Source organism: Pandoraea faecigallinarum, from assembly GCF_001029105.3.
Taxonomy (GTDB): Bacteria; Pseudomonadota; Gammaproteobacteria; order Burkholderiales; family Burkholderiaceae; genus Pandoraea; species Pandoraea faecigallinarum.
In genome coordinates, this window is record NZ_CP011807.3 from 2,706,855 (window position 1) to 2,822,197 (window position 115,343).

At 65.1% G+C, this 115,343-nt stretch carries 92 protein-coding genes and 1 pseudogene (2 of these 93 cut by a window edge); 36 read left to right on the forward strand and 57 right to left on the reverse strand.

Annotated features, from left to right (window positions below):
• From AB870_RS11880 to AB870_RS11890, 3 genes are all read right to left on the reverse strand, one after another.
• Positions 1-440 carry the beginning of a metallophosphoesterase family protein gene (locus AB870_RS11880; protein WP_084663617.1) on the reverse strand. 544 nt of this gene lie to the left of the window's left edge, so the window shows 440 of its 984 coding nt (coding positions 1-440); the start codon lies at positions 438-440; its stop codon lies off the left edge, out of view.
• A 103-nt stretch (positions 441-543) separates the two neighbouring features.
• Positions 544-1,473 (reverse strand): M23 family metallopeptidase, encoded by a 930-nt coding sequence (locus tag AB870_RS11885; protein ID WP_084663619.1) that lies wholly within the window; start codon positions 1,471-1,473, stop codon positions 544-546.
• Positions 1,474-1,586: 113 nt separating this feature from the next.
• Positions 1,587-2,771 carry an acyltransferase family protein gene (locus tag AB870_RS11890; RefSeq protein WP_047904872.1) on the reverse strand — a complete coding sequence of 395 codons (1,185 nt, stop codon included), beginning with the start codon at positions 2,769-2,771 and terminating at the stop codon, positions 1,587-1,589.
• 263 nt (positions 2,772-3,034) lie between these two features.
• Here AB870_RS11890 and AB870_RS11895 point away from each other — a divergent pair, with 263 nt between their 5' ends.
• A complete protein-coding gene (locus tag AB870_RS11895; protein WP_047904873.1) occupies positions 3,035-3,697 on the forward strand; it encodes a phosphatase PAP2 family protein in 663 nt (220 codons plus the stop codon).
• 160 nt (positions 3,698-3,857) lie between these two features.
• The gene (locus tag AB870_RS11900; protein WP_084663621.1) at positions 3,858-5,708 is read left to right on the forward strand and encodes a PHA/PHB synthase family protein; all 1,851 of its coding nucleotides are present in this window, start codon (positions 3,858-3,860) and stop codon (positions 5,706-5,708) included.
• Here AB870_RS11900 and AB870_RS11905 read toward each other — a convergent pair.
• Positions 5,690-6,280, reverse strand: coding sequence for a hypothetical protein (locus AB870_RS11905; protein ID WP_047904875.1), 591 nt, complete (start codon positions 6,278-6,280; stop codon positions 5,690-5,692). The two genes, AB870_RS11900 and AB870_RS11905, sit on opposite strands and share 19 nt — an antisense overlap.
• Before the next feature lie 41 nt (positions 6,281-6,321).
• Complete coding sequence (phbB, locus tag AB870_RS11910) at positions 6,322-7,065, reverse strand: acetoacetyl-CoA reductase (protein WP_047904876.1); 744 nt, start codon at positions 7,063-7,065, stop codon at positions 6,322-6,324.
• Between the two features lie 745 nt (positions 7,066-7,810).
• On the opposite strand from phbB, the gene AB870_RS11915 reads away from it, so the two are divergent.
• The 5 genes from AB870_RS11915 to AB870_RS11935 all read left to right on the forward strand — a co-directional run bounded on the left by AB870_RS11915 (position 7,811) and on the right by AB870_RS11935 (position 15,980).
• The gene (locus tag AB870_RS11915; RefSeq protein ID WP_237169927.1) at positions 7,811-9,031 is read left to right on the forward strand and encodes an efflux RND transporter periplasmic adaptor subunit; all 1,221 of its coding nucleotides are present in this window, start codon (positions 7,811-7,813) and stop codon (positions 9,029-9,031) included.
• Positions 9,028-12,240 (forward strand): efflux RND transporter permease subunit, encoded by a 3,213-nt coding sequence (locus tag AB870_RS11920; protein WP_237169928.1) that lies wholly within the window; start codon positions 9,028-9,030, stop codon positions 12,238-12,240. Before AB870_RS11915 ends, AB870_RS11920 begins: the two co-directional genes overlap by 4 nt.
• Positions 12,237-13,811, forward strand: a complete 1,575-nt coding sequence (locus AB870_RS11925) for an efflux transporter outer membrane subunit (RefSeq protein WP_084663623.1) — start codon at positions 12,237-12,239, stop codon at positions 13,809-13,811. Before AB870_RS11920 ends, AB870_RS11925 begins: the two co-directional genes overlap by 4 nt.
• Entirely contained in the window at positions 13,808-14,461 is a 654-nt protein-coding gene (locus tag AB870_RS11930; protein WP_047904878.1) for a TetR/AcrR family transcriptional regulator, read from the forward strand. The genes AB870_RS11925 and AB870_RS11930 overlap by 4 nt, the downstream gene beginning before the upstream one ends.
• A gap of 268 nt (positions 14,462-14,729) precedes the next feature.
• The gene (locus AB870_RS11935; protein WP_047904879.1) at positions 14,730-15,980 is read left to right on the forward strand and encodes an NAD(P)/FAD-dependent oxidoreductase; all 1,251 of its coding nucleotides are present in this window, start codon (positions 14,730-14,732) and stop codon (positions 15,978-15,980) included.
• Between the two features lie 80 nt (positions 15,981-16,060).
• Here the strand turns inward: AB870_RS11935 and AB870_RS11940 are convergent, their stop codons facing one another.
• The 8 genes from AB870_RS11940 to bcsB form a co-directional block, all read right to left on the reverse strand.
• Entirely contained in the window at positions 16,061-16,996 is a 936-nt protein-coding gene (locus AB870_RS11940; RefSeq protein ID WP_047904880.1) for a universal stress protein, read from the reverse strand.
• 139 nt (positions 16,997-17,135) lie between these two features.
• Entirely contained in the window at positions 17,136-18,134 is a 999-nt protein-coding gene (locus AB870_RS11945) for an aldo/keto reductase (RefSeq protein WP_047904881.1), read from the reverse strand.
• 175 nt (positions 18,135-18,309) lie between these two features.
• A complete protein-coding gene (gene bcsG / locus AB870_RS11950; RefSeq protein WP_047904882.1) occupies positions 18,310-19,944 on the reverse strand; it encodes a cellulose biosynthesis protein BcsG in 1,635 nt (544 codons plus the stop codon).
• A gap of 33 nt (positions 19,945-19,977) precedes the next feature.
• On the reverse strand, positions 19,978-22,632 hold the full coding sequence (gene bcsA, locus AB870_RS11955; RefSeq protein WP_047904883.1) for a UDP-forming cellulose synthase catalytic subunit: 2,655 nt from the start codon (positions 22,630-22,632) through the stop codon (positions 19,978-19,980).
• Entirely contained in the window at positions 22,629-23,420 is a 792-nt protein-coding gene (locus tag AB870_RS11960) for a cellulose synthase operon protein YhjQ/BcsQ (protein ID WP_071386873.1), read from the reverse strand. Before AB870_RS11960 ends, bcsA begins: the two co-directional genes overlap by 4 nt.
• Before the next feature lie 77 nt (positions 23,421-23,497).
• Positions 23,498-27,352 carry a cellulose synthase subunit BcsC-related outer membrane protein gene (locus AB870_RS11965; RefSeq protein WP_084663627.1) on the reverse strand — a complete coding sequence of 1,285 codons (3,855 nt, stop codon included), beginning with the start codon at positions 27,350-27,352 and terminating at the stop codon, positions 23,498-23,500.
• Complete coding sequence (bcsZ, locus tag AB870_RS11970; RefSeq protein WP_047904885.1) at positions 27,337-28,581, reverse strand: cellulose synthase complex periplasmic endoglucanase BcsZ; 1,245 nt, start codon at positions 28,579-28,581, stop codon at positions 27,337-27,339. The genes AB870_RS11965 and bcsZ overlap by 16 nt, the downstream gene beginning before the upstream one ends.
• Complete coding sequence (gene bcsB / locus AB870_RS11975; RefSeq protein WP_047904886.1) at positions 28,582-30,936, reverse strand: cellulose biosynthesis cyclic di-GMP-binding regulatory protein BcsB; 2,355 nt, start codon at positions 30,934-30,936, stop codon at positions 28,582-28,584.
• Between the two features lie 288 nt (positions 30,937-31,224).
• Between bcsB and AB870_RS11980 the strand changes: the two genes are divergently transcribed.
• From AB870_RS11980 to AB870_RS11995, 4 genes are all read left to right on the forward strand, one after another.
• Positions 31,225-31,506, forward strand: coding sequence for a hypothetical protein (locus AB870_RS11980; RefSeq protein ID WP_157112302.1), 282 nt, complete (start codon positions 31,225-31,227; stop codon positions 31,504-31,506).
• 6 nt (positions 31,507-31,512) lie between these two features.
• Positions 31,513-32,163: an HAD-IB family hydrolase gene (locus AB870_RS11985; RefSeq protein ID WP_047904888.1), complete on the forward strand. Its 651-nt coding sequence runs from the start codon at positions 31,513-31,515 to the stop codon at positions 32,161-32,163.
• A 112-nt stretch (positions 32,164-32,275) separates the two neighbouring features.
• Positions 32,276-34,162, forward strand: coding sequence for an FUSC family protein (locus AB870_RS11990; RefSeq protein ID WP_053059335.1), 1,887 nt, complete (start codon positions 32,276-32,278; stop codon positions 34,160-34,162).
• A gap of 195 nt (positions 34,163-34,357) precedes the next feature.
• The gene (locus tag AB870_RS11995) at positions 34,358-35,530 is read left to right on the forward strand and encodes a methyltransferase (RefSeq protein WP_047904889.1); all 1,173 of its coding nucleotides are present in this window, start codon (positions 34,358-34,360) and stop codon (positions 35,528-35,530) included.
• Here AB870_RS11995 and AB870_RS12000 read toward each other — a convergent pair.
• On the reverse strand, positions 35,493-36,713 hold the full coding sequence (locus AB870_RS12000; protein ID WP_237170132.1) for a TIGR03862 family flavoprotein: 1,221 nt from the start codon (positions 36,711-36,713) through the stop codon (positions 35,493-35,495). The genes AB870_RS11995 and AB870_RS12000 overlap by 38 nt on opposite strands.
• Before the next feature lie 317 nt (positions 36,714-37,030).
• Between AB870_RS12000 and AB870_RS12005 the strand changes: the two genes are divergently transcribed.
• A complete protein-coding gene (locus tag AB870_RS12005; RefSeq protein WP_047904890.1) occupies positions 37,031-37,795 on the forward strand; it encodes a class I SAM-dependent methyltransferase in 765 nt (254 codons plus the stop codon).
• Here AB870_RS12005 and AB870_RS12010 read toward each other — a convergent pair.
• The 6 genes from AB870_RS12010 to astD all read right to left on the reverse strand — a co-directional run bounded on the left by AB870_RS12010 (position 37,764) and on the right by astD (position 42,607).
• Complete coding sequence (locus AB870_RS12010; protein ID WP_047904891.1) at positions 37,764-37,955, reverse strand: DUF2964 family protein; 192 nt, start codon at positions 37,953-37,955, stop codon at positions 37,764-37,766. The genes AB870_RS12005 and AB870_RS12010 overlap by 32 nt on opposite strands.
• 201 nt (positions 37,956-38,156) lie before the next feature.
• Entirely contained in the window at positions 38,157-38,366 is a 210-nt protein-coding gene (locus tag AB870_RS12015) for a DUF2964 family protein (protein WP_047904892.1), read from the reverse strand.
• Between the two features lie 201 nt (positions 38,367-38,567).
• Positions 38,568-38,831 carry a DUF1488 family protein gene (locus AB870_RS12020; RefSeq protein WP_237169929.1) on the reverse strand — a complete coding sequence of 88 codons (264 nt, stop codon included), beginning with the start codon at positions 38,829-38,831 and terminating at the stop codon, positions 38,568-38,570.
• A 231-nt stretch (positions 38,832-39,062) separates the two neighbouring features.
• Entirely contained in the window at positions 39,063-39,629 is a 567-nt protein-coding gene (locus tag AB870_RS12025; RefSeq protein ID WP_047904893.1) for an NADPH-dependent FMN reductase, read from the reverse strand.
• Positions 39,630-39,697: 68 nt separating this feature from the next.
• The gene (gene astB, locus AB870_RS12030) at positions 39,698-41,059 is read right to left on the reverse strand and encodes an N-succinylarginine dihydrolase (RefSeq protein ID WP_047904894.1); all 1,362 of its coding nucleotides are present in this window, start codon (positions 41,057-41,059) and stop codon (positions 39,698-39,700) included.
• A 66-nt stretch (positions 41,060-41,125) separates the two neighbouring features.
• Positions 41,126-42,607 carry a succinylglutamate-semialdehyde dehydrogenase gene (gene astD, locus AB870_RS12035; RefSeq protein ID WP_047904895.1) on the reverse strand — a complete coding sequence of 494 codons (1,482 nt, stop codon included), beginning with the start codon at positions 42,605-42,607 and terminating at the stop codon, positions 41,126-41,128.
• A gap of 199 nt (positions 42,608-42,806) precedes the next feature.
• Here astD and astE point away from each other — a divergent pair, with 199 nt between their 5' ends.
• The 3 genes from astE to ydiK all read left to right on the forward strand — a co-directional run bounded on the left by astE (position 42,807) and on the right by ydiK (position 47,484).
• Entirely contained in the window at positions 42,807-43,928 is a 1,122-nt protein-coding gene (gene astE / locus AB870_RS12040) for a succinylglutamate desuccinylase (protein WP_053059336.1), read from the forward strand.
• A 275-nt stretch (positions 43,929-44,203) separates the two neighbouring features.
• Positions 44,204-46,159: a hypothetical protein gene (locus tag AB870_RS12045; RefSeq protein ID WP_157112303.1), complete on the forward strand. Its 1,956-nt coding sequence runs from the start codon at positions 44,204-44,206 to the stop codon at positions 46,157-46,159.
• A gap of 128 nt (positions 46,160-46,287) precedes the next feature.
• Positions 46,288-47,484: an AI-2E family transporter YdiK gene (gene ydiK / locus AB870_RS12050; protein WP_047904898.1), complete on the forward strand. Its 1,197-nt coding sequence runs from the start codon at positions 46,288-46,290 to the stop codon at positions 47,482-47,484.
• 663 nt (positions 47,485-48,147) lie between these two features.
• Here ydiK and fahA read toward each other — a convergent pair.
• Together fahA and hmgA are read right to left on the reverse strand one after the other, a co-directional pair.
• Positions 48,148-49,422 carry a fumarylacetoacetase gene (gene fahA / locus AB870_RS12060; RefSeq protein ID WP_047904900.1) on the reverse strand — a complete coding sequence of 425 codons (1,275 nt, stop codon included), beginning with the start codon at positions 49,420-49,422 and terminating at the stop codon, positions 48,148-48,150.
• 97 nt (positions 49,423-49,519) lie between these two features.
• Positions 49,520-50,839, reverse strand: a complete 1,320-nt coding sequence (gene hmgA / locus AB870_RS12065) for a homogentisate 1,2-dioxygenase (RefSeq protein ID WP_047904901.1) — start codon at positions 50,837-50,839, stop codon at positions 49,520-49,522.
• Positions 50,840-50,971: 132 nt separating this feature from the next.
• Between hmgA and AB870_RS12070 the strand changes: the two genes are divergently transcribed.
• Positions 50,972-51,877, forward strand: coding sequence for a LysR family transcriptional regulator (locus AB870_RS12070; RefSeq protein WP_047904902.1), 906 nt, complete (start codon positions 50,972-50,974; stop codon positions 51,875-51,877).
• Positions 51,878-51,928: 51 nt separating this feature from the next.
• On the opposite strand, the gene AB870_RS12075 is transcribed toward AB870_RS12070, so the two are convergent.
• The 9 genes from AB870_RS12075 to AB870_RS12115 all read right to left on the reverse strand — a co-directional run bounded on the left by AB870_RS12075 (position 51,929) and on the right by AB870_RS12115 (position 65,285).
• Positions 51,929-55,303, reverse strand: coding sequence for a hybrid sensor histidine kinase/response regulator (locus tag AB870_RS12075; RefSeq protein ID WP_047904903.1), 3,375 nt, complete (start codon positions 55,301-55,303; stop codon positions 51,929-51,931).
• A gap of 44 nt (positions 55,304-55,347) precedes the next feature.
• Complete coding sequence (locus AB870_RS12080) at positions 55,348-56,022, reverse strand: response regulator (protein ID WP_047904904.1); 675 nt, start codon at positions 56,020-56,022, stop codon at positions 55,348-55,350.
• Positions 56,023-56,227: 205 nt separating this feature from the next.
• A complete protein-coding gene (locus AB870_RS12085) occupies positions 56,228-56,731 on the reverse strand; it encodes a hypothetical protein (RefSeq protein ID WP_047904905.1) in 504 nt (167 codons plus the stop codon).
• 555 nt (positions 56,732-57,286) lie between these two features.
• Positions 57,287-58,165 carry a sulfite exporter TauE/SafE family protein gene (locus tag AB870_RS12090; protein ID WP_047904906.1) on the reverse strand — a complete coding sequence of 293 codons (879 nt, stop codon included), beginning with the start codon at positions 58,163-58,165 and terminating at the stop codon, positions 57,287-57,289.
• A 290-nt stretch (positions 58,166-58,455) separates the two neighbouring features.
• Entirely contained in the window at positions 58,456-59,820 is a 1,365-nt protein-coding gene (locus AB870_RS12095; RefSeq protein ID WP_053059338.1) for a CaiB/BaiF CoA transferase family protein, read from the reverse strand.
• Positions 59,821-60,123: 303 nt separating this feature from the next.
• The gene (gene corA, locus AB870_RS12100; RefSeq protein WP_047904908.1) at positions 60,124-61,101 is read right to left on the reverse strand and encodes a magnesium/cobalt transporter CorA; all 978 of its coding nucleotides are present in this window, start codon (positions 61,099-61,101) and stop codon (positions 60,124-60,126) included.
• A gap of 91 nt (positions 61,102-61,192) precedes the next feature.
• Positions 61,193-63,898 (reverse strand): bifunctional acetate--CoA ligase family protein/GNAT family N-acetyltransferase, encoded by a 2,706-nt coding sequence (locus tag AB870_RS12105; protein ID WP_047904909.1) that lies wholly within the window; start codon positions 63,896-63,898, stop codon positions 61,193-61,195.
• 195 nt (positions 63,899-64,093) lie between these two features.
• Positions 64,094-64,579: a DNA starvation/stationary phase protection protein Dps gene (gene dps, locus AB870_RS12110; RefSeq protein WP_047904910.1), complete on the reverse strand. Its 486-nt coding sequence runs from the start codon at positions 64,577-64,579 to the stop codon at positions 64,094-64,096.
• Positions 64,580-64,715: 136 nt separating this feature from the next.
• Positions 64,716-65,285, reverse strand: a complete 570-nt coding sequence (locus AB870_RS12115) for an HdeD family acid-resistance protein (RefSeq protein ID WP_047904911.1) — start codon at positions 65,283-65,285, stop codon at positions 64,716-64,718.
• Positions 65,286-65,862: 577 nt separating this feature from the next.
• On the opposite strand from AB870_RS12115, the gene AB870_RS12120 reads away from it, so the two are divergent.
• The 4 genes from AB870_RS12120 (at position 65,863) to AB870_RS12135 (ending at position 70,983) form a co-directional block, all read left to right on the forward strand.
• A complete protein-coding gene (locus AB870_RS12120) occupies positions 65,863-66,390 on the forward strand; it encodes a Csu type fimbrial protein (RefSeq protein WP_047904912.1) in 528 nt (175 codons plus the stop codon).
• 143 nt (positions 66,391-66,533) lie between these two features.
• Positions 66,534-67,211 (forward strand): fimbrial biogenesis chaperone, encoded by a 678-nt coding sequence (locus AB870_RS12125; protein WP_167362697.1) that lies wholly within the window; start codon positions 66,534-66,536, stop codon positions 67,209-67,211.
• 239 nt (positions 67,212-67,450) lie between these two features.
• Positions 67,451-69,994 carry a fimbria/pilus outer membrane usher protein gene (locus AB870_RS12130; protein ID WP_064674823.1) on the forward strand — a complete coding sequence of 848 codons (2,544 nt, stop codon included), beginning with the start codon at positions 67,451-67,453 and terminating at the stop codon, positions 69,992-69,994.
• Positions 69,991-70,983, forward strand: a complete 993-nt coding sequence (locus AB870_RS12135) for a Csu type fimbrial protein (protein ID WP_084663639.1) — start codon at positions 69,991-69,993, stop codon at positions 70,981-70,983. Before AB870_RS12130 ends, AB870_RS12135 begins: the two co-directional genes overlap by 4 nt.
• A gap of 60 nt (positions 70,984-71,043) precedes the next feature.
• On the opposite strand, the gene astA is transcribed toward AB870_RS12135, so the two are convergent.
• The 6 genes from astA to ilvB form a co-directional block, all read right to left on the reverse strand.
• On the reverse strand, positions 71,044-72,096 hold the full coding sequence (astA, locus tag AB870_RS12140; protein WP_047908130.1) for an arginine N-succinyltransferase: 1,053 nt from the start codon (positions 72,094-72,096) through the stop codon (positions 71,044-71,046).
• Positions 72,097-72,358: 262 nt separating this feature from the next.
• Positions 72,359-73,600, reverse strand: a complete 1,242-nt coding sequence (locus AB870_RS12145) for an aspartate aminotransferase family protein (protein ID WP_047904915.1) — start codon at positions 73,598-73,600, stop codon at positions 72,359-72,361.
• A gap of 207 nt (positions 73,601-73,807) precedes the next feature.
• Positions 73,808-74,530, reverse strand: a complete 723-nt coding sequence (locus AB870_RS12150) for an amino acid ABC transporter ATP-binding protein (RefSeq protein ID WP_047904916.1) — start codon at positions 74,528-74,530, stop codon at positions 73,808-73,810.
• Positions 74,514-75,266 carry an amino acid ABC transporter permease gene (locus AB870_RS12155; RefSeq protein ID WP_047904917.1) on the reverse strand — a complete coding sequence of 251 codons (753 nt, stop codon included), beginning with the start codon at positions 75,264-75,266 and terminating at the stop codon, positions 74,514-74,516. The genes AB870_RS12150 and AB870_RS12155 overlap by 17 nt, the downstream gene beginning before the upstream one ends.
• Before the next feature lie 166 nt (positions 75,267-75,432).
• Complete coding sequence (locus tag AB870_RS12160; RefSeq protein WP_157112305.1) at positions 75,433-76,212, reverse strand: basic amino acid ABC transporter substrate-binding protein; 780 nt, start codon at positions 76,210-76,212, stop codon at positions 75,433-75,435.
• A 202-nt stretch (positions 76,213-76,414) separates the two neighbouring features.
• Positions 76,415-78,235 (reverse strand): biosynthetic-type acetolactate synthase large subunit, encoded by a 1,821-nt coding sequence (gene ilvB, locus AB870_RS12165; protein WP_053059340.1) that lies wholly within the window; start codon positions 78,233-78,235, stop codon positions 76,415-76,417.
• Positions 78,236-78,406: 171 nt separating this feature from the next.
• Between ilvB and AB870_RS12170 the strand changes: the two genes are divergently transcribed.
• The 3 genes from AB870_RS12170 to trhA all read left to right on the forward strand — a co-directional run bounded on the left by AB870_RS12170 (position 78,407) and on the right by trhA (position 80,472).
• Positions 78,407-78,913 carry an Lrp/AsnC family transcriptional regulator gene (locus AB870_RS12170; protein WP_047904918.1) on the forward strand — a complete coding sequence of 169 codons (507 nt, stop codon included), beginning with the start codon at positions 78,407-78,409 and terminating at the stop codon, positions 78,911-78,913.
• A gap of 185 nt (positions 78,914-79,098) precedes the next feature.
• Positions 79,099-79,653, forward strand: a complete 555-nt coding sequence (locus AB870_RS12175) for a peroxiredoxin (RefSeq protein WP_047904919.1) — start codon at positions 79,099-79,101, stop codon at positions 79,651-79,653.
• A 147-nt stretch (positions 79,654-79,800) separates the two neighbouring features.
• Positions 79,801-80,472, forward strand: a complete 672-nt coding sequence (trhA, locus tag AB870_RS12180; protein ID WP_047904920.1) for a PAQR family membrane homeostasis protein TrhA — start codon at positions 79,801-79,803, stop codon at positions 80,470-80,472.
• Positions 80,473-80,562: 90 nt separating this feature from the next.
• Here the strand turns inward: trhA and AB870_RS12185 are convergent, their stop codons facing one another.
• The gene (locus tag AB870_RS12185; protein WP_167362698.1) at positions 80,563-82,236 is read right to left on the reverse strand and encodes an ATP-binding protein; all 1,674 of its coding nucleotides are present in this window, start codon (positions 82,234-82,236) and stop codon (positions 80,563-80,565) included.
• 405 nt (positions 82,237-82,641) lie between these two features.
• On the opposite strand from AB870_RS12185, the gene AB870_RS27415 reads away from it, so the two are divergent.
• Positions 82,642-84,285, forward strand: a complete 1,644-nt coding sequence (locus AB870_RS27415; protein WP_047904922.1) for a methyl-accepting chemotaxis protein — start codon at positions 82,642-82,644, stop codon at positions 84,283-84,285.
• A 103-nt stretch (positions 84,286-84,388) separates the two neighbouring features.
• Here the strand turns inward: AB870_RS27415 and AB870_RS12195 are convergent, their stop codons facing one another.
• On the reverse strand, positions 84,389-84,673 hold the full coding sequence (locus AB870_RS12195) for an acylphosphatase (RefSeq protein WP_047904923.1): 285 nt from the start codon (positions 84,671-84,673) through the stop codon (positions 84,389-84,391).
• Positions 84,674-84,810: 137 nt separating this feature from the next.
• Positions 84,811-87,447: a PepSY domain-containing protein gene (locus AB870_RS12200; RefSeq protein ID WP_047908133.1), complete on the reverse strand. Its 2,637-nt coding sequence runs from the start codon at positions 87,445-87,447 to the stop codon at positions 84,811-84,813.
• 472 nt (positions 87,448-87,919) lie between these two features.
• On the opposite strand from AB870_RS12200, the gene otsB reads away from it, so the two are divergent.
• The 3 genes from otsB to AB870_RS12215 all read left to right on the forward strand — a co-directional run bounded on the left by otsB (position 87,920) and on the right by AB870_RS12215 (position 90,987).
• On the forward strand, positions 87,920-88,684 hold the full coding sequence (otsB, locus tag AB870_RS12205; RefSeq protein ID WP_047904924.1) for a trehalose-phosphatase: 765 nt from the start codon (positions 87,920-87,922) through the stop codon (positions 88,682-88,684).
• Entirely contained in the window at positions 88,681-90,099 is a 1,419-nt protein-coding gene (gene otsA, locus AB870_RS12210) for an alpha,alpha-trehalose-phosphate synthase (UDP-forming) (RefSeq protein ID WP_047904925.1), read from the forward strand. Before otsB ends, otsA begins: the two co-directional genes overlap by 4 nt.
• A gap of 78 nt (positions 90,100-90,177) precedes the next feature.
• Positions 90,178-90,987 (forward strand): crotonase/enoyl-CoA hydratase family protein, encoded by an 810-nt coding sequence (locus AB870_RS12215; protein WP_047904926.1) that lies wholly within the window; start codon positions 90,178-90,180, stop codon positions 90,985-90,987.
• Between the two features lie 12 nt (positions 90,988-90,999).
• On the opposite strand, the gene AB870_RS12220 is transcribed toward AB870_RS12215, so the two are convergent.
• From AB870_RS12220 to mltG, 5 genes are all read right to left on the reverse strand, one after another.
• A complete protein-coding gene (locus AB870_RS12220) occupies positions 91,000-91,674 on the reverse strand; it encodes an ankyrin repeat domain-containing protein (protein ID WP_047904927.1) in 675 nt (224 codons plus the stop codon).
• Between the two features lie 95 nt (positions 91,675-91,769).
• Positions 91,770-92,552 (reverse strand): TatD family hydrolase, encoded by a 783-nt coding sequence (locus AB870_RS12225; RefSeq protein ID WP_047908134.1) that lies wholly within the window; start codon positions 92,550-92,552, stop codon positions 91,770-91,772.
• Positions 92,553-92,581: 29 nt separating this feature from the next.
• Positions 92,582-93,622, reverse strand: a complete 1,041-nt coding sequence (gene holB, locus AB870_RS12230; RefSeq protein WP_047904928.1) for a DNA polymerase III subunit delta' — start codon at positions 93,620-93,622, stop codon at positions 92,582-92,584.
• A gap of 184 nt (positions 93,623-93,806) precedes the next feature.
• On the reverse strand, positions 93,807-94,442 hold the full coding sequence (gene tmk / locus AB870_RS12235; RefSeq protein WP_167362743.1) for a dTMP kinase: 636 nt from the start codon (positions 94,440-94,442) through the stop codon (positions 93,807-93,809).
• A gap of 35 nt (positions 94,443-94,477) precedes the next feature.
• The gene (gene mltG, locus AB870_RS12240) at positions 94,478-95,473 is read right to left on the reverse strand and encodes an endolytic transglycosylase MltG (RefSeq protein WP_047904930.1); all 996 of its coding nucleotides are present in this window, start codon (positions 95,471-95,473) and stop codon (positions 94,478-94,480) included.
• Positions 95,474-95,659: 186 nt separating this feature from the next.
• On the opposite strand from mltG, the gene ygfZ reads away from it, so the two are divergent.
• From ygfZ to AB870_RS12255, 3 genes are read left to right on the forward strand one after another with little or no spacing between them, the layout of a single operon-like run.
• Positions 95,660-96,778 (forward strand): CAF17-like 4Fe-4S cluster assembly/insertion protein YgfZ, encoded by a 1,119-nt coding sequence (gene ygfZ, locus AB870_RS12245; protein ID WP_047904931.1) that lies wholly within the window; start codon positions 95,660-95,662, stop codon positions 96,776-96,778.
• 18 nt (positions 96,779-96,796) lie between these two features.
• Positions 96,797-97,111: a DUF4936 family protein gene (locus AB870_RS12250; protein WP_047904932.1), complete on the forward strand. Its 315-nt coding sequence runs from the start codon at positions 96,797-96,799 to the stop codon at positions 97,109-97,111.
• Positions 97,102-97,926 carry an NRDE family protein gene (locus tag AB870_RS12255; RefSeq protein WP_053059342.1) on the forward strand — a complete coding sequence of 275 codons (825 nt, stop codon included), beginning with the start codon at positions 97,102-97,104 and terminating at the stop codon, positions 97,924-97,926. Before AB870_RS12250 ends, AB870_RS12255 begins: the two co-directional genes overlap by 10 nt.
• A 63-nt stretch (positions 97,927-97,989) precedes the next feature.
• Here AB870_RS12255 and AB870_RS12260 read toward each other — a convergent pair whose 3' ends face one another.
• From AB870_RS12260 to AB870_RS12300, 10 genes and pseudogenes are all read right to left on the reverse strand, one after another.
• Positions 97,990-98,985, reverse strand: coding sequence for an NADP-dependent oxidoreductase (locus AB870_RS12260; protein ID WP_047904933.1), 996 nt, complete (start codon positions 98,983-98,985; stop codon positions 97,990-97,992).
• A gap of 44 nt (positions 98,986-99,029) precedes the next feature.
• Positions 99,030-99,470: a PaaI family thioesterase gene (locus tag AB870_RS12265; protein WP_047904934.1), complete on the reverse strand. Its 441-nt coding sequence runs from the start codon at positions 99,468-99,470 to the stop codon at positions 99,030-99,032.
• Between the two features lie 173 nt (positions 99,471-99,643).
• Positions 99,644-100,249: a bifunctional nicotinamidase/pyrazinamidase gene (gene pncA, locus AB870_RS12270; protein ID WP_047904935.1), complete on the reverse strand. Its 606-nt coding sequence runs from the start codon at positions 100,247-100,249 to the stop codon at positions 99,644-99,646.
• Positions 100,250-100,371: 122 nt separating this feature from the next.
• Positions 100,372-102,468, reverse strand: coding sequence for a 3-hydroxyacyl-CoA dehydrogenase NAD-binding domain-containing protein (locus AB870_RS12275; protein WP_047904936.1), 2,097 nt, complete (start codon positions 102,466-102,468; stop codon positions 100,372-100,374).
• Between the two features lie 92 nt (positions 102,469-102,560).
• Positions 102,561-103,295: an ABC transporter ATP-binding protein gene (locus AB870_RS12280; protein WP_047904937.1), complete on the reverse strand. Its 735-nt coding sequence runs from the start codon at positions 103,293-103,295 to the stop codon at positions 102,561-102,563.
• The gene (locus AB870_RS27675) at positions 103,288-103,563 is read right to left on the reverse strand and encodes an ABC transporter ATP-binding protein C-terminal domain-containing protein (protein ID WP_472462565.1); all 276 of its coding nucleotides are present in this window, start codon (positions 103,561-103,563) and stop codon (positions 103,288-103,290) included. Before AB870_RS27675 ends, AB870_RS12280 begins: the two co-directional genes overlap by 8 nt.
• Positions 103,564-103,599: 36 nt before the next feature.
• Positions 103,600-103,995, reverse strand: a pseudogene (locus AB870_RS27680) (ATP-binding cassette domain-containing protein); the annotation flags it as partial.
• Between the two features lie 98 nt (positions 103,996-104,093).
• Positions 104,094-105,371 carry a branched-chain amino acid ABC transporter permease gene (locus tag AB870_RS12290; protein WP_047904938.1) on the reverse strand — a complete coding sequence of 426 codons (1,278 nt, stop codon included), beginning with the start codon at positions 105,369-105,371 and terminating at the stop codon, positions 104,094-104,096.
• Entirely contained in the window at positions 105,371-106,267 is an 897-nt protein-coding gene (locus AB870_RS12295) for a branched-chain amino acid ABC transporter permease (protein WP_047908137.1), read from the reverse strand. The genes AB870_RS12290 and AB870_RS12295 overlap by 1 nt, the downstream gene beginning before the upstream one ends.
• 277 nt (positions 106,268-106,544) lie before the next feature.
• Positions 106,545-108,173, reverse strand: coding sequence for a 3-(methylthio)propionyl-CoA ligase (locus tag AB870_RS12300; protein ID WP_047904939.1), 1,629 nt, complete (start codon positions 108,171-108,173; stop codon positions 106,545-106,547).
• Between the two features lie 333 nt (positions 108,174-108,506).
• On the opposite strand from AB870_RS12300, the gene AB870_RS12305 reads away from it, so the two are divergent.
• The 6 genes from AB870_RS12305 to AB870_RS12330 all read left to right on the forward strand — a co-directional run bounded on the left by AB870_RS12305 (position 108,507) and on the right by AB870_RS12330 (position 113,022).
• On the forward strand, positions 108,507-110,042 hold the full coding sequence (locus tag AB870_RS12305) for a protein adenylyltransferase SelO (RefSeq protein WP_047904940.1): 1,536 nt from the start codon (positions 108,507-108,509) through the stop codon (positions 110,040-110,042).
• Between the two features lie 15 nt (positions 110,043-110,057).
• The gene (gene msrB, locus AB870_RS12310; RefSeq protein ID WP_047904941.1) at positions 110,058-110,480 is read left to right on the forward strand and encodes a peptide-methionine (R)-S-oxide reductase MsrB; all 423 of its coding nucleotides are present in this window, start codon (positions 110,058-110,060) and stop codon (positions 110,478-110,480) included.
• Between the two features lie 239 nt (positions 110,481-110,719).
• Positions 110,720-111,157: a YgiW/YdeI family stress tolerance OB fold protein gene (locus AB870_RS12315; protein WP_047904942.1), complete on the forward strand. Its 438-nt coding sequence runs from the start codon at positions 110,720-110,722 to the stop codon at positions 111,155-111,157.
• Positions 111,158-111,335: 178 nt separating this feature from the next.
• Positions 111,336-111,869 (forward strand): septation protein A, encoded by a 534-nt coding sequence (locus tag AB870_RS12320; RefSeq protein ID WP_047904943.1) that lies wholly within the window; start codon positions 111,336-111,338, stop codon positions 111,867-111,869.
• A gap of 33 nt (positions 111,870-111,902) precedes the next feature.
• On the forward strand, positions 111,903-112,166 hold the full coding sequence (locus AB870_RS12325; protein WP_047904944.1) for a BolA family protein: 264 nt from the start codon (positions 111,903-111,905) through the stop codon (positions 112,164-112,166).
• Positions 112,167-112,227: 61 nt separating this feature from the next.
• Positions 112,228-113,022 (forward strand): peptidylprolyl isomerase, encoded by a 795-nt coding sequence (locus AB870_RS12330; protein WP_047904945.1) that lies wholly within the window; start codon positions 112,228-112,230, stop codon positions 113,020-113,022.
• Between the two features lie 65 nt (positions 113,023-113,087).
• Here AB870_RS12330 and AB870_RS26365 read toward each other — a convergent pair whose 3' ends face one another.
• Both AB870_RS26365 and purL read right to left on the reverse strand, forming a co-directional pair.
• Positions 113,088-113,264 carry a hypothetical protein gene (locus tag AB870_RS26365; protein ID WP_157112306.1) on the reverse strand — a complete coding sequence of 59 codons (177 nt, stop codon included), beginning with the start codon at positions 113,262-113,264 and terminating at the stop codon, positions 113,088-113,090.
• Between the two features lie 363 nt (positions 113,265-113,627).
• Positions 113,628-115,343, reverse strand: the final stretch of a protein-coding gene (gene purL / locus AB870_RS12335) for a phosphoribosylformylglycinamidine synthase (protein WP_047904946.1). It continues 2,316 nt past the right edge of the window; the window shows 1,716 of its 4,032 coding nt (coding positions 2,317-4,032); the start codon falls outside the window, past its right edge; the stop codon is at positions 113,628-113,630.

Sequence of the window (115,343 nt, forward strand, 5' to 3'; positions counted from 1 at the left end):
ACGTCGTGCTCGCCTGGTACGTAGCGGGTCTCGAGACCCGCGCCGTTCACGATCTGCTGCGCGGTGTCGAACTCCTCGGCCCGCGAGAGGTGACTGACGTCGCCCGTGTGCAGCATGAAGGCGGGTCGCCGCGCCGCGCCCCGTATGCGCTCGATGGCAGATTGCAGCGTCGCGGCCGGGTCGGGGTTCGGCGTCTTGTTAAAGCCGATGTGACTGTCGCTGATCTGAACGAAGGACAGCGCGTTGCCGGTGATTGATGGGGCGGCCTGAGCTGACGCTCCCCCAAGCGGCACGCCCTGCGGCACCCCGCCGTCGAGCGTCCACAGGATGCCGGCGCCGGCCCATGCCAGACATGCCATCGCCCTGCGCCGCGACATCGAGGGCGATGCCGCCTCGTCGTCTTTTCCTGCGTTGTCGCCGTGTCGTTCGTTGCGGATCATGACGCCCCTCCACACGGTATCGCGTCCGGCCCGTCCCCATGACGAGGTTCGGCGCGCCGTTATCCGTAATACCGGTGGCGGTCGGGTTTTATTCCCGAAGCGATCAGAGCGGCGAGTATGTCCAGCGTGCCGGGGTCGTGCGAACGCTCGACGGCGCGGCCCCCTGCCCGCCCATTGGCGAAGGCATCGGCGAACTCACGTGCCACAACGGCACCGCGTTGAGCACGCTCTGGCAACCGTTGGCCGCGAACGTCTCGCCGTCGGCGCGTGTCTTGGCCCCACGCTGATGCAGCAACGGTGCGGGATCGACAGGTAAGCCACGACGGCGCAGTTCGAAATGCAGATGCGGGCCTGTCGCCATCCCCGTCTGGCCGACGGCCCCGATGACCTGGCCGGAGATCACCGCATTGCCCACACGCAGATCACGCGCAAGGGACGACAGATGTGCATAGACTGTCTCGCTCTCGTATCGGTGCGAGATCACGATGTAACGTCCGAAACCGCGCCGCTCGTTGCCGATGTGCTTTACCGTGCCGTCGGCCGCCGCGAGGACCGGCGTTCCCGTGGGCGCGGCGAAATCGACACCGTTGTGGCGATGCGAGATCCGTCGAACCGGATGCCGCCGGTGGCCGAAGTCCGACGTCATGCGCGCCCCGGCCACCGGCACGAGGAAGGTCTTTGCCGCACGCGCCGCCGGCCCGGTCGTCAGCGGTGCGAACAGACCGGAGCGCCCCATTGCCGTCGCGGTGGACACCGGCGTCGGCGATAGGGGCGTGATCGTGCCGCATATCGACTGGCTCAGCGCCACCGGCGCCGTGGTCACGGACGGTAAGGTGTGGAGGAACGCCGACGGTGCCGTCAAACGCTGATGCGAATGCAACGGCTCGCCAGCCGCGGCCATTGCGGGAAGTGACGGGGTCAGGGACAGCAGAACCCACGCAGCATGCGCACGCTTGCTCGGCCCTCTCAGGCGCCGCGCACCGCCGTCGAACGCGACGCCCGGGCGCGCGACGCAAGCAGAAGAGGAAGACATGGCTCGACAGACTCAATCGGAAACGACGCAGTCTACGGGCCAAGCGAGCGCTATTTTATGGGAAACTCCCCAAATATCACGCAATTCGCGGCCAAAATACCCCCTTTTGGGACTTACCCCACGTCAGGGTATCGATGGGGAACGGGTTTCGCGCTCGTCCGATGGGGCAGGAACCGGCGGGCTGCCGGACCACTCACGTGTCGATGCAGCGCGCCGCCGAGTAACGTGCAGACGGCCAGTGCCGGGGGATAGACGAGGAATGTCCAGCGCATGTCGCCATTGGCAAGCGCGCGATATGCCGGCGTGAGCGCCAGCACGACGAACATATGGCTCAGATAGATTTCGTAGCTCCAGCGCCCCATTTGCGTGAGCCACCCAAAGCCGCGTGCAATGGCGCGCGTCGAGCCGTGTGCCGCGGCAAGCCAGAGCGCCGCACTCACGCATAGCAACGACATCACGTGATCGTGCAGCACCGGCCACAGCACGTCGCCGTAGAAGACGACCCCGAGCAAGCCGATCGCGCCCAGCGTGGCTGACGCACGGGCGACATGGCGCGGCAACGTTACGCGCTGTAATGCAAGCGCGGTCAGTACTCCCCACGCAATGGCCGACATCCCAGGCAGATAGGCCTTTTCCTGCCAGATTTCGTTGCCTTGCAACGCCGCACGCGTCCACGGCAGCGAAAGCGCGAGTGCGGCAAGCGCGATGAGCGCCAACACGCGCCACGGCCCGCGCAGCATCAGGCAGAACACGGGGAACGCAAGGTAGAAGGCCTCTTCGATGGACAGCGACCAGAGCACGTCCCATGCACCCGGCAGCCAATTCGTGCGGCCCTCGTACCAGTTCAGCGTCATGGTGAGCGCCGACGCCAGCGCCCCCGGCAGCGACTGGCCCGGTTTATCGATGACAAATGTCGGTACGCCCAGCAGGTGCATCGCCGACAGCGCGCCCAGCAACAACAGAAGCAACGGGAAGATACGCACGGCACGCAGCGCATAGAAATGCCGCCAGCGCATGGCGTCGAGCGAACCGTAGCGCTCCAGCGAACGGCGCGTAATGACGAAGCCGGAGATCACGAAGAAGACGAACACCGCTTCGTAGCCGTTGAAGCTGATGCCCTTGACGAAGCGCTGCGGCAGCACCTCGCCCAGCAAACTCGATCCGAGCGGCAGGCGGAACTTGAGCGCCAGGTGATGAACGACGACGAACAGAATGGACAGCCCGCGCAAAAGGTCGATGCCGTCGTTGCGCGTTTGCAGCGGCGCCTCGTCTGGCGCGCGCGCCGGGAGGAAAGCCATGGGAACTCCAGTCCAGAAGCGGTGTGCGGGGGGTCACACCGCAGATATCGTACTATGGTCACGCGTCGGAGACACCCCATCGAATTCAACGGGGGGCGCATGCGCGGCTTGCGTCGCGATTCCACGTCGAACGAACCGGCGACGGTGTTGTCCGACACCCTGCGTGCGCGCCGTCACACGACAATTTGGCCCGGTCATGGCGGCGCGCGTAAGATAGCGCTTTCGCCCGGAGCCCTCTGTTCCCGGGCCGTCTTCTGGCAGTCATGTCTAACTTCTGGATCACCATCACCAATTTCGGCAGCGCCGCCGTCACCGTGCCGCTGGCTGCCGCCCTTACCCTCTGGTTGCTTGCCGCGCGCGCATGGCATACCGCCTTCGCGTGGGTCGCGCTGTTCGGCGCCGGCGTGTTCGTTGTGGCCGTCTCCAAGGTGATGTTCCTCGGGTGGGGTCTCGGGGTGCGCGAAATCGACTTCACCGGCGTGAGCGGCCATACGATGTTCGCCGCGACCGTCTATCCGGTCATGGCATGGCTGTTGTTGCGCAAGCTGGCCTGGCCGTGGCGCGTGCTGGGCGTGCTCGCCGCTGCCGCGGGCAGCGTGGCGGTGGGCGTCTCGCGCATCGCGCTGTCGGCTCACTCGGTGTCGGAATCGGTGGCCGGATGTCTCGTCGGCTTCGCGGTATGGGCAGCGTTCGCCTGGTTCACCCGCGGCGACGACACCCCCACCCTCAAGACGCTGCCAATGGCCGCGAGCCTGTTCGCCCTGATGATGTGGCTGCATGGCGAAAGTGTGCCGACGCACCGATGGATCACCGAAATCGCGCTGACGATGTCGGGCCGCGAACAGCCGTTCAAACGCTATAGCTGGCTGGCCCGCAAGCCCTCGCCAGTGCCCGCGGTCCCTGCGCTGCCCTTGCCCGTGCACTGATACGTGGCAAGCGCGCGGCCATCGCGCCCGGCCGCGCGCAACTTGTCGCAGATCAGTGTGGTCATACGCGACGTGCGTTATATTCAACAAGACTCAACGAAACTCAACGAAGCGCCCGATACACGCCCGATACACGTCGCACGACTGAACGGAGTTCGCCATGCCTGCTCGCAGTGACAAGACGTCCCGCGCTACGACAACGCATGCCGGTCGATCCAGCAAGACAAGGGCCAACCCGCCCCCTCCCCCTGCGCGCGACGCTCACGCCGCTTCGCCATCGACCTCGTTCACCAAGCATCTCGACCGGGCCGCCATGGCGACGACCGCGCGCCTGACCGGCAACGTCTCGCCTGCCGCCGTCGCGCTCGCGTGGGCCGACTGGGCCATGCACGCCGCGACGGCGCCCGGGCACCAACTGAATGTTTTCAAGGCGTTCGCGGCCATCGACAAGCCGAACGCGACGCCGCCGTCGAACGCCGGCAGCGGCAGCACGCCGCCTGCCGCCGACCGGCGCTTCCGGGATCCGTCGTGGGAGAAGCTGCCGTTCTCGTGGCTGCGCGAGCGCTTCCTGCGTATGCAGGATTTCGTCGACGAGATGACCGGCGAGATTCCTGGTGTCGATCCGCACCATCGCGACGTCGTTCGTTTCATGGCGAGGCAGTGGCTCGACGTCTTCTCCCCGAGCAATCAATGGTGGGCCAACCCCGAAGTGCTCTCGGCGATCCGGCAGACGCAGGGCCAGAATCTCGTCAAAGGCGCACAGCGATGGTGGTCGGATCTGAGGGACATGGCGGCGGGCAATGCGCCGGGGGCGGGTCCCGAGGCGTGCCAGGCGTTTCGCGTCGGCCACGAAATTGCCGCCACGCCGGGCAAGGTCGTCTATCGCAACGCCTGTTTCGAATTGCTGCAATACGCCCCCGCCGCCGCAGGGCCTGCGAAGGGGCGGACATGGCGCGAGCCGGTACTCATCGTGCCGTCCTGGCTGCTGAAGTACTACATCCTGGATCTCGAAGCGCGGCACTCGCTCGTGCGCTATCTGGTATCGCAGGGGCATAACGTCTTCATGATGTCCTGGCACAACCCGGGACCGGAGGCGCGCGACCGGGGCCTGGAGGACTACCTGGAATCCGGGCTGCTGACAGCGCTGCGCGAGGTGCAACGCCTGTCGGACAATGCGCCGGTGCACGCTTGCGGTTACTGTCTCGGCGGCACGTTGCTCGCGATCGGGGCCGCCACGCTGGCTCGGCGGGAAGATCGGCGAAGGGACGACGCGAATGTGCTCGCCAGCGTCACACTGCTCGCGGCGCAGACGGATTTCAGCGAACCGGGCGAGCTCGGCCTCTTCATCGATGCCAGCCAGGTGGCCTATCTCGAAGCGATGATGTGGCGACAGGGCTTCATCGGCGGCGAGCAGCTCGCGGGCACATTCCAGTTACTCAATTCGTGCGATCTGATCTGGTCCCGGCTCATGCGCGACTATCTGCTGGGCATGCCCGCGCAGACGACGGACTTCACCGTCTGGAACGCCGACACGACCCGCATTCCCGCAAAGCTGCACAGTCAGTGTCTGCGCGAGCTATACCTGAACAACGCCCTGACGGGCACGCTCAAGATCGGCGGCCAACCCGTCGCGCTATCGGACATTCGGGTGCCGATGTTCGTCGTGGCGACCGAGCGCGACCACATCTCGCCCTGGCGTTCCGTCTACAAGATGCATCTGCTCTATCACGGCGATCTGACGTTCGCCCTTGTCTCGGGCGGTCACAACGTGGGCGTGGTGTGCGAGCCGGGTCACGCGCAAAGCCATCACCGGGTGGCCACACGCGCGGCGGGCACGGCCTATCGCGATCCTCAGACCTGGTTCGATGCGACCCCTGCCGTGCCGGGCTCGTGGTGGCCCGCATGGCAGGCGTGGCTGCTGGCGCAGGGCAGCGGCAAAGCCATCGCCGCTGCCTGGCCGCCGAGAATGGTGCTGAACGACGCGCCCGGAACTTACGTGCTCGAACGGTGAGCGTGAGCGCCGCCGCGCTTGGGCGGCACACGGCCATTGAGCGGCGACTGCTGGGAGACGGCCGCTTCGCTGGCCTGCGCCGCTTCCGTGGACATGCGACGCCACGCGTCCATCGTGCCCTGCGTCGCCTCGTTGAACACCTGGAACCACTTCTGCAACGGCGCTTCGGCGGCCTGCGTGGCCGCACCTGCCGCTGTGCCCGCGCCGATCAGATCCGGCAGTGTCATCGCGCCGGCCATGCCGTGCTGAACCTCTTCGGTGGTCTTGCGGCAATGCTCGGCCCACAGCAACTGATTGTTCGCGCACACCGCCAGCCACTCGCGCCAGAACTCGTTTTGCTGCGCGAGCTGACCGTTGAGCAATTGCAGATGGGCGGTGAGCAGGCCGTTGAAATCCTTCGCGCCGCCGAGCGACTTTGCCGCTTCCGAATGCGCCTTGAGCAGTTCCGCGTCGCGCTCGACTTGCAGTTGATGCGTGCGTTGCGCGGCTTCGAGCAGAATCCCGTAGGCGCCCAACGCGCTGGCCGTGCCGAGTTTGACCAACGCCAGTGCCGGATTCGTTTCCTTTGACATCGTGACTCTCCTAAATAAGTAGTTGGCTGCGTCGCTACGCGTTACTCCATATGCATGCCGCCATTGATGGCAAGGTTGCTGCCAGTGATGAACCCCGCATCTTCGGAGACGAGGAAGGCGACGAGCGCTGCCACCTCTTCGGGCCTGCCCAGCCGTCCGACCGGAATTTGCGGAAGAATGCGTGATTCGAGCACTTCCTGGGGAACGGCAGTCACCATCTTGGTTGCAAGATAGCCCGGCGAGATCGTGTTGACGGTCACCCCCGACTTGGCGACTTCCAGCGCGAGTGCCTTGGTGAAGCCATGCATGCCTGCTTTCGCTGCGGCATAGTTCGCCTGCCCGAAGGCGCCGCGGCTGCCGTTGACCGACGAGATGTTGACGATGCGTCCCCAGCCACGCGCGACCATGCCGCCGAAAATCGGCCGGGTCATGTTGAAAACGCTATCCAGATCGGTGCGCAATACCAGCTGCCAATCGTCGGCCGTCATCTTGCGCAGGGTGGCGTCGCGCGTAATCCCTGCATTGTTGATGAGAATGTCCACCGCACCGGTGTCCGACTCGACGGCTTTCGCACAGGCTTCGCACGAAGCAAAGTCGGCAACGTCGACACGATAGGCAGCGAAGTCCCGGCCCTTGGCGCGCATGCGCTCGACCCAGCCTTCGCAATCGTGATTGTTGGGAGAACAGGTGACCGCGACGCGGTACCCGGCATCGGCGAGACGCAGGCTGATCGCCTCGCCCAAACCGCCCATGCCACCTGTGACCAATGCTGTTCGTGTTGTCATGGCTATCCGTCTCCGGCTATCCGTCTCCAGTTAACGTCTGTCGTTAAACTTCGGATACAACCAGCATAGTCGCGAACGACCGACTTGCTGTAGCAATCGACATCTTCGCAGGCCCCCGGTTCGACGTCGCTTGACTTCGATCAAGCCGTGGCGCCGCTGCAGCACGATCTGCACCAAAACGGCTCGCCGTGGGCATCGATGCGCTGTGCCGCTCGCGTTGTGCACTGCCGGATGCCTTCACTGCGATGCCGCCGGTCGTTGCAACCGGCCCGAGTGCGACTCGACGCGCGTGACAACGTTCCTCGGTTGTGACAATTTGTCCCGGCGATCGACCTTCGCCCCACGTCTGCCGACGCCGACGCGTCGCAGGGTCCATTGCATGCAATATGACGAAGGGCCGACACTGCACTTGCGTGCATGTCCGATAGCGGCCCGATGGGTCATGGCGTTCACGAGGAATCGTACTCCAAATTAATTTCCCGGTAAGTCATTCGGGACAACGCAGAGAAGCATCCAATGGCCGCACCCTATCGATAGTTATAGGGTGGCGGCACGACGGCCCAATGCCCGTTGCAGGCCGCCGGCAATCCATATATCATCGCCCGTAGATTTTTTACGGATCACACGCTCGATGCCGTCCGCCAGGTCGTTTCCAGGCGATCGCGCATCCGGCGATCTCGTCGTAGAAGTCGCTGCAACGCCTTGTTTTTCCTACCGGATTCCTCACTTTGAGGGTTACGAGCGCATGATGTCCTTTCTGCCCGCCTTTCTAACCGAAACCGCTCACCGACGCCGGCTCGCGCTGGCCGTCGCCACCACCGCCATTGCCGCAGCCACATTGGCCGCCTGCTCGCGCAAGGCGCCACCGGAGCCGCCGCCGCGCCCGGTCGTGGCCGTGGCTGCGACGCTTGCGGAACACACGCCCATCGCCTCGCTCCCGGCGCAAATCGAAGCCCGCTACACCACACCGCTGTCGTTTCGCGTGGCGGGCAAGATCGTCGAGCGCTCGGTACGCCTGGGCGACACCGTGAAGGCTGGGCAGGTGGTCGCACGACTCGATCCCGCCGATCTGTCGAAGAACGCCGCGAGCGCACGCGCCCAGCTCGACGCCGCCCAGCATCAACTCGAATACGCGACGCAGACGCTCACCCGCGACCGGGCGCAGGCCCGCGAGAATCTGATCGCCCCCGCGCAACTCGAACAGTCCGAAAACGCCTATGCCAGCGCGCTGGCACAGCGTAATCAGGCAAGCCAGCAGGCAGCGCTTGCCGCGGACCAGTTGAGCTACGGCAATCTCAAGGCCGACCGCGACGGGGTCATCACTGCCGAACAGGCCGATACGGGACAAAACGTCGGCGCAGGTCAACCGGTCTACCAACTGGCATGGACGGGCGACGTGGACGTGATCGCCGACGTGCCGGAACTCGCGCTGGGCGCATTTCGCATCGGACAGACGGCAACCGTTTCGCTGCCCGCAATAGCGGGCAAGACGTGGCAGGCTCGCGTTCGCGAAATTTCCCCCGCCGCCGATCCGATGAGCCGCACCTACCGTGCCAAGCTCACGCTCGTGTCGCCCGGTCCCGAAGTGAAGCTCGGCATGACCGCCAACGTGGCGTTCGCACAGCCGCTCCCGGTCGTAGCGGCGCCGGGTTCGGCCCCCGCTGCGCCGCTGGCTGCGGCCTCCGGCACGCCTTCGGCAGCCGGCGCAACCGTTGCGCAACCGATCACCCTGCCGTCCACCGCGCTCTTTCACGACGGCAATCAACCCGCCGTCTGGGTCGTCAGGCCGGACGACACGCTGGTGCTGCGACGCGTGTCGATCGTCCGCTATGGCGAGCGCACCGTAACGGTCGCGGGTGGCATCCAGCCGGGCGAGCGTATCGTCTGGCAAGGCGTACACACCGTCACCGCGGGCGAGAAAGTCCGTGTGATTCCACCGCTGCATCCGGAGGACTTCGCGTCATGAGCGCACAGGACGGGAAACCTCCCGTGTCTGCGGACCCGCAACAGGCCGGCACGGCCACGCCAGCTGCCGAACCGCAGGATTACCGCCACGAAGAGGGACACTTCAACCTCTCTGCGTGGGCATTGCGACATCGCTCGCTCGTCGTCTTCCTGATTGCCATGGCGACGATCTTTGGCATTCTGGCCTACTCGCGTCTCGCCCAGTCGGAAGATCCGCCCTTCACCTTCCGCGTCATGGTGATTCGCACGTTCTGGCCGGGCGCGAGCGCCAAACAGGTGCAGGAAGAGGTCACCGACCGTATCGCCCGCAAGCTTCAGGAAACGTCCAACATCGACTTCCAGCGCAGTTATTCGCGCCCGGGAGAGTCGTTGCTGTTCTTCTCGATGAAGGATTCAGCGCCTGCAAGCGAGGTGCCCGAAGAGTGGTATCAGGTGCGCAAGAAGGTCGGCGACATTGGCTACACGTTGCCGCCCGGCGTGCAGGGCCCGTTCTTCAATGACGAATTCGGCGACGTCTACACGCACATCTTCACACTCGAAGGCGACGGCTTCGGCCCGGCGCAGCTGCGCGACTACGCCGATGCGCTACGCACCGTGCTGCTGCGCGTGCCGGGTGTGGCCAAGGTCGATTATTTCGGCGATCAGGATCAGCGCATCTACGTCGAGATCAGCAACACGCAGCTCACGCGACTGGGCATCTCGCCCAATCAGATCGCGCAGGCCGTCAACGGCCAGAACGCGGTCTCCCCTGCGGGCACCATCGAAGCGCCGAATGATCGTGTCGTCGTGCGACCGGGTGGGCAGTACCGCAACGTCGACGAACTCGCGGATACCCTCATACGCGTGAACAACCGCACATTCCGTCTGGGCGACATCGCGACCGTCAAGCGTGGTTACGTCGATCCTCCCGTCTCGGAAATGCGCTTTGGCGGCAAGCCAGTGCTGGGCATCGGCATTACGATGCAAAAGGGACAGGACGTCGTGCACCTCGGCAAGGCGCTGGAGAGCACCATGGGCGATCTGCGCACGCAGTTGCCCGCGGGACTGAAGCTGACCGAAGTCGCGAGCATGTCGCAGTCGGTGTCGCACTCGGTCGACGACTTCCTCGAAGCAGTGGCCGAAGCGGTGGCCATCGTGCTGGTCGTGAGTCTCGTCTCGCTCGGATTGCGCACCGGCATGGTCGTGGTGATTTCGATTCCGGTCGTACTCGCCGTCACGTCGTTGTTCATGTACATCTTCGACATCGGCTTGCACAAGGTATCGCTCGGCACCTTGATTCTCGCGCTGGGTCTGCTGGTGGACGACGCGATCATTGCCGTCGAAATGATGGCGGTGAAGCTCGCGCAGGGCTGGGACCGCAAGCGCGCTGCGGCCTTCGCCTACACGAGCACCGCGTTTCCGATGCTCACCGGCACGCTCGTGACCGTCTCCGGCTTTCTGCCGATCGCGCTTGCAAAGTCGAGCACCGGCGAATACACGCGCTCCATCTTCGAGGTGTCGGCCATTGCGCTGCTCGCGTCGTGGCTCGCCGCCGTCGTGCTGATCCCGCTGCTCGGCTACAAGATGCTGCCCGAGCGCGCCCGTCAGGCGCACCATGGCGACGACCACGAGCACGAGGTCTACGACACGAAGTTCTACAACCGTCTGCGCGGCTGGCTGACGTGGTGTATCGAGCGCAAGCTCATCGTGCTGGTCATCACCGTCGTGCTGTTCCTGATCGCGATGGCAGGCTTCTCGCTCGTGCCGCAGCAGTTCTTCCCCAGTTCGGACCGTCCAGAACTGATGGTGGACCTGCGCCTGCAGGAAGGCGCGTCGTATCAGGCGACGCTGCGCGAGACGCAGCGTCTCGAAAAGCTGCTCGAAGGCCGCCAGGAAATCGATCACACCGTGAGCTTCGTCGGCACGGGTGCGCCACGCTTTTACTTGCCGCTCGATCAGCAGTTGCCGACCCCGAACTTCGCTCAGCTCGTGATTACGGCCAAATCGGTCGAAGCGCGCGAGGCGCTTGCGCAATGGCTCGAACCGAAGCTTCGCGACACCATGCCTGGCGTGCGTACGCGCTTGTCGCGTCTGGAGAACGGGCCGCCGGTGGGCTTTCCGGTGCAGTTCCGCGTGAGCGGCAACGACATCGGCACGGTACGCAAGATCTCCGAGCAAGTGGCCGACGTCATGCGCAGCAACGGCGACACCGTCGACGTGCAGTTCGACTGGGACGAGCCTTCGCAACGCTCCGTGCGTTTCGAAGTCGATCAGCAAAAGGCGCGCGCACTGGGCGTGAGTTCGTCGGACATTGCGAACTTCATCGCCATGACGCTCACGGGTTACGACATCAGCCAGTATCGGGAGCGCGACAAGCTGATTGCGATCACGCTGCGCTCGCCCAAGGCCGAACGGGTCGATCCGGCCCGGCTCGCCACGCTCGCCATGCCGACGCCGAACGGCCCGGTGCCGCTCGCCACGCTCGGGCACGTGGTCGACGAACTGGAATACGGCGTGATCTGGGAGCGCGACCGTCAACCGACGATCACCGTGCGCTCGGACGTGCGTGCGGGCAAGCAGGGAATCGACGTGACCGAAGCCGTCTTCAGGCAACTTGGCGACATTCGCAAGGCGCTTCCGGTCGGCTATCGCATCGAGATCGGCGGATCGGTCGAAGAGTCGGGCAAGGGACAGGCATCGATCAATGCGCAGATGCCGATCATGATCATTGCCGTGCTCACGCTGCTGATGATTCAGTTGCAAAGCTTCGCGCGCACGATGCTCGTGGTGCTGACCGCGCCGCTGGGCATGATCGGTGTCGTCGCCACCCTGCTGTTGTTCGGCAAACCGTTCGGCTTCGTCGCCATGCTCGGCGTGATCGCGATGTTCGGCATCATCATGCGTAACTCGGTGATTCTGGTCGACCAGATCGAGCAGGATATTGCCGCCGGGCATCCGCGCTTCGATGCCATCGTGAGCGCAACGGTGCGACGCTTCCGCCCGATCACGCTGACCGCCGCCGCGGCGGTGCTGGCGCTGATCCCGCTGTTGCGCAGCAATTTCTTCGGTCCGATGGCGACCGCGCTCATGGGCGGGATCACCAGCGCGACCATACTGACCGTGTTTTTCCTGCCGGCGTTGTATGCGACGGCGTTCCGCGTGCGTCACCACGAACGTGCCTCGCATGCGAACCCGCCGCCGTCGGCCAGCCCGCAAGGAGATCGCTCATGACTTCACGCTTTGCATGGCGCGCCTTGCCCTGCGTGTGCGCGGTGCGCCCGGCCACACGGACCGCGCTGCTGCTGCCGATCCTGCCGCTCTGGCTGGGCGCCTGTTCCTTCACCCCGGGCGACAAGCCGCCCGCGATGCCGTCTCCCGCGCAATACGGCGTGAACGCCCTGCCCGCGCAGACAGTCGCGGCGCAGGGCGTTTCGCAGCGCTTCGACGTGGGTGCGCCGCCGGTCAAGGCGTGGTGGCACGCGTACCGGTCGGACAAGCTCGATGCGCTCGTCGACGAAGGCTTGCGCAACAGCCCGAACCTGTCGTCGGCCGATCATGCGCTGCAAGCGGCCCGTGAGCAGTTGAAGGCGCAGGTCGGCGCATCGCTGTTCCCCTCCATCGATATCGGCGGCGAAGCCGCGCGCGAGCGCAATCTCGGCATTCCGAACGTGCGTCCGCCGACCGCGCTGTACAACATGTTCGTCGGGCAGATTCAGGCGCGTTACACGTTCGACTTCTTCGGCACATCGCGCTTTGCCAATGCCTCGCTGGCCGCGCAGGTCGACCAGCAGGCGTTCCAGTTGACGTCGGCGCGTCAGGCGCTCGCAGCGAACATCGTCTCCGGTGCGATCGGCGCGTCGGTGCTGGGCGCGCAGGTCAAGGCAACCGAACGGCTCGTCGAACTCGCACAGGCGGACGCGACCGACATGGCGCGTCGCGAAGCGCTCGGCGCGGTCTCGCGCGCCGACGCGTTGGCCTCTGCGCAGAATGCCGAGTCGCTTGCGGCGTCCTTGCCCGGCTTGCGGGCGCAGTGGCAATCCACCCGCCACGCGCTCGCCGTTCTTCTGGGACGCACGCCGGATCAGGCGCCGGACGATCTCGCGCTCGGCGAGTTGAAGGTGCCGCAGACCGTACCGGTCGCGGTGCCGTCGACCCTGCTGCAATCGCGCCCGGACATTCAGGCGGCGGAGATGGCGCTCAAGGCGGCATCTGCCGAAGTCGGCGTCGCGACCGCACAGATGTTCCCGAGCCTGTCGCTCAGTGCTTCGATGGGCAAAGGCGGCTTCAACTGGACGACGGTCATGTCCAATGCCGGCTCGCTGTGGAGCGTCGCCGCGTCGATTTCGCAGCCGATCTTCCACGGCGGCGCGCTGCTCGCGCAGCGACGTGCGGCGCAGGCGACGTACGAAGCGGCCGTCGATCAGTACAAGCAGACCGTGCTCACGGCATTCAGGAACGTGGCGGATACGCTGGCGTCGCTCGAAGCGGACAATACGGCGTTGCTGCACGCGGACAATGCGAGCGCGGCGGCCGAACGGATCTACCGCGATACGGCAGCCCGGGTGCGCTTGGGAGCGCTGCCGGTGTCGTCGGCACGCGGGCGTGAGCAGCAATACTGGAACGCCTATCTGACGACGGTGCGTGCAACCGGCGCCCGTTTATCGGATACTGCGCTACTGTTTTACGCGATGGGGGCGCCTCCCGAGCCGGTTGCCGATACGGCGACGCCGGCAGCCGGAGCGGCAGCCACCGCACCGGCCGGCTCACAGCCGCCGCCATCGCAAGACGTAGCCCGACGATGACCGCCACACCCACCCCACGGGGCCGACGCCCCAAACACCTGCCCGATGGCCGCGCCGCCTTGCTCAGCGCGGCCATCGACGCCTTTTCGCACCTCGGCTACGACGGCGCGAACCTGCGTGGCATCGCTGCCGCCGCAAAGGTCGACGCGAGCCTCGTGCGGGTGCACTTCGGCTCGAAGGAGCAGTTATGGCGCGCGTGCGTCGATACGCTCGAAGCCGCGCTCACCGCCCCCGTCGCCCATCTGAAAGCGATAGCCGACGACACCACACGTCCGGTGCGCGAGCGCCTGCGCGATGCCATCGCGCTCATCGCCGCCTATGCCACGCAGCATCCCGAACACAAGCGTTTCATTTCCCTTCACGCGTCCGAGACGGGCGAGCGCGGCGCGGTGCTGTACCGGCACTTGCTCGAACCCGTCTATCACTGCATGGAGAAGCTCATCGTCGAGGGCATGGCGGCCGGGGTGATCCGTGCCGAACATCCGGCAATGTACTTCTGCGTGCTCGCGCATGCGTTGCATCCGCCGCCCGGCTCCCCGGTGCTGATGCAGGTGATTGCCCCGGAGGTCGGCGGCGACGCGTTCGGCCCCGCCCTGCTCAAACAGGTCGAGATGGTGTTCTTCACACCGCCGGAGGCGGGAAGTCCCTGACACCGGCGCCGTGGCACGCCGGCACAAGCTGACGAAGAAGGCGCCCCGGACGCTGCGCGGCGACGACAGGCGTTTGTTGTCTGTCCGAACCGCTATGGCCACGCGCATTGCCTGCTTGTCGCGACGGGGGCCGGCTGCGGGCCATGCGTGCCAAACCGGGGCGCGCAAACGCCACTGGCGGTATCCGGGACGCTGCCTGCACGCCGATGCATTACACTGACGGCCAAATTCGTTGTGCTTTCTTCCTGCTTCCATCGTTTTCACTCTCATGTCCGAAGCCACCTCCACCACGCTCATTCTCGGTGCCGGCCAAGCCGGTGGCGAGACCGCCCTCGCCCTGCGTCAACTCGGCTATACCGGTCGCATCGTGCTCGCTGGCAGCGAAACGCATCTGCCGTATCGCCGCCCGCCCCTCTCGAAGGCATTCCTCGCGGGCCAGGCCGATGAAGCCAGTCTGCTGATTCGTCCGGCCGAGGCGTGGGAGAAGGCCGAGATCGATGTGCGCCTCGGCGTCACCGCGACAGCAATCGATCGCAACGCTCGAACCGTGTCGTTCGACGACGGCCGGACGGTGAGCTACGACCATCTCGTGCTGGCCCTCGGCGGGCGCGTGCGTCACCTGCCGATTCCCGGCAGCGATGCGTCCAACGTCTATTACCTGCGCAACATTGCAGATGCGCAACGCCTGCGCGAAGCGCTCGCGCCGGGCAAACGCGTCGTCGTGGTCGGCGGGGGTTACATCGGCCTGGAAGTCGCGGCGAGCGCCGTCAAGGCCGGTGCCTCGGTGACGGTACTCGAAGCGGCCCCGCGCCTGCTCGCGCGCGTGGCCGAAGCCGATGTCGCCGGCTTCTTCGCGTCGCTGCACCGTGAGAATGGCGTGGACGTGCAAGTCGGCGTCGGTGTAACGGCACTCGAACAGGATGCGAACGGCCAGGTCGTCGCTGTCGTAGCCGGCGAAAAGCGCCTGGAAGCGGACGTCGTGGTCGTGGGCATCGGCCTGATCCCGAATACCGAACTCGCACAGGCGGCGGGACTGGCCGTCGATAACGGAATCGTGGTGGACGAATTTGCCCGCACGAGCGACCCCGCCATTCTGGCGGTCGGCGATTGTGCGCATCACGAACATCCGGCGCTTGGCCGCCGGATTCGTCTGGAATCGGTGCCGAGCGCCAGCGAGATGGCCAAGGTGGCCGCGAGCGTCGTGCACGGCGACGCGCCGAAAGCCGTCGCGAGCGCACCGTGGTTCTGGTCGGATCAGTTCAACGCCAAGCTGCAAATGGTCGGCATGACCGACGGCCACGACGCCGTGGTCGAGCGCCGCCTGCCCGACGCGCAGGGCGCTGCCGTGTTCATGCTTTTCTACCTGCGCGATGGCGCCGTCGTGGCGGCAGCAAGCATCAACCGCGCGCAGGAGTTCCTCGCGGCGCGTGAGCTCGTTGGCCGCCGCGCGGTGGTTGACCCGGCACGTCTGGCCGATGCGGCAACGCCGCTCAAGACGCTGGTGGCCGAGTTGGGCTGACCGCCCCGATTCGACCCCGCGTTGGCCGGTGCACGTTGCCCTCGATTATGGCAACGTGCGCCCCGTGTCCTTGCAACCCGTCAGGTCGACGGTGCATGCGCGGGCAACAGCAGTACCGGGCGGCCCGCGTGACGGGCCGTATCTTCGGCCACGCTGCCCAGCGTGAAGCGCCGGAAACCGCGTCGGCCATGCGTGCCCAGTACGATCACATCGACATCGGCATCGCGACCTGCGGCGATGATCTGGTCGGCCACGCCCTCGCCCACCGGCTGGATCTCCCGCATCTCGATCTCCCCGGGCACCTCCGCCTCTTCGAGGCGCTTTTCCGCCCAGATGCGCACCTGCTCGCCCACGGCACGTACCGCGTCGAGCAACGGTTCCGGATCGAACCCGGCAAGGAACGGTCCCGGCAGGTCGAGCACGTGCACCACGCGCATCGATGCGCCGTGGGTTCTCGCCAGCGCCAGCGCGTATTCGAACGCGAGACGTGACGTCTCGCTGTCGTCCAGTGCGACCAGAATGCGCTCGTAATGTCCACCCGAGCGCAGCCGCAGGTGCGCACGGGCCTCGCCCGCCACGAGCATCACCGGCACCTCGGCACTGCGCAGAATCTGCTCGGCAACGCTGCCGAGCATGGCTCGCCGCACCCCGCTGCGGCCATGGGTGCCGACGACGAGGATGTCCGCACCCCACTCGATCACTTCGCGCGTCATCGCCTCGGGCACCGTTTCCCCGGTTGTGCGCAGGTCGAGCAGATGCGCCTGTGCATCGACCCCTTCTTCACGCAGATAAAGCACCGCACGCGCGAGATGTTCTTCGCCCTCGCGCTGCATGTCGCGGCGCACCTGTTCCAGATCGATGAGCTTGCCGAAAGCCGCCGTCAGCAGATTGACGGGGTCTTCCACCATGTGAATGACGCGGATCACGTCGTCGTTGCGCGCAAAAGCGGCGGCCTCGCGCAACGCACGGCGCGACGACTCGCTACCGTCTGTCGCCAGCAGAATGCGTTTTGTCATGAGCAGCCTCGCGTTGGAAGTCGAAGGAATGCCATGCGCGTGCCCAGCCATCTCGATGTTCTGTCAGGCGAACCCGCACGACACTTCCACTATACCGCCCGATCAAGCGCGAAGGCCACCTTGCGTGTGCTTGACTCGCTTAGCGCGCGGCGTCGCCCCAGCGGTAAGCATGCGATGCGTCGTCGAGCTTCGTCTTGAGTTCCGGCGGCAGCGTGTAGTCGACGGTGCCGAGCGTCTCGGTCAGTTGGTCGACACGGCTCGCGCCGATGATCGCCGAAGTGACCACCGGATTGGCGAGCACCCAGGCGAGCGACAGGCGGGTCAGCGATTGCCCGGCGTCCTTCGCAATGCCCTTGAGCGTTTCGATGGTTTCGAATTCGCGCTCGTGCCAGTAGCGCTGCTGGTACATCGCACCGGCCTTACCTACCGTTGCCGCCGTGAAGCGGCCTTCGGCCGGTGCTGTGTCGTGGCGGTACTTGCCCGTCAGCAGGCCGCCGGCAAGCGGGTTGTACGGGATGACGGCCAATCCCTCTTCGCTCGCCAGCGGCAGCAGTTCGCGCTCGATCTGGCGAAACAGCAGGTTGTAGCGGGGCTGGACCGAGACGAAGCGTGCCACGCGCAGCACATCCGCGCGGCCGAGGGCACGTGCGAGGCGGTAGGCCAGGTAATTCGACACACCGACGTAACGCGCCTTGCCCGACTTCACGATGATGTCCAGCGCTTCGAGGGTCTCGTCGAGGGGTGTGTCGGTGTCGTCGGAATGCAGTTGGTAGAGGTCGACGTAGTCGGTGCCGAGGCGCGAGAGCGATGCGTCGATGGCGCTCAGCAGGTGCTTGCGCGATGCGCCCTTGTCCCACGGCGACGGTCCCATCTGGCCGCACGCCTTGGTGGCCACGATGAACTGATCGCGACGGCCCTTGAGCCAGCGGCCGACGATTTCTTCGGTGCGCCCGACGAGCGACGTATCGGCGCCTAGCGGATAGACGTCGGCAAGGTCGATGAAATTGACGCCCGCCTCGGCCGTGCGATCAAGAATGGCATGGCTGGCGGCTTCTTCGGTTTGCAGACCGAATGTCATGGTGCCCAGGCAAAGGCGGGAAACGGTCAGGCCGGTGCGGCCGAATTTCGTGTATTGCACGGTAACTCCCGGAGGGTTGGCGTGATGTGACCCTTGATGTGACATTAGTCGACGTACGGCGACTGCACAAAGTGCAATGCCCGCACGCGGGCAAGGTGCACAGTATGCGCGATTCCGGGAAAACGCGCGCACGAAGCCCGGCGCGCGTTCGACAGACATGGGACTGGCGTCCCCGCTACTCCAGCGACTTCAGGTCGAGCCACACGCCGTCCGCGCCGCGAATGAGCGTCTTGCCACCGTACTTCATCACGGTGGTTTGCTCATTGGCCGACACGAAGGCCGTTTGCGGCAGGTCGTTGGCGTACTGCGTCAGGTCGGGTGTCCCCGCAAACGGGTTGTTGGCGATCAGACGGGAGATGAGCGTCATCATGGCGAGATAGCTCGTCGGCGTGGAGATCGTCACCGGCGTGCCGTGCGACGGCGCCGTGCCATCACCGAAGCCAACCAGCTTCACCGCCACCGGCACATGCGTGATCTCCGGCAACGGGATCTCGCGCATGCCGGAAATCTGCAACTTGCTGCCGCGCAGCGCCGCCCCGTGCTCCGGCACGAACACCACGACCGCCTTGCGTCCCGACCTGGCAATGGTGTCGATGAACTGGCCGATGTCGTCGAACATTGCCCTGGCGCGCACCGGATAGCTCTGCACGCTGGTGAGCTTCGATCCCTCCAGCCGATTGCCGTCGTGCAGCGAGATGGTGTTGTAGTACAGCGCCACACGCTTGTCCGGCATGGCGGTGCGCTGCTTCCACCAGGCTTGCAGCACCTCGCCGTCGGAGCGGATCGGCGTTTCGTCGAACGCTCGCATGGCCACGCGCGCATGCGTATTGTCGAACGGCGTGACGCCCGGCACGTTGAAGTTCTGCTGCACCTCCTGCATGAAGTTATCGAAGTGCCCGTCGTGGTTCATGGCGAGTGCGGGCGTGAAGCCAAGGTTCTTCAGATCGCTCATCACGTAGCACTGCGGGCCTGCGGAGTCGTACAGCGCCTTGTGCGACGGCTGCCCGCACCCCGCCCGAAGCACGCGAATCGCCGCCGGGCCGCTATAACTGGCCGCGGAATTGAAGTTCTTGAAGATGAAGTCGAACTTCGAGAGCAACGGCAGATTGTCGAGATTGTCGACGTCGAGATCGTCCTGCGCCAGCGAGCAGATGTGCAGGAGGACAATGTCGTAGTCCGGGCCGGCACCCGCTTGCGCAGGCAGCGAGACCGAGCGCGTCAGCTCGCGTGAATAGAAGCTGTTGAGTGCGGCGTTCGGGTTCGCGTCGAGCGGCACTTCGCCGTCGCCGGCCACGAATTCGCTGCCGCCGGCGGCAGCGCCGGCGCCTGTGCCCCCGGCACCCGCGGTCAATGCCGTGGTGTCGCCCTGGGCGGCGACCACGGGCGAGACCGACACGAGCGTGCCTACGCGCAGCACGCCCGGCACGAGCAGCAATGCGAGCAGCACGAACGTTGTCACGCGCACCCAACGATTCACGATCCAGTACGCCAGCACCATGATCGCGAGCAGCAGCCAGTCGCGCGCCGGAACGAAGCGGCCGAGCAGTTCGACGATGTACGAGAAGCGGAACTGCATCAGCGCGGGCAGTTGTTCGACAAACCGTGCGAACGGCGGCAGATTCGAGTCGTAATACAGCAGCGCGACGCCCAGCGGTATCGCGATCACCTGCCGTGCAACGCGTGCCCAGCGCGGGCGCAAGCGCACGACCAGAAACAGTGCGAAGAGGAAGTTCGACAGCACATGAAAGCCGATGATGCCCGCCCACAGCAGCAACAGCTTCAGAATGAAATAGAGGTTCCAGATGCCCATCGTATGGTTCCCTTGGGTAGCCGTGCCGTTAGATCACGTCCGCCTTGCCCCTCGCAACCGGTTTTGCCAGCGCGTTACCAGTTGACTCAACAAGTAATTGGCGAGCACCTGATAGCCGCGCAGGCCCATCGCCAGCATGTCGAAGAGTGCCTTGACCGGTTCGTCGCGCGCACGTTCGGCGTCCCAGTCGCGCCAGGCATCTGCGCGCCCGAACGTGAACTGCACGAGATGCTTTTCCTGCTCGGCCGAAAGTGGCTGGAACGCGAGAAACAGATCATGTCCGCGCGCACCGACCACACTCACCGGGAAGCCGTATTCGGTGGCGCCACGCGTGAGCGCCACGTGCGCCTCGGTACCCACGCCCGGGTCGATGGCGACCGGCAACACGAGCGCCAGCCCGCCGCCCGAGAAGTCGCGCGTGTGGCAGGCCATCGTGCGGCCATCAGGCAGATACAGCGTGGCCGGCATGCGCATCGACACGCGGTGCGAGCGGCGCACCTGTCTGACTTCCGTTGCCACCGCCACGGCGGCGCCGAGCACCGCGAGGTTGAACGTGACCCACAACAGGTTGAAGACGAGCGCGCCCGATTCATTGGCCGGGCCGTAGAAGTACCGCAGGATACCGGCAACGAAACCCGCCACATTGAACCCCAGCAGCACGAGATACGGCTTCGAAATGCTCCAGTCGAAGAAGCTCTGCTCGATCAGGCCGCCCTTGGCCGTCACGTTGAACTTGCCATAACGCGGGTTGATGAACGCCACGGTAGTCGGCAGCGCGACATACCACGCGAGCACCGCCTCGTATACATCCGACCAGAACGAATGGCGGTACTTGCCCTGAATGCGCGAGTTGGCGATATTGGCGTGCGCAATGTGCGGCAGCACGTACGCGCAGATACTGAGCGCCGCCTGCACGATATGCAGCCCGAAGAACAGATAGCAGATGGGCGCGAGCAGGAAGATGATGCGGGGAATGCCGTAAAAGAAGTGCAGCATGCCGTTCGCGTAGCATATGCGCTGACCGAGCTTCAGGCCACGCCCGAACAGCGGGTTATCGACGCGGAAGATCTGCGCCATGCCGCGCGCCCAGCGAATGCGCTGGCCGACGTGGCCCGAGAGCGACTCCGTCGCGAGACCGGCGGCCTGCACCACCTTCAGATACACCGTATTCCAGCCACGGCGGTGCATCTTGAGCGCCGTATGGGCGTCTTCGGTCACGGTCTCGACGGCCACGCCACCGACCTCGTCGAGCGCCGTGCGACGCAATACCGCACACGAACCGCAGAAGAACGACGCGTTCCAGAAGTCGTTGCCGTCCTGCACGATCCCGTAGAACAGGCGCCCTTCGTTCGGCACCGCGCCGCGCGTTGCCAGGTTGCGCTCGAACGGGTCGTCGGAGAAGAAGTGGTGCGGCGTCTGCACGAGCGAGCAGCGCTCGTCCTTGAGGAACGAACCCATCGTCGTTTGCAGGAACGAGCGCACGGGAATGTGATCGCAGTCGAAGATGGCGACGAACTCGCCTTGTGTCTTGCTCAGCGCATGGTTGATGTTGCCCGCCTTCGCGTGGCGATTGTCGGCGCGCGTCACGTAATGCACGCCGGCGAGCGCGGCAAAGTCGCGCATCTCGTCACGGCGTCCGTCGTCGAGCAGATAGATGTTGAGCTTTTCCGGCGGCCAGTCCAGGCCACAGGCGGCATAAACGGTCGGGCGCACGACATCCAGCCCTTCGTTATAGGTCGGAATGTAGACGTCGACCGTCGGCCACAGGCGCGTGTCCGCCGGCAACGGCGTGATGCGCCGGTGCAGCGGCCAGATCGTCTGAATGTAGCCGAACAGCAGAATCATCCACGTGTACATTTCGGCCGCGACGAGCATGTAGCCGACGCTTGCTTCGGCCACGGTGTCGAACGCCAGCGATTGCGTCAGACGCCACCACACGTAACGAATCGTCGAGGTAAGCGACAGGCCGATCAGCACCAGCACCGAGTACTGGCTGTCGAGCCGCCGGAACACCAGTGCGAGCGTGAGCGTGCAGACGGAGAACAGCAGTTGCGAGAAGGGATCGAACGGCGTCGTCACGATCCAGAACACGCCGATCAGCCCCAGCAAGGCCACGACCGTCGACGTCGCACGCCACTGCATGACCCGTTCGAGCGTCTTGTCGAAGCGGTGCGCCAGTTCAGCCGGCGTGTCGGGCGGAATCCCGAAGAGCGTCTGCACGAGCCACAGTCGCAGCCGTTCGTTGCCCGCCCGGAACGCGAGCCATGCGGTGTACGGCGGAAAGGCCGGACGCCGGTCGGCGCGCCGCCAGAGCATCGCGCCGAGCACGCGCCAGAAGCCCGCGTCGGCGGGCACGTCGAGCCGATGCGTCACGCGTTCGTTGACCCACGCGAGGGCACGGCCCGGATAGTCGGGCCGACCGGCGCGTGCGGGCTGGAACACCAGGCGCAGCCACCAGTCGCGCCACTCGTCGAGTTGACGGACATCGAGCCTTACGGCCAGACGGGCCACAAGATGATCCGCGACCTGCGAGATCCACTGCCGGTGCGCGGGCGAGCGCACCGTTGCGGCGAGCAGCCACTGCGTGAATCCCGGCGCACGGCCGTCGGGCCGATCCGGCACGACGAGGCGCACCGCGAGAATGTCGCGTCCGAGCCGGTAGAGGGAGCCGAGGGCGGCACCGATCATGTTTCGGCACCTCCCCGCGCATGACCGCCGTTGGCCATCGCGCCGCCGTCGGCCGGCGGCGTGGCACGCGCGAGCCATGCTTCGAGATGGATGAAGTCGAGCGCAGCCTGAGAGCCGTCGGCGGCCTTGGCCAACGAACCGCCGTTGGCCGAAGCCGTGCCGACGGCATCGTCGCGATGGATGCGCAACGGCACCATGGCGTCGCCGCCACGCGCCTGAATGAGGTGCAGCAGATCGTTGTTCAGCGGCGAACTGGATGCCACCAGATTCGGCACCATTTGCGCCCGTCCCGCGCAGGCCGCCATCAGATCGGGTTGCGTGACGTAGCCGGTCGTGGTCACCGGCACAATGCCGAGCACGAGGTCGGCCGCGGCGATGGCTGCCTGGGCGATAGCGTCCGGCAAACGTTGCGTGTCGATCAATACCCGCGTGCCCGTCGCGAGGCCCACGGCATCGAGCTGACGGCGCAAGCCGCCCGCGTCCCGTTGCAGCCATTCGCCGAGCGCCGTCTGCGCCGACGCGTCGGTTCGTCCGGCGGGCAACAGCGGCACGCCCACTGGCGTTTCGCGCAACACCGCACGCCAACTGTCCGGTGCCACGCCAGCCGTCAGCACACCGGTCTCGCACGTCTGCCGCAGACCGAGCAACGCGCCGATGCTGTTCTGCGCATCGAGTTCGAGCACCGCCACGGGCTTTCCTCCGTGCGCCAGTTGCGCGGCGAGGTGCGCGCTCACGGTGCTTCGCCCGGCTCCGCCCGCGCTGGAGACGACTGCAATGAGCGTCAGCATGCGCCCTCCCCGGCCCATGGCCGCGTCCGGCGCGGATCGACGCTCGTAAGTTCGGCGTTGGCGCAAGCTCTCATGGCTCAGTAGCTCCAGATCGGACGTACCGGCGACGGCGGCATCGGCACATCACCGCGCCGGGCGTCGAAGTGATAACGCATGTAGAAGAGGAAACGGTTCGGCGCGTAGTAGTCGGAGCGCTCGAACTGGATCTGCCCGCCGATCACCCAGTGCCGATCGACCCAGTACTCGGCCCGGCCCAATATCGAGAAGCCCACTCCGAACCCGCCGCCGGAGCCATAGGTCAGATCGCCGCTCGCCGCCTGCAACGCACCGTTGGTCGGGAAGTACGGCATCGACTTTTCCTGGCTTTGCGAGAACGAGACCGAGCCGCGCAGATAGTAGGACCAGCGTTGCGTGCGTCCGTACCATTCGAGCGGCAGCGTCAGCGACACGTAGGTCTGCGGGCTGTAGTAGCCGCCGTGCCCATACGTGTAGTAGCGCTCATTCTGCGCGAAGCTGTCGAAGAATAGCGTGACGCCGGTATTCATGCGCATGTCGCGCTTGTAAATCAGCGGCAGGTCGACACCGGCGCGCGCCGAGACTTCGGTGTTGTTCAGCACGTTCTCGCCGGTCAGACGCGCAACGCTCGCCTCACCGAAGACGCCCCACTTCGGGAAGTCGCGAGAGGCGTGGAATGTCAAAGCATCGCGGCGCACGCCGCCCCATTTCCCGTCGCCGAAGACCTCGGGCAGCGGCAGATTCGCCCCGGCATACGACACCATGCTGCCCGTCATCGGCCGACGGGAGGCGTCGACCCAGTAGTTGTAGCGCCCCAGATTACCGAACAGCCGCACGCCGCCCGTGACGTAGGAAATCGGGAAGCCAATCGGCGTGTGACCGATGTCGGCGCGAATCCAGTCGTTCTCATAGCCGAGCATGAGCGCCTGCCCGTGCGCCTTCTGGCGTTTCGTGCCGTAGTCCGCCAGCACGCCGGGATTCGCAGCGCGAAACGACGGCACGTTGAGCAGCGGCAACGTGCCGAATTCGGACGTCCCGTTGAGCGGCAGGTCGCCCGAGTCGGCGCTCACGTAATCGGTCTGCGCAAACACGTGGCCGTCGTAGCCCAGCGCATACTGGCCGTACAGCGGGACGGCGCGCGCGTTGAACATCGAGATGCCGCCGTCGCCCTTTTTCTGATCGATTTCGTAGCCCGCGGCCACGTAGCTGTTACGACGCGACTCCAGCGAGTCGATGGCCGACTCGGCCGACGTCATGCCGTCATAACCGGGCAGCGCGCCCTGCACGATCTCTTCCTTGCGCGCCTGGTCGTACCATCCCTTCGCCTCGTTGTAATGACGTTGGGACTGCGCAATGCGTCCGCGCTGCACGGTGACGGCCGAGGTGTCCGGAAACCGGGTGCGCAGCGTGTCGTTAAGCGCGATGGCCTCGTCGTAGCGTTCCATGGCGGTCAGACGTCGCACGGCGGCAAGTTGCGTCCAGACATCGTCCGGCGACGCTTCGGCCAGGGCGCGGTCCAGTTCGCGATTGGCAGCCTTGTCGTCCTGCATTTCGTAAAGCACGCGCACAAGCGAGAGTCGCGCGTCCTGATTCGCCGGGTCCTGACGAATCTGATCTTCGGCGATCTTGCGGGCGTCGTCGTAACGGCGTTCGTCGAAATAGATGTCGCCCAGCGCCGACAAGGCGCGGCTGTCCGGCGGCTGGCGCGACAACAACGGTTCGAGCGTTTGCCGCGCGCTCGAGAAGTCGCCCAATGCACGCGCCCGGTCGGCCTGACGCAGTGCGAGGCGATCCTGCAAGTCCTGCCACTCGTCGCGCTGATCGGTGCCGAGCGAGGCCGGATCCATGCTCGCGAGGAAAGTACCGAGTTCGGTATCGCGCTCGGCGGTGTTCAGCAGTTCGGCGTAGCGCAGTTGCGCGTCGGGCTGCGGTTTGCCGGCATGCGCGGCAAGCCAGTCTCTCATGAGCGCCAGCCCTTGGTCGGGCTGTCCGGCCGACACGCGCGCGCGCGCCACCTCCCCGATCAGTTCCGGATCGTCGCCCGCCATTGCCAGCGCCTGGCCGTAGCGGCGTTCGCTCTCGTCGTCGTTACCGGCGGCATGGGCTTCGCGCGCGAGACGCGCCATGTCGCGAATCGCCAGCGTCGTTTGCAAACGTCTGATCGACGGCGTGGCGCTCGCCGCGGGAATCTGCGCGAGCGACTCGCGCGCACCGGCCTCGTCGTCGATCACGTTCAGGTAAATGGCCTGCGCGTAGAGCATCTGCGCCCGGTCCTCCGGCGTCAGCGTCTGGCGCGCGCCTTCGGCCATCACCTCGCGGCCGATCTGCGCAAGGCGGAGCTTACGGTAGAGGCTGGCGAGCGAGTAACGCGTCCAGGCGTTGCCCGGGTCCAGAGCGACGGCGCGCTCCAGTGCGGCCAGCGCCGGGCCGTTATGGCCCTGCGCGATGGCGCGATCGGCATCGTCCGACAACGCGGCCGCTTCAGCCTTGTCGAAGCGCGCCTTGTCCTGCGGAAAGCGCCGCCGCAGATCGCCAAGCAGATTCGCCAGTTCCGTACGGCGTTGCTGACGCGAGTACAGCGTAATCATGCCGCGCAGTGCCGTGTCGTTGTCCGGCTCGATCTTCAGCGCTTGCCGGAAGAGCCTTTCGGCGTCGTCCTCGCGCTTGTCGTCCAGCGCAATATCGCCCAGCAGTGCCAGACCGTCTGGATTGTTCGGATCACTGGCGAGCGCGCCGCGCACCAGGCGATCGGCGTCGGAGAGCCGCCCGGCGTCGCGCGCAGCGCGCGCCTGCGCCATCGCGCCCCAGAACTGCGACGTCTTGAGCAGGCTGCGCCATTTGCCCGCGTTGTCCGGGTCCTTTCGCAATGCCTGCGCGAACAGTGCCTGAGCGCCCTCGTGGTCGCCCTGCCGCATTTTCACCAACCCCAGCGAGCCGAGCAGTTCGCCGTCGTTGGGGCGTTTGACGCGCGCGGCGTCGAGTGACTTCTCGGCGTCGCTCAGACGCCCCTGATCCAGCGCCCGGATACCGGCTTGCCGGGCCTTGTAAGCGGGATCGTTCAACATGCGCGTTCGGGCCGCCTGCTGGGCATTGAGCTTGTCGTAGGCGGCCCGCGTGTCCGCATCGTTGGGCGCAAGGGCGAGATAGCGCTGGTACAGCGGCAGCCATGCGAGGTTGCCGTCCGCCTTGGCGAGCCCCTTCTGCCAAAGGGACAGCAAGGCGTTGAGATCGGCGTTGGGACGCGCCGCGAGATCCGCCACCATGCGCGTGCCGGCCAGACGGCTCGCTGGCCGGTCGATCATCAGTTCGGCCAACGATTGCGAGGCTCGCGAGTCTTCGGGCGACGCCTTCGACAGCGCCGCGAGCCCCTGCTGCGCGGCGGGCCAGCCGTTGGTCGCGTTCGCCTGGGCGCGGTAGTACTCCACGCCGAGATCGCCGTTTGGCGGGCCGTCCGGAAACAGCGCCCTGTATTCGGCGAACGCGGCATCGGCCTGACCGCTGCGTTGCAGCAGACGCGCACGGGCGATGCGGGATTTGTCGACGGTGTTGATGCGAATGACGTCGGCCAGCGCTTTCGTCGCGGGCGAATTGGGGTAGCGCGCGCGCAGCGTCTGCAATGCCCTGTTTGCCGCTTGCGGCTGGTTCTCTTCGATCTCGATCTGGCCGAGCAGCGAAAGCGCGTCGGGCTGGTCCGGTTGCACGAGCAGCGCCTTCTCGAGGGCAGCGCGCGCAAGATCGTTGCGATGGCGTGAATGCCAGAGCGTGGCGCTCGCGAGCAAGTTGCGCACGTCGCGATTGGGCGCCACGGCGCCGGGCTTCGCCGCGGCGTTCGCTGCCGGCGCGGCACGCACGTTCGCCGCGCCGGCTGCCATCAGCACGCATGTCACGCAGGCGGAGCGGATCAGCGTGTCGCGCAAACCGCCTCCCAAGGCACTTGCAGCGTGCCATCCGCGGCGAAACGAAAACGCGCTTCGTGCCAGCCGAGGCCGAACAGCGACAGCACCGAACCGTAGTAGCCCGAAGGCGACTGCGCGTCGAGCGAGCGGGCACGATCGGCCTGCGCCCGCGCGAGCGCCGTGTCGCCCACGGACTGCAACAGCGGCACGAGCGCCGCCGAGAAGCCCGCGCCGCCGTTCTGCTTCGCCGTGCCGTCGCGCGTGTCGACACGCTCCGGCGGCGCGCCGTGCGCAGCGACATACTTCAGCATGCCGCCGAACGTGTGTGTCAATGCATGGAAATCGTCGCTATCCTGCGCAAGCATCCCCGCCCACAGATAGACGCGAATGGCGTTGTAACTGCCCTCTCCTTTCGTCTCGGGATCGATCTCGAAACCACGTCCGGCGCGATACATCGCCCACTCCGGCGCAAAGCCCAGCGGTGGCGCCGACAACGTGATCTGCTTGAGCGACGAGGTAATGAGCTGTGCCCAGCCGCTATCGGGAAACAGGCCTGCGAGACGCCGCACGACCTGCATCGGCACGTAACTCGGGTTCAGACGCCACAGATCCCTGGCGGGATGAAATCCCGCGGGCGCGGGCAGCAACGTGCGCCCGAGCCCCGGAATGAAGTCCGTCTCCTCGGACACGATGCGACGCGCCACCAATGCACCGAGCGCGGTGTAGCGCCGCACGTTCCACAGGCGGCCGGCTTCGCCCAGCGCATACGCGATCCACATGTCGGCGTCGCTTGCCGGGTTGCTGTCGAGCACCGCCCACCGGCCGTCGTCCTGCCTGCCCCACAGCCACGCCGGCAGATGCGCCGTGAGGTCGCCCTGTGCGAGGTTGTTCACGGTCCAGTCGAGCACCTTGTCGAACGTCGCCCGGTCGTTGGCGATGACAGCGAACGTCAACGCGTACGCCTGTCCTTCGGAGACCGTGCGCAGATCGGGCATGCTGTGATCGACGATGCGGCCGTCGTCGCTCAGACACGCCACCTTGAATCGCGACCAGGCCGGCCAGTCGACGGGCGGGCACGCGCGTGGCGTGGCGCGTCCCGACGAACGCGAATCGTCCGGCGCACCCGGCACCTTCGCCGCAGCGGCGTTCAGCCCCGGCGCCACGGCCGCGATCATCGGCCCGGCCCCACAGGCGGCGAGTGCCCGCAGCACCGCCCGACGGCGCCGCCTGTCAGCATCGGCGCGTGTCATTTACTTCTCCAGCCGACGTGCCGCGCGACGCTGCAACCAGCCGAAACACTTGAGCGCAATCGCGAATGCCGCCAGCAACGCTACGAGACCGACCAGAATCGGATGACTCGAGAGGTGGTAGCGAATGCGCGTCCACCAGCTCACGTCGCCCACGAAATACGTATTGCCCAACCGGTACGACGCGGTGCGATCGCCGTTGACCACCGCCAGATCGCCGTGAATGGCGTCGCGCTGCGTGTCGACGGCGTCGACCACACTGAGCAACCCGGCATCGCTCGACGCATTGATCGCCACCACCGAACGGGAACTCGTCACCGGCGACTCGAACCCGACGAGCGCCGCAAGCGCCCCCTGGGACTGCGCGTCCATGCGCGCAGGACCCACGCGGCTGGCCGCCAACGCGGAACCGGCCGCACCGTCGCCACGATAGCCCTGCGGCTGCGATTGCATGACGCGACGCGTCTGATCGATCACGAGCGGAAGACTCTTGCCCCACGTGGTCAGCAGCTCGGCGGCGTCCTTGCCGCCCACGACCAGCAGGTCGCGGTCCTTGAAGCGCTCGGTTTGCGTCGTATCGAGCACTTCGAAGCGATCAGCATACACGCCCGTCGAGCGGCCGAACTGGCCGAGGGTCGAGAACACCGTCTCCAGTTCCGCCTTGTCCGGCGTCTTCGACATGACGACGGCCGTCTGCGAGAGATCGGCGTATTTCGTGAACGGAAAGCCGCTGCCCGCGAAGAAGCTCAGATTCGGCATCTCGGCATAATGCGGCAGGCCACTGAAGTCGATGGTCGAGTCCGCATCGATGGCCGAGCGCGCCGCGTTGGTGATCGTCTGGCTGCACATGCCTTCCTTGTGCGGCTCCATCGCGAACTGAAAAGAGAGCGAGTTGCGCGAGGCCACCTGAAATGCCGGAATGCGCACTTCCCTGCGATCGGCCATCGTGCCGTCGGAGAGCAGTTCGACGAGCATGTGGCTCTTGTCGGTGCTCGCCCCCGCCGAGCGCAGGCGGTAGGCGCGTACGAACTGATCGTTGATCGACACGCTCATCGACGAATCGTCCGGTTTGACCGGCGGCGTGTAGCGATACTTCAGGTCCATCGGCACGCCGGTGTTTTGCCACGTCAGCAGGTCGGCCGGCAAATTGAGCTGAATGCGGATCGGCCACGGCATGTAGCCGCTTGCCTGCAAGTCGGCCGGGTTCTCGACCAGTTCGCCCAGCTTCACCGGTCGATCGGTGCGCACCCAGCGCGGCGCATCGTAGGCGGGCCGTGGCGGCAGCGGCTCAAGCGCGGCGATGCGCGTGGCATCGCCCGAGAGTGCCGCACGTCCCGAGACGAGGGCAAGCGCGGCCGTCTCCAGATCCTTGGCGTCACGCCCCTGAATCACGAGCAGCTTGAGCGACGGATCGCCGGGATTCACCACCATGCGCAGCGTAGGCCCATCCACTTTGGGCATGTCGAGGCCGGGCAGCATCGTCTCGTTGGTGACGAACGCGATGGCATGCTTCGACGGCAAGGTGCCGACACTCACCGGGAAACGCGTGCGCCGGTAATCGCCAATGGCACCCGCCCACGTGGCCACGACGCCCGCGGCATGCACCACGGCGAGCGACGGCTGCGAGCCGAACACGAACGGGATCGATTGATCCCGGTTGTCGTGGCGGTCGAAGAACGGCACGGGCAGCATGGACAGATCGTTGCGCAGCGTGAGCGGCTGCGTGCTCGTGACGATTTCGCTCTGCGGGCTGATGTCGGCCCACAGGCTCGAGTGCATCGGGTCCTCGCACTCCATCGTGTAATGCCCGATGAGCACGAGACGCACACGATTGAAGCCGGAGAGCATGCGCGGATCGAGCGGGATCTCACGCAGCAGATTCTTGCCGCCGTCCTGCTTGTTGAACGGCAGCGTCGCGATCAACTCCTCGTTCAGATAAACCTTGAGTTGCGAGAGATCGGGAATCAGGGCGGGCGAATAGCTATAGCGCAGGCGCAGCAGCGCCGAGGCGACAGACTGATCGAGTCGGACTCCGAAATTGACGTCGCCCGAGCCTTCGGTGCCGCGCAGTCGCAATCCGTTCGTCTGCCCCAGTTGGGCGAACGTGACGGTGCGCTCACTGGTGCCGGGAGCCGGCGGAATCGTCGCGGCGGAGGCGTCCGGCGATGCGCCCGCAACGGCGGCTGTCTCCGGCACGGCCGGGGTGCCTCCCGAGACTGCGGCGTTGCCCGTGCGGCCTGCCGTTGGCGCGGCGCCCGCGAGCATGACACCGCCGGGGCTCATCGCGGCGAACAGCGCACCGATGGCGGTGACCAACGTGTACAACGTGTAACGCGACCAAGACGCTCGAAGCTGCATGTGAGATGCCTCATCTGTTCTTGCGCTGCATATTCGCCACACCCGCACGCGCGGCGCCCCATCGACCGACGTCTCATCACGTCGATATCAGGCAATCCTAAGATCGCGAGGGGACGGCGGGACAGCGCTGCTCGTGTGTCTGGGAATGGCACGTTGCGCCATGCTAGCTTGCCTCGGTGTCAATGAGCAAGCGGCGCTTTGCGGCCGGGTGTCGTGCCGCGGGTACATCGGCCGGCCGGTCGGCACGGCAATTGCCCTCGATGCAACGCACCGTATAGAATGCCCGGCATGACCCCACACGAACCTTCGGAATCTTCGTCCGTCGTTGCCGCGGCCGCCTGCGCACAGACGGCCGAGCAAGCTGCCGACGCGATGATCGAACATCGCTACCCGTCGGACATCGACCGGTTGCGTGAGGTCGTCGGCACCGACGTGCTGCCGTTCTACCGCGACGAGCAGGCCATCGCCGCCAGCCGTCGCGCAAGCGAGCGTTGGCCGCATCTCGTGGCCGTTGCGGATTCGCGCCATGCGGCCGCGTCGCCGCCACAACATGCCACGTCGTCGCGCTGAGTTCGCATGCGAGACCCGTCCATCGTCGCCGCCTTCGATTTCGACGGCACGATTTCCACCACCGATAGCTTGCGCGTGTTCGTGCGCAGCACCGTCGGTACACGGCGCTTCGTTCTGGGTGCCCTGCTGGCGTCTCCCTGGCTGATCGGCTGCGTGCTTCGTCTCGTCGACCGGGGGACGGCCAAAGCGGCATTCCTGCGCGCATCGATCGGCGCCCGCTCGCGCGCACAACTGGACATCGATACGCGGCGCTTCCTTCAGGATCGATTGCCCGGCCTGTTGCGCCCCGAGATGCTCGCGCGCGTGCGTCAGCACCGGGCACTGGGCCATCGCATCGTTCTCGTAAGCGCCTCGCCGAGTCTGTATCTGGAGCCGTGGGCGGCCACAGTGGGCTTCGACACGGTGCTCAGTACCGAACTGGCGTTCGATGCGCAGGGCCGGTTCGCCGGCGTCTTCGCCAAGCCGAATTGCTGGGGACCGGAAAAGCTCAGGCGTCTCGAAGCGTGGTGGCAAGACGCACCGCCGCGGGTGCTGTTCGCCTACGGCGACAGCCGGGGCGACAAGGAGATGGCCGAGCGCGCCGACTATGCATGGATTCGTGGGCAGGGCGAACTCATGCCGCTGCCCGACGCCGCCGCGCCGCGGCGCACGGCCTGACCAGGGCTGTGGACCGATGAGCACGCCGCAAACGCCGCCGCCCCACACTCCCCCCAATGCGTCTGCGCGGCCCGCACCGCCTGCGCCAAACGCCGGCCGGCGTGTCGCGTGGATGTCGCGGCTCGCACGACTTGAGCCCGTCGCGTTCTCTCGCTGGGACGCCGTTCACGCCGCCCTCTCGGTCGCCGTTCCCACCGCCATCGGCGCAGCCATCGGCCATGGCGCCGATGCGTCGCTCGTCGCGCTCGGCGCGCTGCCGGCGATCACCGGCGACCGCACCGGCCCTTATCGCGCCCGCGCCCGGTCGATCCTCATCACCATCGTGACGGGCGTCGTGGGCTTTCACGCCGGGATGCTCGTCCACCACGTAGGCCTGACGCATCCGTGGCTCGCCCACGTGCTACTGCAAATCGCCATCCTGCTGTTGAGCTTCATCGGCACGTTCGGCAATGTCGCGTCTGCCGCCACCTTGCAAGGCGCCGTCTACCTGTTCGTGGGCTGGGGACTCGAGCTGCCGCCGCCGCAGTGGCGTGCGCCGCTGCTGCTCGCCTCCGGCGGCATCTTCAGCATGCTGCTCATGGCGGCGCACTGGATGCGGCATCCCGGTGCCGCCGAGCGCGACGCCGTCGCCGCCATCTATCAGCAACTTGCAAACGTGCTCGACGCGAGCGGAACGCCGCGCGTGCGGCTCGCCCGGCGGTCATTGGAAAACGCGATTGCGGCGGCGTATGACACCTTGCTGACGGCGCGCGCGAGTACGTCGAGCGGATGGGAAGTGCTGGAGCGGCGCGCGGCGCAGATCCTTGCGGCCGAACCGATTACGTCGGCGGTCATCGGTCTGGCGCAAGGCGGTCAGCCGGTGCCCGCGCCGCTGGGTAAGGCGCTCTACGCGCTCGCGCGCAGCATTGCGCGCGACCGGGCGGTCGATATCGACGCTGCAGTGGCGTCGGCCAAAGACAGCCATGCGCCGGCGCTGGCCGCGGCGCTGCATCGCGCCGAGCCCCTGCTCACGGGCACCGTGCATGCGGCCGAGGCGCCGCTCGTGGCGCTGGCACGTCATCAGGCCCGTGCGAGCGCACACCCGCGCTGGGTGCCGAAGTGGCCATGGCCCGACGTCTGGCGTTATCTGGTGCGCATCGGATTGTGCGTGGTCGTCGCCCAGATCTTCATCGCGGTGGCCGCCCTGCCGCGGTCTTACTGGGTACCGCTGATCGTGGTGATCATCTTCAAGCCCAACTACGGTTCGGTGTTTGCACGAGCGCTGCAAAGCGGCGTGGGCAGCATCGTGGGTGTGGCGCTCTCGGCCGCCGTGGTCGCCATCGACCGCAACGGCTGGTTCAATCTCGCCACGCTGATTCCGCTGGCCGCCTGTCTGCCGTGGGCCCTGCGCCGCAACTACGGGCTTTTCAGCGCGCTGCTGTTGCCGATTCTGATGCTGGTGATGGGCGCGCTGCAACCGGGCAATCAAGACATCGCACTGGCGCGGTTCGTCGACGCTGTCGCCGCATGTGCCATCGTGCTTCTGATCGGCTATCTGCCATGGGCCAAGTGGGAACGGCGTCAGTTGGACGAACGCGTGGCCAACGCGCTCGACGCTCTCGGGCGTTACGCCGCATTGGCCGACACGCATGACGCCGATGCGGCGTTCGCGGCACGACGCGCCGCCTACAAGGCGCTGGACGACACGCGCATCGCCTTGCAGCGCGCGTTGTCCGAGCCACCGCTGGTGAGTCGGCGCGCGGCGCGCTGGTGGCCTGCGCTGGTAGCGCTGGAGCGTGTCGCCGATGCCGTGACCGACACCGTCCCGCACGGGGACGATCACAACGCGCCGGTGCATCCGGCGGCGGCAATTCTGACGCATATGGCCGCAGCGCTTCGCCATGGCGGGCCGGTGCCGGTTTTGCCGGCAGGCCCCATCGAGGGCGTCGATCCGATTCTGTCCGGCGTGCTGCGCGAGGCGATCGGCATGCTCTTCAGCACGCCGGACAGCACGGACTGAACCATGCGGAAATGCGGCGCAATGGCGGTGCAATGACGGTGGAATGACAACCGAGGGGTGTCGCAACGCGTTGCCGAAACGGGCACGGTCGAGCGCCCCCGATGGCCGATTTCCGGCCGACGGGCCGTCAACGCAGGCATAATGCGGGCTTACGGCACACCCCGGTGTACCGCCACGCTCTTGCAAAGACACAGCATGAATGAATTCCCGACGCTAGCCTGGACCGAAGACGGTCGTCCCGTCACCGCCCGCTGGCGCTCAGAGGCCGGCGTGACGCCGCCGCGTCGCGTCGAAGTCGTCGACGACACCGTCACGGCGGACGAAGCCTACCATCTCGCCTGCGGCGGCACTGCGCTGCTTTATCGGGGCGACTACCAGAATGCCCGGCAATTGATCCAGGCGATGGCGCGACGCATCGACCGCCCGCCTCACCGCGCGCGTCGCAAACCGTCAGCCGGATCGACCAGCGACACCGCCGCACCGGGTCCGGCCGACGCATTTCACAAACACCGCATGGCGCAGGCACAGCGTGCCCGCATTCTCGGCATGGTGCTGATTCCGCTCGACGCGGATTACGGCATTGCGCTGCGCCGCGCGCCGGACGTTCGCCAGGCATGCTCGGAAGCGTGGGGTGCGCCGGACGGGACCGCCTGCGTTGCTTCGCTGCGTGAGATTCTCGGCCTGATCGGCGCGCATGAGTGGCGCAAGAAGGGGGTCGCGATCACCTCCCTGGGCGGCGCGACCATCCACCCGTGGTACGGCGTGTTCTCGCCGGTGCGCGGCGAATATCTGCAACTCATCGAACAGGCACCGCTGCCTGCCACGACACTGGCGTTCGACGTCGGCACGGGCACCGGCGTAATCGCCGCACTGCTTGCGCGCCGCGGCGTGCAGCAAGTCGTCGGTACGGACCGCGATCCCCGTGCGCTGGCGTGCGCTCGTGAAAATATTGCGCGTCTCGGCGTTGAGCATACTGTCGAGATCGTCGACGCCGACCTGTTTCCGGAGGGCAAGGCACCGCTCGTCGTCTGTAATCCGCCGTGGTTGCCCGCGAAGGCCAATGCGCCTATCGAGCATGCGATCTACGATCCCGACAGCCGGATGCTCAAGGGTTTCTTGAGCGGGCTGCCGGCCCACCTGAGTCCCGGCGGCGAAGGCTGGCTGGTCATGTCGGATCTGGCGGAACGCCTCGGACTGCGCACGCGTGAGGCGCTGCTCTCCTGGATTCACGCCGCCGGACTGGTGGTGCTCGCGCGTCACGACGTACGTCCGCATCATCCGAAGGCGGCCGACGCCAGCGACCCGCTGCATGCCGCGCGGCGCGCCGAAGTCACCTCGCTGTGGCGGCTGGGCGTGCGTCCGGCGTAACGCGCGCGGCGAGATACGCCGCCGCGCCATCCCCTGCCACACAGGCGCTCGCGAAGCAGGCCGTCAACAGATAGCCGCCCGTGGGCGCTTCCCAATCGAGCATTTCGCCCGCGCAGAAGACACCGGGCACCGTCTTCACCATCAGCGCATCGTCCAGCGCTTCGAGCGAAACGCCGCCAGCGGTGCTGATGGCTTCCGCGATGGGACGCGTTCTCAATAATGTCAGCGGCAATCGCTTGATGCCGAGCGCCAGCGCGGCGGGATCGTCGAACGTCTCGCGCGGCAGGCATTCCCGCAGCAGGGCCGCCTTGACGCCTGCGATACCGAGACGGCTTTGCAAGTGGCTCGCCATCGAGCGTGAACCGCGGGCGCGGGAGACTTCCGTCGCCACTCGCGCGGGCGTCCAGTCCGGCAGCAGATCGAGGTGAACCTGCGTGCTGCCGTTCGCATGAATGGCATCGCGAATCGGCGCGCACAACGCATACACGAGGCTGCCTTCGATGCCGTGCTCGGAAATCACGAACTCGCCCTGCCGCGTGGTGCCGTCCGGCAAGGTCATCGTTACCGGCTTGACAGGATGCCCGGCAAAGCGCTCGCGCATGTGCGGCGTCCAATCCGCCTCGAAGCCCGCATTGGCAGGTATCAACGGGGCGACGCTCACGCCATGTTCCCGCAGCGAAGGCACCCATGCGGCGTCGGAGCCAAGCTGTGGCCAGCTCGCGCCGCCCAACGTCAACACCACCGCCCTCGCGCGCACGCGGCGCTCGCCGGCCGACGTGGCAAATCGCAGATCGTCCGGACCGGCGCACGCGTTTTCGTCCCAACCGAGCCAACGATGCCGCACATGCAAACGTACGCCCGCGGCGCGCAGACGCGAGAGCCACGCACGCAGCAATGGCGCTGCCTTCATATCCAAGGGAAAGACACGGCCGGAGGTGCCGACGAACGTGTCGACGCCAAGCCGATGGGCCCACGAGCGCACGTCATCCGCGCTGAAACGGCGCAACCAGCGGCCAACGGCGTCCGCACGCTTGCCATAGCGGGCCACGAACGGCTCGGCAGGCTCGCTGTGCGTGAGATTCATGCCGCCCTTGCCCGCCATCAGAAACTTGCGGCCGACCGACGGCATCGCATCGTAGACGTCGACGCGCCATCCCGCCGCCGACAAGACTTCCGCCGCCATCAGACCCGCGGGTCCGGCGCCGATCACGGCCACGTCGACTGCGTCGACGGTGTCAGTGACGGTTGCCTCGACGGCTGTGGCCACAGCCGCAGGCGCTTGCGGCGCGTGCAAGGCGGCGGACGGGGAATTCGGAGCGGTGGACGGGGGCATGCCGGAACGTGTTGTTGCGAGGATGGGATCTCGTCTCGCGCGAGCCGCGCGGCGGAGGCCGCCATTGTCCCACATCGGTGACATATGGACATCGCCGCGCGGCGCGTCGACGTCCTTTGGCGTTACAATCGCTGCCCGCATTTTTCGTTCGCCCCCTGGAGTCACGCATGTCGTCATCCGATTCCGCGTCGATGGGACGCACCGCCTACGCCGGTTTCGCCAAGCGCTACGCCGAAATTGCCGTCACAAAACCTCACAACGCTCTGTACGAGCGCCCGGCGACGCGCGCCCTGCTGGGCGATGTGAACGGCCTTCACGTGCTCGACGCCGGCTGCGGTCCCGGCATCAACAGTGCGTGGCTCGTGGAACAGGGAGCGACGGTGCATGGCATCGACGTCACCCCCGAGATGATTGCGCTCGCGCGTCGGCGCTGCGACGGGATGCCCGCGACATTCGACGTCCAGGATCTCGGCACGCCGTTGACCGCCGTGCGAGACGCCCAGTTCGACGCCATTGTCAGCGCGCTTGCCTTGGATTACGTCGAAGACCTCGGGCCGACGTTTGGCGAATTCGCGCGCGTGGCAAAACCCGGGGCGACGCTGGTCTGGTCGATGGGGCATCCGATGCGCGACTGGCTCGACGAGCGTACGCGCCGCAATCGCAGTTACTTCGAGACCACGCGCTTCGGCATGTACTGGAGCGGTTTCGGCGAACCGAAACCGTACGTGGAGTCGTACCGACGGCCGCTCGCGGACATTCTCAATGCGGCTGCGGCCGCGGGCTGGCAACTCGAACAGATGGTCGAGCCGCTGCCGCTGCCGGAAATGAAGGCCGTGAGCCCACGACTTTATGACGAGCTTTCGCAAGCGCCCGCGTTCATGTGCCTGCGAGCACGACGGATCACGACTCGTGGTGCGTTCCCCAGGGAATGAGCATCGTGGCCGTGCACGTCGCACCTGCCAGCACCGCCGCCACGCCATAGCGCGAGACGTCCGGCAGGTTGAACAGCAGACCGTGAATCGTGGCGAAAATGCCTCCCAGCATCACGAATGCGGCGATGGAGGCAATGAAGACGCGGGTATCGGAACACATACGCCACCTCACAACGAGGTCACGCCCGTTGCGAAGCGAATGAGGTATTCCCGAGACTCTACAAAACCGGCGGCGTGCCCGCAATGCGTCACACCGGGGACCGCGAACCTCGGATGGCTTCGACGGCGTCCCTCGATTTCAGTGTAGGACGCCGCACGACGAAGCGTTAGGAGATTGCCCGCAGCCGGGACTCTCCTGCACTCACGGCTTGCGCTTGGTATCGCCTTCTTCGTCTCTCGGCCAGGGCGTCAGCATCACGACGATGAACAGAATGCCGAACAGCACGGTAATCACACCGCCGTGCATGACATGCGATTTGTCGTAAAGCAGACCGTGGATGGTGGCGAATGCCCCGCCAAGCGTCATGAAGGCCGCAATCGAGGCAATGACGACGCGGAATTCCGAGCCCATAGCGACTCCTTATAGTTATCGGCGACGGTGCCGCTGGCGTAACTTCTGGAGCGGCAACACCAGTGTACGCCGATCCCCATGGCGCGCCAATTGAGTCGCAGGCCTAAACAATCCGGCATTGATCCTCGTCAATGCCGGTCGCGGAAGACCCTTACCTCGTAGGAAGCTTGACGTTCCGAGCACGGCGCTGTAGCGCGCTAATCAACGGCGGCCCTCTTGACGCTGGGCCCAGCGGAAATGGCCGCTGCGCAGCAATACCGGGCCGGGCAAGCCCATCGCCAGATACTCGCGCGTCAATGCGTGGATGCGGCTGCGGCCGTGCTCGAATGCGTGCAGCAGATCGTCGGCGCGGGCCGAATGCGCGTGAAAGTGAGATTCAAGCGCTTCGGCGGAAACAGCACAGTCGATCGGCCGGCCGTTGACGACAACCGCAAACTCGATCGTCAGGTCTTCGTAGTTGAACATGGGTCGGTGATCCGGAAACTCGATTTGCATGGCGGCACCCCCGGTTGACGAAAGGACGCAGACGACGTGTCGGCCGACACGTTCCATCCAGCATAGTGCATCGTCGGACGAACTGAAAATTTCGTCGCTTATCCGTTCGTCAGCGTCGATTGGATAGGGTTCCGGATACCCTCAAACCACACAAACGACATTAAAAATCATCAATAAGCTCTTGATTTTTAACAATCCATATCAACCACCCTTCTTGTGCGCATCGAGAAACGCTACAAATCCGGCCATGAAGTCGGCCAATTGTTGGCGCACCGCGTCGTCCTGAAGATGCCCCTCCACATCGATCGCCTTGTTCGCATGCGAGACCAGCAGACGGCCTTGCCACCACGGGCTCGTTTGCAAGGTGCGCAGGACAGGCAGCCAGGCGTTCTGGCTCAGGATCGTGCCGAAGCCGCCGGGCGAGGCCCCCATGATCGCGACCGGCTTGTCGCGAAACACGCGCGCACTATCCGCGGGCGGGCGCGATAGCCAGTCGAGGGCGTTCTTGAACACGCCTGGCATGCCATTGTTGTACTCGGGTGTCGCGAGCAGCAGACCGTCGGCCTGCGCGATGGCGTCCTTCAGTGCCGTCACGGCGGCGGGAATCCCCTCGTTGGCTTCCACGTCGCCGTCGTACAGCGGAATTCCGTGCAACGTCCGTACATCGAGCGTGACGCCCGCGGGCACGAGCGACTTCGCCGCCGTCAGCAGCGCCGTGTTGTACGAGCCCTTGCGCAGGCTGCCGGACAAACCAATGATCGTGGTCATGACATCGACTCCTTTCGTTGCTGATCGGAAATTTTGCCTTCGCAACGCGCCGGGTTAGCCACCGCCATTTACGCGTTGCGCTGAAACGGATACAGATTGCCCAGACCGAGCAATCGCGTGAGTTCGTCGAGTGCGGTACGGCACTCGTCAAGCAGTGCGGGATCGGCGAGATCGTCGAGTGCGAGCCGGTCGCGGTAGTGGCGCGTCACCCAGTCCGTCAACGATGCATAGCGCGCCTCGTCGATCCACACACCGGCGTGCGTCGCCTTGCGCTCCTCCTCGGTGAGCACCACACGCAGACGCAGACAAGCCGGGCCGCCGCCGTTACGCATGCTTTCACGCAGATCGAAGACATGCAGCTCGCGAATCGGTCCACCGCTCGCCACGAGCGACTCGAGGTAGCGCCAGACTGCCGGACGCTCGCGGCACTCCTGTGGCACCACCAGCCGCATGCCACCGCCTGACTGCGGCGCACGCGCCAGCAGCTGGCTGTTGAAGAGATAGCTACCCACGGTGTCTTCCAGGGAAACCTCGGACTCGGACACTTCCACGACTTCCAGTTGCGTGCCTCGGGCGGCCAGCCGCTCGCGCAGCGCCGCCACGATCGCGGGCTGGTCGACGAATGCCTGCGCATGGCAAAACAGCACATTGCCGTTGCCAACGGCGATCACGTCGTTATGGAAGACGCCCGCATCGATGGCGTCGGGATGCTGCTGGGCAAACACGACATCCGCCTCGTCAAGGCCATGCCGCCGCGCAATCGCCTGGCTGGCCTGTAACGTCTGTCGCGCGGGAAACCGGCGCGGCGCGGGCGCGCTTGCCAGATCGTCCCGTCCGTAGACGAAGAACTCGACGCCGCGCTCTCCGTATGCCCCGCAAAGCCGCGTGTGGTTGGCCGCGCCCTCGTCGCCCAAGGACGGCCAGCCCGGCAAGGCGTCGTGGTGGGTAAAGTACGATTCGTCGGGAAACACCGCCCGCAAGATGCGCGATGTGGTCTCGTGTTCGATGGCGCGGTGCAGCTTGCTGCAGAGGTTCGCCGCGGTGAAATGCACGCGGCCGTCCGCCGTGTCCGCCGACGGGCTGACCGTGGCGGCGTTGGCCGTCCACATGCTCGCCGCCGAACATGCCGCGCCGAGCAATGCGGGGGCGGTTCGCGCCGCTTCGCGAATGACGGTGCTGTCGTCGCCCGAAAACCCGAGCGTACGCAACAACGCAACCGACGGACGCTCCTGCGGCGGCAGCACGCCTTGCGCATAACCGAGATCGGCGAGCGCCTTCATCTTGGCCAGCCCCTGCAACGCCGCTTCACGCGGATTGGAGACGCGGTTGGCGTTGTTCGCCGAGGCCACGTTGCCAAACGATAAACCCGCGTAATTGTGCGTGGGGCCGACCAATCCGTCGAAGTTCGCTTCGAGGGCAAAGCGCGTCATGTCGATTCCTGAAAAAGGGGAGATCCTTCGATCCCGCATTACTCGTTGTGCGGCATTGTGCCCGAATCACGGCGCACCGAAATCCAGGCCCGGACTCAGACGCTCCGGCATCGACGCACGTGCGGCTTCCATCGACGCGATCGGATACGCGCAGTAGTCCGCGGCATACCAGGCGCTGGGGCGATGATTGCCCGATGCCCCAATCCCGCCGAACGGCGCAGCACCGGCCGCCCCGGTCGTCGGACGATTCCAGTTGACGACGCCCGCGCGAATCTCGGCGAGGAACCGTTCATACCGCGCCGGATCGTCGGACAGCAATCCCGCGGCGAGACCGTAGCGCGTGCGGTTTGCCAGGGCGAGGGCCTCGTCGAACGTGTCGTACCGGAGCACTTGCAGCAGCGGGCCGAAATATTCTTCGTCGGGTAACGCACCGCGTACCGCCGGGGCCGTCACGTCGATCAGGCCGGGCGTAAGCAATGCTGTGCGGGCATCGGGCTGCGCGAGCGGCACAATGACGCGGCCGCCCAGCGCCATCAATTCGGCTTGTGCCGCGACCATGCGGCGCGCGGCCTGCAACGACACCACTGCGCCCATGAACGGTTGCGGATCGGCGTCATAACGGCCAACGCCGATGCGTTGTGTGACGAACGCCAGCCGCTCGATGAAGGCGTCGCCCTGCGCGCCGCGCGGCACGAGCAGGCGTCGCGCACAGGTGCATCGCTGCCCCGCGGACAGGAACGCCGACTGGACGGCCACGTGCACGGCCGCGTCGATGTCCGAGGGCACGTCGACGATCAGCGGATTGTTGCCGCCCATCTCCAGTGCGAGGATCTTGTCGGGCCGCCCCGCGAATTGCTGATGCAGCGCGCGTCCCGTCGCGGAACTCCCGGTGAAACATATGCCGTCGATGCCGTCGTGCGCCGCGAGGGCCGCGCCTGTGTCGCGCCCGCCCTGCACCAGATTGACCACGCCCGGCGGCAAACCGGCTTCGATCCAGCACTCGAGCGTTCGCGCCGCCACGCCGGGCGCAAGTTCGCTCGGCTTGAAGACGACCGTATTTCCCGCGAGCAAAGCCGGCACGATGTGCCCGTTGGGCAGATGCCCCGGGAAGTTGTAAGGACCGAAGACGGCCATTACGCCGTGCGCGCGATGGCGCACCACGCTTTCGCCGTCCGCGACGGGGGTGCGCCGCTCGCCGGTTCGCTCCTGGAATGCGCGCGCGGAATTGACGACCTTGGCGGCCATCGTCGCCACCTCCGTGCGCGCTTCCCACAGCGGCTTGCCCGTCTCGCGGCCGATCGCATCGGCCAGCGTTTCGGTGTTGGCCGTCACAATGGCAGCAAAACGCTGCAATACGGCGAGCCGAGCCTCAGCGCCGTACCGCGCCCAGTCCCGCTGGGCACGACGCGCCGCCAGCACCGCGGCGTCGACGTCGGCGGCGTGCGCCGCACGCCCCTGCCAGACAACATCGCCCGACATGGGGTCGAGCGAGCGGAATTGCGCACCGTTGGCGATGCGCCAGACACCTTCGATATACAGATCGGTCATGAAGGGCAATCCCGGAGATCACGCCCGATAAAGCGGCATGCGATGCGGACCATGATGACACGGATTCGGCAGCCGGAACAATGCGAGGAGGCCGGATGCGCGGGCAAACGCCTGCCGGATGGACCTGCGCGGCGCCCTGTGACGTTCATGCAGGAGACGCGCATAGAATACGGAATTGAGTTTCCGGAGATTCCCTATCATGACCGACGCCCATCGTTCGGCACTACGCCATTGGCTCAGCGACGTGCGCGAGTCGCGCGCCCCTTCCGAGGACGAGGGCATCGACCCTTGTGGCGTGCACTGGCGACGGCATGCCGAGGGCGTGCTGGAGTTGGCGCCCGTCGAGGTCGGCGGCACGACCGACAGGTACGACACAAGCGACACGAATGACGAGGGAGCCGCACGCCACGCAAAAGGCGTGCCTCGAGATCCGAAAGCGCCGGACGCAAAGATCGGCCATCGCTATGACGCGATTCTCTCGTGCGGCATTCACGGCGATGAGACCGCTCCCATCGAAATCGTCGACGGCATATTGCGCGACATCGCCGACGCTCGGCTGACGTTGCGCGAGCGCGTGCTCGTCGTGCTGGGCAATCCGGATGCCGTGCGCGCCGGCAAACGGTATCTGCACTACGACCTGAACCGGTTGTTCCACGGCGCGCACGCAAAGCATGCCGAGTCGCCCGCGGTGCAACGCGCACGCGAACTCGAAGTGATCGTGGCGCAGTTCTTCGCAGGCGTGGACGGCGTGCGTCGTGTGCGCCGTCACGTGGACATGCACACGGCCATCCGTGCCTCGCTGTTCCAGCGCTTCGCCGTCGTTCCCGGCACGCCGGAGCATCCGCCGGGCGACGCGTGGTTCGAGGCGCTCGCTGCCGCCGATATCGAAGCGACGATGCGCACGGAGCAACCGTCCGTCACGTTTTCGTACTACACCTGTGCACGGTTCGGTGCGCAGAGTTGCACGCTGGAGCTTGGCAAGGTGGCGCCGTTCGGCGGCAATCGCCTCGAAGACTTTGCCGGCATCGACGCCGCGCTGCGCCGCTGGCTCTCGGGCGGCGAAATGGCCGCGCGCGACGACGGGCGAAGACTCCGCCCGAAACGCTTTCGCGTCGCCGCGGAGATCGTCAGGCGCACCGATGCATTTGTACTCGATGTGCCCGACGATACGCCGAACTTCACGCCGTATCCCGCAGGCACCGTACTCGCTCGTGACGGCGAAAACACGTACACCGTGTCACATTCGGAAGAACGCATCGTATTTCCCAATCCGAACGTTGCCAATGGTCTGCGCGCGGGGGTCATGGTCGTGCCGGAGTGATCGCCGCAACGACTTTGGGTGAAGGCTGCCATTCGGTAACTGGCAAGACACCACTACCGCTACGCAGGAACGCGAATGAACGTTTTTAAACGCCTGTCCGGGCGTCGTCGCCACGCAGGGATGAAGGTAGCATCGCCCACTTCCTTTCTCCTGCAAAGCGGCGGTGCGGGCGGTGCGCGGCACAGGCAAACGCAACCGCGCGTGCCCGGCCGTCCATCGACGACATGCCTCAGGACTTCGCTTGTGCTGCCCCCGCCTTTCCCCGCAGTCATGGTTTGACCATCGAGCTTCCGCTTGCGGACGCGACGACCGGGTCACCATTCAATCTCGTCGGCGACTTCGCCCGGGCGCAGCAAGCTGCGGTAGTGCGAGGGCATGGCCGAATGACACCCCGGCATGCCGTCGCACAGCCGATTCCCCGTGAACGCCGCCATGAACTGGTGCGCATGGCGCGGGGCGCAGCGAACGTGCCATCACACCGCGGCACGTCATCGCGAACCTCGCCCTGCCCGCTGCACTTGAAGGACACGCCCAACGCCGCCGAACAGATCTATTCGATGCTTCGCGACGAGATCGCCGTCCCGGCGCTGCGTCGTTTCGAACGCGCGCATCGTGTCGGCGCGCCGCGCACCGACGCCCCCGCGCACGCAGCACACCTCGCCCATGCGGCCCGTCAGCCGGCGCGGGCGCAAACGATGGCCGGCACACCTGCGTGGTTCAACGACTTGCTGCCTCACCTTCGCATCGAAGCCCAGCTTCTGGCGCAGCGCGGTCTTGACGTCGACACGGTCCGCCAACGATTCGATGCGCTCGTTCGCCATGAGCATCCGGGTGTGTCGTGGCGCGCGATGCGCATCGGCCTTGAGCGCGACGCGCTGCCCTTTGCGCTGGGCGCCGCCGCGCTCTCGACCCTGGCAGACACGACCGATCCCGCGCGACGATGGTCGATGATGTGGCCGCCGGTCGAAGCGCTGGGCGTGGTGTTGATCAATCTGATCGGCATGGCCCGATTTCAGGCGATGCATCCGGCGTGGGCGAGCCGGCTCGCCCCATTGACGCCGACGCAGGCGCTGGAGTCCGTCAACACGATGCTGCGCAACCCGGTGCGCGACATCGCTGCCCATGTCGCGGGTTTCGTGTTTTGCTACGGTGTCGTACGGAACCTCGCGCGTGTCGGGCTGGAGGCGGGATTGTCCGCCGCACTGCCGGGCATCATGGCCCATCGCTTCGGCAGCACCATTCATGCGTGTCTGGAAATACTGCTATGCCCGATACCCGGCGCATTTCTCGGACCGATGGTCGATCGCATCGCCATCGCGCCGGAAAACGCGCGACTCGAACCGTTGCTTCAGGATCGGTTCGCCGATCTGATCAGCAAGATGAGCGACGACATGCCGCGCGAACCGCCCCCGCCGTTCCGGCGCGCGTTCCTGACGCATTTCACCGGACTGTTGCAATCGGGCGCGCCGAAAGCCATCTGGCTGACGCTGTCGCTCGGGTTCTACTTTCTTTCGACGTTCCATGGCGCGGCCACACGTCTCGATGGCGGTGAGGGCGGAGAAGGCGGTGAGGGCGAGCCCGATTTGACGATCGGCGTGCCCGGGAACACGACGACGCCGGCATCGGAATTCGCGCCGGGCGTGAGCACCGCTGTCGACTGGCACACACAAGCTGTCCTGAGCGTGCTTTACGGTCTGATCGCAACGTTCGTGTCGATGCAGGGCATTTCGACGAGGCACGACGCTATTGCCACGGCATACACGCGTCGGCGCGGACGCCCGAAAATCAGCACGGCCACCGTCACCTCACAGGGCGATTCGGGACTCTCGTCGGCAGGGTCGCACACCGATATGCCCGACAGCCCCGACAGCCCGGACAGCCCTTCCCGCCTGGATCGAAACACATACCCGCTCGCGGATGGACGCATGCGCAGTTCGAAAGTGTCGGGGGAGATGTTGGGAGAGAGGCCGGAGGACGCTTCGGGGGACACTTTCGCACAGACCTGCGGTGACACGTCGGGCGACGATTCCGTCTTCCTGCCCATGGACGATACGGACAGTGCGTCCGGGGCTAGCGACACCGGCAACGAGATCGACCGAACGCGTCCGGCCGATGCACCGCAGGGGCGAAAAAAGGGAACGTTCGTCGCGCCTTCGGGCATTTGCCGTCAGGCATCGCCGCAGGCCCGGGAGGATGCGTCGGACGCCGACGTCGAACAAACACCTTTGTGACGAAGTGTTGCGCCCACTTGCCGTGACTGCCCCGGCATGGCATCTTGCTCTCCAAGCGCGTTCGTTGCGCATGACAACCCTGCCGGGCGCATCGCACGACGCGTCGCCCCCTGCCTGCCGGAGCGCCTATGCTTACCACCACCCCGAGCGAACTGGCCCGTAATCTGCTGATCGTGCTGGTCCTCGGACTGCTGATCGTCGGCACATTATGGGTGCTGTTGCCGTTCCTGCCGGCCTTCATCTGGGCCGTGACCATCGTCGCCTCCACCTGGCCGATGCTCATCGGCCTGCAACGTCGTCTGTGGGGCAAACGGTGGCTCGCCACCACGATCATGATCATCGGCATGCTGATTATCGTCGTCGCCCCGCTGTCGGCGGCGGTTGGCACGCTGATCGGGCATGCCACCGACATCAGCGATCAGGTGCACTCGTTCGGTCAGCACGGCCTGCCGATGCCGCCCGACTGGCTCGCACGCATTCCGGTGGTCGGTCAGCGCGCGAGCGACGAGTGGCAAGCGCTGGCTGCCGCCGGCCCCGGCGGTCTGGTCGCGAAAGTCCAGCCGTACGCCGTCAAGGCGGCGTCGTGGGGATTCGCCAAGCTCGGCTCGATCGGCCTGCTGGTGGTCCACCTCGGCCTTACGCTCATCATTTCCGGCATTCTCTTCATGCAGGGCGAGCGTGCCGCGCGGGCGCTGATCCGGATAGCACGCCGCCTCGGCGGCGATCGTGGCGAGGAGTCGGTGCGACTGGCCGGCATGTCGATCCGCGCCGTCGCCCTCGGGATCGTCGTCACGGCTGTCACCCAGTCGCTGCTCGGCGGCCTCGGTCTTTGGCTGACCGGCGTACCGCTCTCGGGCTTCCTGACGGCTTTGATGCTCGTGCTCTGCATCGCACAGATCGGACCGTTTCCGGTGCTGCTGGGCAGTGTGGCATGGCTTTACTGGCAAGACAGTCCGACGCTCGCCACCCTGTTGCTGATCCTCTCGGTCTTCATCGGCATGCTGGACAACATCATGCGCCCGATGCTCATTCGGCGCGGCGCCGACTTGCCGATGACGCTGATTCTGGCCGGCGTGCTGGGCGGCATGCTGACCTTCGGCATCGTCGGCCTGTTCGTCGGCCCCGTGATTCTGGCAGTGACCTATACGTTGCTGATGGCGTGGATCAACGAGGGGCTGAACCGACCGGCCACGGCGCCCAGCGGTGCGCCGCTCGGGTCCTCGGGCGCGGGAGCGAGCCCGGAAACCGCGTTGCCGGACGGCGCTACGGACGCCGAACGCAAGACGCTGGCATCGGCCGCACCGGACGCCCAAAAGCCCGGTTAAGACGGTGCCGGGTGTCGTGTCCGCACGTGAGTCCGCGGGGTGCGTTCGTCACGCGCCCCGTACCCATTTTTCGGATTGCTTCACCTGTCGCACGCCGCCATGACGTGGCTAAATGTCTCCCGTACCCACACCTTTGCAGGAGACAATCCCGTGCCGGCCACTTCCCCGAGTTCGTCCCCGTCCCTCCATTCCACCGCCGCAGCCGCCACAACCGCTACAACCGCCACAGCCGCCACAACCTCAGCAACCGCCACAACCGCCGTAGCGCCCCCTACCGCGCCTTCCGTAGCCTCCTCCTCTTCGCCCGGCAACCCGCGGCGCCCCGCGCGCTCGTTACGCGTGCCACGCCGCGCACAACTTGGTGCCCCGCCGCTGCTCAGGCGCGTAGCTAACGAACTGGCCTACACGCCCACGCGTTGCCGCGTCACTGCGAGCCTTCTGGTCTCACGCGTCAATCCATGGTGGCAGCGCCTGCCAGCCGTCAGCGGTCTGCCTCCGGATATGTGCAACGTCGTGATTGCGCCGCCCAAAACAAACGCGCCGACCGGCGAACCGGTACGGCGCGTAGCAAACGCTGCGGCGATCAATGTGGCATCGAGTTGTCCGGCTTAGCGATCCGCTCAGCGGACCGTCCAGTCAACGTCCACGCTCCCTGCCAGTCGCCTAGCGCGCTTTCGCGGGGAGTATCTTGCCCGACACCTCGCCGAAGCCGACACGGTAGCCGTCGCCCTGGCACCAGCCTGCCATCACGACGGTATCGCCGTCTTCGATGAACGTGCGCTTTGCGCCGCTGGCAAGGGTAATCGGGTTCTTGCCGTTCCATGTCAGTTCGAGCAGGCTGCCGAACGAATCCGGCGTCGGGCCGCTGATCGTGCCCGAGCCCATCAGGTCGCCGACGCGCACGTTGCAACCCGACACGGTGTGATGGGCGAATTGCTGCGCCATGCTCCAGTACATGTGACGGAAGTTGGTGCGGCAGATGGACGTCGGCTCGGCATCGCCCTCGGCCTGGAGCAGGACTTCGAGTTCGATGTCGAACGCGTGCTTGCCTTGCTGTTGCAGGTACGGGAGCGGCTCCGGGCTTTGCTCCGGACCGGCAACGCGGAACGGTTCCAGAGCCTCCATCGTCACGACCCAGGGCGAAATGGACGTGCCGAACGTCTTGGCGTTGAACGGGCCGAGCGGCACGTATTCCCATTGCTGCAAATCGCGTGCGGACCAGTCGTTGAGCACCACCATGCCGAAGATCGCCGCTTCGGCGTCTTCCACGCTCAGCGATTCGCCCAGCGCGGTGTTGCGGCCGACGATGAAGCCCGTTTCGAGCTCGAAGTCGAGTTTTCGGCAACCGTCGAAGATCGGACGTGCCTGGTCCGGCAGCTTGATCTGGCCGTTCGGACGATGCAGCGGCGTGCCGCTCACCACCACCGAGCTGGCACGTCCGTTGTACCCGATGGGGATTTCGAGCCAGTTCGGCAGAAGCGCGTTCGCCGGGTCACGGAACATGCTGCCCACGTTGGTCGCGTGCTCTTTCGACGAATAGAAATCGGTATAGCCCGGCACGTCGACCGGCAGATGCAACGTGGCCTGCGCGAGCGGCACCAATGCTTGCGCCTTGAGCGCGGCATTTTCGCGCAGCGAGGCATCGCCGTCGGTGGCCAGCAGCGACGTCAGGCGCGCACGCGTGACACGCCATGCGGTGCTGCCGAGTGCGACAAACGCGTTGATGGACGCCTGGGCAAACACCGGGGTTTCACCGGCCTTGAGCACGCCGGCCGCTTCAAGCGCCGCGAGATCGAGCACCTGATCGCCAATGGCGACGCCAACGCGGGGCACCGGTTGGGCTTGTGTGCTGAACACCCCGTACGGCAGGTTTTGCAGCGGGAAATCCGTCACACCGGTGTTGGCGGACGCGACCCAGCTTTGCGGAAGAGCAGACATGTGGAATTCCTTGTTCGAGGTAACGCTTCGGCCGACCGTGCGCAACAGGCGCGCCGGGCCGGCCGTCTTGATGAGGGCTATCGTGGCGCGATGCCGCTTACTTCCGGTTCGGGTTGAAATGCTTCTTCAGGCCCTGCCAGCACGTGTAGTAGTTGTCCTGCAACTGCTTGGTCTGCAGCGCGAAACGCGTTGGACGAATGACGGCGGGTGTTTCAAACATGAAGGCCATCGTGGCGTCGACCTTATGCGGCTTGCTCGTGTCGGCCGCGGAGGCCTTCTCGAACGTATCCGCGTCGGGGCCGTGACCCGACATGCAGTTGTGCAGGCTCGCGCCGCCCGGCACGAACCCTTCGGCCTTGGCGTCGTACACGCCGTGGATCAGGCCCATGAACTCGCTGGCGATGTTGCGGTGGAACCAGGGCGGGCGGAACGAGTTTTCCATTGCCAGCCAACGCGGCGGGAAAATCACGAAGTCGATGTCGTCCACGCCTGGTGTGTTGCTCTGCGACTGAAGCACCAGGAAGATCGACGGGTCCGGATGATCGTAGCTGATCGAGCCGATCGTGTTGAAGTGACGCAAGTCGTACTTGTAAGGTGCGTAGTTGCCATGCCAGGCAACGACGTCCAGCGGCGAATGGCCGATGTCGGCGCGCCACATTGCCCCGCCGAACCTGGCGACCAGTTCGAAATCGCCTTCGACGTCTTCATAGGCGGCGACCGGCGTGAGAAAGTCACGCGGATTGGCCAGACCGTTCGAGCCGATCGGGCCGAGGTCCGGCAGCCGGAACAATGCGCCGTAGTTCTCGCACACGTAACCGCGCGCACGGCCGTCGGGCAGCGTCACGCGAAAACGCACACCACGCGGCAGCACGGCAATCTCGTACGGCGCGACTTCGAGAACACCGAATTCGGTCGAAATGCGCAGGCGCCCTTCTTGCGGCACAACCAGCAGTTCGCCGTCGGCGTTGTAGAAGAAACGGCCCTCCATCGACTTGTTGGCGGCGTAGACGTGGATACCGCAACCGTGACCGGCATCGGGACCGCCGTTGCCCGCCATCGTGACCATGCCGTCGACGAAATCGGTCGGGGTGTCCGGCATCGGCAGCGGATCCCAGCGCATCTGATTCGGTGGTGTAGGAACTTCGTCGAAGCGACTCAACCAGCGGGTGTTCTCAAGCGACGTGAACGGCTTGTGCATGGCCGCCGGACGGATGCGGTAGACCCACGAACGGCGGTTGTGACCGCGCGGCGCCGTAAATGCCGTGCCGGAGAGTTGTTCCGCGTACAGGCCGTAAGGGGCGCGTTGCGGCGAGTTCTGACCAATGGGCAGCGCGCCGGGCAACGCCTCGGTCGCGAACTCGTTGGTAAAACCGGACAGATAGCCCAGTTCCCCCTGAATTTGAGCTGCTTGGCGCATAAGTGGCCTCGTCTCCTGATTTCGAATGCAAACATTGTCCGCCAAGCGACTACATTTTGCGATATAAATAGATAAATCCACTATATTCACAACGCGAATAACTCATCCGTGATTCGCGGCACTGGCTACGCCATGATTTCCTTACGTGATGTCGATCTGAATCTGCTCGTCGTCTTTCATGCTGTCCTTACGCACCGCAGCATCTCTCAGGCGGCACGCGAGCTGGGGCTGTCGCAACCCGCGGTGAGCAACGGGCTGGCGCGTTTGCGGCAGACGTTCGAAGACGAGCTTTTCACGCGAACGAGCACCGGCATGCAGCCCACGCCGTTCGCCGAGGCGCTGGCCGAGCCCGTGTCTGCCGCACTGGCTGGCATTTCCCGGGCCATCAATCACCGTGAGGCGTTCGACCCGGCCAGCAGCCAACGTGAATTTACGCTGGCGATGACGGATGTGGGTGAGGTGTACTTCATGCCTGCTCTGATCGACCTGTGCACGCAACTGGCACCGGGCGTGCGTATCAGCACGGTTCGGGCCACGTTGCCCGATCTGAAAGAGGCGATGGCCGCCGGGCGAATCGATCTCGCCGTGGGCGCATTTGACGATCTGACGGGGCCATTCTTCCAGCGGCGGCTGTTTCGTCAGCAATATGTGAGCATGTACCGCATCGGGCATGCGCTCGACACGCCGGGTGCCGGGCTCGCGGAGTTCAAGGCGGCACGCCACCTGTTCGTTGCCACCGGCGACAATCCCTACGCGCGCGTCAACCAGTTGCTCGCACAGGCCGGTTTCGGGGCAGATGCGAATTACTGGGTGCCGCATTTCATCGCCGTGCCATACGTCGTCAGCACGAACGACCTCGTTGTCACCGTCCCGCAGAAGTTTGCCGAACGTGCCGCTGCACCGTTCGGCCTGCGCTTCGTCAAGCCGCCGTTGCGTCTGCCCGCCCTGCAAACCAATGTGTTCTGGCACCGGCGATACCATCAGGACGCCGGTAACCAATGGCTGCGTCAATTGATTTCGGAACACTTCGTCGAGTAGATCGACCGTGCCGGGACGGCAACACACGAGACGTGCCACCCTCCCCCAATATTACGCATCGCTCGCGATGGCGTGTCCTTGCGCACGCAGCCAGTCGTTCCACGCGGTGTCGAGGGCGTCGAACGCGGCTTCCATCTGATCAACGGAGGCCTGCGGCGCGAGATGCTCGACCTGCGCCGCCAGCGAAGCGAGCGAATGCAGTCCGAACGCCATGAAACCGCCGCGCAATCGGTGGGCGGAGTGACGAAGCGTCTCGCGCGATACCTCGGCCAAGGCAGTGCGGCAATTTGCGATGTCCTGATCGGCGATCTTGACGAACGTATCGAGCATGTCGGAGAGCGGCAGGCGCCAGTCCTTCGGCGAGGCGCTTTCCGGCGCGGGCTTGGGCTCGTCCTCACCCGGGCGCGATGGCGCGGGCAACGGCGCGATCTCGACGCACAGCGACGGGTAGCGCGCCCGAACCAGTTCGATCACACGCAGCAGGGAGCGCGCGTCCACCGGCTTGTACACGACCGCGTCGTACGGCGACTTCGCTTCCCGGTCGTTGCGCAGTGTGACGTCGGCCGTCGCCACCACGACCGGCACGTGAGGCGCCCGTGCCTTGATCTGCGTTGCCAGCGCGTGGCCGGAGATATGCGGCATGTTGGCGTCGGTGATCACGAGCATGTGCGACTCCGCATCGAAGGCATCGAGCGCTTCACGCGGATCGTGATAGCAATCGACCATCGCACCGAGCCCTTCCAACTGCCGGGATAGCAGCATGCCGCTGATTGGATGATCGTCCGCCACCAGGACATACCAACCGGCGAGCGGCCTCACCCGCGCCTGCGCGCTCGCCGTACCGGGTACCGGCAGTCCGCCGTTGGCCGCCAGTCCCGGGCGGGGAGTCGAGCCCAGCGCATCCCACAGTTCCGCTTGCTGGAGCAGCGCAACGTCGCGTGGCCATGCCGGTGCACTGCCTGCCGGACGATCGACCGGCGTCGCACGCAGCAAGTAGACTTCCGCGCCCGCCATGCCACGCACCGGCCACTCGTCGGCAAACATCAACAGGCCGGCGTCGCGCTCGCGTCCCGGCCCGGTGGACCAGGACACGGCGTCTTCGTACCTTACGGGGTTGAAACCGGCGCGGCGAATCAGCGCATCGAGATACCAATGGCGCCGCTCCATCGCGCTGACATAGGCAAACGTGTCATGCGACTCCGGAATCTGCGCTGGCTCGCTGTCGGGCGCCCACGGCAGATGGAGCGTGAAGCGCATCGTCGTACCCTGCCCCTCCTCGCTGTCGACCGTCAACACGCCACCTAGCATGCCGACGAACTGGTGTGAAATGGCCAGCCCCAACCCCGTGCCGTGCTGCATGCCCGGCTCCGTCGTGCTCTTGCCGAACGGACGGAACAGGTCGGCCAGATCGGACGCCGCAATGCCGACACCGCTGTCGCTCACCGTGAAGGTCACGTCGCAGCCCTGCATGTCGGCACGCACGACCATCGCGCTGAACGCGACATGTCCCTTTTCGGTGAACTTGATGGCATTGCCGACCAGATTGGTCACGACCTGCCCAAGTCGCAGCGCGTCGGTATGTACCGCGCGCGCAAGCTGCGGGTCGATCATCCAGTCGAGCGTCAGTCCCTGCAACCGTGCGCGTCCCGTGAACGACAAACCGACCGCTTCCAGTTCCTTGAGCAACGAGCAATCGCGGGAATTCAATTCGAAGCGTCCGACCTGAATGCGCGAGTAGTCGAGCAGATCGTTGATGAGGTCGAGCAGGTTTCGCGTCGAACTCTCCATCACGTCGACGTAGTATCGGTGGTCGTCGCCGAGGTTCTGTGCACTGAGCAATTCGAGCGACGCCAGCGTGCCGTACAGCGGCGTACGCATCTCGTGACTGACCGTCGTGAGGAATACGTCCTTGGCGCGATTCGCACTCTCCGCGGCCAGACGCGCCTTGCGTTGCTCCAACTCGAACCGGCGTTGCTCGGTCACATCGGACAGCGTGCCGATCAGCACCGGTTGCTCGCGAAACACCGTATCGACGAAACTCACCGCGTAGTGACGCTCGCCGGCGTCGTCGAGCGCGCTGAGCAGGCGACGCACCGGACGCGCGACCACGCCGCTATGCAGTTGCCGATACATGCGCGTCAGTTCGCCGTCGCCAAGGTGCCGCAACAGATCGACAGTGCCCGCATAGGCCGGATTGCTCATGACCACGGCCGGCTCGAACGGATCGATGATCGCCATGCCGACGGGCGCGGTCTCGATGAGCGTCTGCGTGAAGGCGTCGCGCTCAAGCAGCGCGGTCGTACGTTGGCGGGCGGGCTCGATGATGCGCTGACGCATATAGCGCATGCCGGCGTACACGCCAGCGGCATACAACACCAGCAACAACGTGGAGCCAAGCAGCAACGTGGCGTTTTCGCGCAATAATTGCGCCGGGCGCACCGCATACCGCACGAACCACGGCGTGGACGCCAGCCGTCGCTCGAACACCAGGCGCTGACCGTCGGAGCGCAGCGTCATCTGCGCGCCACCGAACAGCGGCAACGTCACAAGCGTGCGCAGATGGCCTAACGACGACAGGGGAAGACCGGCGCTTGCGATGACGAGCCCGTCTTCCGAGATCAACTGAAGGGCTTCGCCGGTGCGTTCCAGATGGCGCATGCGCGGCGGCACGATCATCTCAGGGGACATGCTGGTGCCCACATAGAGCACGAGATGCCCGTTCAGATCGCGGATCGGCACGAAGCTCGATACGGTTTTCAGATGCGTGACGGGATGTTTGTAGTTGTACGTCCAGAACGGCCCTTCGCTGTTGCCTCGAACGCGGGCGTGATACCGCTCGACCTTGTTGATCTCCGCGAGCATCGCCTGCGTGTCGCGAGCCAGATCCGCAGGGCTGAAGGCCTCCCGGCCAATGGCGGGCCGATACGTCGCGAAAGCGCCGTCGGCGGAAATGATGAAGGTTTCGTCCTGTGCGTCTAGCGGGCTCCAGAAATTGGCGTCGAGCACCATGAGCCGCAAGGTCAGACGCGCCAGCAATGCTGCGCGCGCTTCCGGGATGTCCGCGAGTTTGACGATCTCGAACTCGCTGTCCCAACCGATACCGCCAATGCGCCGGGCCGTGCCAACCGGCATCGAGATGAGCGGCTTGAGGATCCGGTCGGTCAGCGCCTGCGTGGCACCGCCGGGACGCGCCGAACTGGCCTGGGTGGCCTGCGCCATGGCGCGGGCCTGTTCGTTGAAGATTTCGAGGTCGCGAATTTCCCGCCCGACAGCGGCGAAGAACGATTCCGTCTTCTGCCCGCTTTGCCACAGGGTGCCGAAGAGCGCGTACGAGACCGCCGCCACCCAGACCGACAACCCGAAAAGCAGTGCAAGCAGGCCGCCAATGCGAAGCAGGCGGCCTGCAATTGCGATGTCACGCGTCATCGTTCTGGCGGGCATAGACTCCAACGTCGGTGAACGCGGCGGACTCAGGCGGCACTCGGCGCTTCGGCGTCGCCCTCACGCGAGAACTGGACCGGACTTGAGACATGCAGCTTGAACAGTTCCATATCGGTTCTGCAACCCAGCTTGCACATCGCCATACGCTTCTGATTGTTGATCGTCTTGGCCGAACGCTTGAGCGCGCCCGCAATCTGCGACACGTTCTGGCCATCGAGATACATGCGCAGCACTTCCATTTCCTTGGGCGAAAGCGGACGCCGGGCCGTCGGCTTGCGACGCATCTGTTCTTCCAGGATCTGTTCCGCACGCCCGCCGCGGTAGCTCATGCCGCGACGGCAACGCTCCACGCACACCGTGATCTCACGCAGATCGTCGGACTTCGTCATCACGCCCAGCACACCGCAACTGTCCAGTGCATGAATGATCGCGGGCTGTTCGATCGAGGTGAACACGATGATCTTCACGTCGGGGTACTTGCGCCGAACCCGGTTGATCATGACGAGGCCGTCGCCGAACGCCCCGCCCGGCATGCAGTAGTCGGTGATCAGGACGTCGACCGAATTCGTCTCGAGCGCCTTGAACAATTCCGTCGAATTGGAAACGGGAGGCAGAACGTGAAAACCCGGGTCCGGGGAAAGCATTTCACGCAGCGTCGAGGCCACGATCGGGTGATCGTCGGCAATCAGAATCTTTACCATCATTTGCAGGATCCTTTTAAAAGAAGTCAGCCGTGGGCGCGCGCGATCCTTCGCCGTGTCTACGCGTCATGGCTTCCCAAAAGAGGAATGTGCGTCCTGGGGACGCACGCGTTGGTCACTCGGACGTGACCGCATTGCTGCTGGGCGACGATGCGGGACCCGACAGTCCGGCGCACAGGCCGCTCGCGGCCTCGCCCCGCTGCCTGCGCTATCCGGCGCTGCCGACGGTATCGCCCGCTCCGGGGCCGTCGACGGTGGTCCACGCCGAGCACGTCTTGTGCCCTGTCAACCGGGATGTGCCCTCGCCGATGGCCGGCTTGACACAGTAACGAATGCGAACACCGCGCAACCCTGCCGACGGCATCATTTCCCGCGCTCGACCGACCACACGAATACGCGTCGGTCCGGCGGCTGCCTCCCACAGATGCACGCTTTCGGTCTCGGGCCAGTCCGCCATCCATCGATACGTTCCACTCACGACGATGCCGACCTGCGGCGTTCCACTCATCTTCACTGCTGCCGCCACCGGCCGCATTCGCGTTTCGACTTCTCGCGGTGACGCAACCGGAGGCTCCATCGGCGCCGCCGACGCCCCCTCGCTCCCCGATTCGAAAGCGAGGCCAGTCGCGCTCGCCGTGGACGCCTTGTATTCGCTGCATCCCGCGAGCAGCGCCATGGTCAGCACGCCGCTCAGACTTATCAGTGCCGTCACGGCGCGCCGCCCTATCACTTGCCTGAAACGCAGGCGACGGGACGAACTGGGCAGGAAAGAGTCAACGTGTGTTGGGGTCATCTGGTCCATTACCAGTCGTTTCGCCGCGTGACAGTCAAACGTTACGCGTCGTTTTTACGACCAGCGGAAATATAGGATAAATCTACAAAACCCTACCGTTTTGGAACTCTTTATAGGAAACATCCTAGTCCAAATTAGGAGGATTACCGTTCGCAATTTGCGCACCAAACGCGCCTTACGACAATTCGATGCGGAAATACCTCAAATAACGTAGCATCAACGCGCATGCAGCGTTCTGATGGACAGCGATGTGAAGAAAAGATTCATTTGAAAGACGACAGAAGTGCGGACTTCGGCGCAGGCGCCGAACGATGCGCGAGTTTCGTCAACGCAAAACTTCACTCGAAAGACGTTGCGAATATCGAGGGATATGCGTTTGGGGAGTACGTATTGCGGCGGATTCGCTTTTCAGCGCGCTGACGAACGGCGGCGGATTACGGCGCAATTGGCCACAGGAAGCGCGTCGACAAAAACTCAGACACCGAACGCTTTAACCAACATGCCCAGCGCGACGGCCGCCATCAGCGTGGAGAAAAGCTGTTGAAGCCGCGAGGCCGCCAATCGCGGCGCGAGGGCGCGACCGAGCAACATTCCCACAACGGCCCCGGCAACGAACGTCCAGCCTTGCGCTCCCGGATGCATGCCGTGCCACCATGCGTTCGCCACGGTCCCGGCAGAGATCAGCGCAATCACGAAAAGCGATGTCGCGACGACGCCATGCACCGTGATGTCGGTAAATCGCCGCAGCGCGGGCACGATGACGAACCCGCCTCCGACGCCGAGCAATCCCGAAGCGAATCCCGACACGGCGCCGATCACACTGAGCGTGCCCGCAACGCGCCGCGTCCAGCGCAAGCGTCCCGTGGACGGATCCATGCGGCATGGGGGCAACGGCAGCGATGTCGACGATAGCGGTGCTGGGGGCGACGACGTATCGCCCGGGTTCGCCCCCATGCCACGCCCCTTCCCACAGGCGCCGCGCGAGGCGCGGTACATGCGCGCCGCAACGATGAGCATCGCCGCGGCGAAAAGCCCGACGAGCCACCGCTCGGGCAACCGATGCGCCATCCAGCTACCCAGCGGCGCGAGGCAAACGCCGATGCCCGCCATGAGCAACGCCGCGCGATAGCGCACGATCCCGGCGCGCAGTCCTTGCGCACTGCCGACCGCCGCACTTGCGCCTACGGCCAGCAAGGCCACGGGCCCCGCCTGCGGCACCCCCCATCCCAGTCCGAATACCAGCGCCGGGACCGCGAAAATCCCGCCACCGGCGCCAGTCAATCCCAAAACGAGACCGACGGCAGCGCCAAGTAAGGCGGCCGTCGGAGAAACACTCGAGAGATCGGGAAACATGGGCGAAATCCGGCAGGAGCGATCCGGCAGTCAAGCCAAATCACTATTTTTCATATGCTTATGACGTTGAATTATATAGACAGGATCGTCACAGGAAAAGGGCGAAACGCCGCCAGCGGTGAAGTCACACCGTGGCGCTGATGTACCGGAACGAAGCGGAACGAAGCGGAACGGAGCGGAACTAGGCGGAACGAAAAGGAACGACAGCCACACGCGAGAAGCCGCCTCAAAATGAAAAGCGGCGCTCAAGACGCCGCGTGATCTGAAAACGAGGGATACCCCCGTTGATGCTAGGCTGACGAGCGTCCGGCGAGGGGTGCGCCCGCGCGCTCTTTCGCATCGAGTTCAGCCAGAATGTCGCCCGTATGAGCCCCCGGCGCAGGCGGATCGAGGCGCGTGACGGGCGTTTGTCCATTGAGCCGGACCGGCGAGACGATCGTATGCGTGGTCTCGCCGCTCGGCAGCGTCATCGGACGGACCCATCCCATATGGGCAACCTGTGGATCGGCCAGCACGCGCGAATACGTGCTGATTTCCGTGCACGGCACGCCCACCGCCAAAAGCCGCGCAAGCCACACGCCGCGATCTTCCAGTGCAAACACGGCTTCGAGGACATCGCGCAACGCGGTCTGATGGCGTGCCCGCTCGCGAGCATTGCCGAACCGGGAGTCGTCGAGGAGGTCGACGCGGTGCACCAGCGCGCAAATCGCTTCCCAGTGAGCCTGAGCGTCGAGGTCCATGCCGAAGTATCCATCGCGGGCGCGGAACGTCGGCCAGGGTGCCGACGAGCCGCCGAAACGCTTCCCGGCGCCGTCCGCCTCCGCGTCCCCCAAGAAGTCGGCGGCAGCATCGCCATTGCCTGGCAACGGTGCAGCCAGCGGCGACACCCTGGCATGATCGCCCGCCGCTGCCCGCGAGTGCCGCTGACGTGCAGCGGCCACCACGTTCGCCTGCGCTTGAGCGCCTTCATGCGCCGCCATCGCCGCCACCGGTACGAGTCCGGCGCGTTGCGCGGCTTCTGCGCCAGCGTCACCCGCACGCAACGCCGCAATCGCAAGCGTTGCGCCGAGCATGGGGATATCGATGTGCACGCCAACGCCCTGCTGCCTGGCCGCGACCAGCGCCGCCGATACCGAGAACGCGGCATAAAGTCCCGCAGCCAGATCCGCGACCGGAAGATCGCGCGGCGGCTCGGCTCCATGCGACGCCGCGCCGAGCATGCCTCTGAGCGCCTCAAGCGCGGGCACACCACCGGGCTGTGTGGCCGAACGGGGGCCATCCTGACCGAATGCGGAAATCGAAACGTAGACGAGATGCGGCTGGACGGCTGACAACGCGTCGTAGCCGAGACCTGCGCGCGCCAGCGTACCGGGCGGCAGACATTCGATGACGACGTCGGCCCCGCGCACAAGCGTGTGCGCAAGACTACGGCCTTCCAGCGTGAGCAAATCGAGGGCGACGGAGCGCTTGTTGCGCCGCAGGCCCGATTGCGCCGCTTCGCCGAGCACGCTGCGGCTATCGTTGGCGATGTCGTCGACAGGATCGTCGACCATGATGACGTCGGCGCCCATGTCGGCCAACAGCATGCCGCAATAGGCGCCCGCCGCGTCGCGACAGAACTCGATGACGCGGATCCCCGTGAGTGGTGCGTTCAATATCTGACCCCTATTTGCCTGACGGTTTGTTGTAGTTCTCAACCCTTGGCAACCGTCTGACGCGGCGTTGCCGCATTCTAGAACAGTTATTCGACGCCGGTCACTGCGAAAAAATGGGGGGTCGAACGCGCGTTGCCACCGGGCAACAACGCCCTTGGGACGAGCGTTCGAGTCATGCTCCCGACACAAGCTTCGGGGCATGTCCCCCACGCCCAACCGAGGTACCCCCTTTTAGGCTTCGGTTTGCTTGAGACCGGACACTCGATTCCCATTGCCCGTACTCACCGCCCCGCCCGCGCACGCTCAGAGCCACCCTGCCTTGCGGAACTTCATGAATAGCAACGTATCGATGACGACCATCGCCGCGAGACACAGCGGATAGCCGTACTGAAACTTCAACTCGGGAATGTCGGCGAAATTCATGCCGTAGATACCGGCGATCATCGTCGGCACGGCGAACAGTGCGGCGAACGACCCCAGGCGCTTGGTCGTTTCGTTCTCCGAGAGCGAAATCATGCCGAGATTGACGGACAACGCCGTGGTCACCATTTCGCGCAGCAGATCGATGTTTTTCGTAATGCGCTGAAGGTGATCGAACACGTCCCGGAAATACTCCTGCATGCCGCCGCACAGCTTGGGCGCCATCGCCCCGAACAACTTGCTGACGGCTTCCATGAGCGGTACACAGGCATGTTGCAGCGTGATGAGCCTGCGCTTTAGCTGGTACAGGTCCTCGATGATCGCGCGGCCCTTCGACGGCGCATTCGGCGTAAATATCTGTTCCTCGATGGCTTCGAGCTGCGCTTCGAGATCGTCGAAGACAGGGAAGTAACTGTCGACGATGGCATCCATCAGCGCGTAGAGAACGAATATCGATCCCTGACGCAGCAGATGCGGCTCCTTCTCCGCGCGGGCGCGCACCGCCCCTAGCCCCTGCGTAGCGTTCGAGCGCACCGACAGCACGTAGTTGTGCCCGGCGAAGATCGCGACTTCGCCAATGGAGAAATCTCCGGCGTCGTCTTTGTTGAGCACGTGAAGCACCGCGAAGAGCGAGTCGCCGTACTGTTCGATTTTCGGACGTTGATGACCGTGCTGCGCGTCTTCGACGGCGAGGTCGTGCAGGCCGAATTCATGTTGCATCTGCGAGAGTTCGCCCGGGCCCGGGTCCTTGAGCGCCACCCAGACAAAACAATGCGGACGTTCAAGGTAGTCCGAGATTTCGTCGGGGTGCAGATCGGCAATCTTGCGGCCATCCTCATAGGCCACACAGTTCACTAGCATGCGTCGTCCTAGTCGAGGCGGCTGCCAGCCCCATGGGCGCCCTGCTCGCAGCGGGCACAGCGGGCATGGCTGCCAAGGTCGCCCCCGGCCGTCAATCCCCGCGTGTCCCCCGCGCCTGCGTCGCCTGTTGCAGCGGCAGCCGGATATGAAGAATGCCCGCCTCCATTTCCTTGTCGTCGACAAATCCCAGATGCCGGGCGAGTGTCAGCATACGCGTATTTGCCGAGAGCACATAGCCGATGAGTTCCCCAGTGCCCCGCTTTCGGCTGTAGCTGATGATGTGCTCCATGAGCGCGCGCCCCAGCCCGCGCCCCTGCGCCGCCGGGCTGACCGTGACAGCGAACTCCGCCACGGTGTTGTCCGGATCGGCGAGCGCCTGCACGACGCCCAGCAGCCGGGTATTGCCCGCCTCGTCCTTCTCGGTCGCGACGAAAGTCATGGCCCGGTCGTAGTCGATCTGCGTGACCCGTGCCATTTGCGAGTGCGACAACTCCTTGATCAGACCGAAGTAGCGAAACTGCACATCTTCCGGCGTGAGCGTGTGGAAAAAAGCGTTATAGGCAGGCTCGTCTTCCGGACGGATAGGACGCACCCGCACCGGCTTGCCACCCGCATCCACGGTGCTCTCGAGTTCCTGCGGATAAGGCGCGATCGACAAGCGGCCATGCCCGGGCAATGCGGGTGCGCGCGCCACGATGCGGGCATCGAGAGCGAGTACGCCATGCGCGTCGGCAAACAGCGGGTTGATGTCGAGTTCGGCGATCTCCGGCACGTCGCACACGAGTTGCGAGAGCTTCACCAACGTCAAGTAGATGGCCTCATGATCGGCGGCGGGCCGGTTGCGATACCCCGCGAGCAGTTTCGACACACGGGCGCGCGCGACCATGTCGCGTGCGAGATTCAGGTTCAGCGGCGGCAGCCCGATGGTGCGATCCGCGATGACCTCGACAGCGGTGCCGCCCTGTCCGAACAACAGCACCGGCCCGAAGACGCTGTCGGTCGCCACGCCGACGATCAGCTCGAACGCCTCGGCGCCATTGGCCATTCGTTGCACGGCGTAACCCGTCACGCGGGCATCGGGTTTCGCGGCCAGCGCGCGCTTGCGGATCTGACGCGCCGACTCGACCGCCTGCTCCGCGGTTTCGATATTCAGCACGACCCCTCCGACATCCGACTTATGCGTGATGTCGGGCGAAACCAATTTGACGGCGACGGGAAAGCCGATGCCCGCGGCCAATTGCCCGGCCAGTTCGGGCGTGTCGGCCACGAGTGTCTCGACCACCGGAATGCCGTACGCCGAGAGCACGCCCTTCGCCTCCGGCTCGGTGAGCAGTTCGCGCCCCTCGCGCATGGCGCTGTCGACGATGGCTCGAACACGGGCCACATCGGGCGCGAACCCCGGCGGGATCGACGGGGGCGTTTCCATCAGCAATGCCTGATTGCGCCGGTAATTGACGGCTTCGAGAAAAGCACGCGCGGCATTCTCCGGCGTGTCGTAGGTGGGCAGTCCCGCCTCGCGACAAACGCGCCGTGCACGCTCGGCGGTGTCGCCTCCCAGCCAGCACGTGAAAACATTCTTCGGCGGCCTAGGCAAGGCTGCCAGCGCGTTCGCCACGTCCAGACTTGGCATGACGGCCGTCGGTGCCTGAATGAACAGCACCGCCGCCGTTTCCGGGTCTTCGCACAAGGCGGCGAGCGTTGCCGTATAGCGCTCAAGATCGGCGTCGCCACCGATGTCCACCGGATTCGCCCGGCCCAGCGTTCTCGGCAACGCGGCGTCAAGCGCCTCACGTGTCTTGTCGGACAGATGCGCAAGCTTGCCGCCTTCGAGGACCAACGCGTCGGTGGCCATCACGCCCGCGCCGCCGCCATTGGTCATGATCGAGAGCTTGTCGCCGCCAAACGGACGCAGGCGTGCCAACGTCTCGACCGCGGCGAACAGTTCGTCGGTGGTGTCCACGCGCAGCATCCCCGCGCGGCGGATCGCGGCGTCGTACACGTCGTCCGATCCGGCAAGCGCGCCCGTATGCGACGCCGCTGCCTGCGCTCCCTCGGGCACGCGCCCCGACTTGATGACGACCACCGGCTTGTTGCGCGCGGCCGCCCGGGCCGCGGACATGAACTTGCGTGCATCGCGAATCGACTCCATGTACATCAGAATGGCGTCCGTGCCGGGGTCGCTCGCGAGGTAGTCGAGCATGTCGCCGAAGTCCACGTCGGCGCTGTCGCCCATTGAGACGAAATGCGAAAAGCCGATTTCGCGTGCACCGGCCCAGTCGAGCACAGCCGTCGTCAGCGCGCCCGACTGGGAAACGAACGCGAGCTTGCCCGCGCGCGCGCCCATGTGCGCGAAGCTCGCATTCAGGCCGAGGCCGGGACTGAGCAAACCAATGCAATTCGGCCCGAGAATGCGCAGAACGTGCGGCTTCGCGTTCTTGAGCATGCGTTCCTGCAACGTCACGCCGTGACGGTCTTTCTCGCGGGCAAGACCGGAGGTCAGCACCACGACCGCCCGGGTGCCGCGCTCGCCCAGCGCCTTGATGAGGTCGGGCACCGTCGATGGCGGCGTGCAGATCACCGCGAGATCGGGCGCCTGAGGCAGATCGCCGATGCCGCGATAGCACTTCAGACCGGCAAGCGTCGAATACTTCGGATTGACGGGATAGACGTCCCCTTTGAAGCCCCCATCGACGACGTTCTGAAGCACAGTGGTCCCCACGCGCCGCTCGCGATTGGATGCACCGATCACGGCGACCGATTTCGGCTGGAACATCTGGCTCAGGTTACGGGTGGTCATGGCAACTCCGGGGGAAGGGAAATGCGAGACATGCGGGCGCGCGCGTCACCACGGGGCGACGCACGCGCTGGTGACTGGGTTGTCACCGGGAGGACGGCGATGCCGATCGCTCGGCCCTTACCGGCGAGCGAAAAACCGGTCTTGCCGTGCCCGGGTGGGCCATCCGAACGGATGGCCCGCACATCGCCGAATGGGTTATTCGCCGCGCAGGTGCGCTTCGACCTTCCACAGGTGATCGTCGACACCGCGCGAGATTTCGGTGAAAACGTCGGACGTGGTGGCGTCGCCGATCTCCGCCGAATCATTGATCAGACCGCGAATGATTTCGCCGTAGGCCGCCAGCGCCTCGGCAAGCGCCGCGGCGTGATCGAGACCGCGCTTGAACTCGTTCTTGTACGTCGGCAGTTCCGTTTTCTGAGCGACGGTCTGCGCTCGGCCATCGGCCACACCGCCCAACGCCACGAGACGCTCCGCGCACAGATCGGCCCACTCGATGGCAGCGTTGTAGACCTCGTCGAACAGAAGGTGCAGCTCGATAAATCCCGGGCCATGCACGTTCCAGTGCGCCTGCTTCGCCTGGCGCTGCACGTCGATGCCGTTGACCAGCCCGCGATTTAGCTGGTTGACCGATTCGATACGGATCTTCTCACCGAGGGTGTTACGCGTATGATTCAAAGCCATTTGACACTCCTGACGTCTGGCGACCGGAAGATCGCCGGGGGGAAGCCGTCGGCACCGGGCGGCGGCACGCCGATCGAGGCGAACTGGCCCCGTGCGGACGAAGGGAAACGTGCGAGACCCGCGATAACGCCTGCCGCTACCTGAGATGCCCCGAAGGCGCATGCGCCGGACCGTGCGCCGCGCCGCGCAGTTTGAGACCGGCTGCTACGAGCAGCGCCCCCCAGACGATGGCCCACGAACCGATGGCCCAGATGAGCGCAAGCGCGCCCGCACCCGGCTGCCACATGATGAAAATGGCAAACAGAATGCTGAACACGCCCGAGAGAATCACCCACAACTCGCCCTTGACCTCGCGACGCAACGCGATACCGGCGGCCACCTGCAACACGCCGGTGACGAAGCTCCAGGCCACGATGTAGATAAGCAACGCAACGGCGGTCAACGCCGGGTTGAGATAAGTCAGGACTCCGATGACAATGCCCGCGATGCCTTGCAGCAACGGCAGCCACCAATCGGCATGCTCCTGGCGCGCACTCCATGCGCCGCCGAGCGAGAACACGCCGTCCACGAACGAAAAGGCGCCGAAACACAACACCAGTACCGCAATCGTCGCGCCGGGTAACGCAAAGGCCGCAATCCCGAAGATCACGGCCAATACGCCGCGCAGCACAAGCAACCACCAGTACTTCGACAGAAGTCTGAGCATGGCATCCCTCTCGTGAAATATCCGCAGGTAGTGAACGGGCGACTGACGCCCTATCACATGTTCGATGTGGGCGGGCGCCCAATGCGCGTAAGAGGTCATTCTAGAGAGGCCTTCGACGTGAGATCAAGTGAAATATGCGCGAATGCTTGTGCCGCCGGCACGCGCTTTGACGCAGGTCATTTCCCGCGGGTTTGCCGCACCGCACCTTGCCGGACCATTGCGTCGCCGATCCCGGCGAAAGCCCCGCCCGTCCTGCGACATCGCGCCGCACGCCTTCGCGTCACCTCATCATCGTTACTGAAAATCACTCGCTTCGTGCGCACTGCGTCATCCCGATACGTGCGCTTTGCGCGTATGCCGACGACACACCACGAGCGGCATTGCGTCCTTCGATTGGGATGATTCCGAAAGCCCTCCACGTGCGCATATTTCGGGCGAATGCCTTCATAGACTACGTAAAAAGCGTCCGAAACCTGACGCGCGAACGGGCGTGACGCCCCCGTGACATCGACACCGGCAACGCAGTCCCCGCACGATCACATTTTTCAATCGAATAGGACTCCAAAGGAGAATCGTCATGAACCGACCATTACGCTGTGTGGCCCTCATCGGCATCGCCGCCGCGCTCGGGCAAACCGTCCCGGCGCGCGCGGCGGTGTATTCCAACGGAACGGCAACGGCGCAAATGCGCGTACAGCTGACGATCCTGCCCGGCTGCACCGTTGCCGCCAGCCCGATGACATTCAACGCGGTGCAGGGTTCGGCGACCGGCCCGGTCGCGAGCACATCGTCGCTCACGGTCGTGTGCACGGCGTCCACGGGCTACAACATCGGCCTGAATGCGGGGACGGTGCCGAACTCGACCGAGACGAACCGGCTGCTGGCCGGCACCCTCACCGGCAACACCACGACGATTCCGTTCGGTCTGTTTCAGGACGCCAACTACGCGACGCCCTGGGGCAACACACAGGGCTCGAACACGCTGGGCGATTCAGGCACCGGCGTAATGAAGACCTACACGGTCTACGGGCAAGCCACGCTCTCGGCCACCATGCCCGCGCCGGACGTCTATTCGTCGACGGTCACCGCGACCGTCTACTTCTGAGACGGCGGGAGGCCGACATGACGATCATGAGTTCCGCGGGACCGGCGCGATCGCCGCGATCGCCGGGGATGGCAAGGCCCGCGATCCGGCGACCCACGGTTTATGCCTGCCGCGGTGCGTTCGCGGCGCTGCTGACGCTATGCGTGACCGACGGGAATGGTGCGACCCTGCAGGTCTCGCCGGTCATCGTCAACATCCTCCCGACGCAGCCAGCGACCACGCTGACGCTCGGCAATTCCGGCGATCTGCCCATTCACGGTCAGTTGCGGCTGTACGCCTGGACCCAGCGCAACGGCGATAACGTCCTCACGCCGACCGACGCGCTCATCGCCAGCCCGCCGATCATCCGTATCGAGCCCGGCGAGCGGCAGATCGTGCGACTCGTTCGCGTGGCGGCCAGGCCGGAAGGCAACGAGCAGAGCTATCGATTGGTGGTCGACGAACTTCCCTCCCTCGACGCGAAGCCATCGGAGGGCGTGTCCATCCGCCTGCGTTATTCGTTGCCGGTGTTCGTTCAGACGAGTCATTCGCGCGCGCCCGCGCTGCATTTCGACTTGCGCATGACGCGCGGCGAACTGGAAGTGCGCAATGACGGCGAGCGGCATGCGCAGCTCGGCGCGACGCGTGTGCTCGACGCATCCGGGCGCAGCGTCGAACTCACACGCGGGCTGCTCGGCTATGTGCTGGCAGGACAGACGCGCCGCTTCGCCGTGCGCTGGCCCTCGGGAGCGCCCCCTGTCGCGCCGTTCACGGTGGAGTCGCGCGTCGATGCGGTGCCGATGCGTTTTGACGCCGCCGTTGCCCCGGATGGCGAAGGTTAGCGGTGTGCGCGCGCACCGTCACCGGCTGCCTGTCGTTCGTGCGCCGTTGGCCTGTCGAATGCGATGCGACGGACGTCGCAGCACCAACGCCCGCGGCCCGCGCAGCATCTGTGGGCGTCGCACTGGCCACTTGCACGGCGCTCGCCTGCGCCCCCGCGCTCGGCAAGCCGCCCGCCGAGCATCCCTCCAACCCCTCCAACCCTTCCTACCCTTCTAAGGTTCGGGACGCGACGTCGACCATGCCTGCCCCGCCCGCCACGCGTTCCACCGGCGACGCGCCGTCTCGTCCGGCGTCGTTGTCCCGGCCGGCGGCCAGCGCGGTGTTCGACGACGCGACGCTGGCAGCCACCGGCGCGCCGGCCCCTGCGCGCACTGCCGGCCTGTCGCGGCTCGACGGTCCTTACGTCCTGGAAGTCATCGTCAATGGCGAGTCGACGGGACGTCTCGCGCCATTCTCCCGACGGCAAGGCCGCTGGTATGCCAGGATCGGCGACTTGCGCGCCCTCGGCCTGACGGTGGACAAGCTGCCTGCGCACGACACGGCCGAAGTTGCCCTCGACTCGCTCGATGGCATTCGGGCGGCCTACGACGCCTCGCGTCAGACCCTGGCGCTGGACGTGGGTGACGCCTGGCTGGCGCCATACCGCCTGAGCAACCCGGCGCCGGTCGTCATCGGCGCGACGGCCGATCCCGGCCTGATTGTGAACTACGACGGCTACGTGCAGCGCGACCGCTTTACCCGTGCGTCGCTCTGGAGCGAGGTGCGTGGCTTCTGGTCCGGGGGCACCTTGCAGCAGACCGGCGTAGCGGAACACGCCCGCTGGCATCAGGGCTACCGGCGGTACGACACATGGTGGCAGCACGACGACCCCGCGCGCCTGACCACATGGGTCGCGGGCGATCTCATCACCGGCTCACTGTCATGGACCCGTTCGCTACGCATCGCCGGGCTGCAATGGCGCCGCAACTTCGCACTGCGGCCCGATCTGGTGACGTTCCCGATTCCCGCGCTGCGTGGCAGCGCCGTCGTGCCCTCCTCCGTCGACCTGTACCTGGATGGCGTACGGCGCATGACCGGGCGTGTCCCGCCGGGCCCCTTCGTCATTCAGGAAACCCCCGGCCTCACGGGCGATCTGCAAGCGAGCGTGGTCACGCGCGACGCGCTTGGGCGCGAGCAGATCATCACTGTGCCGCTGTACATCGACCCGCGCCTGCTCAGGCGCGGCCTGTCGAGTTTTTCCGTCGAAGCGGGACTGCCGAGGGACGATTACGGCGTGCGCTCGTTCTCGTATCGTCATCATCCCGTGGCCTCGGCCGCCGCGCGTTACGGCGCGACGGACACCGTGACCGTGGAAGCGCAGGCGCAGGCCGGACGACGCCTAGGGCTCATGGGCGCCGGTGCGCTGGTCGCACTCGGTCGCGCGGGTGTCGTGAGCGCTTCGGCCGCCGTCTCCGGCGGCCACGGCACGGGCAGCCAGTGGAGCGCGGGCTATCAATATCTGTCGCGGCGACTGAGCATCGACGCGCAAATGATCCGCACGTCAGGACGTTTTCGCGACATTGCAACGCTCGACGGCGTTCCCGTGCCGCGCGCCAGCGATCGCGTGACGCTCTCCGTGCCGTTTGCCCGCGCAAGCACCGCATCGTTGGCATGGTTCGCGCAACGTGCCACGCGCCAGCCGTCCACCCGCGTGCTGTCGGCCAGCCTGACGCTTCCCGCAGGCTCGCGCGGCATGCTCTCGATGGGCGGCTTTCGCGACTTCGCGCGACGACGCTCGCATGGGGTGTTCGCCATGCTCAGCGTGCTATTAGGCGGCAGCGGTGGCGCGCTGGGCACCGTGTCTTTCAATCAGCAGGACGGGCAGACACAGACATGGGCGGGCGCCAGCCGCACACCGGACTACAACGGCGGCTGGGGTTGGCAGGTCCTCGGCGGACGTGCCTACTCGCAACGTACGATGCAGGGTGAAGTGCAGTACCTCGGACGTCACGGCGAGATCTCGGCGCTTGCGCAACAGGTGGGACGTCAGTCAGGCGCGGCGCTGGGCATGACCGGTGCGCTCGTCGTCATGGACAGCAGCGTGCACGCCACACGACGCACGTATGACGCCTTCGCGCTGGTCAGCACCGATGCCCAAGCGTACGTGCCGGTGCTGCGCGAGTCGGTGCCCGTGGGCCACACCGATTCGCGCGGCTATTTCCTCGTGCCCGATCTGAACGGTTTCGAAGCCTCGCGCATCGGCATCGATCCCATGCATCTGCCCGCCGATCTGGAGGTCGTCACCACGGAGCGCCGCGTCGCACCGCAGGCGCGCAGCGGCGTCGTCGTGCACTTCCCCATGCGACGCTATCGGGCCGCCCTCGTCACGCTTGTCAACGCGGCGGGACGGCCGCTGCGCCCGGGAACGTCGGTGCGCCACGTGCAAAGCGGCGTTGTGACGGTCATCGGCTACGACGGCGAGGTATTCATCGACACTCTCGATGCGCGCAATACGCTGGAATCGCGTGACGCACGACAGCGCTGCCGCGTTTCGTTCGACTGGGAAACGCCACCGCAAGGTCGCATCGGCCGCGTCGGACCCCTGACGTGCGTCGGCTTCGGCACGCTCGCAACGGACAAGACGACGCCCGCCATCACCACGCGCGCCGTGCAGGAGCCGGGCACGACGGCGACGGCGAACGCCCCGGCTACCCCGGCACCGCCGTCTGCGCCCTCTGCACCCTCTGCACCCTCTACGCCCTCTGCACCCTCTACACCCTCCACGCAGGAGACCCGCTCATGAGACGCGCACGCGCATTTGGCCTGGCCATCCCCCTCGCCACGGCGTGCCGCTGTTGGGCCATCGCCGCCGGGTGCATGGTGCTGAACACGAGTGCGCTGGCACAGACCTGCGCCATCGGCGCGCCAACGCTAGCCTTTGCCGCGTTCAGCCCCATTTCGGGCTCCGCGCTTTCCGCGACGGGAACATTGCCCGTCTCGTGCACGTGGCCCGTGCTCGGCGGCAGTCCGAACGTCCAACTCTGTCTGGCGCTGAACGTTGCGCAACCGCTCACGCTCACCAACGCGAGCGACGCCATCGCCTTCGGCCTCTTCACCGATCCGTCGTTTGCCAACGCGTGGGGCAGCAGCACGAGCAACGTGATCTCGCTCACGATGGTGCGCCCGCTGCTGGGCGGCACGCTCACGCAAAACGTGAACTTCTACGCAAGGATCGCGGCAGGTCAGACGACAGTGCCGACCTCCGGCAGCAGCAATACCGTCTACTCGCGCACGTTTGCGTCGGCGGACACGTCGCTGCAATATGCGCCGTACGGCGCGCTGTCGCCCGCGCCCGCGTGCGGGAGCGCCATGACCGCCGTGCCCGGCGCGCCATTCACCGCGAACGTGACGGTCATCAACAACTGCACGATCGCCGCCACCAACATCACATTCGCCACTCAGTCGACGCTCGCGAGTCCCGTCGCCGGCAGCGGGCAAGTGACGGTGCAATGCACAAAAAACGACGCCTTTCGCGTGAGCCTGTCGGGGGGATTGATGGGCACCGTTGCATCGCGAACGATGTCCGGACCGACATCGAACGTGAGCTATCAGCTGTATCTGGACAGCAGCTACGGCACGGTCTGGGGCGATGGCACGTCGGGCACATCGCAACTGACAGGCGTGGGCACCGGTCTGGTTCAGTTCATTCCGGTCTATGCCGTCGTACCGTCGCAATCGACGCCCGCCCCGGGCGTCTACACCGACACGGTCACGGCGACGGTCCAATTCTGAGGCAACGCGAGCGGCGCAAACCGCTTGGGCGGCCCCGGGACCTTAGGCGGCCCGGGCGGATCAAACGGCTTCGGCGCGCGGCGGCTTGAGCGGCAGCACCTGCACACGGTCGCCGTGCCGCACGCCCAGCGCCTGCGCGGCGAGCGGGCTGAGCGAGAAGGCGCGGCGCTCGGGCCGTCCTGTCACCAGCGTGGCGCGAAAGCCATCGAGGCCCAGACATGCCACGAGATACGGCTCCGCGTTAGGAACCGCCGGGGCCGCGCCGCCATCTTCCGATGCCACGATGCTGACCGACAGATAGCGGCTATCGCGTGCCGCACGCAAGTCGGCCACACGCGCTTCGAGCACCGGGCCGCTATCGAAGATGTCGACGTGCGCCCCCGAGCGCATGCCCTCCTGCTCCAGCAGACGGCGCGCCGGCAGCGTGTCGCGATGCGTCACGCCGATTGCCGCCTGCGCCTGCGCCGAGAGGAAGTCGACATAAATGGGATACTTCGGCATCAGTTCGGCCACGAACGATTTTTTGCCGATGGATGTCAGGTAGTCCGCCTGATCGAAGTCGATCTTGAAGAAGTGCTGGCCGAGCGATTGCCAGAACGGGCTCCGGCCCTCATCGTCGAAGAACCCGCGCAACTCGGCGCACACGTGCGGACCGAAGCGCTCCGGAAACTGCGCCATGAACAGAAAGCGCGCCTTGGACAGCAGTGCGCCGTTCCCATGCCCGCGCCACTTCGGATCGAGCAGCAGTGAACAGAGTTCGCTGTAACCCGTGAGATCGTTCGAGAGCGAGAGCGTCAGCATGCGCGACCAGACGTTGAGTTCGCGGCTCGCGTGAACGATGGTGTCCTTGCGATACGTATAGAACGGTTGATCGAGCCCTACGGCCGCTTCCAGCCCGCACACGCCGGCGATCTCGCCGGTACCCACGTCCTCCATCACGAATAGATAGCCTTGCTCGGCCGTGGGCGCCGCGCCCGCCAGCGTTGCCGCCACGCGCGCCAGACGCGCTTCGAGCGCTGCGCGGTCGGGCTTGAACGATGTCATGCCGGGCCCCGCCAGCGCCGCCAGTTCCAGCAGTGCGGGCAGGTCGGCGGGACGCGCAAGCCGCACCACGCGTAACGAATTCGCGTCATCCGCGCCCGCGAGGCCCGGGGGCGTCGCGACCTCGGGTTTCGCCGTTGCTTTCGATGACGGCCGCAAGGAGGAAGCCGAGGAAGCCGGGGAAGCCGAGGAAGATATAGGGAGGGTGCGCGGCGTGTGCGTCATGTGAGAGGCATTCCCTGAAGTGGATGAAGCAAGGGCCGGAGCGGCGTCATCCGCCGGTCCGGCCCATCGTCCTGGGCATACGCTCAGGTCCTGGCGTTCGACGCCCCGGTCAGGCCGCCTTTGCCGTTGCCGCCACCGCGGCGACCGCCTTCTCCAGCGACGCGAGACCGGCGTCGATGTCGGCGAACGGAATGTTGAGCGACGGCGCGAAACGCACCACGTCCCCTCCCGCGACCAGCAACATCAGACCGTTCTTTTCGGCTTCGACAACGATGTCCTTGGCGCGGCCCGCAAACGCGGGCTTGAGCACCGCGCCGATCAGCAGGCCCATGCCGCGCACATGCTCGAACACGCCGTGACGTGCGTTGATCGCTTCGATGCCCTTGATGAAATGATCGTGCCGCGCCTGGACACCCTTGAGCATTTCGGCCGTGTTGATCAGTTCGAGCACGCGGCCGGCGATGGCGGTCGCCAGCGGGTTGCCGCCATACGTGCAGCCATGCGTACCCGGCGAGAAGCTCGCCGCGATCTTGCTCGTCGTCAGAATGCCGCCAATCGGATACCCGTTGCCCAGCGCCTTGGCCGTGGTCAGGATGTCCGGCGTCACCCCGTATTGTTCGTAGGCGTACAGCGTGCCTGTGCGCCCAACGCCCGTCTGCACTTCGTCGAAGATCAGCAGCGCGCCGTGCTGATCGCACAATTCACGCAGGCCCTTGAGAAATTCCGGATCGGCCGGCAGCACGCCGCCCTCGCCCTGCACCGGCTCGACGATGACGGCAGCCGTGGCCTCCGAGATCGTCGCCTTGGCGGTCTCGAGATCGTTGTACGGCAGATGCATGATGCCGGCAGGAATCGGACCGAAGCCTTCGGTGTACTTGGCCTGACCGCCCACGCTCACCGTGAACAGCGAACGGCCGTGGAACGAGTTGTAGAACGAAATGATTTCGCTCTTTTCCTTGCCGCCGCGCTCGGCGGCGTGGTCGTAAGCATACCGGCGCGCCAGTTTGAGCGCGGCTTCGTTGGCTTCGAGACCCGAATTGCAGAAGAACGCCTTGTCGGCGAACGTGGCGTCGGTGAGCGCCCTGGCCAGACGCAGCACCGGCTCATTGGTGTAACCGTTGCCGATGTGCCAGACCTTGCGGGCCTGCGCTTCGATGACCTTCACCAGTTCCGGGTGGGCATGGCCGAGCGCGTTGACGGCGATCCCGCCAGTAAAGTCGACATACTCGCGCCCCTGCTGGTCCCACATGCGCGAGCCTTCGCCGCGCACGGGCACCATCTGTGCAGGAGCGTAATTGGGTACCATCACGTCGTCGAACGTCTGGCGGGTCACAGCGATTTGCTGGCTCATGACTACCTCGTGAAATCGGAGTGCAATCTGCGATTGCGGGGCAGACCGGACAAAGGTCGCTGCCCTGTGAAAAAACCTGACGGGGGCTCAGGGTGCCTGCGACGCGCCAGTGCCCGAAGCTCCTTCCGGTCACTCGACGCGCGTACCCTCGCATTGTAATCAGATGCGGCGCGTCGATGTACCTTTGAGGCGCCGCGATCGTAAGAATTACAGCACTTTGCGCAGGAATTCGCGCGTGCGCTCATGCTTGGGTGCCGTGAAGATCTGCTCCGGCGGGCCTTCTTCCATAATGACACCCTGATCGATGAAGAACACACGATCGGCGACTTCACGGGCGAAACCCATTTCGTGGGTCACCACTACCATGGTCATCCCCTCTTGCGCGAGCGATTTCATGACTTCGAGCACTTCGCCGACCAGTTCGGGGTCGAGCGCCGAAGTCGGCTCGTCGAACAACATGACGGTCGGCCGCATCGCCAACGCACGCGCGATGGCCACGCGCTGCTGCTGGCCGCCCGAGAGCTGGTTCGGGAACGCGTCGATCTTGTCGATCAGGCCCACCTTGCGCAGCAGATGCTCGGCGATGACGACCGCGGCGTCGCGCTTGATGCCGTTGACCTGCATCGGCGCGAGGATCAGGTTCTCCAGCACCGACATGTGCGGGAACAGGTTGAAACGCTGGAACACCATGCCGACGCTCGCACGCATGGCGTTCATGTCCGTTTTCGGATCTTCCACATGGAAGCCGTTGACGAGTACTTCGCCGCCGCTTACGTCTTCCAGGCCGTTAAGACAGCGCAGGAACGTGCTCTTGCCCGAGCCCGACGGGCCGATCACGCACACGACTTCCTTTTCCTCGATGCGGCACGAAATGCCGCGCAGCACGTGCGATTCGCCGTACTGCTTTTGCAGGTTATTGACGACGATCACCTTTGCCGTACCTCGTTTCCAGATGTTGAACAAATGCCGAAAGCACCAGCGTGATCGCCCAGTAAATCAGCGAAATCATCAGATACGGCTCCCAATAGCGCGCATAGGCGCCCGACACGGTACGCGCTGCGTATGCGAGTTCCGCCAGACCGATGGCGGACGCAAGCGAGGAATCCTTCACGATGGCGATGGCGTTGTTGCCCAGCGGCGGCAGCATGCGGCGGAAGGCTTGCGGCAGCACGACCTTGCGCAGCGTCTGCATGTAGGTCATGCCCAGCGAGCGGGCGGCTTCGGCCTGTCCCCGGTCGATCGACTGGATGCCCGCGCGGAAGATCTCCGAGACGTACGCCCCGGCGTTGAGCGAGATCGCAAGCACGGCGGACATGAACGCGCCGTACTGCGAGCGGATTTCGCGGGCAAAGTCACCGCTGATGATGAGACCGCCCGACGGATTGATCAGCATCGGCATCAGCGCAAAGTGGATCAGCAGAATCTGCACGAACAGCGGCGTGCCACGGAAAAAGCTGACGTAGAAGCGCACGGGATATTGCACCGCGTAGCGCAGGAAATACTTGTAGAAGCCGTGACGCGCTTCGGCAAGACGGCCGACGCCGAGCACAAGCCCAAGTAACGTGCCGGCGATCACACAGATCACCGTGCACTTGAGCGTCATCAGCGTGCCCTCGACGAACAAGGGCATGTATTCGCTGATGATGTTCCACTGGAACCCACCCATGAAGCACCTTTCTCACAAAATGAAACGAACCGGCTGCCCGGCAGAAAAACGCTCGCGGCCCGGGATTGACGTCGAAGGTCGACGATCAGCTCACGGGCCGCGAGTAGCCAGAGTCTCTGGCGCGCGTGGCGCGAATCTTACACGCGTTGAATGCGGACTCGCCTGATTATTGCTGCGGCAGGGTCGGCACGTCGGCGTCGAACCACTGCTTGTAGATCTTGGCGTAGGTGCCGTCGGCCACGATCTTCTTCAGGCCGGTGTTGATCTTGTCGAGGGCGACCTTGTTGCCCTTCTTCACGGCGATACCGAAGTACTGGCGCTTGAACTTGTTGTCGTAGACCAGCTTGAACGGCTTTTCCGGATGGCTCTTGATGTAGAACTTGATCACGCCAACGTCGCCCACGGCAGCGTCCACGCCGCCGCGATACAGTTCTTCGAGCATGAGCGGCGTATTGTCGAAACGGCGAATCGAGGTGCTTGCGCGGCCCAGTTCTTCCGAGACGGCGATGTCGCCCGTACTTGAATTGACCACACCGACCTGCAGCTTTTTCAGATCGGCCAGACCGGCGACCTTGGCGCCCGGCGCGGTGATGATGACCTGATCGGCCGGGAAGTACGGGGCCGAGAAGTCGACCATTTCACGACGCTTGTCGGTGATGGTGATGCCGGAAATGATGATGTCGCGATCGCCCTGATCGAGCGTGGCGAAGATGCCTTCCCACGGGGTGCTCACCAGCTTGACGTTGAAGCCGCCGGCCTTGCCGACCGCCTTGATGACGTCGATGTCGAAGCCGACCAGTTCCTTTTGCGGCGTTTCGAATTCGAACGGACGGTACGTGCCGCCTGCCCCCACGGTGTACGTGGGATCGGCTGCCTGCGCGGCCGGCAGCGCGGCGAAGGTCGTCAGAATACAGGCGGCGGCCAGCACCAGGCGCTTCGTCAACATATTGATTTCCTTGGCGAGAATTCTTGAAAGAGCGCAATGATACTCCTCGCTGCCGCCGAAACGTAAAAAACCCGCCGAAGCGGGTTATCTCGTTGCGATCTCGCGACGCGACCGGGAATTCTCACCTCATGCGAAACCCTCGACGGCTGGGCCAGGCGGCTTTCCCGCGTCGCGTCGTCGCCCCATGGTCGCAGACGGAAAATCAGAATGCGCCCGCGGCGATCGGGCCGGCGGCTTGTCCGGGACCGAAGACCACGTCGCGATACGTCTTGCCGGCGGGGATCATGGGATAGACGTCGTCCTCGCGCGCGACCAGGACGTCGAGCAGATACGGCTCGCTCGGGTCTTCGAGCATGCGCGCGAGCGCCGCAGGCAGTTCCGCCGCACGCGTGACCCGGGCGCCGGCGACGCCGTACCCGGCCGCAATCGTCACGAAATCCGGGTACGGATGCCCTTCGTCCGCGCCCTGCGGCGCATTCGGGTCGACCAGCGACGACGCCACGCGATTACGCGAATAGATCATGTCCTGCCACTGACGCACCATCCCCAGCCACTGGTTGTTAATGACCAGCACCTTGACGCCCAGGCGGTAGCGGCGGCATGTCGAGAGTTCGTTGACGGACATGTTCAGGCTGCCGTCGCCGTCGATGTCGACGACCGGCACGTCGGGCAGCGCCACCTTGGCGCCGATGGCTGCCGGCAGGCCGAAGCCCATCGTGCCGAAACCCGCGCTCGAGAGAAATGTGCGCGGCTCGCGAAGGCGCAGGTGCTGCATGGCCCACATCTGATGCTGCCCGACGCCGGTGGTCACGACCGCTTCGGGCGGCAGCATCGCGGCCAGCGCCGCGATGACGTCGACACCCGTGAGCACGCTGCCATGCGCAGCGCCGCTCGGCAGCGGGGCGCGCAGCGGGTGCGCCTCGCGACGCTCGCAAAGATAGGCATGCCATGCCGGCACGTCGCGACGCGCGGCGTGGGCAAGCAGCCCGGCAAAGGCATCGCGCAAATCCGCATGGACACCGAGCGTCACGGGCTTGTTCTTGCCGATTTCGGCCGCATCCACGTCGATATGAACGATCTTGGCGTGACGGGCAAACTGGGGAGGATCGCCGATGACACGGTCATCGAAGCGCACGCCGAGCGCCAGCACGAGATCGGCTTCGTTCACGGCGACGTTGGCCGCATAGGCCCCATGCATGCCGAGCGGCCCCAGCAGCAGCGGATGGTCGTCCGGTACCGCGCCGAGTCCCATCATCGTGAGGGCCACCGGACAGTCGAGCGCCTCGGCAAGTGCCACGAGTTGCTCGCCCGTACCCGAAGCGATCACACCGCCGCCCGCGTAAATCACGGGACGCTCGCTCTGCGAGAGCAGCGCCGCGATGCGTTGCGCCGTCTCGTCGCTCATGCCGGCGGGCGTGGCCGGCGTAAAGCGCTTGTCCGTCGGCTGATCGGGGCGCGCCTGCTGGATGTCCTTCGGAAAGTCGAGCAACACGGGGCCGGGACGCCCCGCCAGCGCACAGGCGGCGGCTTCGCGCAGTGCGGCGGGGATGTCGCGCGCCTCACGCACCTGACGGGCGAGTTTCGTCACCGGCTTGGTGATTGCCACGATATCGACTTCCTGAAACGCATTCTTCCCGAGCCAGTGCGTGGCCACGTTACCGGTGATTGCCAGAATCGGCACGGAATCGCTGGCGGCGTCGGCAATGCCCGTCACCAGATTGGTCGCACCGGGGCCGGAAGTCGCCAGACAAACGCCCAGCTTGCCCGTGGCGCGGGCATAGCCCTGTGCGCCGAAGACGGAACCCTGCTCATGTTCGGTCCGTACCAGCGTAATGGAGACCCGCGAGAGGGCGTCGAGCATTTCGAGGTTGGCCCCGCCCGGGTAGCAGAACACCGTATCGATACCGATATCGACCAGCGTGCGTGCAATAAGGTCTGCTCCCTTGGCAGACAACGGGGCAACGGGCTGGGCGACGGCACCGGTCGCGGTTTCGGCAGCGGGCAGAGTCAAGTCGAGTTTCATGGGTACGTGTTTTCCTGCTGAGGCAAACGGCTTAGGGAGAGAACTGCGGCGAATATCACCGATAGGTGCAAAGTTTACGGAGATCTGCCGGTAAATGCTTCGCGTAACGTTGACAAAACTCCGCCGGTTACACATGATTCATTCAATTTTTTCTATATTTTGGAATAAATCATGCAAATCGACGAATTCGACGAGAAAATCCTCGCGCTTCTTCAGGAGGACGCCTCGCTTTCGGCTGCCCAGATCGGCGAGCGCATCGGCCTGTCGCAGTCGCAATGCTGGCGCCGTATCGACCGTCTCGACGCCGAGGGCGTGATCGAGCGGCGTGTCGCGCTCGTCGACCGCAAGAAGGTCGGCCTGAACGTGATGCTGTTTGCACACGTAAAACTGGCTGGCCATAACCGCAACGCACTTCCGGAATTTTCGAAAGCGATTCAGGCGTTTCCGGAAGTGCTCGAATGCCACGTGCTGATGGGGAACGTCGACTTCCTGCTTCGTATCGTGACGCGCGACGTCGACGCCTACGAGCGCTTCTTCTTCGAACGGCTCTCCCAACTGCCGATGGTGCAGGAGGTCAACTCCATGATCGCGCTCTCGCAGATCAAGTCCACGACGGTCCTGCCGATCGGCAGCGCGCAATCCATCGGTCATTCCGGCGGGCACGGTAGCCAAAGCTGACACGGTGGACGATAACGCCCTGCTGACAGACGCCTGTCACGAACCCGCCGCTAGACTGGCATTTGCCCGGGACCAGCCCGCGCTCATGCCGCGCCCGCGCGGAATGTGGCATCGAAGGCAACGGCGCACGTTGGACAGCGCCATCGCAAGCCTCTATCCTTAAGCATCCACTATGGGAGCCTTGCATGAAACGTTGGTTCGGAATGACTGCCGCAGCCGCCATCATTGGCGTGACCGCCTGGTGCATGATCCCCGCCCACGCAGCGTTGCAGAACGGCGCCGCCGCGCCCGACTTCAAGGCACAGGCGTCGCTTGGCGGCAAGGTCTTCACCTTCTCTCTCGCCGACGCCCTCAAACAGGGCCCCGTCGTGCTGTACTTTTACCCCGCCGCGTTCACCAAGGGCTGCACGATAGAGGCGCACGACTTTGCGGAGGCGACCGACAAGTTCAAGGAAATGGGCGCAACGGTCATCGGCGTTTCGCACGACAACATCGATACGCTCAACAAGTTTTCCGTGTCCGAGTGCCGCAGCAAGTTCGCCGTGGCAGCCGACACCGACCAGAAGATCATGAAGTCGTATGACGCCGTACTGGCGCTCAAACCCGACATCGCCAACCGCATTTCGTATGTGATCGCCCCCGACGGCAAGGTCATCTACAGCTACGTCAGCATGGACCCGGACAAGCACGTCCAGAACACGATGGCCGCCGTGCGCAAGTGGCACGAAGCCCATCGTTGACGCAGTTTCGCTAGATCCGCTTTACCTGCTTTACCTGCTTTACCTGCTTTACCTGCTTTACCTGCTTTACCTGCTTTACCTGCTTTACCTGCTTTACCTGCTTTACCTGCTTTACCCGCTTTCCACGGCTTCCCCGATGAGGATGGCATGAGCACGGCACCACCCACCGCGAGGGCAGTCGCTCGCGCGCAGACCCGCAGCGAAGAACTCGCCAACAGCGTCAGTCACGGCCTCGCCTGTCTTGCTGCGCTCGCGGCGATTCCGTTCCTCTTCACGGCCGTGCGTGGGCCGCTGCCCAGCCCGAGCACGGTGCAGCAGATCGGCATTGCCGTGTTCGCCGTCACGATGGTCGTGGTCTATCTGGCGTCCGCGCTGTATCACGGGCTGCCGGACGGTCGCGCGAAGCGCCTTTTCATGCGGGTCGATCACTGCGCCATCTTCCTCTTCATCGCGGGGACCTACACGCCATTCACCGTCAAGATCCTCAACGATCCGTGGGGCTGGCCGCTGCTGACCGGCGTCTGGACGATGGCGATCGCCGGTCTGATCGCCAAGTCGCTCGGCTTGCTCGACCGCCCGCTTGTCTCGACGCTGCTCTATATCGGACTCGGCTGGATCGCCGTTCTGGTCGCCGGCCCCGTGCTTGCCGCCATTCCGGGACCGGGTGCCGGATGGTTGTACGCGGGCGGCGCAGCCTACACTGTCGGTGCGATCTTCTACTCGCTCGACGGCCACATCAAGTTCGGACATCTGGTGTGGCACCTGTTCGCCATCGGCGGCACGGTTTGTCACTATCTCGCGGTCTGGCGCTACGTTTGAGCGCTACGCCTAAGCGATACATCTAAGCGATACACCCAAGCGATACGTCCAGGCGACATGTCCGCGCAATACCCCCACGCCATCGCACGCTCACGCAGAACGACCCCGGACGCGGGGCTCGCGCCCACAGTCTTCCAGCCTCTGCGCCAGACGCTCGCATCGGGCCGTCAACGCCGGATCGCCGAACATCCGGCACGCGCCGCGCATGCGGTGCAGCAGCAATTGGGCCGCATCGATGTCGTCCGCGCGGCGTCTGGCCATCAGACGTCGAAAGCGCGCCAGATCCTTTGCCATTTCGTCTCGCATCATTCGCCTTGCATGAGGATCGTCTCTCATCGCGGGAAGCCGCTTGCGGGGTTGCCCCACTGCATCGCACGACAGGCCGGCGTCCACATCGCCCACCCGCGCCCCGTCGAGGGACTGCACCTCGGGCCATCGAAGGGCCAATATCTGCGCCAGCCGCTGACGCGAGACCGGCTTCGTCAACACCTCGTCGATCCCCGCCTCGCGAGCCGCGCGTGCCTCCACGACAGACCCTGTTACCGCGAACACGACGGGTTCCCGCCGGCCGAGCATCGGCGCAAGGGCATGCAACGTCTTCGATAGCGTCAGACCGCTCACGCCATCGAGATGCACGTCCGTGAGTACGACATCGACATCGCGCGCGATCCACTGCACCAACGCCTCGGTCAGATCTTCCGCGCTTGCCACGTGGCACCCGAGCGCGGCCAACTGATCGCCGAGGACCGTCCGGTTCATCACGTGATCGTCCACGACGAGCGCCTGCAGCCCTTCACGCACGGCGACCTGCGCCACCGGCACCTCGAGAGGTACCTCGACCGGCACATCGCGCCGGGTCGCTCGTGGCAATGCGGTGCCCCTCCCCGCCCCTTCGGCGCTCGGCCCCGCGGCTATCCCGGCATGCGCTCCAGCCGCCCGGGCCAATGGCACCGACAGATGAAATCGCGCTCCGCTCGTGCACGGCTGCGCACACAGCACGCCCCCAAGGCGTCCCGCCCATTGACGCGCAATCCACAGCCCCAGTCCGGTGCCCGGCGTTGCCCTTGTCCCATCGGCTCGCGCGTAAGCCGCGAAAACGGCATTCTCCATACCCGCCGGAATGCCCGGCCCGGTGTCCATGACCTGAATCGTCAGCCGGCACGCCTCGGTGTTACGCCGCCTTGCGGCCCCCGGTGTCCCCGCGTCGTCTGCACGACCGGTCGCCGGTGCCCAGGAAACCCGGATGGCGACACCACCGCAGGCTGTGTACTTCAGGGCGTTATCGATCAGGATGCGCACGATTTGCCGCAATCGATTGGCGTCTCCCCAAAGGAAAACCGGGACGTCGTCCGCAATCTCGCACGTCAGGTCCAGCCCTTTGGCGCGCGCCGCGTCGGCAAAGGCATCGACCTCGGCGTCGAGACACGCCCGCGCTTCGAACGCCGCCTCGCGCAGCGGCAGTTGTGCAATCTCCCCCTGCCCGAGTTGCAAGACGTCGTCCACGGCACCGGCGAGCACATCGAGCATGCTTCGCATGGTGCCGAGCCGTCGGCGGGGCGCATGCGCGCCGGCAAGGTGCGTGGCGTCGTCCCACATGGCGTCGATTTGCCCCTGCAAAACCTGTAGCGGCGCGCGAAGCTCATGCACCAGCGCCATACGGAATGTCGCAATGTCGCTCACGCCCTCGTCGCCCTCGTCGCCCCCGGCAGCCTCGGCATCAGCGGCAACCTCGGCCCCGACACCGGCAGTCGTACCGGCAGTCATACCGGCGGTCATACCGGCTAAGACCTCGCACGGGCCATTCCTTACACATCCTTCCAGCGAACCGTCGTTATCGGCCTCGTGCCGCTGCGCATCCGGGCTTGCGGATCGGAACTTGAATTTGTCGAGATTCATCGCGCCATTGACGCCGCATCACGATTCACGCGTTTCGGCGTACTGAAGAAAGTGAAAGAGGCTTCAAGTCTGGCCTGTTGCGCGTCGCTTGCGACTGCGCAAATTCCGAACTTTTCGGGCCGCCGCAGCACTTTCGGAATCGCCCGAGCCCGAACAGCTCAAGTTCTGCTTCTCATATGCCGATAATCCCTATGCTCCGTCCCGCATTCACCGATGGACGGGGAGGTCGCGCAACCTCCTGGCACGGCCTGGGCATCCACAACATCGATCCATATGTATAAGAACATTACGATTCGGGCCAGTCTGACGCTGGTCTTAGGTTTGCTTGGTGCACTACTCGTCCTCGTCAGCGTGCTGGGTCTCAAAGCGCTTGGCTCCAGCAACGAATCCCTGAGCAAGATGGCCACGGAGGACACCCCTGCGCTGGCCGAACTGAAGGGAACCGGCGAGCAAATTCTCCGCACGCGCCTGTCCATGGCGACGTACGCGTCGTACGTCAGCCTCGGGGCAGATCCGGACGAATCCGAAAAAGTCCTCAAACGAGGGACCCAATACATCGCGGCGTCGGACGCCCTCTGGAACGATTATCTGAAACGTCCCAAAGAAGATGCGCACGAAGCGGAGGTCGCCAAATCCGCCGATGAAAAACGCCGCGCCTTTTTCGACAAGGTCATCACGCCGGCCCTCAACTCTCTGAAGCAAGGTGACGTCGCAGGCTTCCACCAGATCCAGGCACGCATTGCGCCAGCGGCCTACAACAGTCTGGACACGCTCATGCGTGAGCTTCAGGACATGCAGGTCGCGCGTCAGAAAGCCCGGTATGAGGCCGCCCAGACCCGCTACAACACCATGCGCATCGCGTTGGGTGCCACGCTCGCGATCGCCCTGTTGCTTGCCCTGTGGGGCCGCGCCATGCTCGCGCGCGCCGTGCTGCGCCCGATTCGCGAAGTCATTGCCTATTTCGAGCGCATGGCCGCGGGCGATCTGAGCCAGCGCATCGAACAGCGCACGCGCAACGAGATGGGCCAGCTTTTCGGCGCGCTCGGCCGCATGCGCGACGGTCTTGCCAACACGGTCGGCACGGTACGCGAGAGCACCGAGGCCATTCACGGCAGCGCCCGCGAAATCGCCGATGGCAACGCGGATTTGTCGCGCCGCACGGAGTCCCAGGCGTCGTCGCTGGAACAAACGGCGGCGAGCATGGAGGAACTGACCGCCGTCGTCAAACAAAACGCCGAGAACGCACGTGCCGCAAGCCAGCTCGCCGTCACGGCATCGGAGACGGCCGCGCGGGGCGGCGACGTGGTTCAGGAAGTCGTCACCACGATGCGCGATATCGCCGAGGCATCGCAAAAGGTCAGCGACATTCTCACCGTCATCGACGGCATCGCCTTCCAGACGAACATCCTGGCGTTGAACGCCGCCGTGGAAGCCGCGCGCGCGGGCGAACAGGGTCGCGGTTTCGCGGTGGTCGCGGGCGAAGTGCGTACGCTGGCGCAACGCAGCGCGTCGGCCGCCAAGGAAATCAAGGGATTGATCGAAGCGTCGGGCACGCGCGTGGAAGCCGGCACCCGGCTGGTCGAGCGCGCAGGCGCAACGATGTCGGAAGTCGTGCAGTCGGTCAAACGCGTGACCGACATCATGGGCGAGATTTCGGCCGCCAGCGTCGAGCAATCCAGCGGTATCGAGCAGGTCAACATGGCTGTCACGCAAATGGACGAGATGACGCAGCAAAACGCCGCACTCGTCGAGGAAGCTTCGGCCGCCGCCGCCGCCCTCGAGACGCAGGCGGCACGTCTGCGCGAGTCGGTCGCGCTGTTCCGGCTGTCGGCGCACGAAGCCGCCCACCCGGCTGCGGCCGTGACGGGCGATGCGTCGGGCGCTGCCGCTCCCGGCGCACTGGCGCTCGCCGCGTAATGCGCAGGCCGCTCGAACGTCACCCGTAGTTCATTCCATCCGATGATGCCCGGTCCGCTCGACGGGCATCGCCGGGCATCGCCGGGTATGCCGGGGATGTCCGTCAGATACTGGCTCGCTGCTCGAAGCCCTCCAGCGGCGACTCAGCCACCCACGCCTTGTCGACGTCGCAAGACGACACCTGCGCGCCTGGCGGCCCCTGCCGCAGCCATTCACACAGCGCCAGCAACTGGGCGGCCTCGCCCTGGGCGATGACCTCGACCGTGCCGTCACGGCGGTTGCGTACCCAGCCGGCGACTCCAAGCTTGCGCGCCTCGACCACGCACGCCGCGCGGTAGCCCACGCCCTGCACCAGTCCGTGCACCACGATTTGCCACGTCGCCGTCATCGCCCCTCCCCTTGCCGGTCCTGTTCTGCCCGGCGACCACGCCGAAGCGGCGCCCCCTGAGCGGGATGGAAAAAGGGCCCGATGCATATCGAGCCCCGTTGTAACGCCTGTTACGTTAGCACACTGTGCGCGTACGTCTAATAGATGTCACGGCGATAACGCCCCTGCGCCGAGAGGTTGAGCAGCGTATCGGCGCCGATCGCGTCGGCCAAGGCGGCGTCGACGGCAGGCGCCATACCCGCCAGACTGCCGCACACGTAGATGGCGGCACCGTCGGCCACCCATTGCGCAATTTCCTGCGCGGCGTCGCGTACGCGATCCTGAACGTAGATCCGCTGTGCCTGATCGCGCGAGTAAACCCGATCGAGCCGTGCAATGCCCCCTTGCGCCTGCCACTCGCGCAACGTGGCGTCGTGAAAGGCATCGTGACTCGCCTGACGCTCACCGAAAATCAGCCAGTTGCGGACATGTCCCTGCGCAATGCGTGCCGACAGATGCGCCCGCAGGCCCGCCAGCCCCGTACCGTTCCCGATCAGGATCATGCCGTTCGCCCCGGCCGGCCCGTGGAAGCCGGGGTTACGACGCACACGCATGGTCACGCTCTCACCCAGCGCCACGCCATGCGTCAGCCATCCGGAGCCGAGGCCCAGCGTGCCGTCGGGATTTCGTGTCTGACGCACGAGCAGCATCAACTTACCTTCTTCCGGTGTCGAAGCGATCGAGTATTCGCGCTCGGGCAACGGCGCCAGGCGGTCGAGCCAGTCCTGCAAATCGATGCCGGCAGGCGGCGCCGTGTCTGGCAACACGCGCTCGCGCAACGCTTCGCCGAACAGCGCTTCACGTCCGGCCACGCTGACCCGCACGTCCGGCGCCCAGACACTGCCTGCGAGGAACACGTCGATATGCGCAGCCGTATGACGCGGGCGCACCTCCACGAGATCACCGGCGGCCCACGTCGCGCCCCGCGGCGGCGTGAACGCCAGATGATAGGCGGGCAGACCGGCGCTGCCGGGGTTGAGCACCTCACGCTCGGCAAGCGTCCATGGCTCGAAGCGCGGACCGTCTTCCGTCTTCGACGCCGCCAGCGGGCGCCCGAGCCACTCCCCAAGACGCTCCTGCCAGCTCGCCCATGCGCCCGGATCGCCCCGGTCGACCTCAATCGGCTCGAACGCTGCTACACCACCTTGCGCGCGCAGCCACCCGTCGAGTTTGCGACCGAAGCCGCAGAACGTGTCGTAATGGCTGTCGCCCAGCGACAACATGGCGAAACGCAACGTCGGCAGCGCCATCGCCTGACTCATCAACTGCTGGGAGAATCGGCGCGCGCTGTCGGGCGGCTCGCCGTCACCGAAGGTGCTGACGATGAACAGCGCCCGCCTGGCCGCACCGAGCTGCGCCTGACCAATGCGTGCAAGCGGCTGAATCTGCGCCGGTACCCCCGCGCCCTGCAACATGCCGGCCGTCTGCCAGGCGAGTCCTTCGGCCACACCGCTTTGGCTGGCATAGCCGATCAGCACACCGTCTTCGGCCAACGAAACGGGAGCCGCTGCGGCCGTTGCAGCCGATGCGCCATTACCCGTTCCCACGCCCGCGGGACGCGACGCGGCCAGCGCGCGTTTCTTCCTGCGCCGGTCGAGATACAGCATCCAGCCCGTAACGAAGAACACCGGCATCATCAGGCTCGACAGCATCATGGCGACGATGCCCGGCGTGCCGAAGAAGCTGCCGCGATGCAACGCGTAGATGCTCGTCATCAACTGGCCGCCCGTCGTCTTCTGCAAGTAACGCTCTTCGTTGTGAACGATGCCCGACGCCGGATCGATGTCCATTCGGCTGAACGCACGTTCATGCGGCGCCGACGCGTCGAGCCAGGTCATCTGCAATGGACCGCCCGGCTTTTGCGACGCACGCAGGTACACCTTGGTGTAATCGGGCACCCGCGCGGTAAAGCGCTCCCACACCGTCCCCATGTCGTTCGCGGACGTGGAGGCCAGATCGGGCAACGCCCTCTTGCCCTCGGGGTGCTTTGCCGACCTCATGGTTTTCGCCGCCGCCGCCGCCGGCGTCTCGGCCGGTTTGTTGCGCACCGGCTGAGGAACGCCCGCCATCGAGAACAACATGCCGCGCCACCAGTCGTACGACCAGTAAAGCCCCGTTGTCGCGGACAGCAGGTACGGCACCAGCACTACCGTGCCGATCACGGCGTGCAGGTTCCACAGGAAGGGGCGGCCTTGCTTCTTGAAGTCGATATGCAGCCAGGCGCGCCAGTTGCCGATTCGGCGCGGCCAGCGCAGATACAGACCGCTCAAGGCCAGCAGGAATAGCAGCAGCGTGGCCGCGCCGGTAATCTGCTTGCCGATGCCATCCACCGTCAGGAAGCGGTGAATGTCCATGATGAAACGGAATACGACGTCCGCCTGCGAGCGGCCGAGCATTTGCCCCGTGTACGGATCGACGAAATAGGTCTCGCCCCGAGTCCCGTCGCCAACGGCCAGGCGCACCCCGACGGCGTCCTCGGGCGCACGCATTACCGTCATGAGCAGAATGCGCCGATCCGGCACCGCCTCATGCACGCGCGCGACCAGTTCGGGAACGGGCAGCCGTGACGCCGCCCCCGTCTCGGGCACCGTCACTGTCATGACGCCCGGGCTGAAGGCGCGGGTGAGTTCTTCGTAATAGGAAAGCAATGCGCCGGTCAGCCCGACCACTGCCAGCACCAGCCCGGCCGTAATGCCGAAGAACCAGTGCAGTTGAAACCACAGTCTTTTCATCATTGTTGTCGTCCAACGCACGCCCGTGCGCCAGTGCTGGCGCGTGCGTGGCAAATGTGCCGTGCCGCGATTCCCCGGTGGAGCACCATGCGGCAATTAGCGAATGTTATTGCAAACGATTCTCATATTCAATACCTGCTTACCTTTCCCAACGTTGTAGGCGTCGTCCGACAGGAATTTCATACATAAGACGACGCCTTGTCGGTTTTTGAGCGGTTACGATAAATGCGTCCGCGCGGATGTCCGCGCTCCCGCCAACCAATTCGCCGCTCGTCACGCCTCGTCTGCCCACTCCCTAGCCCTTGCTGGCCCTGGAACGACCTGTCGACCTGCGGCACGACAGCGACGGAGTGCCATGCAACCTCTTGCGTCTTCCCCGCCCCTCTCGACGGCATCGACCGCCACGCCGGGTACATCCCCGGATGCTGCCCCCAGCACCGCGGCTGCCGACACGCGCCCAGTCGACGTTACCCGCATGGCATTCTTTTTCGATCTCGACGGCACGCTGGCGCCACTGGCCGCGCGTCCGGACGCGGTGAAGCTGCCGCTGGACACTGCCCGCGTGCTGGCCAGCCTGTTCGAGCGAACCGGTGGCGCGCTTGCCGTCGTCTCCGGCCGGTCCCTCGACGATATCGACGGCCTGCTCGCGCCGCTGCACGTACCGGCCGCCGGACTGCACGGCGCCGAACTCCGTCACGCCGACGGCAGACTGCGCCGTGCCGAAGGGCATGCGGCCGACACCGAGCGTATTGCTGCGATGGCGGCCCCGTTGCAGGCCCTGGTGGCACAGCATCCCGGCCTTCTGCTGGAGAACAAGGGCAGCGCACTCGCCCTTCACTATCGCGGTGCCCCTGAGTTAGCCGGCGTGGCCCGCGACACCATGCGCGCGCTGGCCGAGTTACATGCCGAACATTTCTCGCTGCAACCGGGAAAGCTCGTCTTCGAACTGCGCCCTCGCCATGCCACCAAGGGGCGAGCGATCGCCGCACTACTGAATGAAGCCCCGTTCGCCGGTCGCACGCCACTCTTTGCCGGCGACGATCTGACCGACGAGGCCGGTTTCGCCGACGTGAATGCGCTGGGCGGCATCACGATCAAGATCGGGGATGGACAGACGTGCGCCCGCTATCGTCTGCCTTCGCCGGGAGCGCTCACCGCCTGGCTGCTCACGCTGCACCGGCCCGCTTCCCCTTCATCCCCCTCATCCCCGCTCCAACCCTCTCAGGAGACAGACGTATGAGTCGCTTAGTCATCGTGTCGAACCGGGTCGCCCCCATTACCGAGGGCAAACCGACGGCCGGCGGATTGGCCATCGGCGTATTCGACGCGCTCAAGGACACCGGAGGCATGTGGTTCGGCTGGAATGGTGAAATCGACGCGGAACCGGCGATCGCGCCGGAGATCGCGCATCGCAACAACGTCACCTTCGCGACCGTACCGCTCACACGCCGTGACTACAACACGTACTACCGCGGATTCTCAAACGCCACGCTATGGCCGACGTTCCACTACCGCGACGACCTCACGCGCTACCAGCGCGACGACTACAACGGTTATCGTCACGTCAACGCGCGCTTCGCTTCGCTGCTCGCGCCGTTGCTCAAGCACGACGACCTCATCTGGGTGCACGACTACCACCTGCTCCCGTTCGCGCAGGCCTGCCGGCAGATCGGCTTGCAGCAACGCCTCGGCTTCTTCCTCCACATTCCCTTCCCGTCGCCCCAGGTGCTGATGACCGTACCGCCTCATGAGGCGCTCGTGCGGGCGATGTGCGAATACGACCTCGTCGGCTTCCAGACCGAGATCGATCGTACGGCGTTCACCGATTACCTGCTGCGTTTCGCCGGTGCAACGATGAATGGCGACGGCACGATCACCGCCTACGGACGAACGCTGCGTACCGGCGTCTACCCGATCGGTGTGTATCCGGACGAGATCCAAAAGCAGGCGACCGCGCGCGCAACGGTCAAGCACATCCTCGATCTCAAGCAGGGATTGCAGGAGCGCAAGCTCATCATGAGCGTGGATCGCCTCGATTACTCCAAGGGGATGCTGGAGCGCTTTCGCGCCTTCGAGCGACTGCTGGAACTCTGGCCGAACCAGCAAGGCACGGTGAGTTTCGTGCAGGTCGCGCCGCCGAGCCGATCCGACGTGGCGGGCTATGGCGAAATCCGTCGTCAACTGGAAGCGGAGGCGGGTCATATCAACGGACGCTTCTCCGATCTCGCCTGGACGCCACTGCGCTACATCAACAAGCGCTACGATCACGAAGTGCTGATGTCCTTCTTCCGGGCGTCGCAGGTCGGCTACGTCACGCCGCTGCGCGATGGCATGAACCTCGTCGCGAAGGAGTACGTCGCCTCGCAAGACCCGGCGGACCCAGGGGTGCTGGTGCTCTCCTGCTTCGCGGGCGCCGCACAGGAACTCGATGGCGCGCTGATCGTGAACCCGTACGACATCGACGGCATGGCCGAGGCGCTGCGCTCTGCGCTGAACATGTCGCTGTCCGAGCGCCAGTCGCGTTACGAGAGCATGATGGGCGCATTGCGCGAGCATAACCTGTCGACGTGGCGCGACCGTTTCATCAACGACCTGCGCGCGCCGGCGGCCGCGACACCGGCCCTGTTGCGCTGCGCGCAACCCGCCGCCGCCTGACTGCCCGGCCCCTGCGAGGGTCCGTCACGCCTCGTGAAGGAGGCAGACAAGCGACGACGACGCCTCAGGAGATCCGCCATGAGCCAACGTCCAGTCCCCGCAACCGCCCCGTGCGTCGAAGTCGAGACCAACGGGCCCGTGACCGTCATTACGCTCGCGCGTCCGGCGCGCCGTAACGCCGTCGACCGCGACATGGCGGCGGCGTTGCGCGACGCACTGCTCGCTTTCGAGCGGGACGAGAGCGCCAGCGTCGCCGTACTCTGTGGCAAGGGGGCGGCTTTCTGCGCGGGTGCGGATCTCTGCGCGTTCGACGACCCCGAGCGACGCAACGTCGTCACGCCCGACGGGAGTGGCGACGGACCGATGGGGCTCACACGGCGTCATCTGGACAAGCCGGTGATCGCCGCCGTCAGCGGTCATGCTGTCGCAGGCGGTCTGGAGTTGGCGTTGTGGTGCGACTTGCGCGTCGCGGACGACACTGCGACGTTCGGCGTGTTCTGCCGACGCTTCGGCGTTCCGCTCATCGATGGCGGAACGGTGCGTCTGCCCCGTCTGATCGGCATGAGCCGCGCGCTCGACATGATCCTCACCGGCCGCGCGGTCGGCGCTCAGGAGGCATTCGAAATCGGTTTGGTGAACCGGCTGGTGCCGGAAGGCATGGCGCGTCAGGGCGCTGTCGCGCTCGCGCAGCAGCTGGCCGACCTGCCGCAAGGGGCCTTGCGTGCCGATCGCCGGGCCGCCTACGCGCAATGGGACCTATCGCTGGAAGCGGCGTTGCGCCAGGAAGGCGCTGCGGGGCACAGCGTTGTATTTTCGGAAGGTATTGCCGGTGCCCGCGCCTTTCTCGGCGGGGCCGGCCGTCACGGCGCGCCGCGCGACACACCGTGACCGCGACGCGCCTCAGCGCGCCGGCGCCGGCAGCGGCGGCATCTCCGACAGACGCTTGGCCAGACCGTCGGCGATCTCTTTCTGGTTGGCCTGTCTGGCGAAATCGATCGCCGTCATCTTGAGCTGATTTTTCAGACGAACATCCGCCCCGCCATCGAGTAGCACCTTGCAGGTGGTAATGTGACCGCCGCGCGCGGCCATCATGAGCGGTGTGGTGCCGTTGGGCGACTCGGCGTCGACGTACGCCGACGCATCGAGCAGCATCTTCACAATATCGTCGTGGCCGTTCGTCGCGGCGTAATGCAACGGCGCCCAGCCCTTCTTGTTCACCTCCGCCTCCTTGTCGATCAGCAACTTGACCATCGGCGTCAGGCCTTGCAGCGACGCGATCATCATGGCGTTCTCGTCGGCGTGATTGGTCGCCTCGAGATCGGTGCGCTTGTCTTCGATCAGCAGCCTGGCCACGCCGACCGACTTCTCGCGCATGGCGATCACCAGCAGCGGGTCACCCTTTTCGTCCGTGGTGTTCGGATCGACGCCTGCCTTGAGCGCCTGCTGAACCGCCCTGGTGTCGTCGAACACGACCGCCTTGACCAGCGCCGTGTTGGACGTCGCAGCGGTGGCACATGCCGTGAGCCAAAGCACGCTCAGTAGCGTGAAAGCACGGATCGTCAAAAATTTGCGCATCGGAAGCTCCTGTCGGTAGTCCGGGGAAAGTCTGCTAAAGCTTGCTGAAAACGTCGATTCGAATGCAAACGGTTCGGTCAGTCGACCGATGCCGTTCAGTGCGCAGCCGTCGAGAACAGACGGAAGAAGTTCTGCGTCGTGGCTTCGGCGATCTTCTGCAACGGCTCACCGCGCAAATCCGCGATGAACTCGCCCACATGCCTGACATAACCGGGCTGGTTGAGCTTGCCGCGATACGGCACCGGCGCGAGATACGGCGAATCGGTTTCGATGAGCATGCGTTCGAGCGGCACACGGCGCGCCACGTCCTGTAAATCGCGCGCGCTCTTGAACGTCACGATCCCGGAAAACGAGATGTAGAAATTCTGATCGAGCGCGCCCTTGGCCACTTCCCAACTTTCAGTAAAACAGTGCATCACGCCGGCCGGTTCGCCCGCGCCCTCTTCGTGCATGAGACGCAGCGTATCGTCGGCCGCCGAGCGCGTGTGGATGATGAGCGGCTTGCCCGTGGCCCGCGCGGCGCGAATGTGCGTGCGAAATCGTTCTCGCTGCCACTCCATGTCCTCGATGCTGCGGCCTTCAAGGCGATAGTAGTCGAGGCCGGTCTCTCCAATGGCCACCACCTTGGGCGCAGCCGCCAGACGGATCAGGTCGTCAACGCTCGGCTCGGGAGTGTCCTCATAATCCGGATGCACCCCCACCGAGGCGTAGACGTTATCGTGCTGTGCCGCAATCGCCAGCACCTGAGGCAGCGTCGGCAGATCGACCGAGACACATAGCGCGTGACTGACTTTGTTCTCACGCATGCGCGCGAGCAAATCGGGCATCTGCTCGGCCAGTTCCGGGAAATTGATATGACAGTGCGAATCGATGAACATGATGTGCGATCGGTTGCCGGCGCCCCGCATCAAAGCGATGCCGGGCCACCGAACAACTGTTTGTATTGCAGAAAAAGCGCTTCGAGCAACACCCGCGTATTGAGCGGGTGATTCTGCACCTGACGCTGTTGCGCGAGTTCGCGCAGGAAGCCCAGCAGGCGGACATCGTCGGTGGCGTCGCCACAGCGCCGCAACGCCTGCGCCTGACCGGGGAAAAAACGAACCGAGCCGGCCATGCGTTCGGCAAGGACATCGAAGCACCAGCGTTGCAGCGTCTCCAGAACGCCCGGCAGGCTGCCTTTGTGCAACTGCTCGGCACAGGCAAAGGCGTCGATGGCCCCGCCTTGCGCCAGCTGCCCAAGCAGCCAGTCGCGCCAGCCACGCTCCTCGGGCTCCGCGAGCGCGCGCGCGGCAAGCGGCGCGCCGCCCGCTTCGGCAAGTACGGCGGCCGCTGTTGAGGCGTCCAGTCCGGCTTCGCCCATCAGCCATTGCGTGGCTTGTGCGTCGTTCGGACGCACCAGCACGAGACGCCGGCAGCGCGAGAGAATCGTCGGCAGCAATCTATCGGGTTGTGTCGTCACCAAAAGGAAAACGACGCCTTCGGGCGGCTCTTCGAGTGTCTTGAGCAACGCATTCGCGGCATGCACGTTGAGCGATTCGGCCGGGTAGAGCAAGACGACGCGCCGCCCCTGACGGTGCGAACCGAGGCTGGCGAAGTCGATGACCTCGCGCACCTGCTCGATCTTGATCTCCTTGCTTGGGGTCTTGGTCTTCTTTTCGCCGTCGGCATCCGCGCGTGCGTCGGCGCCGGGCAGCGTCTCGGCCAGCGCCTCCGGACAAATCACGCGGAAGTCCGGGTGATTGCCGCTGGCGAACCACTGGCACGCACCGCACGTGCCGCACGGAAAGTCATCGTCACGCGGCGATTCGCACAACAACGCTTGCGCGAACGTGCGCGCAAGTGCGACTTCGCCGATACCGGGCACCGCCTGTAACAGCAGCGCGTGCGGCATCTGGGCGCGAAGGTCGTTAAGGCGTGTCCAGTCCTGCGACTGCCACGGATACAGCATGTGGGCTCCTTGGCCGGATGTTGCATGGGTTGCGTCGGCGGGTCCATGTCGGCGCCCGCTTCCCGCTTCAATTCCCCGCCTGCCGCAGCAAGGCTACCTCTGCCGCCGGCGGTATCACCGGATTATGCGCGTGTCGGCGAAAACCGGACGGTTCATGCCCTCGCTCACGCGTGCTCGCCTTCGCTCAGTGCCCCGGCAATCCCAGCCGGGCAAATACGTTGGCGAGTTGTTCGGCAATGGCGTCGATGCCTTGCGCGGCGTCGATCAGTACGATGCGACCGCCGGACGTCTGTGCGCGGCGCAGATACTCCTCGCGAACGCGTGTAAAAAATGCCGCCGATTCACGCTCGAACTTGTCGGGCGCGCGCGCGCCCGCCAGCCGCGCGGCGGCAATGGCCGGATCGAGATCGAACAGAATCGTGAGATCCGGCTGGCGCGTGCCCTGCACCCACTGCTCGAGAATCGATAGCTTCTCGCGCGACAGACCTCGCCCGCCGCCCTGATAGGCAAAAGTGGCGTCGGTGAAACGGTCGGAGACGACCCAGTCACCGCGCGCGAGCGCCGGTTCGATGACCTTGACCAGATGCTCGCGGCGACCCGCGAACATCAGCAGCGCTTCGGTTTCGATATCCATCGGCTCGTCGAGCACGAGCTTGCGCAGCGCTTCGCCCAGCGGCGTGCCCCCCGGCTCGCGCGTGGCCACGACATTTCGCCCCACGCCCGCCAACCCCTGACGCAGGGCATCGACGAAAGCATTGACGTGCGTGCTCTTGCCCGCGCCGTCGATCCCTTCGAACGTCACGAACTTGCCCGGCACCACGGCCGGCGCTGGGACGGGTGCTTCGGGGGAATGCGTCATTGCTCACCTCGCTGATATTTGTCCACGGCGCGATTGTGCTCCTGAAGATTCGTCGAGAAATGGCTCGTGCCATCGCCGCGGGCTACGAAGTACAGCGCATCGGTCGGTGCCGGATTGAGCGCTGCTGCCAGCGCCGCCACGCCCGGCAACGCAATCGGCGTCGGCGGCAATCCCGCCCGCGTATAGGTGTTGTACGGCGTATCTGTCTGCAAATCGCGCTTGCGCAAACGCCCCGTATACAGATCGCCCATGCCGTAAATGACCGTCGGGTCGGTCTGCAACAACATGCGCTTGCGCAACCGGTTGACGAACACCGCCGCCACCTGAGCGCGCTCCACCGCCTGCCCCGTCTCCTTCTCCACGAGAGAGGCCATGATAAGCGCCTCGTACGGCGAGGTGTACGGCAAACCCGGGGCACGCGCGGCCCAGGCTTCGTCCAGACGCTTCTGCATCAGGCGGTAAGCGCGCTTGTAAATATCGATATCGCTCGTGCCTTTCGGAAAAAGGTACGTGTCGGGGAAGAACATGCCTTCGGCCTCGGCGCGATCTGCGCCCACCAGTTGCATCAGATCGGCATCCGGCAATCCGGCGGTATCGTGTCGCAGCGCCGGACTGGTATCGATTTCGGCGCGCATCTTCTTGAACGTCCAGCCCTCGATGATCGTCACCACGTACTGGTTGACGTCACCGCGCGCGAGCTTGTCCATTACTTCGAGCGGTGTGATTCCGGTCGCGAACTCGTAGTTGCCCGACTTGAGCTTCGTGCCCACGTCCATCACGCGCGCGAGCACATTGAACAGCAACGGATGCACCGGTACGCCGCCCGAGCGCAATTGCGTGGCGACACTGCGCACCGAACTGTAGGGTTTGATCGTGACGTCGAGCGTCGGCTTGCCCAACTGCAAGGGGGCCTGAGCCCAATAATAGAAAGCGCCGCCCGCCGCCAGTGCAGCGACAATCAACAGTACAAACAGGCGTTTGATGAAAGACATGAATTGCAGGATAAGTCGCCTGACGGCGGCAGCGGGTTCGGGGGACTCGTCAGCCGGACCTGCGGGGCGTTCACGGCGTCGAGAGGCGCGTTCTGCGCGTCGAACCCGGCTCGCACGTCCTGGCGGAAGACCCAATATAATACTTTGACTTGCCGAACCCTCACAGATTGACAGGCACTTTCGTTTATGACCTCCCAATGGCGTGATCTTCTGCCGAAAGCGGCAGCCGCTTCCCCCTCCGATATTTCACCCGACGCACGCGCCGCCCAGTTCGCGGCGTTGCGCGCGGGCAGCTTCGTGTCGCTGGCGACCGACACCGGTCTCATCGCCGTGAACGGCGCCGACGCCGCATCGTTCCTGCACGGCCAATTGACCAACGACGTCGAACGTCTTTCCCCTGCGCAGGCGCGTCTGGCGGGCTACTGTTCGGCCAAAGGGCGCCTGCTTGCCACGTTTCTGATGTGGCGCGATACGTCGCCCGACGCAACGATCTATCTCGCTGCCGACGCGTCTGTGCAGGCGGCCGTGCAAAAACGGCTCTCGATGTTCGTGCTGCGTGCCAAGGCCAAGCTCACCGACGGCACGGCCACCCATGTGTTGCTGCAAGCCGGTGGCCCGGCCGCGGAGACAGTCCTCGCCCGAACCTTCGCTTCGTTGCCGACAGCGCCGCTCGTTGCCGTCCATGCGACGATGGGCGACGCACCGGTCAACGCCACCAGTCTGATTCGCCTGCCCGACGCCGGTGCCGCCCGGACACTTTCGCGTTTTCTCTGGAGCGTGCCGCTCGCCCAGGCGCCGGAGGTCTGGAGCGCACTCGTGCAAGCCGAGGGTCTGGTCGCGGTCGATCCGTCCTTTGCTGCGTGGCTCGACGTGCACAGCGGCGTGGCACGGGTGACAGCCGCCACACAGGAGCAGTTCGTCCCGCAGATGATCAACTGGGAAGTCGTGGGCGGCGTGAACTTTCGCAAGGGCTGCTATCCGGGCCAGGAAGTCGTCGCCCGCAGCCAATATCGCGGCACGATCAAACGCCGGCTTCATCTCGCGCATATCGACGGCGCACAGCCGTTGCCGGGACAGGAACTCGTCGAGACGAGCGATCCGGACCAGCCGTGCGGCATGGTCGTACAGTCCGCGCCCGCACCGGACGGCGGCTACGACGCACTCGTCGAGCTGAAACTGACGGCACGCGACACCGATGACGTACGTCTTGGCGCCGCGAACGGTCCCGCGCTGATCTTCGCCGAACTGCCTTACGACATCATCGATCCGACGGAAGCACCGCCGTCGTCGGCCGCCGCGTCCTGATCCCGGCGCGCGCAACCGATGGACTGTTACGTCTACTATCGCGTCTCGGGAGCACACGCCGACGCTGCGCGTCTTGCCGTCACGCAACTTTTCGCGCTGACGGCGACACGTTTCGGCGTCGTCGGGCGCCTTCAGCGGCGAGCCGACGCATCGTCCAATGACATTGCCAACGACAGCGCAACATGGATGGAGCGCTATGACGACGTCGGCCCCGCCTTCGTCCCGGCGCTGGCGCAAATGGCAACCGAATGTGGCGTCGCTGCGCTCGCCGATGGCGGGCGCCACGTCGAGTGCTTCGTCGACATTCCGAGCTCTCCGCACCCATGTGCCTGATCGTTTTCTCCTGGCAGCCCGATAGCGCCACGCCGATGGTTTTACTCGCCAATCGCGACGAATTCTTCGAGCGCCCCGCCGAGCCGATGCACTGGTGGTCGGATCGACCCGATGTGCTGGCCGGACGCGATCTGCGCGGCGGTGGTACGTGGATAGGCGTCAACCGGGCCGGGCGCTTCGCCGCTCTGACGAACTTCCGCGACGGGCGCGCGCCAATGACGCCCAAAGAGACGCCTTCGCGCGGTCTGCTGGTGTCCGCGATGCTCGACGCCACCTCGTTCGACGACGACCTCAAACGCATCGAAAAGCATGCGCACGAGTACGCCGGCTTCAACCTCCTCGCGGGCGATCTGCCGGCAGGCAAGCTCTATTGGCTGGGCAATCGCGAGACGAGCGAGGTTGCGGGCGCAGCAGCGCTTCCCGTTGCCCATGCGATCTCGCCAGGGGTTCATGGCTTGTCGAATGCCCTGCTGGACACGCCCTGGCCGAAACTGGTGAGCCGGCGCAATGCCCTGCGCGATGCGCTCGACGCGAACGCCGACGACATGACGTTGCTCGAAGCGATGCGCGACGCGACCGAAGCGGCGGACGAGGCGCTGCCGCACACGGGTGTGACACGCGAGTGGGAAAGGACACTCTCGGCGGCGTTTATCGCATCGCCCGCCTACGGCACACGCTGCACGACGCTGCTGCGCTATTTCCGGGACGGCACGCTCGAACTCGCCGAATCGACGGTCTCGCCCGGCCAGCCCGCCAACGAACTCCGCGGCCTGAAACGCTTCCGGTTCGCGCTCAGGCCTGCAACGGCGGTATGACCCCTGGTTAATGCACGTTCAACATCGAGGGCGGTAGTCAACCAGCGCGCACGCCTCACGCCATCAAACCAACCGCACGACCTGCTTGCCGAAGTTCTCGCCCTTGAGCAAGCCGAGGAATGCTGCCGGCGCGCTCTCGATGCCCTGCGTCATCGTCTCCCGGTAGTGCAGTTCACCGGCGGCAATGGCGTCGGTCAGTTCCTTGAGCGCCTGCGGCCACACGTCGAGATGTTCGGTGACGATGAAACCTTCGAGCTTGACGCGCTGTGTGAGCAGCAGCGACGGGGACTTCAGCGGAATCGGTTCGCCGTTATAGCCGGCGATCATGCCGCACAGCGCGATGCGTGAATGGGCATTCAGATTGCGCAACACAGCATCGAAGACCTCGCCGCCGACGTTTTCGAAATAACCGTCGATACCGTCCGGCGCGGCGTCGCGCAGCGCTTCGAAGACATTTCCCGCCTTGTAGTCGACGCAAGCGTCAAAGCCGAGCGTCTCCCGTACGTAAGCACACTTCCGTTCGCCGCCCGCAATACCAATCACACGGCACCCCGCGCGTTTGGCCAGTTGCCCCACCACGCTGCCCACAGCGCCCGACGCGGCGCTTACGGCGATGGTTTCTCCCGCTTTCGGCACAATGATGCGGTTCAGACCGTACCAGGCCGTGACGCCCGGCATGCCTGCTGCGCCGAGATAGGCGCTCATCGGCACCCGCGCATCGTGAAGACGGCGCAGGTTGCTGCCGTCGGAGATTCCGTACTCCTGCCAGCCGAACATGGCGGTGACGGCATCGCCCGGCTGCCAGTCGGGGTGACGCGACTCGATCACCTCGCCAACCGTTGCGCCGATCATGACCGTGTCGAGCGGCTGCGGTGGTGCGTATGACTTGGTGTCGTTCATGCGAGCGCGCATGTACGGGTCGAGCGACAGATAGAAGTTGCGCACCAGCACCTGTCCGTCGCCGATCTCGGGCAATTCGGGCGCGGCCAGATGAAAGTTGTCGAGCGTGGCTTCCCCTTGGGGGCGGGAAACCAGCAGAATCTGGCGATTGATCGTCATGAGACTTTCCTCCGTTTGAGTCGCAACGGTGACGTGCCGGGACGTCAGTCCCCGCTCGGTTCGCCGGGACGGCGTTGCTCGTGGACCTGACGTCCGACGGCGAGGCGTCGCAAATATTTGAACGTGCCCATGGCCTTGGCGACCAGCTTGCCATTGGTGTCGCGCACCTCGCCCTCGCAATAGGCCATGGTCGTGGAACGGTGCAACAGGCGGCCGAATGCCCGCATCTCACCGGAGCCGGGCTGCATGAAGCTCGTCTTCATTTCAATGGTCACGACACCGGTACCCTCAGGCGCCACACTGCGGCTCGCGGTGCTCAGCGCCACATCGAGTAACGCCATCGTGACGCCGCCATGCATGACCTCCCAGCTATTGAGGTGCTTCGCCGACAACGCGAGCCGCAGTTCCGACTCACCGTCTTCGGCACGCAACAATTCGATGCCCAGATGATCGATGAACCCCGACTGAATGGAGAGCGCACTCATCGAAGACTCCGGCCGACCCGGCCACAACGCAAAGACTTGTCCATCATCACTTCTTCCACTGAATAGGTTCTGTTCTGCCCGTCAATGATGCATTGGGCGACGACTTCGGGCGACTACATCCGGCGGCGCAATGCGCCAACAACCGCCGGCGAATCCATCGCCTCCGGTAACGCCTACTCTCGCGCGACACCTGCGGCCTCCAGCGACGCCCACGCCCTGCCGAGCGATCCGTTGAGATCGATGGCCCGGCACGCATGTTCGATCACGCAGACATCGAAGCCTGCCGCCTTCGCGTCGAGCGCGCTCCAGGCGACGCAGAAATCGGTCGCCAGTCCCACGCAGTGCACACGCTTCACGCCCTTGTCCCGCAGATAACCGGCAAGGCCTGTCGGCGTCGTCCGGTCGGCTTCGAGAAACGCCGAATAACTGTCGACACCGGCTTGATACCCCTTCCGGACGATGGCCTGTGCGTGCGGGACATGCAGATCGGCATGCAATGCGGCGCCGGGCGTGTCCTGCACGCAATGCGACGGCCACAGGACCTGTTCGCCGTACGGCAACGCGATAGTCTCGAAGGGCTTACGTCCCGGATGATTTGCCGCGAACGACACATGCCCGGCCGGATGCCAGTCCTGCGTAATCACCACATGGGCGAACCCGCTCGCCAACGCGTTGATCGCCGGCACTACCGTGTCGCCATGGGGCACCGCCAGCGCGCCGCCCGGCATGAAATCGTTCTGCACGTCGATCACGAGCAGCACTTCGCTCATTGGCTTCATATCATCGTCCCTCATCGCCCCTTCATCGCCCCTTCGTCTCCCTTGGTCGTCACGCCATCCTCACCTCATGTCACCTCGGCGTCACTGCATTGCCCTCGCCCCGACGCGACGCTGGGATCGCATCAGCCGTTGAAACGCTTGCCGGCCTCTGCCAGTTCGACGAGGCGTGCCGCTGGCGACCAGTCCTCGCCGTGCTCGCCCGCCTCGAATTCGCGAACGCGGGCGAGTACCTTATCGAGACCGGCCATGTCGGCGTACAGCATCGGTCCGCCGCGCCACAGCGGGAAGCCGTAACCGTTCAGGTACACCATGTCGATGTCCGACGCTCGCGCAGCCGTGCCGTCGGCCAGCACCTTTGCCCCCTCGTTGACCAGCGCATAAACGAGACGATCGACGATCTCGTCTTCCGGGAATTCGCGCGGCACGATGCCGTTCGCTTTGCGGTAGTCGTCAAGCATCTGCGAGACCTTGGCGGACTCGCGCGGCGTACGGTCGCCTTCGGCGTAGTCGTACCAACCCGCGTGCGTTTTCTGCCCGTAACGCCCGGCCTCGCAAAGGACGTCGGCAATCTTCGGATACACGATGCCGGGCTGTTGGGCGTGACGACGCTTGCGAATGGCCCAACTGACGTCATTGCCTGCCAGATCGCTCGTGCGAAATGGCCCCATCGCGAAACCGAAGCGCTCGATGGCCGCGTCTATCTGTGCAGGCGTTGCGCCCTGCTCGACCATCCACTGCGACTGCTTGAAATACGGTTCGAGCATGCGATTGCCGATAAATCCGTCGCACACGCGCGCGACCACGGCAAGCTTGCCGATGCGCTTGGCCAGCTTCATTACCGTCGCCAGCACATCCTTGCCGGTATGAGCCCCGCGCACGACTTCGAGCAGGCGCATGACGTTCGCCGGACTGAAGAAATGCATGCCCACGACGTCCTGCGCGCGCGACGTGGTTTGCGCCAGCGCATCGAGATCGAGCGTGGACGTGTTCGACGCCAGAATCGCGCCGTCCTTTGCGACCTTGTCGAGTTCCCTGAAAACGACCTGCTTGACCGCCATGTCCTCGAACACCGCTTCGACGATCAGATCGGCGTCGGCCACCGCCTCGAAATCGGTGCTGCCCTGAATGCGGGCAAGGCGTTTCTCCGCCTCCTGCGCCGAGACCTTCCCACGAGTGACAGCGCGATGGTAATTGCCGCGCACCGTCTCGATGCCGTGCCTCAATGCTGCATCGGTCGTGTCGACCAGCATGACGGGAATACCGGCGTCGGCAAAAGTCATCGCAATGCCGCTGCCCATGGTGCCGGCGCCAATGACGGCCACACGTTCAATGTTACGCACCGGCGTATCGTCGGGCACATCCGCGATTTTCGCCGCGGCACGTTCGCCCAGAAACGCGTGACGCAGCGCCTTCGATTCCGGCGAACTCACGAGTGCCACAAAGCACTCGCGCTCGAACTTCACGCCCTCGTCGAAGGGGCATTGCAGCGCGGCCTCGATGGCTGCCACGCACTTGTGCGGCGCGGGGAAATGCGGCTGTTCGCGTTGCACCTTGTCGCGCGCGGCGTCGATCGCGTTCCTGGCGGCACCGTCGGCGTCGACGATCGCGACATCGCGCAGACGAGGCAGCGCACCCGCGTGGGCGGCGATTTCGTCGGCGAAGGCGATTGCGCCCGCCAGCAGGTCCTCGCGGGTTCCATCGAACAGCTTCGAAAACAGCGTGCCCACGAGCGTTTCGGACTTCACCACGCGTCCGGTCACCACCATGTCGAGCGCACGCGCCACGCCGATCGCACGCGGCAATCGTTGCGTGCCGCCCGCGCCAGGCAACAAGCCCAGTTTCACCTCGGGCAATGCGATCTGCGCCCCCGGCAATGCCACGCGGTAGTGGCAAGCGAGCGCCAGTTCGAGCCCGCCGCCCATGGCGACGGCGTGGACGGCCGCGACGACCGGTTTGGTGCACGCATCGAGTGCGGCGATCACGTCGACCAGCAGCGGGCTTTGGGTCGCCTTCGGCGTATTGAACTCGCGGATGTCGGCCCCGCCGGAGAAGGCCTTGCCTGCGCCGATCAGGACAATGGCACGCACCTGAGCGTCTGCCTGCGCCTGCGTCAGACCTTGGGCAATGCCAACGCGCGTGGCGTGACCCAAGCCATTAACCGGCGGATTTTCCAGCGTGATGACGGCTACGCCGCCACGAATCTCATAAGCCGTGCTCATCCTTGTCTCTTTCCTTATATTGTTGGCGTCATCGGGGGTGCGCCGCGAGCACGCAAGCTGCGGCGAGACGATCGTTCGATTCTAGCGCAGCGCTACACCTCGAGCCATTCACGGCGAATCTCCGGCGCGCCCACCAATGCATCTGGCGTACCTTCGAATACCAGCGTCCCACGCCCCATGACCGCGACACGTTGTGCGCAATTCAGAGCCAGCGAGAGTTTTTGCTCGATGAGCAAAATCGCCACGCCGGTCGCGCGCAGATCCGTGAGTATCCGGCCGATGCGCGCCACCACGCGTGGCGCAAGACCCTCGGTCGGCTCGTCGACGATCAACAGATCGGGCCCCGCCATCATCGCCCGACATAATGAAAGCAACTGCTGCTCGCCGCCCGATAGCGACGCAGCAGGCGCATCGCGACGCGGCGCCAGTTCCTCGAAACGCTCGAAAGCCTGCGCCAGCGTCATGGCGCGCCCGCCCCCGGCGGACATTGGCGCCGCCTTGCCCCTGCGTTGACCGAGTTGACCGAGTTGACCGAGTTGAAGATTCTGAAGGACCGTTAGCGGCCCGAACACGTCTCGCGTCTCCGGTACGTACCCGACGCCCAGCCGTGCGATTTGATGAGACGCCAACGGGATCAACGACTGGCCATGCCAGCGAATCTCCCCGTCGCGCGGCAATTGCCCCATGATGGCGCGTGCGAGCGTGGAACGGCCTGCACCATTGCGGCCAAGCACGGCGACGATTTCCCCTGGCGCAACATGCAGCGTCACGCCATGCAACACGCGGCCGCCGCCATAGCCCGCCTTGACGTCGATCAGCTCAAGCATCGCGCTCGCCTCTCACGCTGTGGCGATCGGCGTACTCGCCCAAATAAGCCATGCGAACATCGGGATGCGTGCGGATACGTTGCGGGGTATCGCACGCGATGATCGCGCCGCGCGCCAGCACGGCAATCCGGTCGGCCAGCGAGAAAACGACATGCATGTCGTGCTCGATCATGAGCAACGCGCGCCCCCGGCTCAGTTCGGCGATCAGGTCCACCATGCGCGCCGACTCCGACTGACTCATGCCGGCCGTCGGCTCGTCGAGCAACATGACGCTACCCGAAGAAGCTGCGCACAAACCAATCTCCAGCACGCGTTGCTCCGCATAGCTCAGCGCGCCCGCAGGCACGTCCCGACGGTGCGCCAACCCAAGACGCGCGAGCCATGCTTCGCTGCGCTGTGTGACCTCCCTCAAGCCGCGCATGCGACGCCAGAACGTATAGCGATGGCCGCTCGGCCACAGCGCCGCGCAGCGCAAATGATCGATCACGCTCATTTGTCCGAATAGCTGAGAAGTCTGGAAACTGCGGGACAGGCCGAGTCGGCTGATGAGATGCGGCGCATGGGCGGTGACATCGCGCTCGTGCAGCAGCACACGCCCGCCGTCCGGGCGCGTTCGTCCGGTGACGACGTCGAACAACGTACTCTTTCCCGCGCCGTTCGGGCCAATGATCGCCAGCCGCTCACCGCGGGCCAATGTCAGGTCCACACGGTTCAGCACTTGCGTGCGACCGAACGACTTGCTCACACCGCGCACGCTCAAGGCAGGCGCCGACGCATCGGTATGCATGCGCGCCGGACTCATGGCTGACCCCGCGCCACGAAATTGACACTGGCCGCGTGGCGGCGCAAACGCCGCCCTGCGACCGTGACGATGACAACGCCCACGATCGTTGCCATGGCCGCGGCGCCCCATCGCCACACCCCCAGGTGATCCGCCCAACCGTTCGGGGCCGATGCGCCGTCGATCGCGAGGCGAACGCCATAAGTCATTTCAATGATGGCGATGGAACCGCCGGCGGCGAGTGTCAGCCCCGCAAGCATGGCCGCATAAGGCCGCCAAAGTGCCGGCACGACGCCGTCGCGCCACGCACGCGCGTGCATCGCCAGCAGCCCTGCCATCCCGCCTGGCGCAAAGACGACAACGGCGAGAAATCCCAGACCGAGATAAAGTTGCCAGGCGCGCGTCATCGTAGCGAGAACGACGGTTGCGAACACGCCGACAACCGCGCCGAGCATCGGTCCGGCGAAATAGGCCGTGCCGCCCAGCACCGTGAAAACGAGGACGCCCCCCGACCTTTCGAGACTGAACGTATCCGCGCTGACCAGTTCGAAGTTCAGCGCGCCAAGCGCACCGGCCACGCCGGCGAACGTCGCCGCCAAGATCTGCATGCGATACCGCACTGCCGCCGGCGACGGCCCCAGGAACGCGACGCGTCGGGCGTTATCACGCACCGCACGGGCAAGAAAGCCCAGCGGCGTGCGCGTAATGCCGAACATGGCCGCCGTGCAGACGAACAGCCACAGCGCGACCAGTCCATACACCTGAATCTGCGTTGCAAACGTGACGCCCAGCCACGGCGCGCCGAGCGTGCGGTCAGTCGGCATTCCCCGCTCGCCGCCGAACCACTCGGGCAACATCGCGGCCATGACCCAGACCAGTTCCGCCACGCCGAGCGTGATCATGGCGAACGTCATGCCCGACCGGCGTGTCGTGACGTAGCCCAGCGTCGCGCCCGCCGCCCCCCCGGCGAGTCCCCCCACGAACGGCACGAGCGCCATCGACACCGGCAGCGCGTGCGCGCCAATGCGATTCATGCACCACACACCGGCGTACGCGCCGATTCCCGCGTACGTCGCATGACAAAAACTCAACAGGCCCGTGGAACCGAGAAGCAGGTTGAAGGAAAGCGCAAGGATCGCGGCCGTGCCCATCTGCGTCATGAGCGTGAGCGCAGCATCGGACGGGAAACACCACGGCAGCACGCAGAGAAGCGCGGCAAAGGCGAACCACACGGCAGCACGGCGAGGCCACGATACGGTGCCGCACGGCGGTGCGTCGGCGATCACGTCGTCCATCACCCCTCCCTCACACCGAAAAGCCCGCGAGGGCGCCACAGCAACACGGCGACCATCAACAAATAGGGAACCGCCGGCGCGAGTTGCGCGACGCCGAGATGCCAGAGGGGCGCGATCGCATCACCGAACAGGGCCGTCGCCCCACGCATGCCCTGAGGCCACCATCGATCCAGCGTGGCATCGCTCGTGACCGCCCAGGTTTGCAGCAATCCGATGAGCAACGAGGCGGCGAACGCACCGCCCAGCGAACCAAGGCCGCCGACCACGACGACGACAAACACCACGCTGCCGACCGTTGCCGCCATGCCCGGCTCCGTGACCAGGACGTTGCCGCCGGCGGCACCGGCAAGCGCTGCCAGCGCGGCGCCCCATGCGAACACACCGGTGTAGAGAGACGGGACGTCGTATCCAAGCGCCTGCGTCATCGCCGGTTGGGACAGAGCCGCTTGCAGGATCAATCCCACGCGCGTCGCCCGCAATGCCACCCACACCATCGACGCGATGGCGCACGCCAGCCCCATCAGGAACAGCCGGTACGCCGGCACCGCGATCCCCGCCACATGGACAGGCGCCCCCTCGAGCGCCGCAGGCACGGCGTAGTCGACCGGCCCCCGGCCCCAGGCAAGCTGCACGAGTTCCACCACGATGTACGCCAGCCCGAAGGTGGCGAGCAACTCCGCCAACGCTCCGCGAACGCGCAAGCGCCGCAACACGGCCCGCTCGAAGAGCGCTCCCGCCACCCCGACGATCAGCGGCGCCACGATCAGTGCCGGCCAGAAGCCGAGCATCGACGACAACGCATAGGCGAAGTACGCGCCCAGCATGTAGAAGCTGGCATGCGCGAAGTTCAGCACGCCGAGCATGCTGAATATCAGCGTGAGTCCGCTCGAGAGCATGAACAGCAGCAAGCCGTAGCTCACGCCGTTCACGAGCACGAGGCCAGTGGTGGCACTCAGCAGATGCACTGCGTCTCCTTCGGAAAGCCAATGAAAGACGCGGCGCACGCGCCGCATCGAGGGGGAATTCAGGCTGACATTATAGAGGGGACGATGTCCCGGAAGCGCTCGGGATCGCCCGAAAAGCGGCGTCGATACTGGATTTCGGATAGCATCCGCCGGCCAATCGGATCTATCCGATGCCTCGCCGGCCCATGCCGACGCGATCACGGGAAATTCACGTCCCGACTTCGTAGCCGCGGAATTTCTCCCGCAGTTTGAGCTTGAGCATCTTGCCGGTCGCCGTGTGGGGAATTTCGTCGACGAACACGACGTCGTCGGGAATCCACCATTTCACGACACGCCCCTGATAGAACGCCAGCACATCCTCCCGGGTCAGCGTCGATCCTGGCTTGCGTACCACGACCAGCAGCGGCCGCTCTTCCCATTTCGGATGGCGAATGGCAATGCAAGCCGCCTCGTGAATGTCCGGATGCGCCATGGCCACATTCTCAACGTCGATGGAACTGATCCACTCGCCGCCGGATTTGATGACATCCTTGCTGCGGTCGGTAATCTGCACGTAGCCTTCGGGATCAATGGTCGCCACGTCCCCTGTCGGGAACCAGCCGTCGACGAGCGGCGACGTATCCGAACGGAAGTACCGGTCCAGCACCCACGGCCCGCGGGCATAGAGATCGCCGAACGCCTTGCCGTCCCACGGCAGTGCTTCGCCGTCCGGCGCCACGATCTTGAGGTCGACGCCGTAGATCGCCGTCCCCTGCTTTTCGAGAATGCGCTGCTGGTCGGACCCCGGCAGGTCGCGATGGTGCTTGCGCAGGTGGCACAGTGTGCCGAGCGGCGACATCTCGCTCATGCCCCACGCGTGAATGACGCGCACACCGTAGTCCTGCTCGAACGATTGCAGCATGGCGGGCGGACACGCCGAGCCGCCGATCACGGTTCGCTCCAGCGTAGAGAACCGCGCTCCGATCGACTTCACGTAGCTGAGCAGTCCCAGCCAGACGGTAGGCACGCCCGCCGAGAAGGTGACCCCCTCGGCTTCGAAGAGTTCGTACAGCGATTTGCCGTCGAGATCCTTGCCGGGGAACACGAGCTTCGCGCCGGTCAGCGCGCTGGAGTACGGCAGCCCCCAGGCATTCACATGGAACATCGGCACGACGGGCAGAACAGCGTCGCGCGCGGACATGCTCATGGCGTCGGGCAGCGACGCCCCGAAGGCATGCAGCACCGTCGAGCGATGGCTGTAGAGCACGCCTTTCGGATTGCCGGTCGTGCCCGACGTGTAGCAAAGGCCGGACGCCGTATTCTCGTCCATCGACGGCCATTCGAACCGGCCGTCTTCGGCGGCGACGAGCGACTCGTAGCAAAGCAACGGCAAGTCCGAAGCTGGCATGTGCGCTTCGTCGGTCATCGCGATCCAGCCCTGCACGCCGGGGCATTGCGCCGCGATGGTCTGCACCAGCGGCAGGAAATTGATGTCGAACGCGACGTAGCGGTCCTCGGCGTGATTGACGATGTAGGCGATCTGCTCGGGGAATAACCTTGGATTGACGGTATGCACCACGCTGCCCATGCCCGACACCGCGTAATACAGTTCGAGGTGCCGATACCCGTTCCACGCCAGCGTGCCCACGCGCTCGCCATCGCTCACGCCCAGACGGCGCAATGCCTGGGCCAGTCGACGCGCGCGCTGCTCGGCGTCGCGCCACGTGTAGCGGTGAATGTCGCCCTCGACGCGGCGCGAAACGATCTCGGTATCGCCATGGTGGCGGGCGGCATGGGCGAGCAGCGAGGAAATCAGGAGCGGCGCGGCCATCATCTGGCCGAGGAGCGGTGTTGCCATACGTCGAATCTCCAGAAAGGTCGGAAAAACCGGGATTACGGGGATACGTCTGGAACAGCGATCGGAAATGCCCGCGAACGCTTGGGAACGTTCGGAAGCGCCGGAAATTCGGCGTCGGCGCTCGATATGCGCGCCGTATTGTGATGTTCTGATTGGCACGCGGGATGCCTGCGAGTCAGCGCGCCGAGAATCATTTTTGACGCGAGGACGCGCCGGGTCAACGTCCATCGCTTGTGCGGCGCAGCACAGATCATGACCGCCAGTGTACGCAACCCGGCAGCACGCGATGGGCACCTCAAGTAGAATGTTTGTTCACCATCAGGAACGTCCCCAATGCCGGCCACCGAGCGCACCGCCACAGTTCCCGCCGCAGTATCCGATTCCCTGAAGCCGTTCGGACCGCTCCGTCTGATCAACCGCTTTGCGACGCTTGGCACGGAGTTTTTCACGCGTTTGCCCCCGCAACCCTTGCCCGCACCGTATCTCGTCGGCTTCTCGGCGGACGCCGCGCGTCTGCTCGGCTGGTCGCCGGATGCAGCGCGCGACCCAGAATTCCTCGCGACGTTTGCCGGCAATACGCCGCTGGCTGGCGGCGACCCGCTCGCGAGCGTCTATTCGGGCCATCAGTTCGGTGTCTGGGCCGGTCAGCTGGGGGACGGTCGCGCACTGCTGCTGGGCGAATCCGACGGCCCTGGCGGACGTTGGGAGATCCAGCTCAAGGGTGGCGGGCTCACGCCCTACTCGCGCATGGGGGATGGGCGTGCCGTGCTACGCTCCTCGATCCGCGAATTCCTCGGCTCCGAAGCGATGTTCCATCTCGGCGTGCCGACCACGCGTGCGCTATGCGTCGTCGGCTCGGACGCGCCTGTGCGCCGCGAGACCATCGAGACGGCAGCCGTGGTCACGCGTCTGTCGCCGAGCTTCATCCGCTTCGGGCACTTCGAGCATTTCTGGGCGGGCGACAAGTACGAGGCCCTGCGTCAACTCGCCGACTTCACCATCGATCATCACTATCCGCATTGCCGTGACGCGGCCAACGCTAACCCGTACCTCGCGCTGTTGAGCGCCGTGTGCGACGCGACAGCCGAACTGGTCGCGCACTGGCAGGCCGTGGGCTTCTGCCACGGGGTGATGAACACCGACAACATGTCGATTCTCGGCCTGACCATCGATTACGGTCCGTTCGGTTTTCTGGACGGTTTCAACGCACACCACATCTGCAACCATTCCGATACTCAGGGGCGCTACGCGTATCAAGCGCAGCCGAACGTCGCCTACTGGAACCTTTTCTGTCTGGCGCAGGCGCTGCTGCCACTGTTCGGCGAAGGCGAAGCGGCCATCGAACAGGCGAAGTCCGTGCTGCCCGTTTTCACGACCCGGTTTGCGGAAGAAATCGACCTTCGCATGCGTGCCAAGCTCGGCCTGCGCGAATCGCACGCCGACGATGAAGCGCTCATCAACCATTTGTTCAAGCTGATGCACGAGGGCCGTGTCGATTTCACGCACTTCTTCCGCACCCTCGCCACGCTCCGGATCGATAACCCGGACGCCGACGCGCCGCTGCGCGACATGTTTATCGACCGGCCCGGCTTCGACGCCTGGGCCGTCGACTATCGCGCCCGCCTGCGCCACGAGGCCAGCACCGACGCGAAGCGCGCCATTGCAATGCGGCTCGTCAACCCCAAATACATCCTGCGCAATCACCTCGCGGAAATCGCCATCCGGCGCGCCAACGAGAAGGATTTCTCCGAAGTCGAGACGCTCCTCAAGGTGCTCTCGCACCCGTACGACGAACAACCCGAATTCGAGCGCTATGCCGAGTTGCCGCCCGACTGGGCCGCTCAGCTGGAAGTCAGCTGCTCTTCTTGATATCAGGAGATTTGCATGAGCAAAGTGGAAAAAACCGACGCCGAGTGGCGTGCGCAACTCGACGACGTCGAATATCAGATCACGCGCCACGCCGCAACCGAACGCGCGTTCACCGGCCGTTACTGGGATCACTGGAAGGACGGCACGTATCGCTGCGTCTGTTGCGGCGCCCCGTTGTTCGCGTCGTCCGAGAAGTTCGACGCGGGCTGCGGCTGGCCCAGCTACTCGAAGCCGATCGAAGGCGCCGGCATCGACGAGGTCGCCGATTACAGCCACGGCATGGTGCGCGTGGAAGTGCGCTGCCAGAACTGCGACGCTCACCTCGGCCATGTCTTCGAAGACGGTCCGCAACCGACCGGCCTGCGTTACTGCATCAATTCCGCGTCGCTCAACTTCGAGGACAAGGACGGGAAGTCCGACAAGCCGACGCAGGACTGAGCATCGTCACCGCAACCGGTGCCCGGGTCGAGCACTTTTTACCGGGCTCCGCGTTGACGGCACCGACCGTTTGCACCATCACCCCCCCCCGGGCGGATGCTGCCGGGGGCCGCTTTCAAAAAACGACACTACGTCGCTGACGCACGGTGAAATGTCGTGAATTTGACGTTTTTCGCCTGGATTTTGCGTTTTTTGGCTTTAGGCTTGCGTCCACCTGACTTTTACTGGGAGCCCTCGTCATGTCCAAGAAATCCGAACGTCGTCTCACGCTTGCCCTCGCGGGCTCTCTGATCGCCGCCGGCGTCATGCTGAGCGCCCCCGCGCAGGCGCAAATCAACGTGCCGCAGGCCGGCGCCGGGGGCGCCACGGGCGGCGGCGTCGTCGCCCCGGCCGTCATGCCGCGTGCCGTGACCGTCGAACAGGCGCTGGCCGCGAAGCACGACCTCGAAGCCGTCATCGAGGGCCACATCGTTCAAAAGGAAAGCAAGCACGAGCATTACACGTTCCGCGACGCCGCTGGCAAAACCATCGTCGTGGACATCGACGACAAGTACATTCCGACCGGACGCGAAATTACCCCCGACACGCTCGTCCGGATCTGGGGCGAAGTGGATGTCCATCGTCTGAAGCCCAACGACATCGAGGTGAAGAAGATCGAGTTCGTGGACCGCAAGTAACGAATCGACCGTTGCATCGTTGCCATGCTCGCCGCCCGCCGTCGCGCGGGCGCCGCAATCTCGGCTTTCGGACCGTCGCCCATTCGCGGGCCGGGCCTTTGAAATATAATGCGGGTTTGCCCCCTGGCGTATCGCCTGGATGTGCAGAAATCCCCCGAAGCCCCCAAGCCGAGACTTCATGAAATTTCTCTTCGACCTGTTCCCGGTCATCCTGTTTTTCGTCGCCTTCAAATTCGCCGGCATCTACGTCGCGACCGGCATTGCGATCGTCACGACGATTGCGCAGGTCATCTGGATGTGGCTGCGTCATCGCAAGATCGAGCCCATGCAATGGGTCAGCCTGGCAATCATCGTGGTATTCGGAGGCGCGACCATGCTGCTGCACGACGAGACCTTCATCAAGTGGAAGCCCACGGCGTTGTACTGGCTCTTCGGCGTGACCCTGTTCGTTGCGGAACTGATGTTCGGCAAGAACCTGATTCGCGCGATGATGGAAAAGCAGATGGCGCTGCCCGAGAACCTGTGGCGTGCCGTGAACTTCAGTTGGGCGTTCTTTTTCCTTGCGATGGGCGCGCTCAATCTGATCATCGCCTATCACTTCTCCACCGATGCCTGGGTTAATTTCAAGCTCTTCGGCGGCATGGGCCTCATGGTCGTGTTCATCGTCGCGCAGAGCCTGTGGCTCGCGAAATACATCAAGCAGGACGAGTAACGACCGTCCGTCGTTCGTCAGGAAGCTATCGCCATGACCATGGAACAGCAAATCGAAGCGCGACTGAACGCCGCGCTCTCCCCGCTCGAATTCTCGCTCGAGAACGACAGTGCGCGCCACGCCGGTCATGCCGGTGCCGCGTCGGGCGGTCACTACAACGTGCGCATCGTCTCCGCGGCATTTACCGGACGTAACCGCGTTGCGCGTCACCGCCTGGTGTATGATGCGCTAGCCGATTTGATGCAGAACGGCATTCACGCCCTCGCCATCGTTGCGCTCGCCCCTGGCGAAGCGTGACTGCATGCGACGCGTCCCCCGTCGATTAACCTTGCCTTCGTCATTCGTTAGGAAAAACAGCATGGCATTGAAACTCGCCCGCACGGCATTGGCGCTCGGCGCCGCCGTGTCGCTGACCGCCGTCTCTCTCCCCGCCCTTGCCCAGAATGTCGCCGTCGTGAACGGTACGCCGGTGCCTGTGGCACGCGCCGACGCCATGGTGCGTGAAATGGTGCGTCAGGGCCAGCCGAACTCGCCGCAACTGCAACAACAGGTGCGCGAAGAACTGGTCAAGCGCGAAGTGCTCGCGCAAGCCGCGATCAGCAAGGGCCTGGCCTCGGATCCGGCCGTCAAGCAGCAGATCAAGCTCGCCGAACAAGGTGTCCTGATTCGCGCCCTGATTGCCGATTTCCAGAAGACTTCGCCGGTGTCCGACGCCGAATTGCAGGCACGTTACGACCAGTTGAAGAAACAGTTCGGCGACAAGGAATATCACGCCCGTCACATTCTGGTGCCGAGCGAAGACACGGCCAAGGACATCATTGCGAAGCTCAAGGGCGGCGCAAAGTTTGCCGACCTCGCCAAGCAGTATTCGAAAGATCCGGGCTCGGCCCAAAATGGCGGCGATCTCGACTGGTCACCGGCCAACGCCTATGTGCCCGAGTTCGCCGACGCCCTCCAAAAACTGCAAAAGGGCCAGTATTCGCAAACGCCGGTCAAGACGCAGTTCGGCTACCACGTCCTCGAACTTGACGATGTACGCGACGCGCAGATCCCGCCGTTGTCCGACGTCAAGCCGCAGTTGATGCAGCAAATGCAGGAGGAGAAGTTGCAAGGCTTCATCGACGGTCTCGAAAAGAAGGCCAAGATTCAGTAAGCGTTGCGCGCGCTGTATCGAAACGAGAATCCCGCCAGATGGTGGGATTTTCGTTTTCCGAAGCCTCAAAACGCTATGCGCAGCACCTTCGAGAACTGAAAACGTGCGCCGGAGGTGGTGCCCACCGCGTAATTCACCGCCACCTTCCGGCCTGTGTTCTCGCTGATCCAGGCCGCCGGTATGTCGAACACGTTGGCCCGTCCCGGCACGACACTCTGACGCTCCGTATCACGCACCACCACGCCAGCCCACCGGACCTGAACGGTGTGAGAACTCGTTGCCCCCGCGAACGACCACTTGCGCCACCTCCGCCCCCCGCCAGCGCGAGACAGATCGATAACGCAGCCCGCCAGCCGCTGGCGCCGCCCGGAGTCGCGACATGCCGAAATAACGAAACCATCATGGCAACACCTCGCCCTCGATCGCACCGCGCTCATTGGGCCACGTGCGATTCGCGGCGAACAACTGTCAACCCTGACAGGTCGAGGTGCCAAAAACGAAAAACCGCTTGCCCCTCAACAGGGCAAGCGGTTCATTCGTTGCAACGTTTGCGGGACAGGCTCGCCACTTTCGCGAAGCCTCATCCCGCGCCGCCGATCAGGCCATCAGGCCACCCAGCGGCGGGCGTTGCGGAACATACGCATCCACGGACTGTCCTCACCCCACTGCGCCGGTGCCCAGCTCATCTGGACCGTGCGGAACACGCGCTCGGGGTGCGGCATCATCACCGTGAAACGGCCATCACCGGTGGTCACGGCCGTCAGGCCGCGCGGCGAACCGTTCGGGTTGAATGGGTATTGCTCCGTCGGCTGACCGCGATGGTCGACAAAGCGCATCGCCGCAATCGCCTGATCGATGTTGCCCTGCTGACCGAAGTTGGCAAAACCCTCGCCGTGCGCAATCACGATCGGCAACTGCGAACCTGCCATGTCCATGAAGAACAGCGACGGTGACTCCAGGACTTCCACCTGCGTCAAGCGGGCTTCGTATTTCGATTGGTTGTACGTGAACTTCGGCCACGCAGCGGCGCCCGGAATCAGATTCGACAGGTTGCTCATCATCTGGCAACCATTGCAGACGCCCAGCGCGAACGTGTCGGCACGGTTGAAGAAACCGGCAAACTGCTCGGCCAGCGACGGGTTGAACAGGATCGTCTTCGCCCAGCCCTCGCCTGCGCCCAGCGTGTCGCCGTAAGAGAAGCCACCGCAGGCGACGAAGCCCTTGAACACCTCGAGCGAGTGACGGCCCGCGAGCAGGTCGCTCATGTGCACGTCGTACGCATCGAAACCAGCCTTGTCGAGCACGTAGGCCATTTCGAGATGCGAGTTCACGCCCTGTTCGCGCAGGATCGCCACCTTCGGGCGCACGCCCGTTGCGATGAACGGCGCCGCGACATCTTCATTCGCGTCGAACGTCAGCTTCGGCGACAGGCCCGGATCGCTGGTGTCGTTCAGGGCTTCGTATTCGGCATCGGCGGCCGCCGGGTTGTCTCGCAGACGTGCAATGCGCCAGCTCACTTCCGACCAGACGCGTTGCAGTTCGGCACGCGAAGCGCCGAAAATCTTCTTGGCGTCGCGGTAAATTTCGATGACGTCGGTCGTGTTCGGCTTGCCGATCACGTTCGTCACCGACGACAGACCGGCTTCGCGCAGCGTCTGCAACACGGCGTCGCGCTCCGAGGCGCGCACCTGAATCACACCACCGAGTTCTTCCGAAAAAAGCGCACGCAGCGTCTTGTCTTCGCGACGGCCCACCGTCTGCTTCGCCCAGTCCTTGGCATCGCCATAATCGGATTCGAAGCCGTCGTCGAGCGTGAGCATATCGACGTTGATCGACACACCGACGTGCCCGGCGAACGCCATTTCCGCGACCGTGGCGAACAGACCGCCGTCCGAACGATCGTGATACGCCAGCAGCTTGCCTTCGCGATTGAGCTTCTGGATCACATCGAAGAATCGCTGGAGGTCGGCCGGGTCATCCAGATCCGGCGTGACGTCACCGACCTGCTGCGTCACTTGCGCGAGGATGCTGCCGCCCAGACGATTCTTGTTGTGTCCGAGGTCGATGGCGATCAGCACCGTCTCGCCGGCGTCGGCGACCGAGCGCAGTTGCGGCGTGAGGTGCCGGCGAACATCTTCGACCGGCGCAAACGCCGACACGATCAGCGAGACCGGCGCGACCACATCCTTGGCGCGACCCGCGTCATTCCATTTGGTGCGCATCGACAGCGAATCCTTGCCCACCGGAATCGACAAACCCAGCGCCGGGCACAGTTCCATGCCGACGGCCTTGACCGTGTCGAACAGCGCCGCGTCTTCGCC

What these genes read in the sequence shown, in the direction of transcription:
- AB870_RS27415 (WP_047904922.1), top strand. Translation starts at nt 82,642, where the DNA reads ATGTATAAGAACATTACGATTCGGGCCAGTCTGACGCTGGTCTTAGGT.
- dps (WP_047904910.1), bottom strand. Translation starts at nt 64,579, where the DNA reads ATGGCTTTGAATCATACGCGTAACACCCTCGGTGAGAAGATCCGTATC.
- AB870_RS12275 (WP_047904936.1), bottom strand. Translation starts at nt 102,468, where the DNA reads ATGAGCACGGCTTATGAGATTCGTGGCGGCGTAGCCGTCATCACGCTG.
- AB870_RS12175 (WP_047904919.1), top strand. Translation starts at nt 79,099, where the DNA reads ATGAAACGTTGGTTCGGAATGACTGCCGCAGCCGCCATCATTGGCGTG.
- AB870_RS12215 (WP_047904926.1), top strand. Translation starts at nt 90,178, where the DNA reads ATGAGCCAACGTCCAGTCCCCGCAACCGCCCCGTGCGTCGAAGTCGAG.
- AB870_RS12105 (WP_047904909.1), bottom strand. Translation starts at nt 63,898, where the DNA reads ATGACCACCCGTAACCTGAGCCAGATGTTCCAGCCGAAATCGGTCGCC.
- holB (WP_047904928.1), bottom strand. Translation starts at nt 93,622, where the DNA reads ATGCTGTATCCGTGGCAGTCGCAGGACTGGACACGCCTTAACGACCTT.
- AB870_RS12220 (WP_047904927.1), bottom strand. Translation starts at nt 91,674, where the DNA reads ATGCGCAAATTTTTGACGATCCGTGCTTTCACGCTACTGAGCGTGCTT.
- AB870_RS11905 (WP_047904875.1), bottom strand. Translation starts at nt 6,280, where the DNA reads ATGTCAAAGGAAACGAATCCGGCACTGGCGTTGGTCAAACTCGGCACG.
- AB870_RS11940 (WP_047904880.1), bottom strand. Translation starts at nt 16,996, where the DNA reads ATGACAAAACGCATTCTGCTGGCGACAGACGGTAGCGAGTCGTCGCGC.
- phbB (WP_047904876.1), bottom strand. Translation starts at nt 7,065, where the DNA reads ATGACAACACGAACAGCATTGGTCACAGGTGGCATGGGCGGTTTGGGC.
- AB870_RS11890 (WP_047904872.1), bottom strand. Translation starts at nt 2,771, where the DNA reads ATGGCTTTCCTCCCGGCGCGCGCGCCAGACGAGGCGCCGCTGCAAACG.
- AB870_RS11985 (WP_047904888.1), top strand. Translation starts at nt 31,513, where the DNA reads ATGCGAGACCCGTCCATCGTCGCCGCCTTCGATTTCGACGGCACGATT.
- AB870_RS11935 (WP_047904879.1), top strand. Translation starts at nt 14,730, where the DNA reads ATGTCCGAAGCCACCTCCACCACGCTCATTCTCGGTGCCGGCCAAGCC.
- AB870_RS11895 (WP_047904873.1), top strand. Translation starts at nt 3,035, where the DNA reads ATGTCTAACTTCTGGATCACCATCACCAATTTCGGCAGCGCCGCCGTC.
- AB870_RS11990 (WP_053059335.1), top strand. Translation starts at nt 32,276, where the DNA reads ATGTCGCGGCTCGCACGACTTGAGCCCGTCGCGTTCTCTCGCTGGGAC.
- trhA (WP_047904920.1), top strand. Translation starts at nt 79,801, where the DNA reads ATGAGCACGGCACCACCCACCGCGAGGGCAGTCGCTCGCGCGCAGACC.
- bcsA (WP_047904883.1), bottom strand. Translation starts at nt 22,632, where the DNA reads ATGATCGGTGCCGCCCTCGGCTCCCTCTACCGGCTCGGACGCGACATT.
- AB870_RS12300 (WP_047904939.1), bottom strand. Translation starts at nt 108,173, where the DNA reads ATGGCAACACCGCTCCTCGGCCAGATGATGGCCGCGCCGCTCCTGATT.
- AB870_RS12185 (WP_167362698.1), bottom strand. Translation starts at nt 82,236, where the DNA reads ATGACTGCCGGTACGACTGCCGGTGTCGGGGCCGAGGTTGCCGCTGAT.
- AB870_RS12010 (WP_047904891.1), bottom strand. Translation starts at nt 37,955, where the DNA reads ATGTGTTCCGATACCCGCGTCTTCATTGCCTCCATCGCCGCATTCGTG.
- AB870_RS12320 (WP_047904943.1), top strand. Translation starts at nt 111,336, where the DNA reads ATGAAATTTCTCTTCGACCTGTTCCCGGTCATCCTGTTTTTCGTCGCC.
- AB870_RS12005 (WP_047904890.1), top strand. Translation starts at nt 37,031, where the DNA reads ATGTCGTCATCCGATTCCGCGTCGATGGGACGCACCGCCTACGCCGGT.
- bcsB (WP_047904886.1), bottom strand. Translation starts at nt 30,936, where the DNA reads ATGCAGCTTCGAGCGTCTTGGTCGCGTTACACGTTGTACACGTTGGTC.
- AB870_RS12145 (WP_047904915.1), bottom strand. Translation starts at nt 73,600, where the DNA reads ATGAGCCAGCAAATCGCTGTGACCCGCCAGACGTTCGACGACGTGATG.
- AB870_RS11995 (WP_047904889.1), top strand. Translation starts at nt 34,358, where the DNA reads ATGAATGAATTCCCGACGCTAGCCTGGACCGAAGACGGTCGTCCCGTC.
- AB870_RS11920 (WP_237169928.1), top strand. Translation starts at nt 9,028, where the DNA reads ATGAGCGCACAGGACGGGAAACCTCCCGTGTCTGCGGACCCGCAACAG.
- AB870_RS12280 (WP_047904937.1), bottom strand. Translation starts at nt 103,295, where the DNA reads ATGCTTGAGCTGATCGACGTCAAGGCGGGCTATGGCGGCGGCCGCGTG.
- AB870_RS12075 (WP_047904903.1), bottom strand. Translation starts at nt 55,303, where the DNA reads ATGACGCGTGACATCGCAATTGCAGGCCGCCTGCTTCGCATTGGCGGC.
- AB870_RS12330 (WP_047904945.1), top strand. Translation starts at nt 112,228, where the DNA reads ATGGCATTGAAACTCGCCCGCACGGCATTGGCGCTCGGCGCCGCCGTG.
- AB870_RS12090 (WP_047904906.1), bottom strand. Translation starts at nt 58,165, where the DNA reads ATGTTTCCCGATCTCTCGAGTGTTTCTCCGACGGCCGCCTTACTTGGC.
- AB870_RS11930 (WP_047904878.1), top strand. Translation starts at nt 13,808, where the DNA reads ATGACCGCCACACCCACCCCACGGGGCCGACGCCCCAAACACCTGCCC.
- astB (WP_047904894.1), bottom strand. Translation starts at nt 41,059, where the DNA reads ATGACGCGCTTTGCCCTCGAAGCGAACTTCGACGGATTGGTCGGCCCC.
- AB870_RS12155 (WP_047904917.1), bottom strand. Translation starts at nt 75,266, where the DNA reads ATGGGTGGGTTCCAGTGGAACATCATCAGCGAATACATGCCCTTGTTC.
- AB870_RS27675 (WP_472462565.1), bottom strand. Translation starts at nt 103,563, where the DNA reads ATGTTGCTCGACGAGCCGACGGCCGGCATGAGTCAGTCGGAGTCGGCG.
- AB870_RS12115 (WP_047904911.1), bottom strand. Translation starts at nt 65,285, where the DNA reads ATGCTCAGACTTCTGTCGAAGTACTGGTGGTTGCTTGTGCTGCGCGGC.
- AB870_RS12290 (WP_047904938.1), bottom strand. Translation starts at nt 105,371, where the DNA reads ATGGACGACGTGATCGCCGACGCACCGCCGTGCGGCACCGTATCGTGG.
- AB870_RS12325 (WP_047904944.1), top strand. Translation starts at nt 111,903, where the DNA reads ATGACCATGGAACAGCAAATCGAAGCGCGACTGAACGCCGCGCTCTCC.
- AB870_RS12000 (WP_237170132.1), bottom strand. Translation starts at nt 36,713, where the DNA reads ATGGCGGCGGAAGTCTTGTCGGCGGCGGGATGGCGCGTCGACGTCTAC.
- mltG (WP_047904930.1), bottom strand. Translation starts at nt 95,473, where the DNA reads ATGTCTTTCATCAAACGCCTGTTTGTACTGTTGATTGTCGCTGCACTG.
- AB870_RS12260 (WP_047904933.1), bottom strand. Translation starts at nt 98,985, where the DNA reads ATGACGATCAATCGCCAGATTCTGCTGGTTTCCCGCCCCCAAGGGGAA.
- hmgA (WP_047904901.1), bottom strand. Translation starts at nt 50,839, where the DNA reads ATGCGCCAAGCAGCTCAAATTCAGGGGGAACTGGGCTATCTGTCCGGT.
- bcsZ (WP_047904885.1), bottom strand. Translation starts at nt 28,581, where the DNA reads ATGACACGCGCCGATGCTGACAGGCGGCGCCGTCGGGCGGTGCTGCGG.
- AB870_RS12200 (WP_047908133.1), bottom strand. Translation starts at nt 87,447, where the DNA reads ATGATGAAAAGACTGTGGTTTCAACTGCACTGGTTCTTCGGCATTACG.
- AB870_RS12170 (WP_047904918.1), top strand. Translation starts at nt 78,407, where the DNA reads ATGCAAATCGACGAATTCGACGAGAAAATCCTCGCGCTTCTTCAGGAG.
- AB870_RS12255 (WP_053059342.1), top strand. Translation starts at nt 97,102, where the DNA reads ATGTGCCTGATCGTTTTCTCCTGGCAGCCCGATAGCGCCACGCCGATG.
- AB870_RS11915 (WP_237169927.1), top strand. Translation starts at nt 7,811, where the DNA reads ATGATGTCCTTTCTGCCCGCCTTTCTAACCGAAACCGCTCACCGACGC.
- ydiK (WP_047904898.1), top strand. Translation starts at nt 46,288, where the DNA reads ATGCTTACCACCACCCCGAGCGAACTGGCCCGTAATCTGCTGATCGTG.
- astE (WP_053059336.1), top strand. Translation starts at nt 42,807, where the DNA reads ATGACCGACGCCCATCGTTCGGCACTACGCCATTGGCTCAGCGACGTG.
- msrB (WP_047904941.1), top strand. Translation starts at nt 110,058, where the DNA reads ATGAGCAAAGTGGAAAAAACCGACGCCGAGTGGCGTGCGCAACTCGAC.
- AB870_RS12070 (WP_047904902.1), top strand. Translation starts at nt 50,972, where the DNA reads ATGATTTCCTTACGTGATGTCGATCTGAATCTGCTCGTCGTCTTTCAT.
- AB870_RS11980 (WP_157112302.1), top strand. Translation starts at nt 31,225, where the DNA reads ATGACCCCACACGAACCTTCGGAATCTTCGTCCGTCGTTGCCGCGGCC.
- astD (WP_047904895.1), bottom strand. Translation starts at nt 42,607, where the DNA reads ATGACCGATCTGTATATCGAAGGTGTCTGGCGCATCGCCAACGGTGCG.
- AB870_RS12080 (WP_047904904.1), bottom strand. Translation starts at nt 56,022, where the DNA reads ATGATGGTAAAGATTCTGATTGCCGACGATCACCCGATCGTGGCCTCG.
- AB870_RS12025 (WP_047904893.1), bottom strand. Translation starts at nt 39,629, where the DNA reads ATGACCACGATCATTGGTTTGTCCGGCAGCCTGCGCAAGGGCTCGTAC.
- AB870_RS12020 (WP_237169929.1), bottom strand. Translation starts at nt 38,831, where the DNA reads ATGTTCAACTACGAAGACCTGACGATCGAGTTTGCGGTTGTCGTCAAC.
- ygfZ (WP_047904931.1), top strand. Translation starts at nt 95,660, where the DNA reads ATGACCTCCCAATGGCGTGATCTTCTGCCGAAAGCGGCAGCCGCTTCC.
- AB870_RS12015 (WP_047904892.1), bottom strand. Translation starts at nt 38,366, where the DNA reads ATGGGCTCGGAATTCCGCGTCGTCATTGCCTCGATTGCGGCCTTCATG.
- AB870_RS11925 (WP_084663623.1), top strand. Translation starts at nt 12,237, where the DNA reads ATGACTTCACGCTTTGCATGGCGCGCCTTGCCCTGCGTGTGCGCGGTG.
- AB870_RS11900 (WP_084663621.1), top strand. Translation starts at nt 3,858, where the DNA reads ATGCCTGCTCGCAGTGACAAGACGTCCCGCGCTACGACAACGCATGCC.
- AB870_RS12195 (WP_047904923.1), bottom strand. Translation starts at nt 84,673, where the DNA reads ATGACGGCGACGTGGCAAATCGTGGTGCACGGACTGGTGCAGGGCGTG.
- AB870_RS12160 (WP_157112305.1), bottom strand. Translation starts at nt 76,212, where the DNA reads ATGTTGACGAAGCGCCTGGTGCTGGCCGCCGCCTGTATTCTGACGACC.
- AB870_RS12120 (WP_047904912.1), top strand. Translation starts at nt 65,863, where the DNA reads ATGAACCGACCATTACGCTGTGTGGCCCTCATCGGCATCGCCGCCGCG.
- AB870_RS12135 (WP_084663639.1), top strand. Translation starts at nt 69,991, where the DNA reads ATGAGACGCGCACGCGCATTTGGCCTGGCCATCCCCCTCGCCACGGCG.
- AB870_RS12305 (WP_047904940.1), top strand. Translation starts at nt 108,507, where the DNA reads ATGCCGGCCACCGAGCGCACCGCCACAGTTCCCGCCGCAGTATCCGAT.
- otsB (WP_047904924.1), top strand. Translation starts at nt 87,920, where the DNA reads ATGGCATTCTTTTTCGATCTCGACGGCACGCTGGCGCCACTGGCCGCG.
- AB870_RS12225 (WP_047908134.1), bottom strand. Translation starts at nt 92,552, where the DNA reads ATGTTCATCGATTCGCACTGTCATATCAATTTCCCGGAACTGGCCGAG.
- AB870_RS12295 (WP_047908137.1), bottom strand. Translation starts at nt 106,267, where the DNA reads ATGCTCTCGAGCGGACTCACGCTGATATTCAGCATGCTCGGCGTGCTG.
- ilvB (WP_053059340.1), bottom strand. Translation starts at nt 78,235, where the DNA reads ATGAAACTCGACTTGACTCTGCCCGCTGCCGAAACCGCGACCGGTGCC.
- AB870_RS12265 (WP_047904934.1), bottom strand. Translation starts at nt 99,470, where the DNA reads ATGAGTGCGCTCTCCATTCAGTCGGGGTTCATCGATCATCTGGGCATC.
- corA (WP_047904908.1), bottom strand. Translation starts at nt 61,101, where the DNA reads ATGCTAGTGAACTGTGTGGCCTATGAGGATGGCCGCAAGATTGCCGAT.
- otsA (WP_047904925.1), top strand. Translation starts at nt 88,681, where the DNA reads ATGAGTCGCTTAGTCATCGTGTCGAACCGGGTCGCCCCCATTACCGAG.
- AB870_RS12250 (WP_047904932.1), top strand. Translation starts at nt 96,797, where the DNA reads ATGGACTGTTACGTCTACTATCGCGTCTCGGGAGCACACGCCGACGCT.
- bcsG (WP_047904882.1), bottom strand. Translation starts at nt 19,944, where the DNA reads ATGGGCATCTGGAACCTCTATTTCATTCTGAAGCTGTTGCTGCTGTGG.
- fahA (WP_047904900.1), bottom strand. Translation starts at nt 49,422, where the DNA reads ATGTCTGCTCTTCCGCAAAGCTGGGTCGCGTCCGCCAACACCGGTGTG.
- AB870_RS11885 (WP_084663619.1), bottom strand. Translation starts at nt 1,473, where the DNA reads ATGTCTTCCTCTTCTGCTTGCGTCGCGCGCCCGGGCGTCGCGTTCGAC.
- AB870_RS12315 (WP_047904942.1), top strand. Translation starts at nt 110,720, where the DNA reads ATGTCCAAGAAATCCGAACGTCGTCTCACGCTTGCCCTCGCGGGCTCT.
- pncA (WP_047904935.1), bottom strand. Translation starts at nt 100,249, where the DNA reads ATGAAGCCAATGAGCGAAGTGCTGCTCGTGATCGACGTGCAGAACGAT.
- AB870_RS12130 (WP_064674823.1), top strand. Translation starts at nt 67,451, where the DNA reads ATGCCTGCCCCGCCCGCCACGCGTTCCACCGGCGACGCGCCGTCTCGT.
- AB870_RS11960 (WP_071386873.1), bottom strand. Translation starts at nt 23,420, where the DNA reads ATGCTGACGCTCATTGCAGTCGTCTCCAGCGCGGGCGGAGCCGGGCGA.